General features: G+C 55.1%; 92 protein-coding genes (1 of these 92 only partly in view). 49 read left to right on the top strand and 43 right to left on the bottom strand.

Annotated features, from left to right (window positions below; all coding sequences use genetic code 11):
* From QZ725_RS08520 to QZ725_RS08530, 3 genes are all read right to left on the bottom strand, one after another.
* On the bottom strand, positions 1 to 649 hold the start of the coding sequence (locus QZ725_RS08520; RefSeq protein WP_293778489.1) for a DUF4153 domain-containing protein. It extends 1,172 nt beyond the left edge of the window; 649 of the gene's 1,821 nt are visible here — the first part of the coding sequence; its start codon is at positions 647 to 649; the stop codon falls past the left edge of the window.
* 227 nt (positions 650 to 876) lie between these two features.
* On the bottom strand, positions 877 to 1,362 hold the full coding sequence (locus QZ725_RS08525) for an asparaginase domain-containing protein (protein ID WP_293778669.1): 486 nt from the start codon (positions 1,360 to 1,362) through the stop codon (positions 877 to 879).
* 698 nt (positions 1,363 to 2,060) lie between these two features.
* Positions 2,061 to 4,619: a chemotaxis protein CheW gene (locus tag QZ725_RS08530; protein ID WP_293778492.1), complete on the bottom strand. Its 2,559-nt coding sequence runs from the start codon at positions 4,617 to 4,619 to the stop codon at positions 2,061 to 2,063.
* A 270-nt stretch (positions 4,620 to 4,889) separates the two neighbouring features.
* On the opposite strand from QZ725_RS08530, the gene QZ725_RS08535 reads away from it, so the two are divergent.
* Positions 4,890 to 5,675, top strand: coding sequence for an L-asparaginase (locus QZ725_RS08535; RefSeq protein WP_293778495.1), 786 nt, complete (start codon positions 4,890 to 4,892; stop codon positions 5,673 to 5,675).
* Here QZ725_RS08535 and QZ725_RS08540 read toward each other — a convergent pair.
* Together QZ725_RS08540 and QZ725_RS08545 are read right to left on the bottom strand one after the other, a co-directional pair.
* Positions 5,632 to 6,228 carry an MOSC domain-containing protein gene (locus tag QZ725_RS08540; RefSeq protein WP_293778498.1) on the bottom strand — a complete coding sequence of 199 codons (597 nt, stop codon included), beginning with the start codon at positions 6,226 to 6,228 and terminating at the stop codon, positions 5,632 to 5,634. The genes QZ725_RS08535 and QZ725_RS08540 overlap by 44 nt on opposite strands.
* Positions 6,225 to 7,202 (bottom strand): D-2-hydroxyacid dehydrogenase family protein, encoded by a 978-nt coding sequence (locus QZ725_RS08545; protein WP_293778501.1) that lies wholly within the window; start codon positions 7,200 to 7,202, stop codon positions 6,225 to 6,227. The genes QZ725_RS08540 and QZ725_RS08545 overlap by 4 nt, the downstream gene beginning before the upstream one ends.
* Positions 7,203 to 7,373: 171 nt before the next feature.
* Here QZ725_RS08545 and QZ725_RS08550 point away from each other — a divergent pair, with 171 nt between their 5' ends.
* The 3 genes from QZ725_RS08550 (at position 7,374) to QZ725_RS08560 (ending at position 10,412) form a co-directional block, all read left to right on the top strand.
* On the top strand, positions 7,374 to 8,117 hold the full coding sequence (locus QZ725_RS08550) for a hypothetical protein (RefSeq protein WP_293778503.1): 744 nt from the start codon (positions 7,374 to 7,376) through the stop codon (positions 8,115 to 8,117).
* Positions 8,118 to 8,510: 393 nt separating this feature from the next.
* Positions 8,511 to 8,861: a hypothetical protein gene (locus QZ725_RS08555; RefSeq protein WP_293778506.1), complete on the top strand. Its 351-nt coding sequence runs from the start codon at positions 8,511 to 8,513 to the stop codon at positions 8,859 to 8,861.
* A gap of 9 nt (positions 8,862 to 8,870) precedes the next feature.
* Entirely contained in the window at positions 8,871 to 10,412 is a 1,542-nt protein-coding gene (locus QZ725_RS08560; RefSeq protein WP_293778509.1) for a YfjI family protein, read from the top strand.
* Positions 10,413 to 10,836: 424 nt separating this feature from the next.
* Here the strand turns inward: QZ725_RS08560 and QZ725_RS08565 are convergent, their stop codons facing one another.
* The 4 genes from QZ725_RS08565 to QZ725_RS08580 form a co-directional block, all read right to left on the bottom strand.
* Positions 10,837 to 11,535: a MobA/MobL family protein gene (locus QZ725_RS08565; protein ID WP_293778511.1), complete on the bottom strand. Its 699-nt coding sequence runs from the start codon at positions 11,533 to 11,535 to the stop codon at positions 10,837 to 10,839.
* Between the two features lie 229 nt (positions 11,536 to 11,764).
* Positions 11,765 to 12,292 (bottom strand): RadC family protein, encoded by a 528-nt coding sequence (radC, locus tag QZ725_RS08570; protein WP_293778514.1) that lies wholly within the window; start codon positions 12,290 to 12,292, stop codon positions 11,765 to 11,767.
* Positions 12,293 to 12,442: 150 nt separating this feature from the next.
* Positions 12,443 to 13,504: a hypothetical protein gene (locus QZ725_RS08575; RefSeq protein ID WP_293778516.1), complete on the bottom strand. Its 1,062-nt coding sequence runs from the start codon at positions 13,502 to 13,504 to the stop codon at positions 12,443 to 12,445.
* 2 nt (positions 13,505 to 13,506) lie between these two features.
* Positions 13,507 to 13,713 carry a hypothetical protein gene (locus QZ725_RS08580; protein WP_293778518.1) on the bottom strand — a complete coding sequence of 69 codons (207 nt, stop codon included), beginning with the start codon at positions 13,711 to 13,713 and terminating at the stop codon, positions 13,507 to 13,509.
* Between the two features lie 282 nt (positions 13,714 to 13,995).
* Between QZ725_RS08580 and QZ725_RS08585 the strand changes: the two genes are divergently transcribed.
* Complete coding sequence (locus QZ725_RS08585; protein ID WP_293778520.1) at positions 13,996 to 14,235, top strand: helix-turn-helix transcriptional regulator; 240 nt, start codon at positions 13,996 to 13,998, stop codon at positions 14,233 to 14,235.
* A 296-nt stretch (positions 14,236 to 14,531) separates the two neighbouring features.
* On the opposite strand, the gene QZ725_RS08590 is transcribed toward QZ725_RS08585, so the two are convergent.
* The 3 genes from QZ725_RS08590 to QZ725_RS08600 form a co-directional block, all read right to left on the bottom strand.
* Positions 14,532 to 14,984, bottom strand: a complete 453-nt coding sequence (locus QZ725_RS08590) for a hypothetical protein (RefSeq protein WP_293778523.1) — start codon at positions 14,982 to 14,984, stop codon at positions 14,532 to 14,534.
* 134 nt (positions 14,985 to 15,118) lie between these two features.
* On the bottom strand, positions 15,119 to 15,343 hold the full coding sequence (locus QZ725_RS08595) for a DUF2061 domain-containing protein (protein WP_293778525.1): 225 nt from the start codon (positions 15,341 to 15,343) through the stop codon (positions 15,119 to 15,121).
* Between the two features lie 151 nt (positions 15,344 to 15,494).
* Complete coding sequence (locus QZ725_RS08600; RefSeq protein ID WP_293778527.1) at positions 15,495 to 15,761, bottom strand: hypothetical protein; 267 nt, start codon at positions 15,759 to 15,761, stop codon at positions 15,495 to 15,497.
* Between the two features lie 224 nt (positions 15,762 to 15,985).
* Here QZ725_RS08600 and QZ725_RS08605 point away from each other — a divergent pair, with 224 nt between their 5' ends.
* Positions 15,986 to 16,363, top strand: coding sequence for a hypothetical protein (locus QZ725_RS08605; RefSeq protein ID WP_293778530.1), 378 nt, complete (start codon positions 15,986 to 15,988; stop codon positions 16,361 to 16,363).
* A gap of 15 nt (positions 16,364 to 16,378) precedes the next feature.
* Here QZ725_RS08605 and QZ725_RS08610 read toward each other — a convergent pair whose 3' ends face one another.
* Positions 16,379 to 17,248, bottom strand: coding sequence for an acyl-CoA thioesterase II (locus QZ725_RS08610; protein WP_293778533.1), 870 nt, complete (start codon positions 17,246 to 17,248; stop codon positions 16,379 to 16,381).
* Between the two features lie 40 nt (positions 17,249 to 17,288).
* Entirely contained in the window at positions 17,289 to 18,293 is a 1,005-nt protein-coding gene (locus QZ725_RS08615) for an LLM class flavin-dependent oxidoreductase (RefSeq protein ID WP_293778535.1), read from the bottom strand.
* A 442-nt stretch (positions 18,294 to 18,735) separates the two neighbouring features.
* Between QZ725_RS08615 and QZ725_RS08620 the strand changes: the two genes are divergently transcribed.
* Together QZ725_RS08620 and QZ725_RS08625 are read left to right on the top strand one after the other, a co-directional pair.
* On the top strand, positions 18,736 to 18,921 hold the full coding sequence (locus QZ725_RS08620; RefSeq protein WP_293778538.1) for a hypothetical protein: 186 nt from the start codon (positions 18,736 to 18,738) through the stop codon (positions 18,919 to 18,921).
* A gap of 77 nt (positions 18,922 to 18,998) precedes the next feature.
* On the top strand, positions 18,999 to 19,493 hold the full coding sequence (locus QZ725_RS08625; protein WP_293778541.1) for an MgtC/SapB family protein: 495 nt from the start codon (positions 18,999 to 19,001) through the stop codon (positions 19,491 to 19,493).
* A gap of 167 nt (positions 19,494 to 19,660) precedes the next feature.
* Here the strand turns inward: QZ725_RS08625 and QZ725_RS08630 are convergent, their stop codons facing one another.
* The 5 genes from QZ725_RS08630 to QZ725_RS08650 all read right to left on the bottom strand — a co-directional run bounded on the left by QZ725_RS08630 (position 19,661) and on the right by QZ725_RS08650 (position 25,277).
* A complete protein-coding gene (locus QZ725_RS08630) occupies positions 19,661 to 19,864 on the bottom strand; it encodes a hypothetical protein (RefSeq protein ID WP_293778544.1) in 204 nt (67 codons plus the stop codon).
* A 189-nt stretch (positions 19,865 to 20,053) separates the two neighbouring features.
* Complete coding sequence (locus QZ725_RS08635) at positions 20,054 to 22,114, bottom strand: cache domain-containing protein (RefSeq protein ID WP_293778546.1); 2,061 nt, start codon at positions 22,112 to 22,114, stop codon at positions 20,054 to 20,056.
* A 3-nt stretch (positions 22,115 to 22,117) separates the two neighbouring features.
* Positions 22,118 to 23,551 (bottom strand): sigma-54 dependent transcriptional regulator, encoded by a 1,434-nt coding sequence (locus QZ725_RS08640; RefSeq protein WP_293778548.1) that lies wholly within the window; start codon positions 23,549 to 23,551, stop codon positions 22,118 to 22,120.
* 119 nt (positions 23,552 to 23,670) lie between these two features.
* Complete coding sequence (locus tag QZ725_RS08645; protein WP_293778550.1) at positions 23,671 to 23,841, bottom strand: oxalate:formate antiporter; 171 nt, start codon at positions 23,839 to 23,841, stop codon at positions 23,671 to 23,673.
* 29 nt (positions 23,842 to 23,870) lie between these two features.
* On the bottom strand, positions 23,871 to 25,277 hold the full coding sequence (locus QZ725_RS08650; RefSeq protein ID WP_293778552.1) for an OFA family MFS transporter: 1,407 nt from the start codon (positions 25,275 to 25,277) through the stop codon (positions 23,871 to 23,873).
* A 395-nt stretch (positions 25,278 to 25,672) separates the two neighbouring features.
* Between QZ725_RS08650 and QZ725_RS08655 the strand changes: the two genes are divergently transcribed.
* The 4 genes from QZ725_RS08655 (at position 25,673) to QZ725_RS08670 (ending at position 30,776) form a co-directional block, all read left to right on the top strand.
* Entirely contained in the window at positions 25,673 to 27,655 is a 1,983-nt protein-coding gene (locus QZ725_RS08655) for a TonB-dependent receptor (RefSeq protein ID WP_293778554.1), read from the top strand.
* A gap of 12 nt (positions 27,656 to 27,667) precedes the next feature.
* Complete coding sequence (locus tag QZ725_RS08660) at positions 27,668 to 29,020, top strand: extracellular solute-binding protein (protein WP_293778556.1); 1,353 nt, start codon at positions 27,668 to 27,670, stop codon at positions 29,018 to 29,020.
* Positions 29,017 to 30,405, top strand: a complete 1,389-nt coding sequence (locus QZ725_RS08665; protein WP_293778558.1) for a di-heme oxidoredictase family protein — start codon at positions 29,017 to 29,019, stop codon at positions 30,403 to 30,405. The genes QZ725_RS08660 and QZ725_RS08665 overlap by 4 nt, the downstream gene beginning before the upstream one ends.
* Before the next feature lie 173 nt (positions 30,406 to 30,578).
* On the top strand, positions 30,579 to 30,776 hold the full coding sequence (locus QZ725_RS08670; RefSeq protein ID WP_293778560.1) for a hypothetical protein: 198 nt from the start codon (positions 30,579 to 30,581) through the stop codon (positions 30,774 to 30,776).
* An 85-nt stretch (positions 30,777 to 30,861) separates the two neighbouring features.
* Here the strand turns inward: QZ725_RS08670 and QZ725_RS08675 are convergent, their stop codons facing one another.
* From QZ725_RS08675 to QZ725_RS08685, 3 genes are all read right to left on the bottom strand, one after another.
* The gene (locus QZ725_RS08675; protein ID WP_293778562.1) at positions 30,862 to 31,275 is read right to left on the bottom strand and encodes a LysR family transcriptional regulator; all 414 of its coding nucleotides are present in this window, start codon (positions 31,273 to 31,275) and stop codon (positions 30,862 to 30,864) included.
* A 339-nt stretch (positions 31,276 to 31,614) separates the two neighbouring features.
* Positions 31,615 to 32,625 carry a GGDEF domain-containing protein gene (locus QZ725_RS08680; protein ID WP_293778563.1) on the bottom strand — a complete coding sequence of 337 codons (1,011 nt, stop codon included), beginning with the start codon at positions 32,623 to 32,625 and terminating at the stop codon, positions 31,615 to 31,617.
* A 243-nt stretch (positions 32,626 to 32,868) separates the two neighbouring features.
* Positions 32,869 to 33,828 (bottom strand): LysR family transcriptional regulator, encoded by a 960-nt coding sequence (locus QZ725_RS08685; protein ID WP_293778565.1) that lies wholly within the window; start codon positions 33,826 to 33,828, stop codon positions 32,869 to 32,871.
* 146 nt (positions 33,829 to 33,974) lie between these two features.
* Here QZ725_RS08685 and QZ725_RS08690 point away from each other — a divergent pair, with 146 nt between their 5' ends.
* The gene (locus tag QZ725_RS08690; protein WP_293778567.1) at positions 33,975 to 34,253 is read left to right on the top strand and encodes a hypothetical protein; all 279 of its coding nucleotides are present in this window, start codon (positions 33,975 to 33,977) and stop codon (positions 34,251 to 34,253) included.
* A 350-nt stretch (positions 34,254 to 34,603) separates the two neighbouring features.
* A complete protein-coding gene (locus QZ725_RS08695; RefSeq protein ID WP_293778671.1) occupies positions 34,604 to 34,786 on the top strand; it encodes a hypothetical protein in 183 nt (60 codons plus the stop codon).
* A 191-nt stretch (positions 34,787 to 34,977) separates the two neighbouring features.
* Here the strand turns inward: QZ725_RS08695 and QZ725_RS08700 are convergent, their stop codons facing one another.
* From QZ725_RS08700 to QZ725_RS08720, 5 genes are read right to left on the bottom strand one after another with little or no spacing between them, the layout of a single operon-like run.
* On the bottom strand, positions 34,978 to 35,205 hold the full coding sequence (locus tag QZ725_RS08700) for a formate dehydrogenase subunit delta (protein ID WP_293778569.1): 228 nt from the start codon (positions 35,203 to 35,205) through the stop codon (positions 34,978 to 34,980).
* 29 nt (positions 35,206 to 35,234) lie between these two features.
* Positions 35,235 to 36,059: a formate dehydrogenase accessory sulfurtransferase FdhD gene (fdhD, locus tag QZ725_RS08705; RefSeq protein ID WP_293778571.1), complete on the bottom strand. Its 825-nt coding sequence runs from the start codon at positions 36,057 to 36,059 to the stop codon at positions 35,235 to 35,237.
* Positions 36,060 to 36,075: 16 nt separating this feature from the next.
* On the bottom strand, positions 36,076 to 38,940 hold the full coding sequence (gene fdhF / locus QZ725_RS08710) for a formate dehydrogenase subunit alpha (RefSeq protein ID WP_293778572.1): 2,865 nt from the start codon (positions 38,938 to 38,940) through the stop codon (positions 36,076 to 36,078).
* Between the two features lie 21 nt (positions 38,941 to 38,961).
* The gene (locus QZ725_RS08715; protein WP_293778574.1) at positions 38,962 to 40,515 is read right to left on the bottom strand and encodes an NADH-quinone oxidoreductase subunit NuoF; all 1,554 of its coding nucleotides are present in this window, start codon (positions 40,513 to 40,515) and stop codon (positions 38,962 to 38,964) included.
* Positions 40,512 to 40,988 carry a formate dehydrogenase subunit gamma gene (locus QZ725_RS08720; protein ID WP_293778576.1) on the bottom strand — a complete coding sequence of 159 codons (477 nt, stop codon included), beginning with the start codon at positions 40,986 to 40,988 and terminating at the stop codon, positions 40,512 to 40,514. Before QZ725_RS08720 ends, QZ725_RS08715 begins: the two co-directional genes overlap by 4 nt.
* A gap of 323 nt (positions 40,989 to 41,311) precedes the next feature.
* Between QZ725_RS08720 and QZ725_RS08725 the strand changes: the two genes are divergently transcribed.
* Positions 41,312 to 42,397: a substrate-binding domain-containing protein gene (locus QZ725_RS08725; RefSeq protein WP_293778578.1), complete on the top strand. Its 1,086-nt coding sequence runs from the start codon at positions 41,312 to 41,314 to the stop codon at positions 42,395 to 42,397.
* A 63-nt stretch (positions 42,398 to 42,460) separates the two neighbouring features.
* Here QZ725_RS08725 and modC read toward each other — a convergent pair whose 3' ends face one another.
* From modC to QZ725_RS08745, 4 genes are read right to left on the bottom strand one after another with little or no spacing between them, the layout of a single operon-like run.
* The gene (gene modC / locus QZ725_RS08730; RefSeq protein ID WP_293778580.1) at positions 42,461 to 43,543 is read right to left on the bottom strand and encodes a molybdenum ABC transporter ATP-binding protein; all 1,083 of its coding nucleotides are present in this window, start codon (positions 43,541 to 43,543) and stop codon (positions 42,461 to 42,463) included.
* Positions 43,540 to 44,214: a molybdate ABC transporter permease subunit gene (gene modB / locus QZ725_RS08735; protein WP_293778581.1), complete on the bottom strand. Its 675-nt coding sequence runs from the start codon at positions 44,212 to 44,214 to the stop codon at positions 43,540 to 43,542. The genes modC and modB overlap by 4 nt, the downstream gene beginning before the upstream one ends.
* A gap of 21 nt (positions 44,215 to 44,235) precedes the next feature.
* Positions 44,236 to 44,991, bottom strand: coding sequence for a molybdate ABC transporter substrate-binding protein (gene modA / locus QZ725_RS08740; RefSeq protein ID WP_293778583.1), 756 nt, complete (start codon positions 44,989 to 44,991; stop codon positions 44,236 to 44,238).
* 49 nt (positions 44,992 to 45,040) lie between these two features.
* A complete protein-coding gene (locus QZ725_RS08745; protein WP_293778585.1) occupies positions 45,041 to 45,835 on the bottom strand; it encodes a TOBE domain-containing protein in 795 nt (264 codons plus the stop codon).
* 350 nt (positions 45,836 to 46,185) lie between these two features.
* Here QZ725_RS08745 and QZ725_RS08750 point away from each other — a divergent pair, with 350 nt between their 5' ends.
* The 4 genes from QZ725_RS08750 (at position 46,186) to QZ725_RS08765 (ending at position 51,434) form a co-directional block, all read left to right on the top strand.
* Positions 46,186 to 47,151 (top strand): LysR family transcriptional regulator, encoded by a 966-nt coding sequence (locus QZ725_RS08750; protein WP_293778587.1) that lies wholly within the window; start codon positions 46,186 to 46,188, stop codon positions 47,149 to 47,151.
* Between the two features lie 149 nt (positions 47,152 to 47,300).
* Entirely contained in the window at positions 47,301 to 48,506 is a 1,206-nt protein-coding gene (locus QZ725_RS08755; RefSeq protein WP_293778588.1) for an NAD-dependent formate dehydrogenase, read from the top strand.
* 197 nt (positions 48,507 to 48,703) lie between these two features.
* Positions 48,704 to 49,177, top strand: a complete 474-nt coding sequence (locus QZ725_RS08760) for an HPP family protein (RefSeq protein WP_293778589.1) — start codon at positions 48,704 to 48,706, stop codon at positions 49,175 to 49,177.
* Between the two features lie 238 nt (positions 49,178 to 49,415).
* Positions 49,416 to 51,434 carry an AsmA family protein gene (locus QZ725_RS08765; RefSeq protein WP_366774004.1) on the top strand — a complete coding sequence of 673 codons (2,019 nt, stop codon included), beginning with the start codon at positions 49,416 to 49,418 and terminating at the stop codon, positions 51,432 to 51,434.
* A 290-nt stretch (positions 51,435 to 51,724) separates the two neighbouring features.
* Here QZ725_RS08765 and QZ725_RS08770 read toward each other — a convergent pair whose 3' ends face one another.
* On the bottom strand, positions 51,725 to 51,853 hold the full coding sequence (locus QZ725_RS08770; RefSeq protein WP_293778591.1) for a hypothetical protein: 129 nt from the start codon (positions 51,851 to 51,853) through the stop codon (positions 51,725 to 51,727).
* A gap of 362 nt (positions 51,854 to 52,215) precedes the next feature.
* Between QZ725_RS08770 and QZ725_RS08775 the strand changes: the two genes are divergently transcribed.
* The 18 genes from QZ725_RS08775 to QZ725_RS08860 all read left to right on the top strand — a co-directional run bounded on the left by QZ725_RS08775 (position 52,216) and on the right by QZ725_RS08860 (position 68,244).
* Positions 52,216 to 53,736, top strand: coding sequence for a CoA-acylating methylmalonate-semialdehyde dehydrogenase (locus QZ725_RS08775; RefSeq protein WP_293778593.1), 1,521 nt, complete (start codon positions 52,216 to 52,218; stop codon positions 53,734 to 53,736).
* Positions 53,737 to 53,797: 61 nt separating this feature from the next.
* Positions 53,798 to 54,565, top strand: a complete 768-nt coding sequence (locus QZ725_RS08780) for a TSUP family transporter (protein WP_293778595.1) — start codon at positions 53,798 to 53,800, stop codon at positions 54,563 to 54,565.
* Between the two features lie 115 nt (positions 54,566 to 54,680).
* Positions 54,681 to 56,615: a tRNA uridine-5-carboxymethylaminomethyl(34) synthesis enzyme MnmG gene (mnmG, locus tag QZ725_RS08785; protein ID WP_293778597.1), complete on the top strand. Its 1,935-nt coding sequence runs from the start codon at positions 54,681 to 54,683 to the stop codon at positions 56,613 to 56,615.
* Complete coding sequence (gene rsmG, locus QZ725_RS08790) at positions 56,612 to 57,274, top strand: 16S rRNA (guanine(527)-N(7))-methyltransferase RsmG (protein WP_293778599.1); 663 nt, start codon at positions 56,612 to 56,614, stop codon at positions 57,272 to 57,274. The genes mnmG and rsmG overlap by 4 nt, the downstream gene beginning before the upstream one ends.
* Positions 57,271 to 57,810 (top strand): lipocalin family protein, encoded by a 540-nt coding sequence (locus QZ725_RS08795; protein WP_293778600.1) that lies wholly within the window; start codon positions 57,271 to 57,273, stop codon positions 57,808 to 57,810. The genes rsmG and QZ725_RS08795 overlap by 4 nt, the downstream gene beginning before the upstream one ends.
* Before the next feature lie 52 nt (positions 57,811 to 57,862).
* The gene (locus tag QZ725_RS08800; protein WP_293778602.1) at positions 57,863 to 58,633 is read left to right on the top strand and encodes an AAA family ATPase; all 771 of its coding nucleotides are present in this window, start codon (positions 57,863 to 57,865) and stop codon (positions 58,631 to 58,633) included.
* A gap of 66 nt (positions 58,634 to 58,699) precedes the next feature.
* Positions 58,700 to 59,593 (top strand): ParB/RepB/Spo0J family partition protein, encoded by an 894-nt coding sequence (locus QZ725_RS08805; protein WP_293778604.1) that lies wholly within the window; start codon positions 58,700 to 58,702, stop codon positions 59,591 to 59,593.
* A 224-nt stretch (positions 59,594 to 59,817) separates the two neighbouring features.
* Positions 59,818 to 60,156: an ATP synthase subunit I gene (locus tag QZ725_RS08810; RefSeq protein ID WP_293778606.1), complete on the top strand. Its 339-nt coding sequence runs from the start codon at positions 59,818 to 59,820 to the stop codon at positions 60,154 to 60,156.
* Position 60,157: 1 nt separating this feature from the next.
* On the top strand, positions 60,158 to 61,003 hold the full coding sequence (gene atpB, locus QZ725_RS08815; RefSeq protein WP_293778607.1) for a F0F1 ATP synthase subunit A: 846 nt from the start codon (positions 60,158 to 60,160) through the stop codon (positions 61,001 to 61,003).
* Positions 61,004 to 61,089: 86 nt separating this feature from the next.
* Positions 61,090 to 61,332 (top strand): F0F1 ATP synthase subunit C, encoded by a 243-nt coding sequence (atpE, locus tag QZ725_RS08820; RefSeq protein WP_293778608.1) that lies wholly within the window; start codon positions 61,090 to 61,092, stop codon positions 61,330 to 61,332.
* A 74-nt stretch (positions 61,333 to 61,406) separates the two neighbouring features.
* Positions 61,407 to 61,877, top strand: a complete 471-nt coding sequence (locus tag QZ725_RS08825) for a F0F1 ATP synthase subunit B (RefSeq protein ID WP_293778610.1) — start codon at positions 61,407 to 61,409, stop codon at positions 61,875 to 61,877.
* Between the two features lie 2 nt (positions 61,878 to 61,879).
* Positions 61,880 to 62,413: a F0F1 ATP synthase subunit delta gene (locus tag QZ725_RS08830; RefSeq protein WP_293778612.1), complete on the top strand. Its 534-nt coding sequence runs from the start codon at positions 61,880 to 61,882 to the stop codon at positions 62,411 to 62,413.
* A 49-nt stretch (positions 62,414 to 62,462) separates the two neighbouring features.
* Positions 62,463 to 63,998 carry a F0F1 ATP synthase subunit alpha gene (atpA, locus tag QZ725_RS08835; RefSeq protein ID WP_293778613.1) on the top strand — a complete coding sequence of 512 codons (1,536 nt, stop codon included), beginning with the start codon at positions 62,463 to 62,465 and terminating at the stop codon, positions 63,996 to 63,998.
* Between the two features lie 27 nt (positions 63,999 to 64,025).
* Positions 64,026 to 64,901, top strand: a complete 876-nt coding sequence (gene atpG / locus QZ725_RS08840) for a F0F1 ATP synthase subunit gamma (RefSeq protein WP_293778615.1) — start codon at positions 64,026 to 64,028, stop codon at positions 64,899 to 64,901.
* A gap of 74 nt (positions 64,902 to 64,975) precedes the next feature.
* Positions 64,976 to 66,376: a F0F1 ATP synthase subunit beta gene (gene atpD / locus QZ725_RS08845; protein WP_293778618.1), complete on the top strand. Its 1,401-nt coding sequence runs from the start codon at positions 64,976 to 64,978 to the stop codon at positions 66,374 to 66,376.
* 88 nt (positions 66,377 to 66,464) lie between these two features.
* Positions 66,465 to 66,887 carry a F0F1 ATP synthase subunit epsilon gene (locus QZ725_RS08850; RefSeq protein ID WP_293778621.1) on the top strand — a complete coding sequence of 141 codons (423 nt, stop codon included), beginning with the start codon at positions 66,465 to 66,467 and terminating at the stop codon, positions 66,885 to 66,887.
* Between the two features lie 91 nt (positions 66,888 to 66,978).
* Positions 66,979 to 67,419, top strand: a complete 441-nt coding sequence (locus QZ725_RS08855) for a CoA-binding protein (RefSeq protein ID WP_293778623.1) — start codon at positions 66,979 to 66,981, stop codon at positions 67,417 to 67,419.
* 15 nt (positions 67,420 to 67,434) lie between these two features.
* Positions 67,435 to 68,244 (top strand): PPK2 family polyphosphate kinase, encoded by an 810-nt coding sequence (locus QZ725_RS08860; protein WP_293778625.1) that lies wholly within the window; start codon positions 67,435 to 67,437, stop codon positions 68,242 to 68,244.
* Between the two features lie 36 nt (positions 68,245 to 68,280).
* Here the strand turns inward: QZ725_RS08860 and QZ725_RS08865 are convergent, their stop codons facing one another.
* Positions 68,281 to 70,497, bottom strand: a complete 2,217-nt coding sequence (locus QZ725_RS08865; protein WP_293778627.1) for an ATP-binding protein — start codon at positions 70,495 to 70,497, stop codon at positions 68,281 to 68,283.
* Positions 70,498 to 70,804: 307 nt separating this feature from the next.
* Here QZ725_RS08865 and QZ725_RS08870 point away from each other — a divergent pair, with 307 nt between their 5' ends.
* The 3 genes from QZ725_RS08870 (at position 70,805) to QZ725_RS08880 (ending at position 75,164) form a co-directional block, all read left to right on the top strand.
* On the top strand, positions 70,805 to 73,159 hold the full coding sequence (locus tag QZ725_RS08870) for a catecholate siderophore receptor Fiu (protein ID WP_293778628.1): 2,355 nt from the start codon (positions 70,805 to 70,807) through the stop codon (positions 73,157 to 73,159).
* 93 nt (positions 73,160 to 73,252) lie between these two features.
* Positions 73,253 to 73,933, top strand: a complete 681-nt coding sequence (locus QZ725_RS08875) for a Fe2+-dependent dioxygenase (protein ID WP_293778630.1) — start codon at positions 73,253 to 73,255, stop codon at positions 73,931 to 73,933.
* A 94-nt stretch (positions 73,934 to 74,027) separates the two neighbouring features.
* On the top strand, positions 74,028 to 75,164 hold the full coding sequence (locus QZ725_RS08880) for an alpha-hydroxy acid oxidase (protein WP_293778631.1): 1,137 nt from the start codon (positions 74,028 to 74,030) through the stop codon (positions 75,162 to 75,164).
* Between the two features lie 115 nt (positions 75,165 to 75,279).
* Here the strand turns inward: QZ725_RS08880 and QZ725_RS08885 are convergent, their stop codons facing one another.
* The 8 genes from QZ725_RS08885 to QZ725_RS08920 all read right to left on the bottom strand — a co-directional run bounded on the left by QZ725_RS08885 (position 75,280) and on the right by QZ725_RS08920 (position 83,704).
* Complete coding sequence (locus tag QZ725_RS08885; protein WP_293778633.1) at positions 75,280 to 77,397, bottom strand: TonB-dependent siderophore receptor; 2,118 nt, start codon at positions 77,395 to 77,397, stop codon at positions 75,280 to 75,282.
* A gap of 226 nt (positions 77,398 to 77,623) precedes the next feature.
* Positions 77,624 to 78,991, bottom strand: coding sequence for a sulfite reductase subunit alpha (locus QZ725_RS08890; protein ID WP_293778635.1), 1,368 nt, complete (start codon positions 78,989 to 78,991; stop codon positions 77,624 to 77,626).
* Positions 78,988 to 80,013, bottom strand: coding sequence for an FAD:protein FMN transferase (locus QZ725_RS08895; RefSeq protein ID WP_293778636.1), 1,026 nt, complete (start codon positions 80,011 to 80,013; stop codon positions 78,988 to 78,990). The genes QZ725_RS08890 and QZ725_RS08895 overlap by 4 nt, the downstream gene beginning before the upstream one ends.
* Before the next feature lie 49 nt (positions 80,014 to 80,062).
* Positions 80,063 to 80,935 carry a DUF4198 domain-containing protein gene (locus QZ725_RS08900; protein WP_293778639.1) on the bottom strand — a complete coding sequence of 291 codons (873 nt, stop codon included), beginning with the start codon at positions 80,933 to 80,935 and terminating at the stop codon, positions 80,063 to 80,065.
* Positions 80,936 to 81,010: 75 nt separating this feature from the next.
* Positions 81,011 to 81,523, bottom strand: a complete 513-nt coding sequence (locus QZ725_RS08905; protein WP_293778640.1) for a DUF2271 domain-containing protein — start codon at positions 81,521 to 81,523, stop codon at positions 81,011 to 81,013.
* Positions 81,524 to 81,547: 24 nt separating this feature from the next.
* Entirely contained in the window at positions 81,548 to 82,204 is a 657-nt protein-coding gene (locus QZ725_RS08910) for a PepSY-associated TM helix domain-containing protein (protein WP_293778642.1), read from the bottom strand.
* Positions 82,205 to 82,353: 149 nt separating this feature from the next.
* Positions 82,354 to 83,175, bottom strand: coding sequence for a DUF4198 domain-containing protein (locus tag QZ725_RS08915; protein WP_293778644.1), 822 nt, complete (start codon positions 83,173 to 83,175; stop codon positions 82,354 to 82,356).
* Between the two features lie 16 nt (positions 83,176 to 83,191).
* The gene (locus QZ725_RS08920) at positions 83,192 to 83,704 is read right to left on the bottom strand and encodes a DUF2271 domain-containing protein (RefSeq protein ID WP_293778646.1); all 513 of its coding nucleotides are present in this window, start codon (positions 83,702 to 83,704) and stop codon (positions 83,192 to 83,194) included.
* A 380-nt stretch (positions 83,705 to 84,084) separates the two neighbouring features.
* Here QZ725_RS08920 and QZ725_RS08925 point away from each other — a divergent pair, with 380 nt between their 5' ends.
* Positions 84,085 to 84,540 (top strand): Hsp20 family protein, encoded by a 456-nt coding sequence (locus QZ725_RS08925; RefSeq protein WP_293778648.1) that lies wholly within the window; start codon positions 84,085 to 84,087, stop codon positions 84,538 to 84,540.
* A 283-nt stretch (positions 84,541 to 84,823) separates the two neighbouring features.
* On the opposite strand, the gene QZ725_RS08930 is transcribed toward QZ725_RS08925, so the two are convergent.
* Positions 84,824 to 85,153, bottom strand: coding sequence for a hypothetical protein (locus QZ725_RS08930; protein WP_293778650.1), 330 nt, complete (start codon positions 85,151 to 85,153; stop codon positions 84,824 to 84,826).
* Positions 85,154 to 85,323: 170 nt separating this feature from the next.
* Positions 85,324 to 86,751: a glycerol-3-phosphate dehydrogenase gene (glpD, locus tag QZ725_RS08935; RefSeq protein WP_293778651.1), complete on the bottom strand. Its 1,428-nt coding sequence runs from the start codon at positions 86,749 to 86,751 to the stop codon at positions 85,324 to 85,326.
* A 233-nt stretch (positions 86,752 to 86,984) separates the two neighbouring features.
* Between glpD and QZ725_RS08940 the strand changes: the two genes are divergently transcribed.
* From QZ725_RS08940 to QZ725_RS08975, 8 genes are all read left to right on the top strand, one after another.
* Positions 86,985 to 87,512 carry a hypothetical protein gene (locus tag QZ725_RS08940; RefSeq protein ID WP_293778652.1) on the top strand — a complete coding sequence of 176 codons (528 nt, stop codon included), beginning with the start codon at positions 86,985 to 86,987 and terminating at the stop codon, positions 87,510 to 87,512.
* Between the two features lie 190 nt (positions 87,513 to 87,702).
* Positions 87,703 to 87,882 carry a DUF3311 domain-containing protein gene (locus QZ725_RS08945; RefSeq protein WP_293778654.1) on the top strand — a complete coding sequence of 60 codons (180 nt, stop codon included), beginning with the start codon at positions 87,703 to 87,705 and terminating at the stop codon, positions 87,880 to 87,882.
* Positions 87,882 to 89,393 (top strand): monocarboxylate uptake permease MctP, encoded by a 1,512-nt coding sequence (gene mctP / locus QZ725_RS08950; protein WP_293778656.1) that lies wholly within the window; start codon positions 87,882 to 87,884, stop codon positions 89,391 to 89,393. The genes QZ725_RS08945 and mctP overlap by 1 nt, the downstream gene beginning before the upstream one ends.
* A gap of 112 nt (positions 89,394 to 89,505) precedes the next feature.
* Positions 89,506 to 91,215 (top strand): DUF3300 domain-containing protein, encoded by a 1,710-nt coding sequence (locus QZ725_RS08955; protein WP_293778657.1) that lies wholly within the window; start codon positions 89,506 to 89,508, stop codon positions 91,213 to 91,215.
* A 403-nt stretch (positions 91,216 to 91,618) separates the two neighbouring features.
* Positions 91,619 to 93,823, top strand: a complete 2,205-nt coding sequence (locus tag QZ725_RS08960) for a type I secretion system permease/ATPase (protein WP_293778659.1) — start codon at positions 91,619 to 91,621, stop codon at positions 93,821 to 93,823.
* Positions 93,820 to 95,241, top strand: a complete 1,422-nt coding sequence (locus QZ725_RS08965) for an HlyD family type I secretion periplasmic adaptor subunit (protein WP_293778661.1) — start codon at positions 93,820 to 93,822, stop codon at positions 95,239 to 95,241. Before QZ725_RS08960 ends, QZ725_RS08965 begins: the two co-directional genes overlap by 4 nt.
* A gap of 28 nt (positions 95,242 to 95,269) precedes the next feature.
* A complete protein-coding gene (locus tag QZ725_RS08970) occupies positions 95,270 to 95,884 on the top strand; it encodes a response regulator transcription factor (protein WP_293778663.1) in 615 nt (204 codons plus the stop codon).
* A gap of 141 nt (positions 95,885 to 96,025) precedes the next feature.
* Positions 96,026 to 97,043 (top strand): retention module-containing protein (locus QZ725_RS08975; protein ID WP_293778665.1); only part of this gene is annotated, 1,018 nt, incomplete at its 3' end.

Genomic DNA, 97,043 nt, shown 5'->3' on the forward strand with positions numbered 1-97,043 from the left:
GCAAGGCCACCGAGAAGGCAAAGGCCAGCACCGGAATAACGAACCATGCCTGATCCAGCAAGGTACGTAGGAACGACAGTTTGACCAGCATGAACAGCGTCGCGCCCAGCCACAAGATCAACCACAGCAGACCGACAAAGGGGAGCGCGAAAGCAAACTGGATACCCAACTTCCACGCGGCTTCGAAACAGGCGGGATAGGAAGGCAAACGCCTGCCATCACGCGCACCGGCCAGAATCATCGCCTGCGCAATGAAGAATCCCGCCGCCGTCGCCAGCAACAGCCAGCCATCGGAAAGGAAACGCGAGACATTGCCGCCATCACGCTTCCAGTTGCCGACGAAATCCATGCGCCATACATCGCCAACCGCCAGCGCAACGCATACCAGCGAAGCGCATAGCAGCCAGCGCAGCAGTGTGCCGCGCGTCAGATGCCCGAACGCAGAAACGAACAACAGGGGCACGAACAGAGCCAGCAAAAACAGCGTCAGGAACACATAGGCATTGCTTGCTAAACCGGCTTCCTGCTTGAGGCTGTAGTAAAGCGCATAAAGCAATCCGCCTTGCAGCAGACCGGCGAACAATCGCCAGCGCGCCACGGCGGCGGGTGTGTCTTCGTTTTGAGCCGTGCTTGTGTCTTGTTGGGTCATGCTCTTCTGCTCCATTCGCCATGACGGTACCTTATAGGCGCGTTTTTCATGGTTGTCATGGCACCGTCACAATCACTGCGTATGCTTGAGGCTAAATGATCGTCTCAAGGAATTCGGCCCATGTCTCTCTCTGCATGGGCTTTTTTTTTGCGCCAATGAAAACGGCCGCTGAAATGCGGCCGCCTGGGGCAAATGCATTGATCTGCATTGCCGATCTATAGTTCAACTCACGTCGTTTCGAACACGCCTTCGGCACGATTCTTCTTGACGTTGTCCCACGCGAAGATGCGCGCATTCATCGCGATATAAACACCATGCGGCAGCGTTTGCGCAATCCCGCAGGCAAAGCCGAAATTAAACAACGCATCGGAATGCTGCACTTCATACGGGATCATGGCGCCCGTGAGCACAATGGTCTTGCGCAGTTGCGCCGCGCCGAGCACTGCAGCGGTTTCCTGCATCGTGTCGGTACCATGCACAACCACGATACTTTTCTCATCGGCACGCAGGCAGCAGGCACAAATCCGCTGACGATCGGCATCGTGCATTTCCAGCGAATCGAGGAAAGGCAATTGTTCGAGCTGTACCGGCATCGTGATGCGGGCACGACGAATGACTTCCGGCAAATGACCATTACCGAATGTCAGTTTGCCAGACAGTTCATCGTAATGCTTGTCGAAGGTACCACCAGTGGCAATGATGCGCAGGCTCATATCGATCATGTCAGCAGAAATAGTATCGGTCTCACTCAGACGCATCATAGCCTGCTCAGCGGTCAAATGAAAAGATGATCAAAGGCGGTAAAAACCAATCTGGCATGGCGCAGCCTGCATGATGGGGAAAAACAGGCCGATATGATTGCTGCAATGCATGGCTTCATGCCTCACCACTGCCATATTCATGGGATGGCGCGTGGAGGTTAATGAAGTGAGCCGATCCTCACGTTGCCGTCGGACGAGATATCGATACCCAGCCCATACGTCATCAATGCTTGCGTCTCGGGACTCTTGGATTCATCGGCTGGCCGATTTTTGTATGCCTCCGCAAACGCGGCTTCGGCAGCATTTCTATCGAGTCCGTTATGGACCAGACTGTCAATCCATCTTTGGCGCCAATACTTGTCACTGCTCATGGTGATGTTTCCAATAAGAAAAGATAAAAGAATTCTCGTCCCGCTCATTCCTGATGCTCAGGCCGTGGGCACGGGCAATCAAGGATTATAAACGCGCTATATCTTATTGGGAATGACGCTATATCTCCAAGCTGTGTTTTTAAAGCAGGTGGTTCGCAAAAATGCTGCATAAAAAAAGCCGCCAGGGATGATGTTCTGGCGGCTTTTTCCCCATCCAGCAGCATGACGGCGCAATGGCGATGTTCTCTCAGCCGCAAAGGCTGACACCACCTGTGACGATCACGCGGCCATCTTCATGGCTGGATCGATCGGAATTTCCTCGTTGTTCAGCACAGCAAACAGATGATCGATATTGATCGACTGGATGAGCAACTCGCCCCGATTGGCCTGGATGACGTGCGTCACGAGCATGCCAGTCTCCGGTGCCGCCAGTGGTGTCGGCGTGATCTGCGACGGCTGGAATTCCGGCACACCATGCAACTCGCTCACCAGCAAGCCGATGCTCTTGTCATCGCGCTTGACGATGATGACCTGACTGGCGCTGTTGATTTCCGATTTGACACCGCGCATCAGATGACCGAGATCGAACACCCAAACGAAACGCTTACCTTCGCCTTCATGGCGCAACGCCAGGATGCCGATGCGCTCTGCGCGGCTACCCATCGACATGGGCGCCACTTCCGAGGCAGGCAACGCTTCCGCGACATATTCAGCCGGCAGTGCAAACAAGGCACCATCGACAAAGAAGGTCGCGAATTCCCGTCCCGCTGGTGCTGCAGGATCATGTTCGATCACTGTATTGGCTGCCTTATCGTGACCGACCTGCTGGCGTGCTTCGCCGAACAGCTTGTAGACGACGGCAATCACGTCTTCACTGTAACCATCGCTGGTCTTGAATTCGCGGTAGCCATGCGACACTGTGCAACCGAGCGTGGCGTAATGGCCATCATGAATCACGATGCGCGAGGCGCTGGCGCCGTTGGGTAATGTCAGCAGTACCGGATCGATCTCCAGCAGGCTACCGATCGGACGGGTAGCGTCGGTGCTCGAAATGATGCGACCGTTACGATCGATGAAGAGCGCACTGACACCTTCCTTTTCACCGAGCGCGCCTTGCAGCATGGCGGCGAATTCCGGCTCTGCATCGAACACGATACCGATGCCACCGACCACGCGCATCTCATTGTCGGGATGGCGAATTGCCGCGTGATAGATGTAGGTCGGGCGCCCGCCATACAGCGGCGTCGTCTCGAATGCCGAGACCGCGTATTGCTGGTCATTGGCAAGGCCGCGCACGTGCGCCAACGTTTCTTCTCCAATATGCGAACCGACGACATCGAGACCATCACCCCTGAAATCAGTGGCGGCGATGATTACACCTTCTTCGTCATAAACGAACAGGCGCGTGTAGACCGTGTAGAGCGAGTTGATATAGCCGAGAATCTCGTTGATACGCGCCACCGTTTCCGGCGTGCGCATGGGGTCGGCCAAGGCAACCTGCAGTTCCGGCGTTAATGCCCACCAGCGACAATCGTCCGAACGCTCGTAGAGATTACGGTCCAGCAGATCGACCATCAGGTGCGAGACGAATTCGGCATCGCTGAGGTTGGCAGACAGCACGGTTTCATACAGATCGCGAATCGATTGCGCAAACAGCTCATTGCTGCGTGCACCGGTTTCGCTGATCTGTTCGAGAATCGTCTTGAGCTTGAGCAGTTCGCCGTTCTGGCCTGCCGTCATGACCTGACCGTTCCACACCACGCGGCGAATCGTTTCTGCCGCCTGCATGATCTCGAACAGTGGCGGTGAAAACGATTGCGCATGCGACAGCAAGCCCTCGGCGGTTGCAGCGTCGAGCGTCTTGAGCGCATTTGACAACTTGCCCGTGAAACCCAGATCGACGGGAATCATGACCTGCCCTTGCCAGCCAATCGGGCCAGGATAACCCTGATAGCCGGCCGAGCTGAAGGTGCGTACCAGATACTCACGGCCACCATAAACCATCAGTTGCGGACTGGCGTCGCGATTGATCGGCACGCTCGCGCCGGGGGGAATCCACAAGGGATCGGCACTGGCGATGACGCGGTTTGCACCGTCGAGCAACAGCATGTTGGAGCGCAGCGCCGGATCGCGGTGCGACCGGAAGATACCGGCCATTTCCTGTTCGAAGTTGAAGCACAGGCACAGCACACCGACCACGGCGTTGGTTTCGGGATGATGCATGCGGCGCGAGTAGATCAGTGCTTCCTTCTTGCCGGGTCGCAGATCGGTGGTGCGGAAGGTTTCGACATAGGTCTCGCACGCCATGGTCTCGGCCAATAGCGGATCGGTGCTGCCTTCAAGCGGCGTGGCTTCATCGATCTGCACGAGTACGTTTCCTGCTGCATCGAGCAGAATGATTTCGTCGTACACCGTATACTTGTTGCGATACGCACGCAGGCGGGAACGGATCATGTCGGCATCGTCATGCAAGCCGGCAACGAAAGTACAAAGCTCCTTGTCCGTTGCCAGAAAGCCGACATCGGCAGTACGTTCGAATAGGTTGCGCACGACGATATCGATCACGTACTGCGCCTTGGTGCCGATTTCTTCCAGCAGACTGCCGACTTTCTCGCCCACCAGGCTGGTGACCAGTTCCTGTTCGAGTCGATTGAAGCCGTCGCGCGTAGCGGCCATGGTCGGCAGGATGGCCTTTGCTTCAACCGGACAGTTCATCTTGGCCGAGGCTTCGATCATGCGCCACATGGTGTTGAGCTCGCGCAGCGATTGCTCGCAGCGGCTGACATCGCGCATATAGGGAAGAAACGTATCGATCTGGAGGGCGTGTTCGTGATTCATGGCATGTTCCGCAAAGTGACAAGGGACGCGGTGTACACCGGCAGCTCTATATCCCAAACTTATGGGACAACGACAATATCACTAGCAAGGAACAGGCCATTTATTTCCATGGAGAAAAGTTAATTTTATTGACCAATTTCTCGCTCCAGCCACATCAAATCACCAAAATGGAGCGCATCATTTTTGACGCACCAACAATGCGCATTCACCGCAGTCACTGCATGGCGTAAATGCCGTTACACTAACGGCCTCATTGTTCCTGCTTTGCCCATGAAACCCATTGCCCCTGGCACCGTCATCTTTCATCGCCATCGCGGTTATGGCGTGATTACGGCCGTCAATCTGTTGACGGGCTGGATTTCTGCGCGCTTCGGTAATGAAATGCGTGCGCTTGATCTGAATCTTTCTACCGATGAAGTCCAGCATGCGGACGGCGAACCCATCCTGTTTCGTCGCGATCCACCGGACCCGATGCCGCATGCACGGCTAATGGCCATGGTGCGCCAACTGCATCGCGCCGGTTATCAGCGCCTTTATCTGTATAGCTGGCCCAAGCCTTCGGGGTTGCACTGGCGCTGGCATCTGTTTGCCGGCCCGCGCAACTGGATGGAACGGCCGTGGCGCGAAGGTTGGTACGGCTCGGGAGCAGACTATATTTTCAATCCGGTGATCGGCTGGGGCGATGCGCCTGGGGAGACGACGGAGGAATTGGCAAGCACGCTGGCGCAGTTCGATCCTGTCGGCCTAGCACAAGCACTCGGACGCGATGAAGACCATGCACTCTGGTTCGAGACCGTGTGCGATGCCTTGCTGCCGGACTACACATTCTCGCTGGGCTGGGATAAGCATGACGGCCCGATTCCCGATTCGCTGCCGATCATCCCGATTCGACGCGGTGTGCCGCCGTATGCCGGTCCGCCGCTGCCGTGGCCGCCGGGCTGGGCCAAGCTGTGGGTCGCCACGCATCTGGCCTCCACCACGGCAACCTTGCTGCCGCGTCGCGAAACCGATACTAGAAAAGGTCCGGCTGGCGCCCAGTCCGACGCCGTTCGTTGAAAGCCGCCACGGTTTCGGTACGCGGCCCGGCAATCAAGGTCATCGCATCACCTGCCTGCACTGCGCCTTCCTGCACCACCTTCAGGTAAAAGCCCGTGTATCCGCTTTGCAGCATGCGCTTGGCGGCTTGCGCAAAGCCCATGCGGATCGTGAACTTGAAACACGGCTCACGCGGCTCGGTCACTTCCAGCAGCACATCGCCGATCTGCAGTCGATCGCCAATCCACACCGCCTGTTCCAGCAAACCCGTGATGGTCAGGTTTTCCGCCATCGCGCCATACGGCAAAGCTTCATCCCGCTGAAGATGGGCGTGGCGCTGCGCCTGCCAGAACGCGTAGTGTTCAAATGGATAGGCGTACACGGCCTTGTCGATGCCGCCATGCACGTTTCGATTGGCCTGTTCATCGCCACTGACGCCCATGCGTGTGATGTGCGCAGTACCTGTGACGGCGCGCTTGTCGAAAGCGCTGGGCACGCGGCGTACGCCATCGTCTTCGTTGACGAACAGATTACCGACGATACCTGTGTTGACGCTGAGAAGGCGCATCGTCATGGCGTCACCAGCACGTTGCGCGGCGTACCGGCCGCATAGTCAAGAATGTTCTGGAAGGCACTGCGGAAATAGAGTTCATAACTGTCCTTTTCGACATAACCGAGGTGCGGCGTGGCGATCACGTTTTCCAGCCGCAGTAAAGGCGCGGTCGGTGGCAATGGTTCGTTTTCGAAAACATCGAGCGCGGCAAAACCGGGATGGCCATTCTGCAAGCCGGCCAGCAAGGCATCCGGTGCCACCAGTTCGGCACGGCTGGTGTTGACGAAAATCGCATCGGGTTTCATGCGCGCAAGATCATCGGCCGTGACGATGCCGCGTGTGACTTCATTAAGGCGCAAATGCAGGCTCAATACATCGGCTTCGGCAAAGAAAGCTTCACGTGATGCAGCAACACGCAAACCGTCCTGCTCCGCAGCGGCACGACTGGCTTCGCGTCCCCACACCATCACATCCATGCCGAATGCCTTGCCATACCCGGCGATCATGCGACCGATGCGGCCATAGCCCCAGATCGCCAAGGTACGGCCCTTGAGCGAACGGCCCAGCGTATTGCGTTCCCACGACATCGAAGCGGTTTGCCACAAGCCATCCCTGAGATTATCGATATAGGCGGGAAGTTTGCGCATGGCGCTCATGATCAGCGCCCATGTCAGTTCTGCCGGTGCCGTGGGGTCGCCAATGCCTTCGGTGATGGTGATGCCATATTCAGCAGCCGCAACCAGATCGATATGGCCGGTTACCTTGCCAGTTTGCGAAATGAATTTGAGGTTGGGAAGTCGGGTGAGCAGGGCGCGTGTGAGCGTAGTACGTTCACGGATCAGCACCAGTGCATCGAAAGGGGCAAGGCGGATAGCAAGCTGGCCGGCACCGCGTGCGCTATTGCTGAATACCTTGACCTCATGGCCTTCGAGCATGGCAAAGCAGTCCAGTCGGCGGACCACGTCCTGGTAATCGTCGAGAATCGCGATTTTCATAAGCTCCTTGCAAATAGCGACATATTCAAAACTCTTGATAACGAAGACCCATTCTCAAGAAAACGTTTCTTGAATGCATCATAAATTTACTCGACACTATTACCTCACTCGTGGCAATCGTAAGGGAGCCCTCGAGTGAGTTTTATCAACAACATAATCGTATATCTATAAATGAATGCCACTTCTGCAGTGACCAAGTTGTGCATAGAACAGCTGCTCAAACAAACCTTTGGCAATTTGTCTAAGTGTTACAAGCATCATCACAAAGGTACAACAACGGATGATTACCTCGATAAGTTCTGCGCAGCAGTGAAAGGCAATAACGATCCGACGATTGTCGATCATTTCGACATCATTCGCAGAAATCTCTCTGTAGAAAACCGAGGTTTAACAGATGAACAATTAAAAAATTCGCCCACCAGCGTCATTATCTTGGGAACAACTTATGCGTTTCGCACAATCCAATCGCTAGAAAAAGATAGCGTCACTCTTGCAATACAGAATTTGGCGGACTCTGCCTACTGGGCAGGCGTTGCGATGGCCTCGACGGGAGTAGAAAAGGCCTATCTGCATACAGTGCAAGAAACGCAAAAAAGCACAAAAAGGGAAGCCGGTAAAAGTGGCGCTCAGGGAAGAAATGAAATCTATGAGCCGATTCGTGATTACGCTTATGAATTAGTTCGTATGGGCGGCACTACTTCAGGAACGAAAAAATGGAAGTCGCGGCAACATGCAGTGTCAGCAATTCAAGACAAAGTTTTTGCTCATGCAAAAGCTAGAGGGATCTTCATGAAAGGGGAAAATTCAAGCAACGACAATTCCCTAAAAGGTGGCGTGCACGTCTCGCGTACGATCGATGGTTGGTTAAAAAAAATGCCAGATGCAGAAGAGTATTTTCCTAAAAAAGCAAAGTAATCAACGCAAGTATTAGCTCCGCCTTCCAAAGCCGCCTTTCGGCGGCTTTCTAGTCAAGCCAAAAAAATAACGCCAATCTACTTTCTGCTGAAAAATTGGGCAGACCTTTACGCGTATGTGGCTTTTCTACACTCCTTCAAAAACATAGCAGTTTGCCGGCAAGCTACGTAGATCGATTTGCCGGCGCTCCCTAGACTTCTCCTCACTGATTACACATCAAGTGCAAACCAAGGAGAAGTCAATGACATCACATTTCACACCATAGCAAGTCCATCACGCTCTTAGCCAGTCGAGTGTGACAGACGCCGCCATCTGCAATCGAATGGCCGATTGCACATTTTTATACTTAACAAAGCAAAGCACAGCTCTGCCCCAACATAAGAAAGAACGATTATGCAAAATCAACAAGCCTCTACTACCCATTCCCAACTCGACATCAATAGCGTTACGAAAAAGCTGGCCGCACTGGCTCCTGCCGGTCAGCAGCAAAAGATCCATGCCTTCCAGCAGTTGTATATCGGCGTCGAAGAGACGCTGGCTCGTAACGTCCCACAGAAATCAATCATCGCTCTTTTGCAAACAGAGGGATTGTCTCTGTCATTAGGCGGCTTTCGCTCTCTGCTGAATGCGGAACGCGAGCGTCGCAAATCTCAGGGTGATCTGCCTTGTTGCTCTATGTGCAACAGCGTACTTCCTCGCATCCAGTCTGAATCGAGCCCAACGACTGGGATTAATCAAGACTGATTAGCAGTGATGGGTAATCACATCGCCCATCACAACAAAAAAACACGCCCACCATATAACAAAGGAAAGATCAATATGAACAACTACACTTTTTATCCACCCTATCCATTACATGCATTTCATTTGGTCGTCCGTGAGGCGGTTGATGAGGTCATCCACAAGGTGAAAGCACCTGAAGCCATGGTTGTCATGGCATTTCTGGAAACAATGTCGATCGCAGCGCAATCGCTGTATGACGTTGAATTACCGTATGGGGAAGTACGCCCAGTATCTTTGAACCTTTTGGTCATTGCCGATTCAGGCGAGCGTAAAACCGGAGTTCACAATCTGGTGGCGCGCCCCCTCTACCAAGCCGATCATAAGCGTGTTCAAGCATATAAAGAAGCATGCAAACAATACGATACCGACAACGCTATTTGGAAAGCCACACAAAAAGGTTTAGAGCGCGCACTGATTAAACAAAAGAAAAATGACGGCGAAACCGACTATATTCAGGAAAAATTACGTGAGCATACTGAAGCTGCTCCTGTAAAACCCCGCTTACGTCGAATCATTTATCAAAACGTCACCGAGCGTGCGTTCATGAATGCGATGGAAGGAGAAGGTGAGTCGATCGCCATGATTAGTGATGAGGGCGAACTCATTACGAAAGGTGGTGGGCTGCACAAACCAGGCATGCTGAACAAAGCGTGGGATGGCGCGTCTCTGCTGTCAATGGACCGAAGCGATGGCATCACGATTCAAGCTCGTAACCCACGTCTTACTGTTTCATACATGGTACAACAACAGATTCATCAGGATTTGTTGAATCGGCGCGGCATGACATTGCGCGGCTCAGGTATGTGGGCTCGTTACCTCGTTGCCCAGCCTGCGTCTACGCAAGGCCATCGTTTTGTGTATTCGGCGGATCATTCATTGAAAGCACTGGCGACTTTTCATAAGCGCATGGATGAGCTATTGCAAACATGGACCGATCAAGTGGATATTGGCAGCAATCAGCGCATGACATTAAAGTTTTCGGAAGATGCCAAAAACAGCTGGCAATCACATGCGAACTACGTTGAGTCGATGCTTGCGCCAAATAACTATCTGCATGACATCAAAGATTTCGCCTCAAAAATGATGGAGATCATCAGTCGTGTCTCGGCAATCCTGCATGTCGTCTCTCGACAATCGGGTGACATTTCGGTCGATACGTTCGAGCGTGCCAAAGCAATTGTAGAGTGGCACATGCACGAATTTAAGCGCATCTTCGCTACACCGGAGATTCCCCAAGAAGTAAGGGATGCTCAGGCAATTGAGAAGTATCTTCTTGATCACTGTTGGAGCAATGGTCATTTGCAGATACAAAAAAATTATGTCCTTAAAACAGGGCCGATTCGTCCAGTAGGACGTCTTGATCATGCGCTTGCCTGCTTAATGCGTGACAAACGCATTTATTTGGTAGATGGCGCGAAGCGAACGAAGTTTATTGCTTTGAATCCATATATTTATGGTTTCCCTAATGGTTCACAAAACATGTCGTCATCTTTGGGATATGTCACAGCTTGAAGCATTGACTAAGTGATGCTCAACACAGCGAGAAGAAGTGATTCTTCTCGCTCTTCGATATGTCTGAAGGTACAAACCAAGTACACGTTGGAAACAAATCGCCCATATTCCATAAGCGATCAAGGCACCCTCTGGAAACATGTCGGACATCTTGCAAATAAGTGCGGTGAACGATATTCAAGCGGCCTGCGATCTTTCATTTTCGTCTCTAATTGAAGCCTCGATTCGTGCAATTCATGCGACTAGATCGCATGAATTGCACGAATCCGCCCACCCCAGATTCAATTTGGGGAGCATTACCATCAGGCTTCGTGTGTGCATTGCAATGTGCACCTCTGTCAGCAGTACCTTGCTTCTCGAAACTTTAGGCAGTATGAGATGACATCAACATGCTCACATATGACATCTACATAGCCACGGCTTGTTACTCGTCATTTGATGTATTGTCATTACCCTGCTCATCAACAAGTCTCGCTCGGCGTGGTCCTATATGCATTCCTGGATCGCGATCAATACCTTGCGCTCTAAGCGTTCGATGATCCACTCGCGCCGAATGCCCGTGTTTCTCTAACATTGCATTCTGTAACTCCGCACATTTCTTTCGCGTAGCAATCAATTGGTCTCGAATTGCAATTCGATTCTTTCCGCCACTATCTTTCTTGCACCCTCCTTTCTCAGGGTGATGTGGGTTGTAGCGTGAGAAAGTCTGTTCTGGCGACCGCTCAACACCATCTGGCATGCGGTCGGAATACATCAGATGAAGGTGAATATTCGTTTGGTCTTCACGCGCCCCATCGGGTAAGTGAATAGCGTACTGGTATGGCTTTGCTCCAACAAGATCATCGATCAACTGTTTGACAAGATCCTGTTGCTGTTCCCTTGTAAGCTCCGCAGGCAACGCAATTTCATGCTCACGATAAACTGCACCGTTGATGCGTTCGTACTTATCCCCCGCTCGCCAGAACAATGCGGGCCGATGCTCTGCCCATTCCGGCATGTTTCCGTGACCAGCCTCCACAAGATCTGTCCGATGACGGTACTTTCCTTGACGGGCAATGTAGGCAGCATGTTCTTCCGCCGCACCCCGTTTTCCACTTTTCACGCAATGATGAAAACTTGCCATATTCCTTTACCTAGCCTTTCTATTTCTGCTCTATACGAACAGATGATTGGTATTTCGAAGGTAAGTAGGCTTATGTTGTCTCAGTAATCGGGAGAAAGGTTAAGTGCGCGTACTGAACACCTCTGCTATTTAGTACGATTCACTCCAGATTAATCTCAACGTCATTCGCTCTACTTACATACGATGTGGGTCTAGGTAAAAAATGATTGCCTATGACTACTTTGACTGCTCAATCTAGTAGTCCATTCTCTGCAAATGAAAAGGCATTCTTCTCACCAATGATGAAGTGATCCAATATCCGCACATCGATATGATCCAGTATCGATTGCAAGTGTTTGGTTAATCGTTTATCTGCCTCACTGGGTGTCGTTATTCCCGACGGGTGGTTATGCGCAAGAATAAGACCTGCAGCATTCAATGCCATCGCTCGTTGTAAGACTGTTCTGGGATACACCGACGTCTGGTGCAACGTTCCACAAAACAGCGCTTCATAAGCAATGACACGATGCTGACAGTCAAGAAATATCACTGCAAAACATTCTTGCTGCCTATCCGTGAGCTGCAAACGTAGGTATGCCTTCACATCATTTGGACTTTGTAAGGTCGGTCCACGCTTGATCACTCGCTCATCAAGAATCTGTAAAGCACGCTCTACGATCCACGCATCGATTGCATTAAGGTCTGCTAAGAAATCTCCCCATGTATGGCATGGTTTTTCATTATCTTGCTCTTTTGGAGTTTGGGCCTGAGTTTGCATAATTCCTCTCTGTATAAAGAGGGCATACCACCCCTGGAAGGGCTGTCTACCCTCCGGGGTTCAGAAATAAAAAGACCGCCGAAGCGGTCTGGTTGAATCTGTTACTTGTTCGAAAACGCTAGTCGATAGACGAACTGGTGTTATCGCCAATCAAGGCAATTTTCCATCCTTGCACCATTGCTCCCATTCATCCAATTGCGCGATGCTGATTGGCGCATCTCCTACCTGTTTACGATGCGCTTTTGTCCAATGCTCGACACAAGCCATCATATCGCTTGGATTGGTTGTAGGTTGATTACCATTGGCTGAACCCGATAACGCCTCACCAATGAGTGACTTTTGAGGTTCTGTGTTCAAGAAGTCTTTCTCAACCACATTACCTTGCACAATCTGGTGGATAACCAATTTTCCTTGCTCGTCGTACACTTTGAACTCACCAGCGGGTTGGCCCAATTTCCACGTGCCGCGTCGTAGCAATTTTCCATTTGGATAAAACTGTTCAATCACCCCGTCCCAGATGCCTCTTGTAATAGTGCCTTTGACGTGTAGCGCGCCGTCCTCTCCGTACTCGGCATAGTCACCAGTTTGATCACCATTGACCCATTCTGATCGCATACCCAGCTTGCCAGTAGCCGGGCTATAAATCTCGCGCATACCGTGGATTTTTCCGTTCTTGAATGTGCCTTTGTTTATCAGGCGGTCAGGATTGTCCGCGCTAAATATTTCGATTGGCCCATCGAACAAACCGCCCTTGGCACTGAATTTCAGTGTCACTTTGTCGTTTTGTTTGACGAAGCACACGCCGTCTCCTTCCATGTAACCCTTCTTCACAGACACGTCACAGAAAAATACGCCAAAGTAAAAACCATGTTTTTGCACCGGGAACAGACTAAACATATCGTTGTTGAATAGCTTTAGTCCTGGCTGAATTGGTTGCAACGCACCGAAGTCTACATTTGTGACGTGGCCAGTAAAAGGCTCGTTGCTTCCTTGCTGATAGACCTTACCATGCACGATTTCAGCATTACGAAAATCGAGCACTTGATCTTTGCAACCAGACAACAGGACGAAACACAGGCAAAGTGTCATCGCCATGAGAGATCGTGGTTTAGTGAAATGCTTCATTTTGTTACTCCCTTCAGGATAGAAAATAGGTGATGATGAAAAAACAGCGCGTACAAAGACGCGCTGTTCATCAAAGATAAAAATCAAGGTTATTTCTTGCGACGTTCTTGTTCCTGTTTCAACCGTTCATGGGCGTCCGGCATGTGCTTGACCACGGTGGCGGTTGCCTTGCCAGCAAAGATCGCTGCATTCGCTACGGTTGCCCCTGCCAACTTGGCTCCTGAAATGGCCGAATTTTTGAAGCCCGAAGAAAGCCGAAAGTGCAGTAATCGCTGCTCAAGATCGAGATATTTCATACCTGCCTCCTTGGTTTAGGAACTGTCTTTACCCGTACCGTCACAGTCAGGGCAAGGCACGCGGGTACGTGAATCTCCACCGCAGACAGCACAACTCTCCGGGTGCTCGTCATCTCCATATTCGACTGGACATGGGATTTCTCCACGGCCGTTGCATTCAGGACATTTGGATTTAGTAGCCATTAATTTCTCCTCAAAGTCACCAGATTCTCTGGAGGAATATATTAACACTGCTACCCAAACTCTGTAGACCCAAAGTCATCAAAAAAGCATCTTTAGTGTGTGAAAGCTAAAGATGCAAATTACCAATCCCTTACCACCAAAGTTTTGTTTGGTGAACGTCTTCGCCGTGCGCGCGAAGAACTGGGCTTATCACAGGAACGACTCGCTGAACTTGCTGGCCTACATCGAACATATATAGGTCAAGTTGAAAGGGGCGAGCGGAATATCTCGATCGAGAATCTGGAAAAACTTGCGAGCTCGATCAATCAGCCACTTTGGCAAATGTTGCGCCCTGATTAATCGTATAGTCGTCTTTAGTCAGGATGACTTAGCTTAGAGTGCCGTCCCTCGATCGAACCACGCTGAACCCAATCGTTGATCCAAGCTTTTGGAGCATAGCTGTTGATCAACGAATTCCATCACGGCGTTTAACAGTCTCAATTCAGCGTTTTTGCAGGAACGAGACCAACTCGCCTCCGCGTTGCCACTCAAATTAAACTCACTCCAACTCCAATAGCAAAAGCCGCGTTAGTGCTCACCGATTTATTCGATTGCACTAACGCGGCTGTTTGATAAAGGTATTGAAAGAATTAGTTCTAAGCAGTGAATGTTGCGCCACAGTCGCAGCATTGATGATTATCGAGCACTGTACGATCAACGATTTGACCGAGTGCAATGCCCGTCGTACATCCGGCTGCGCCACTGGCCAAAGCAGCCAGAATGGCACCTGCTACACCTCCGACAGCTATGCCTAGCGGTCCACCAATCGCGCCCACAGCAGCACCAGCACGTGCACCACTGATACTCGATGCAATGCTGACGCCAGCACCTGCGATTGTGCCGATCGTGCCGCCCAATTTAGTTGCGACATGACCAGTTTCAATGCGATCGGATTTACAGAGAGGGCAAACCAGTAAGCCTAATGGCGTGGGACCAAGATAGGGCTTGTAATCTTGGTCATCTTGGTAAAGAGTGAGATTGTTTTCCATAATATCCTTCGATAAAAAGTTGAATTCACCGCAACCAAACATTCTTGGTACGCGGCTCATCGAAGGGATATATGTTTGAGATTTTTTGGAATAGTCGCAGATGGCTTAATTCGAAGTCTCAAATAACTTCGGATGGTCTGCCGTAAGCAAAAATCGGCTTTCAAACTTTCTGGAGACCTTCACTCTGCGCGCTTTTATCGCGTCATAGCTGACACTTGTTGAAGTTTTCGCACTTCAACCCGCTCCTTTATTCGTTCCCAAAGCTTGTCATGCAAAGGCATCAGCGCGACATTGCAAATTGGCTCGACGACGGCAGCCACTCCGCCAAGCGCGAGCGATCCTGTGAACACATACATCACGGCGAACGCCACGCTCATGTGCATGCCAACTTGGCTGACTGTTCTTGCTGCGGTGACCATGATGATTTCCTTTCAATGCCGAATCACGAAGACTTGGAACAAAGAATAATCATTCCCATTTGATAGGTAAAATTGAATTAACAGAAGAAATTTATAGCGATAATCTATTACACGGCGATGCTGGTGGGCTCGCCCGAACGATAGGCCATGCTCAGAGGACGAAACGCTCATTCAGTTGGCGCAACGAAGCCGCGAAGGGCTCGCCCGGCAGGTTCGGTGCTTCGTCGATCGCCACCTTGACCACACGCATGGCACGTGCGAATGCCTCTTCTGCCGTCATTTCGCCGCCTTCGAATACGCCACGTACAGGCACGGCAATGCTTTCATGCGCAATCTGGTAGCGCGCACCCCAGCATCCTGCCGCTTGGGCGGCCGGTGCGACGGCAATACGACATTGTTTGTATTCAATCCATTGCATGGCGTTTCTCCATTCACGTCGCACATGGCGACAGGAAAGCGCAGATCGGGAAATCGGGCTTCCGCAGAAAAAGCGGATCGAAGGATAGTAGAAAGCGATTTGCCAACGGTCTAATCACTTTTTCTGATGACTTGATAACTGGCAGTTATCAAAGGACCGCAAGTTGCTCGACGTCCCGTGAAGGGATCGTTAGAATCGAAGGCATATTCCGCATCAGGATTCGCATGCCAGCCCCACTGCACCGTTATATCGCCACGCCGCTACGTGCCATGCGCCATAGCGCCCACTTGCTGTGGGCTATGCAAACGCGCGAACGCCTGCGCTTGTGGAAGGAGATGCAGGAAATACGCGGCTTGCTGCCGCTGCTGATGAAACCGCGCAACGGCGAATGCTGGAGCGAGGTGGATCGCCGCCGCATCCGCGTGCATTTGCGCAAGCTGGTGGAGTTGAGTCCTTACATGGTGCTGTTCGTCGCGCCCGGTGGTTTTTTCATGCTGCCGGTGCTGGTCTGGTGGCTGGACCGCCGTCATCCGGTAGTCGTACCGGTACCAGTCTTGCCGCCACCCTTGAACGAATCGACCTCCACCGAACAGCGCTCCTGACTTTGGCGCGACGTATCAGCGTGCCGGCTTGTCGCGCAGACGAATCAAACCTTCCTGCGTGACTGTCGCCACCAGTGCGCCATCTTCGCGATAGATGTGTGCGAAACATAAGCCGCGACCGCCCGAGGCATTCGGGCTTTCCATCGAAAACAGCAGCCATTCATCCATGCGGAACGGGCGATGAAACCAGATCGTGTGATCCAGGCTCGCCAGTTGCAGACGCGGATCGCTGATGCGCACATCGTGCGGCTGTAATGCCGTCCATAGCAGCCCGTAATCCGAGGTGTAGGCAAACAGGCTTTCGTGCAGCAGAGGCGCATCCGGCAACGGCCCCGGCGCACGCGTCCATACCTGCTTGAGTGCGCCATTGCCGTCGGCCATCTCGGCAACGACTTCGCGATCGATACGGAAATCGACCGGCGCTGGATTGAACGGACTGCCGCTTTGCAAGCTGCGCTCACGCCATTGCGCCAGCGTGGAAGGCAAGGTCTCGGGATCGCGATGCGCCGGCATGGTCTTCTGATGCGACAAGCCATCTTCCAACGTCTGGAACGACGCCGACATCACGAACATGCGGCGACCTTCCTGCGTCGCCACGACACGTCGCGTGCTGAAAGAGCCGCCATCGCGCACGCGTTCGACTTCGTACTCGATCGGCAGACGATGGTCGCCCGGCAGAATGAACAGCGCATGCATCGAATGCGGACGGCGCTCCGGCACGGTCAGGCCGGCTGCATACAAAGCCTGTCCCAGTGCCTGCCCACCAAACACATTCGGGCTACCCATGAAATGGCTCTGGCCGAGAAAGCGATCCGGCGCCAGCTGCTGCATCTGCAGAAGCTGCAGTACTTCCTGCGTGTTGTACAACGATGCATCATGGCTCATCGAACGTTCCCCTCCTTTGCACAAACAACGTCGCGCCGGTTCAGCTTTGCCATATGTCGGCCACAATCTCGTAGGAACGTTTGCGCGCGCCGTGATCGTAGATCATGGTGTTGATCATGATTTCATCGGCCTGCGTCATGTCGAGGAAAGCCTGCAAACGTTCGCGTATCTGTTCACGATCGCCGATCAGCGAAGCACGCAGCATGGACTCGACTGAAAGCTGTTCGTGCGGCAACCAGTGATCTGCCATCGTGCGGATGGGCGGCGGCAACTTGCCTGGCGTGCCGCGCACCAGGCTCAAATGCATCTGCTGCTGCGAGGTCGCGAGATAGAGCGCCTGCTCCTCGGTTTCGGCGGCGAATACATTCACGCCGACCATCGCGTAGGGTTTGTCCAGCACGTCGGAAGGCTTGAAAGTCTGACGGTAGAGTTGCAAGGCCGTCAGCATGTAGTCGGGCGAAAACTGGCCGGCAAAGGCAAATGGCAACCCCAGATGCCCGGCAAGTTGTGCACTGTAACTGCTCGACCCCAGCAACCAGATCGGAATGTCCAACCCTTCGCCCGGCACGGCACGAACCGGCGCATGCGCGGCAGAGGACGGTCGCAGAAACGCGCGCAGCTCATTGAGCTGGCGCGGAAACTCACTGCCGTCGTCGCTGATTTCGCGACGCAATGCGCGTGCCGTCGCTTGGTTCGAGCCCGGCGCACGTCCGAGTCCGAGATCGATACGGCCTGGATACAGGGACTCCAGCGTGCCGAACTGCTCGGCCACCACCAGCGGCGGATGATTGGGCAGCATGATGCCGCCGGCACCAACGCGAATCGTCGAGGTGCCACCAGCCACATAGCCGATCACAACCGAGGTTGCCGCGCTGGCAATGCCCGGCATGCTGTGATGCTCGGCCAGCCAGAAACGATGAAAACCCAGACGCTCGACGTGCTGCGCCAGATCCAGCGAACGATGAAACGCATCAGCTGGTGTGCCATCGACGAGGATGGGTGATAAATCGAGAACGGAAAGTGGCGTCTGTTTCAGTGGTTTCATGGATGTCTACCGCAAGAAATAACTGTCGGCATGGCGAGATTGGCAACATGACCGACGGTGAAAACGATATGACCATCAAGCATAACGTGAATCGATCAAACGGACCGACGACGGCTTGCTGAATAACCTCTCCGCAAATGCGTGCCTTGCAATCCGCCAGCAATGCATTCTTTTCCACAAACCTCTTTTTCTTGGTGAAGCTTCTTTAGCCGAGTGCGGATTGCATGCTTACGGTTCGTTGCCTAGACAAAGCTTTTGTTTGCTACGCCGTCAGCAATGAGCTCCATTACGTGCCGCAAATATTTGTCCCTTTCGATAACGAAGACCGCGAACTCCGCGCCTCCTTGACTGACCGCCATTCGGCGCATGCTATGTGAGGAATGGCACAGTCGCTCTGGACTGGCTATCTCACAATCGCTGCATCCGCTTCCCGGAGGTTGCCATGTCGTTCTTTCGCCCTGTACTCGCGTCCAGCCTGATCATTCTCGCCCTTGCCGGTTGCGAGAAAACGCATACACCCACTCCCAAGATGGAAGCGTCTGCGGTCCAACAAAATTCGCCGGAAACCCGCGTACCTGCCACTAACGGTCAACCCGGCTTGCAAGGCCAGGCGCCCACACCGCGCTGAGGATCCGGCATGCCGTCGCTCTTTTCCCGGCCTAATAACTGCGGCATCCAGCCAAATTGGCGCATAAGGTGACTGGCATGAACGGCATATGGATCGAAATCCTGCAAACCTTTCGCGAGGAATTTTCCGATATCAGCGATGCGTCGCAAGTCACACGTGTCTGCATTCGCCTGACGGTTGCCGTGGTACTCGGCGGGATTCTCGGTTACGAGCGCGAGTCGCGCGGCATGTCGGCCGGCCTGCGCACGCACATGCTGGTTGCGCTCGGCTCGGCACTGTTTGTGCTGGTACCGCTGGAGGGCGGCATGCAGGTGGCCGACATGAGTCGCGTCTTGCAAGGCGTGATCGCCGGCATCGGCTTCCTTGGAGCAGGTGCCATCATCAAGCTCAGCCATGAACAGGAAATCAAGGGGCTGACGACAGCCGCCAGCGTCTGGATGACCGCCGCCATCGGCATTGCTGCCGGCATGGGGCGCGAATCGACGGCCATATTGAGCGCCCTGTTTGCCTTGTTCATTCTGGCAGCGTTGCGCCATGTGGAGCGCCGGCACAAGCAGCACAAGGCAGGATAGAAAAGCGGGCAGGTAAACGCGATCGCATCATTCTGCGAATCGCAAAGTTACCGTCATACGGCGTTCCTCTACCACGTACCAGAAATGCAAAACGGGCATCCTCCTTACAGAAGATGCCCGTTTTTCAACCTGCAGCGCGATCAGCGCCGCCGCAGGCGATCCAACGATCAGTGGCTGGCGCGTTGTGCAGCACCTGCGTTCGCACTACCGAGCTGCGCGACATGCAGCATCGCCTGCGTTTCAGGGCTTTTCGAATCGTCAGCCGGTTCGTTCTTGTAGGCTTCGGCGTAGGCAGCTTCCGCGGCGCTACGTTCCAGACCGGTTTGCACCAGGGCTTCGATCCAGCGATTTCTCCAGTAATTCGCGCTCATTACTTCTCTTCCTTTTCAAGATGACATCATGCGACGTTGTTCGTGATCGCCTGACACGACGATCAGCGTCGGTAAGCGATTGATAACAAATAGAATTTTTTCCGGCGAAAATTATACCGTGCAATGTCCGCTCAGACCAGATTTGCCGCACCGCCGTTGCAAAACCCGCGATACGTTGCATTAAGGGAATCAATCGGCGGCAGGTAAACGCAGACTGAAGATGCTGCCTTTGTTTGCTTCGCTCTCGACCGTAATGGTGCCACCATAACGTGCCACCAGAGTGTAGGTGATCGACAAACCCAAGCCGGTTCCCTTGCTGCGCTTGGTGGTGAAGAACGCATCGAAGATGCGCGCCTGATCTTCCTTGCGAATGCCCTGGCCGGTATCGGCCACGGTGATCGTCACCCCGCGTTTGCCATCTTCCTCCCAATCGCCGCTGGCAATCGTCAGCGTGCCACCATGCGGCATCGCGTGAATCGCGTTGGTGAAGAGATTGATCAGTACCTGTTGCAGTTCGCCACCGTTGAAAGCCACGGCACAGGTGGCCTGCTTGCGATGCACGACGGCGATGTCATTCTGGTTCAACAGATGCCGCACCAGCACCAGCGAATCGGCAATCACGGGATCGACATGGATGGCTTCGATGTAACCGGCAAAGTCCTCGGGGTTGGCAAATTGCAGCAGCTTGGAAACCAGCGTGTTTATGCGGTGAATTTGCTGATCCATCAATTGCAACTCGGCCTGTACCGGGGCAGCATGCGGCCCCAGGGCTTCGCGCAGTACATCGAGATTACCTTGCAGGACAGCCACCGGATTGTTGATCTCATGCGCCACACCGGCCGTGATCTCGCCGATCGACGCCAGTTTTTCAGACAGGATGAGCTGCTTCTGCGTCTGCCGCAGCAGCGCATTGGCTTGTTCGAGTTCTGCCGTGCGTTCGATGACTTTCTGATCGAGCTGCTCGCCCCAAGCCTTGAGTTCGGCATTCTGCGCTTGTACGGTATCGAGAAGCTCGTCCAGATGCAGAGACAGTTTGCCGATCTCGTCGCCCAGCAACACCGCACCGGTGCGTGCCTGCAAACTGCCTTGCTGCACCGCAGTCATGGTGCCGCTCATGCGTGCCAGCGGCAGGTAGATGCCACGTGCCACGCGTAGCGAGAAGAACACGCCACCGACACAAATAACGGCGAACAAACCAGCGAGTAACATAATCACGAGTTGGCGTGCTTCACGGAACGGCGCTTCGAGATAGCCGACATACAGCATGCCGATACGCTGGCCGAAGCTGTCGGTGATCGGCTCATACGCCGAGATGTACCAGTCATGCACGACGAAGGCGCGATCGAGCCACGTCAGCCCTTCGCCCAGCACATGCTGGCGCACGGCTTGTGAAGCACGCGTACCGAGCGCGCGCTGCTCGCCAAACAGGCGCACATTGGTCGCGACACGCACGTCGTCGATGAACAGGGTCGCTGTGCCATCGCTGCCGGCTGGCAGCGAACCCGGCGCATAGACGAGGCTGTTGATGGTATCGACAAAGTCGAGATTCTGATTCAGCAGCATGCCGCCTTCGAGCACCCCCAGCAGACGACCATCGGCATCGCGCACGGGCGTGGCGGCGTGAATCACCATACCGCTGGTGACGGCCGATTTGGTAGTTGGCTCGGCATTCGCGGTGGGCACCAGTTCGATATGCGCCTGACGCGCCATGCCATCGTTAATTGCTGCCAGTTGTACTTCCGAATATAGATCGATCTCGGTCTGCGCCTGCCCCTGCAATGCTGAAGTCACGACCGGCCAGAATCCATGATCGGCGAGCGCCGGGCCGGGACCGCGTTCGCGCGAAGCGGCTTGCACCACACCACGCGCATCGAGGAAATTCAGGAAGTCGAGCTTGAGTTCATCCTGCTTTTGTTGCAGCAGTGTCGTCAGCCGGGCACGATCGGCACCTTCGATCGTGCGCACCAGCACATGCGCATCGCCTAGGCTGACGACATCCGAACCGACGCGTTCCTGCACATGGTTGAAGTATTCATGCGCGACCGCCAAATCGCTGCTGACCTTGAACGTCAGCAGACGATCGTAATACGCCGCACCCCAGTAAAAAATCAGGAAGAAAAGAATCGGCAGCACCGTGAGGAACGGCACCAGCGCCACCAGCAGCAGCTTGGTGCGCACCGAAGCATTGCGCAGTGGCTGCAGTCCCGACAGCGTGCGTATGCGGTTCAGCAGGGAAGGGCGCGCATCCACCGATCAGACGCCCCATTCGGCGCATTTGCGTTCCAGCGTCTTGCGCGACACACCCAGCCGTCGTGCCGCTTCGCTCTTGTTGCCGCCGCTTTCGGCCAGCACCTTGATGATGTGGCGCTTCTCCACGGCTTCGAGTGAAATATCATGCTCGCCGCTCTCGGTTTCGCCGCCTTGCGCATCCGTCATGGCGGGAATGCTGCCGAGGATGAGCCAGCGTTCGACCAGATTGCGCAGCTCGCGCACATTGCCTGGCCAGCCATACGATTGCATCGAGCGCAGCAAGGCCGCATCCGGCACCTGCGGTGGCACGCCGAGTTGTTGTGACAGTTGCCGCACGAAACTGCTGACCAGCGCAGGGATGTCTTCGGGACGATCTCGCAAGGGCGGCATCGGCAATTGCACGACGTTGAGGCGGTAATACAGATCGGCACGGAAACGACCGGCAGCCACTTCCTCTTGCAGATTGCGATTGGTGGCGGCAATCACACGTACATCGATGGGGATTTCACGCTCGGTACCGACCGGACGGATGCGCCGCTCTTCCAGCGCGCGCAACAGCTTGACCTGCATCGCCGAAGGCAACTCACCGACTTCGTCGAGAAACAACGTGCCGCCCTGCGCATAAAAGAACAAGCCTTCCCGCGACGATGCCGCACCGCTGAACGCGCCTTTGACATGACCGAACAATTCGCTCTCGATGATTTCAGGCGGAACCGCACCGCAGTTGAGTGGCACGAAATGGTTGCGCGAACGCTTGCTGAGTGTGTGCATGGCGCGCGCCGCGATTTCCTTGCCGGTGCCGGATTCACCGGTGATCAACACCGTGGTTGGCACGGCCGCCAGACGCACGATGGCCTTGCGTATCGGTTGCAGTGCGGCGGATTCGCCGACGAGTCCTTCGATACCAGCCTGTTCCCCATGCGAATCGAGTTCGCGACGCAGCACGAAATTCTCTCGACGCAAATGCGCGCGGTCGAAGCAGCGGCCGATTGCATTGAGCATCTGGTTCACACGGAATGGCTTGAGCAGAAAATCGGCGGCACCTGCACGCAGGGCACGGATCGCCGTATCGAGATCGGCGAAGGCTGTCATCAACACCACATCGTTGTGATAGCCCATTTCACGCAATTCCTGCAACCATTCGACACCGGATTTGCCGGGCAGCGTGTTATCGAGAATGATCAGGTCGAAATGACGTTGCGTCAGCAGCGGTGCGGCCTCTTCGACGGAGCCGGCGGTGGCGACATGCGCGCAACGTTCAACCAGCGCACGCTGCAGAAAGCTCTGCACCCCAGGCTCGTCATCGACGATCAGAATGGCGCGTTCCTGCCATCCGGCAAAGGCATCGTTCTGTTGCTCGTCGCTGTCACGCGGAAAACTGGACATAGTGCTGATCTGGTCGAAAGGCATGCGCACATCCTTAGAGTCGTGCGCCATGCGATGAAGAGAATCGTATGGTCGCACAAAAGAAAGAGGGGTCATGCGACCCCTCTGTTTTTTTCTGCAGCCTGTCAGACGCCTGATGGCATCTCAATGCCAGACATCGACAACCAACATCAGTGGAACAAGGCCATGGCCTTTTGCAGCGTGGACCAGATGCCCCACGCCAGCGGTACGCCAACGAACAGCCAGAATAGCAAGACAGTCACAGGACTAGTGCGATGATGGCTTTCTTCAGCGACATCGTGATGGTGTGCGGCATCGTGTTGCATGACGGCGGTAGTCATGAATTTCTCCTTGAAATGGGATGAACGGGTCAGCGTGCGCCGACAGGTTGCGGCATGGTGCCGAAGGAAGGTGCGGCGGCCGGTTTGGCTGCTTCTTCACCCATGTGATGTTTCGCATTGACCGGACGAATCGCCAGGTTGCAGAGGAAGCCGATCAGCAGTAAGCCCGCCATGATGTACATCGTCACGGTGTAGGCATCTCCGGGAGCGACGCCGCTGTTGATCTGGTATTCGCGGATATAGTTGACGAGTACCGGACCCAGCACGCCAGCCGTCGCCCACGCCGTCAGCAAACGACCGTGAATGCCGCCCACATACTTGGTGCCGAACAGATCGGCAAGGTAAGCCGGCACCGTCGAGAAGCCACCGCCGTACATGCTGATGACCAGCGCATAGAGCGCAACGAACAGACCGATACTACCGATGTGCCCCATGTAGGGGACTGCGGCATAGAGCGCAGCGCCAACCACGAAGAAGATGAAATAGGTCGCCTTGCGGCCGATGTAATCCGAAGCCGACGACCAGAACAGGCGACCGCCCATGTTGAACAGACTCAGCAGACCGACGAAGCCGGCAGCCGCAGCCGGCGTGACGGCACCCTTGAAGGTTTCCTGAATCATCAGCGAGGCTTGGCTCAACACACCGATACCGGCCGTCACGTTGAGGCACAGCACGATCCACAGCAGATAGAACTGCGGCGTTTTCATCGCTTCATCGATATGCACATGGCCGGTCGAAATCATTTTTTTCTGTACGACAGGCGGCGTCCAGCCTTCCGGTTTCCAGTCTGCGGCAGGGATGCGAATCGTGAATGCACCGATCATCATCGAGATGAAATACACGATACCCATGACGATAAATGCCTCGATCACGCCAACCGATGTGGCGGTCTTGAAGTGGTCCATCAAAAAGACGGCGAGCGGTGCGCCGATCATCGCACCGCCGCCAAAGCCCATGATCGCGAGGCCCGTGGCTAAACCACGGCGATCGGGGAACCACTTGATCAGTGTCGATACCGGCGACACATAACCGAGACCGAGACCAATACCACTGAGCACGCCATAACCGAGATAAACGAGCCAGATTTGATGAAGATGCACGCCGAGTGCAGCGACCAGAAAGCCGCCACCAAAACAGCAGGCGGCCACGAACATCGTCAGGCGCGGACCGACTTTTTCCAGCCACTTGCCGCCGAATGCCGCCGACAAGCCGAGGAAGAAGATCGCGATACTGAAGATCCAGCCCAGCGTCGTCAGCTTCCAGTCTTCGGGCGCTGAACTGTTGATGCCGATGACTTTCGACAACGGACCGTTGAACACACTGAACGCATAGGCTTGCCCAATGCACAGGTGCACAGCCAGCGCCGAAGGCGGCACCATCCAGCGGTTGAAACCGGGACGGGCCACACTTTTTTCTTTCGACAGAAATTCAAACATGATGCATCTCCAGGCATTCACGGCATAACTGCACCGTGATCATTTTTGTATGACGATGCATCGTGGCATCGTCGTCGCGCATTGAGCCGGCGCAGTGCCGGTGCAGGAGATAAGGCAATCGATATGCCAGCTTGTTTGGCACTTATAAGCCATTGATATATATGGATTTTCTATTTCTTGATATTCACGATCGGCGCGACAAATTGACGCATGCGCAGACAGAATGTCGCACTCCGTCCACGATCAATCTCATGCCCACGGTCGCGAAAATGCCACGAACGACCACAAAGTTAACTATGTAGTTCAAATACATAACGTATATACTCCCGCCTTTTAAATTCGTTATGACTCTTTGAATATATCGAGAGCATTACGTTACAAAACAGGGAGAAAAAATGAAGCAACCGTTATCTCGTACCGTCCTGGCCGCCTCGCTGATGCTGGCATTCGGTACCGTACAAGCTGCTGAAGTGGCAGAGTCGTCGCAAGTGTTTGCGTTGGGGGAAATCAACGTAAGCGGTTCCGGCAATACCACCCCCGCTACCGGCGGCAGCAAAGTAAGTCGGGAAGAGCTGGACGACTTCAATCGCGAAACCGTCGTCGATGCGCTGAATCTGATGCCCGGCATCACCACGACGGGTGGTGGCCCGCGCAATGAACGCATGATGTATCTGCGCGGCTTTGACAATCGCCAAGTGCCGGTCTTCATCGACGGCATTCCCGTGTACGTGTCGTATGACGGTTATGTGGATCTGGCGCGATTCACGACGTATGACATCGCTTCCATCGAAGTCGCCAAGGGATTCAGCTCGGTGTTGTACGGCCCGAATACGCTGGGCGGCGCGATCAACCTGATCAGCCGCAAACCCGTCAAGGCGTTTGAAGGTGATGTGGGCATCGGCTTGCGTGCCAATGACAAGTTGGATGGCAATGGCAAAAGCACGTACGTCAATCTCGGCACCAATCAAGGCATGTGGTACGCGCAACTCGGCCTGTCTTACCTTGATCGCGACGGCTATACGCTCTCTCGCGACTTTCGTCCGACAACTGCGCAACCCAATCGCGAACGTCGCAATGCTAACAGTACCGATAGCAAGATCAATCTGAAATTCGGCCTGACACCCAATGCAACAGACGAATATGCCATCAACTACATCAAACAAAAAGGCGAGAAAGGCAGCCCGCTTTATTCCGGTACGCTGGATACAGTTCGCAACTGGAGCTGGCCAGCTTGGAACAAGGAAAGTCTGTATTTCATTTCCCATACCGCACTTGGCACCGCTGCGTACATCAAAACACGGTTGTACTACGATAAGTTCGACAACGAATTGCTCACCAGCCCGACAGCAATACCCAGCATCTATAACGATTACACGTATGGCGGCAGTGCAGAATTCGGCGTGCAACTGGGCACACGCAATCTGTTGAAGGCAGCGTTGCACATGAAGGAAGACATTCATCGCGAACATAACGTCGGTGAACCAGTACAAACTTCTCGCGATCGCACACTATCGATCGGCGTGGAGGACACGCAGAAGTTGACCGACAAGCTCGATCTTGTCGTTGGCGGCAGTTACGACCGACGTGAAGGAAGACGCGCGGAGGAATACAGCAGCAGCAAAGGTCTGTACAGCTTCAACCTCGGCGACGCCTCTGCTTTCAATCCGCAGGCAGGACTGATTTATCACACATCGTCGACGGGCAATGCCTACGCCACCATCGCACGCAAGTCCCGCTTCCCTACGATCAAAGATCGTTACTCGTTCCGGATGGGAACAGCGATTCCCAATCCCGATCTGACCGCCGAACGAGCGATGAATTATCAGATTGGCTTTACGGAAAAAATCTCTGCCGATGTACGCATGGATGCAAGTATCTTCTACAGCGACATCACGGACATGATCCAGACCATCACTGTGCCAAGCACGCTCTGTGGCGGCAGCACCTGCAACCAAATGCAGAACATCGGCAAGGTAATTAATAAAGGCGTCGAACTCGGTGTCACTGCAAACGTCAGCAAGACAATCGAAATTGGCGGCAACTACACCTATATCGATCGAGAAAACAAGAGCAGCCCGACGGTCTATCTGATCGACACGCCTGCTCACAAATTGTTTGCTTACGCCAAATGGTCTGCCACACCGCGTCTGGACTTAATCGGCAACGCCACTTATAACAGCAAGCGCTACAGCAATAGCACCGGTACACGTATCGCATCAGGCTTCAGCCTGATCAATGCCAAGCTGCGTTATGCACTGGACAAAGGCTGGTCTCTCGAAGCCGGCGTCAACAATCTGCTCGATCGTAATTACGCCTACTCCGAAGGCTTCTACGAAGAAGGTCGCAGCCTGTTTGCCAATCTCAACTATCGCTTCTAAGCGAGGCAACTCATGATTCGCACATCGCTCTCCATCGGCAAACTGGTTTCTTCTTTTGTCATCTCCACCGCACTCACACTTTGTGCGACGCAGGCAGCCGCAGAAACACCGGTCCGGAAGGTCGTCGTTATGACCAGCTATCCGGAGGAAGTGGTGTCGCGATTCGAAGCGGGATTTGAAAAAACGCATCCGGGCACGCGTGTCGAGATTGTCTGGCGTCGCTCGGGTGATGCGGCCACATATCTGAGAGAGCAGCCGGGCCGCATCGATGTTTACTGGACGCCTGCGCAGCGCGGTTTTGCGATGCTGGCAAAAGACGGGGCTTTTGCTCCGTTATCGATCGCCATGAAAGGTTTGCCGAACAAGGTTGGCGGCTTCCCGATCTCTGACCCTGCGTTGCGCTATGTCGCGACCGAAATTGCCGGCTTCGGCTTCGCACTCAATACGCAGCGCATGAAAGAGCGAGGTTTGCCCGAACCGAAGCAGTGGACCGATCTGACCGATGCGCGCTGGCAGGATGAACTGATATTCCCGATACCCGGCAAGGTCGGCTTTGCACCGCCCATCGTGGAAATCATCACGCAAGGATACGGCTGGAAAAAGGGCTGGACGCTGCTGCAACAGATCGGTGCCAATGCACAGCCGCTGGAAGAAGGGGGCCCCAATATTGCCGATGAAGTCGCCAAGGGGCGCGTGAGTCTTGGCGTGTCCATCGATTTTTTCATCAAGTCTGCGATGGCGAACGGTGCGCCCGTACGCTTTGTCTATCCGGGCATCACCGGCTACTCGCCGGCACATGTCGCCATTTTGAAAGATGCGCCGCATCCTGAAGCGGCAAAGGCTTTCACACAATATGTTTTGTCTGACGAAGGACAACGGATTCTGTTCCATCCGGATATTCGCAAACAGCCGGTTCGGCCCTCTGTATATAAAGCAATGCCTGCCGGCTATTACGATCCATTCACTGCCGCAGCGGCAATGCCCTATCGTTTCGACACCCAAGGCGCATTGCATCGTCAGGGCCTGAACAACACACTGTTCGACATCATGGTGAGCGAGCGGCATCAACGGCTACGTGAGCTCTTGGCCATGCTGGCTGACGCAGAGCACGCTGCCGGAAATGATCGCGCTTTGCGCAATGACGTGCAGCACGCACGACGCTTGGCAACGGAAATCCCGCTCTCGCGAAAAGAGGCCGATCGACTGGCCAATCGCTTTATGTCGAATTTCGAAGGAGAGCCGCAACCGGAAGCCAACGCAGCATTGCTCAATGCATGGCGCGAGAAAGTACACGCGCACCGTCAGCAAGCTGAACAGATTGCGCAACGCGTAATCGCCCAACGCAGGGAAGGGATGCATCCTTGAACGCAAGGCACGTCGTCATCGCGATGTGCGGGATTGCAGGCTTGCTGGTTCTTGGCGGCGCAGCCAGCCTCGATACACAGGTACTAAGTGCTGGCAGCGACACCGTTTTCGATACGTCGCGCGAAGCGTATTCGCAGCCCAGCCCGATGATGGATGACGCCAATGAACGCGCCTTTGCGCGCGGGCGCAGCCTGTTCCGCCAATCCTGGGTGATCGCGCCGGCAACCGATCGCGCGGCAGGTCTTGGCCCGTTGTTCAACCGCATCTCTTGCATTGCCTGCCATGCGCGTAACGGGCGTGGTGGCGCACCCGATGATCCTCAAGCCTCGATGCAAGCCATGCTGCTACGCTTGAGCATTCCCGGCACCGATGCACATGGCGGCCCGAAACCGCATCCTGCTTATGGCGACCAGCTCAACGAACGCGGCGTTCCCGGCGTACCGGGTGAAGGCATTGCCTCCTTGCTGTACGAGGAGCACACGGAAACCTTCGCCGATGGATCGGACATCACCTTGCGCAAACCCGCCATCCATTTACGCGACCTGGCTTACGGTCCACTGGGCAACGACATTCTGGTATCGCCACGCGTCGGCCCGGCTGTCTATGGTTTGGGGCTGCTGGAAGCGATTCCTGACGAGACTTTGCTAGCCCTGCGGAATCAGCCCAAGCCGGCCGGCATCGGTGGTCGTGTGAATATCGTATGGGATGCGATCAACAAGAAGGAAGCCATCGGCCGCTTCGGCATGAAAGCCAATGTGGCGAGCCTGACCGAACAGGTCGCGAATGCCTTTGTTGGCGATCTTGGCATTACCTCCAGCCTACGGCCACAGGAAAACTGCACGGCAGTGCAAACTGCCTGCAAGCAAGCGCCCTCGGGCCGTGCATCCGAATACGAAAGCAGTGAACTGTCGCAAGCCGATCTGTTCGCCACCGTGTTTTATCACCGTTCGCTCGCCGTTCCTGCGCGCCGCAACATGCAGGACCAACAGGTATTGCGTGGGCAACAATTGTTCCGGCAAGCGCATTGCGCGGCCTGCCATGTACCCGAATTACGCACACGCAAGGATACAGCGCTGCCTTCTTTGTCAAACCGGTTGATCCGGCCGTATACCGATCTGCTACTGCATGACATGGGGGAAGGCTTGGCCGATGGCCGTCCCGATTATCGTGCCACCGGACGCGAATGGCGCACACCGCCATTATGGGGTATCGGTCTGGCGAAGAAGGTCAATCCCAATGCGGGCTTCTTGCACGATGGACGCGCACGCACATTGCTGGAAGCAGTAATGTGGCACGGTGGTGAAGCGCAAGCATCACGCGAAGCAGTACGCGCAATGCCGACCGAGGATCGCGCAGCGCTGTTGCGTTATCTGGGATCGATTTGAAGCAATGCCGGCGGCATTTCACCAAGCCATGAGTAAGCTTGTCGTGTCATGCATTACCATGCGGAGCGCTGACGGCGTACCGTTTCGCGTGCCGTTTTTCATGTAGCTCGATAGCGCTTTCCTTCACCGCGCACTCGTGCAACACTAGAGCGACACATTACAAGGAAACCATCATGGCCAAAAAAGAAGAAATTGATCCGGAAACCCAGGCCATTCTGGACTGGTGCATTGAAGTTGAAAATTTTCTGGTGGCCGGTGGCGCCACGCGCGAGCAGGCGCAGGATCATATCGAGGAACAGATCGAATGGTTTACCGACCTGTTTTACGATGGCCTGACGCCGGAAGAGGCAGCGAAGGAAGCCCTGGCTTGAAGCAAGGAGATTATTTGAAACGCCTGAATTTTTGCTAGCCAAACCCTATCACCAACCGACACAAGAACACTTTGCGTCGACAGAGTCAGGAAGCGCCGTTCTTTTTAGCCGACAATGTTGATACCAATTGCGGCTTACTCAGTAGTTTGCTGAATAGAGCGAAGTCATTGGCAATCGCTTCGGCCGCCTTCCGCTCCATGTCACGATAGCGCTCCACAACACTTCGACCGAAATCAGTCACGATGGCACCGCCGCCACCCGCTCCGCCAGTCGCCGTCACTACCAGCGGCTCAGTGAAAGCCGCATTGGTAGATTCGATAAGAAGCCAGGCGCGACGGTAGGACATGCTCAGCTCGCGCCCGGCGGCAGAAATCGAACCGGTTCGCGCGATGGCATCGATTAAATCAGCCCGCCCCGGCCCCATCGCCGTCATTTCACCCATCAAGATACGGACACGCGGAACACGACGAGGTGACGAGAATGTTTTTTTCTTGGGCATGATGACTTCCAGAATGGAGCGCTTATTCTCTCCTACGCTGTCTTTGTCGCAAAGTACAAATTACTCGCTCCATTTATTCACTCCTTGAATGGACGCGGATTGGTAGGCAAGCGCCTTGCGTCCTTCGGATGATCGAGCGGCACGAGACATTTCGTTCTGGAGTTAGCTGATCACGTCACGGCCATTGATTTCGGCGGTCACATCTCCAGCCAACAATTATCGACATAAGCTGGCACGACACGATGGAGATCGCTGCACGAATACATATAGGTGCGCAATTCTGCGCACAGACTTGCGGCTGCACACGCTGCATGAAATTGACTGTGAGGGAGGGCGACTTCACCCTTGAACAATGCAAGCCTTCCCGGCTTCTTTGGCCATGTATAAAGCCTGATCCGCGCGCGTTAGGACGGTAGTTAAATCTTCATCATCGGTCAAAGTAACAATCCCCGCACTGAAACCGAAACGAACTCCTTCAACTTCGAGTTCATTAACCGCCGACAACAAGCTCTGAATTCTTGCTAACGCGTTGGCATCACTAAACCCTTGCAATACCACGCCGAACTCCTCGCCCCCTAATCTTCCGACCGCATCCGAAGGGAGGTGTTGTTTCAACGCGCGCGCCATTGCCATCAGCACGAGATCACCGACATGATGGCCGTACCGGTCATTAATGCGCTTGAAATTATCAATATCGATCATGCAAAAATGGACTCGCGTAAGAGAGCGCCGGCTTAGAGCCTGCTCCATGATTTGCATGAATGCGCGACGATTGTTCAGGCTAGTAAGGGTATCCGTATGCGACAAAATGCGAAAATTCTCCTTTGCCTCGCTCATGTTCTGCATTGCCAGCATGAACATGTGGTGGACCATCAAGCCTAGCAAAAGGGCCGACGAAAGCGCGATACCCAGTAGCGGAGTCGAAACTGCCTCGAAAAATCGCGCGTCTTCAGCTACAAAGACGCAACCAATGACAAGCAAGCTGCTAAGGAAATAGTCGCGTCGGTAGTTGAATACCAGCGCTGTGGTCATAATGATTTCTATCGCGACCGCAATCGACCAATAGAACCGTGCATCGGCCATAGCTCCAAGCTGTAGACGGAAGCCAAGCGACATTGTAAGAATGTAAGCAAAACCTAGAACACGATGTGCGGTAAAGGTGTACCAAATCTTGGTGTTAACGTAGGTTATACCGCCAAGTATCAGAGAGATCAGACTGAATTCGATCAGTGGCAGGTGTTCGACGTAGGGATTCATCAAAAAACTGCTAACGAATGCCACTATCCCGATTACCATCGAAACAAGAATCTGCTTGTGCAGCAGTCGCCGGATTCCGACCTGGTGATTCATTCATTCCGCCTTGTCGAACTTTTATGTTGCACTACACATTTTTCGGCAGAATATTCGTGAAATTGAGTGACGAACTTGAAAGGCGCCGTGCTGGTCATTTTACGGATGCATCACCGTTATCGGTGCGGTTGGCAAACAGACGTTTTGTTCTTTGCATTTGTTTGGAATTAAGTCGTATAAATGCTGCATTTCCACAACAAAAAAGGGACCACATGGGCCCCTTCTTTATTGTCGGCTACTCTCTTATTTATGTTTCTTTGCCGGTGCAATGCCTTCATGCGTACTCAAATTCATCTGTTCGCGGAGCCATTTGTGTGCCGGATTACGTGCATCACGCTCGTGCCATAGCATATCCACATTGACCGCAGGCAGTTCGAAAGGCAGCGTTTTGGCGATCAGCGAGTGCTCCATGCCCGTTGCAGCAATCAGATGGCGTGGCAGCACCGTGATCAGATCAGAACTGGCAACCACTTTACCTGCCGTGAAAAACTGATTCACCGTCAGCAGAATACGGCGCTCGCGGCCCAGTTCGCTCAAGGCATCGTCCATCAAGCCTTTGGCGCGTCCCGAGAAACTCACCAGCAAGTGGTGCGCCTCGCAGTAGTTATCCAGCGTCAGCTCTTCCTTTGCCAACGGATGACCCTTGCGCATCACGCAAACGTATTCACCCGTGTACAGGCTTTCGTGGCGAATCTGCGATACCGCGGTGTTCTGACCACTGGCCAGTTGCGCGGCAACCCCAGGGAAAAACCCGATTGCCAGATCGATATCGCCGCGCAACAGCATGGGGCGTGGTTCACGCGTCGTAAGTGGCACCATGCGCACATTGAGGCCAGGCGCTTCCTTTTCGATGGCGCGCACCAGATAGGGCAGCCAGAGCGCCGCCGTGGCATCGGCCATTGCCATGCGGAACGTGGTGTTTGCACGCGACACATCGAAGGTGTCCGGCGTCACAGCCGCTTCGAGATCGGACAGGGCGCGGCGCACAATCGGCCACAACTCGACCGCACGCGACGTCGGCTTGACGCCGTGCGCCGTACGAATCACCAGTTCGTCCCCTAGCGTATCGCGCAAGCGACGCAAGGCATTGGACACTGCAGGCTGTGTCATGGCCAGCAGATTCGCTGCGCGTGTCAGGTTCTGTTCTGTCATGACTGCGTCAAAGACGCGGAGCAGATTCAGATCCAGTGTCAAAAAACTCATTGTTATTTACCGTTTAAAAGAATCGGCAACCCGAAATTTGTCATTCACAAAATATATGACAGCCATCCCGAATTGAAATTAGATTTATATCTCTAGTGTACCTATACTGCAAAACATCACAACTGCCGCATGATTCAAGGACCATCATGTTTACCTCATTCCGCCGCCTTACAACGACCGCTTCGCCATTTGCTCTGTTCCGCCAAGCCAACCGTATTGCACAATCGCAACCGGAAGTTGCTGCCGAACTGCGCATGCTCGCGATTTACGGAAAGAAAAAGCAGGGAGGGCGACCACAAGGTGGAAGCAAGACGCAGTCCAAGCCACTCATTACGCCTGCTCCATACAAACCAGCCTTTGCTGCAGAAGTCCGCATTCCGCGCGTCTTCGTGTCGCTGTTCTCTGGTAAGCCGGCGCTTGCCTGATTTCCGGCATGCCGTTGCAGTCCTCTAGCAACGGAAAGCAGATAGAGTCGGTTGACCGTTTTGCAAGTTAGTCTGTCGCATGCAGAGAGGTATCTGCAAATGCAGCCCAGGATGTCTCCTCCTCCCTCTCAGGGAAGGTTCAAGTCCCAGCGTGCCTATCGCCGCTGGGCTTTTTTTATTTGTTGCCATCTGTGAGACGTTTAACCGATTGTTGTTGCAATTAGGCATACAACTACTGTGTTTGCAGGCAGAATGGCTGAAACCGCAGTAACAAGCGCCCGCGCAAGCTCATCGAGCGCGCATTTGATGTTTTGCCGAAAGTGAAGTTACCTTGCTACAGGGAGTACGACTTGGGTCAGATAATCAAAAACAACTACACGAACGGTGCCTTGCTCAAAGAGCTGATGACGGCACCGCCAATGACAGCCGAGCAGCATGCCGAAATCATGCGCCAGAGGATTGCACATCGCCGCATGGTAGAGGAAGCGCGGGATAAAAAGCAGGCGAGTGAAGATATCTTTGCCGAAGAATGACAAGCGCGGTTCATCCGCGCTTTTTTATGCCAACCATCATCCGGCATCTGCTAGGGACGCTCTTTACATATGCGCTTGATGGCAACAGCCCCTTACACGACGGCGGCTGTTCCTTGAGGCAACTGGAAGAAAGGAAAAAGGCTGCATTGTCGAAACAATGCAGCCTTTCCTTGGATCCTTGCCGGCAGGGCTTAGATCAATTTGCGTGAACGCACGGCTTCCAGTGCAAACTCGCTCAGACCTTCGCCATTGTGTTGATCGACATGCGCCATCAGTGCCTTGCGCATGCGTGGATCCCACGAACGCTTGAGATGGCCGATGAATTCATCGATCGACTGATTGCGGTCGCGCATGGCCACGAAAAAATCACCGATCTGGTTTGCCATCTTGATCAGCGTATCAATGTTATTGCCGCTCATTCCTGTCTTCCTTCGAAAGAATAACTACTTCAATTATCGTGCTTCAACCGATGCGGCTGCGCATAAACGACGTGGCTCTGGTCACGTACGAAACCCACCAGCGTGACATTGGTGTCATTGGCCATCTTGATCGCAAGACTTGTCGGCGCCGAAATGGCGGCAATCAATCCGATACCCATCGTGGCCGACTTCTGCACCATTTCATAACTGGCACGGCTCGTAATCAGCACCGCGCCGGCGGCAAAATCGAAACGACGGCTGGCCATCGCACCGATCAACTTGTCCAGCGCATTGTGACGCCCTACATCTTCACGAACGAGTACGACTTCGCCGCTTAGATCCATCCATGCTGCAGCATGCGTCGCGCCCGTATACTTCTGCAGGCGCTGTTGCGCACGCATGGCACGCATGCCGGCATGAATCTGCGACGCAGTGAACATCGCATTGCCCTGGGCTGCCTGCGGGTGCCGAATTGCCTGTTCCAGCGTTTCGGCACCGCATAAGCCACATCCCGTGCGACCCGTCAGATTGCGACGTTTGTCTTTCAGCGCCACGAATCGTTCGGTTGCGATTTCCAGTTGTACCTGAATGCCATCGCATCCGGGCACGACCTCACAGTCATACAGTTCCGACTTGCTCTGGAGGATGCCTTCACTCAGGGAAAAACCCAGCGCAAAGTCTTCCAGATCGTAGGGTGATGCCATCATCACCGCGTGCGAAATGCCGTTGTACTCCAATGCCACGGGCACTTCTTCAGCGACATCGTCTTCGCAGACAATGTGCTGGTCCGCATCCCATTTTTCTACCGGGACGCGAACCAGTGCACTGCGTTCATCGTCGGTGACAGCATTCATCACGCGTCATTACACCTTACTTCGTTGCCGTTTCACGCGGGATCATGTCCGTACTGGCAAAACGCTCCTGCTGCGTGTTGAAGCGGTTATACGTACGCTGCCATTCCGAAGGTTGATCCACCGGCGTGATCTGAACAGCCGTCACCTTGTACTCAGGGCAGTTGGTTGCCCAGTCGGACGAGTTGGTGGTGATCACGTTGGCACCCGACTCAGGGAAGTGGAACGTGGTGTACACGACGCCTGGTTGGATACGCTCGGTGATATCAGCGCGCAGAACGGTTTCACCAGCAGACGACTTAATACCAACCCAGTCGTTCTGTTTGATGCCTTTTTCTGCTGCATCGTCCGGATGGATCTCGAGACGATCTTCGCTATGCCACATGTTGTTGAAGGTACGACGCGTTTGTGCACCAACGTTGTACTGCGACAGGATACGACCCGTGGTGAGGATGAACGGGAATTCCTTGCTTGGACGTTCGCCACTGCCGTAGAACTTGGTGTTGATGAAACGACCTTTGCCGCGCACGAATGCATCGATGTGCATCGTTGGCGTACCTTCTGGCGCTTCGTCGTTGCATGGCCACTGGATGCTGCCACCCAGTTCGTCGATGCGCTTGAAGCTCACACCGGTAAAGGTTGGCGTCAGTGCAGCGATTTCGTCCATGATTTCACGTGGATGCTTGTAGTTCATTGGGTAACCCAATGCGTTCGACAGCATCTGCGTGACTTCCCAGTCAGCGTAACCAGCTTTAGGCGGCATCACTTTACGAACGCGCGAGATACGACGTTCGGCGTTGGTGAAGGTACCGTCTTTTTCCAGGAACGATGCGCCCGGCAAGAAGACGTGTGCGTACTTGGCGGTTTCGTTCAGGAAGATGTCCTGAACGATGACACATTCCATTGCTTCCAGAGCAGCGGTAACGTGTTGCGTGTTTGGATCGGACTGAACAACGTCTTCACCTTCGCAGTACAGACCCAGGAAGGTACCTTCCAGAGCAGCGTCAAACATGTTCGGAATACGCAGACCTGGTTCGGATTCCAGTTTGCAATTCCAGACAGCTTCGAATTCGGCGCGAGCGACGGAATCCGAAACGTGACGGTAGCCTGGCAGTTCGTGTGGGAACGAACCCATATCGCACGAACCTTGAACGTTGTTTTGACCACGCAACGGGTTCACGCCCACGCCTTCGCGGCCAACGTTGCCGGTTGCCATCGCCAGGTTGGCGATACCGATAACGGTGGTCGAACCTTGTGCGTGTTCGGTAACGCCGAGACCGTAGTAAATCGCTGCGTTGTTTGCCGATGCAAACATGCGGGCAGCACCACGAATGTCGGCAGCAGGCACGCCAGTGAATGGCTCAAGAGCTTCTGGCGAGTTTTCTTCCAGCGACACGAATTCTGCCCATTCTTCGAACGACGCAACTTCGCAACGTTCCTTGATGAAGTCTGGCTTGTGCAGGTTTTCGGTGATGATGACGTGCGCCAATGCATTGACGATTGCCACGTTGGCACCTGGTTTCAATTTCAGGTGATAGTCAGCCTGGATGTGTGGCGACTTGACCATTTCGGTCGTACGTGGATCGACAACGATCAGTTTTGCACCTTGGCGCAGACGACGCTTCATGATCGACGCGAACACTGGGTGACCCGCGGCAGGATTGGCGCCGATGATCAGGATGCAGTCCGATTTCATGACGGAGTCAAACGTCTGCGTACCCGCCGATTCACCCATCGTCACTTTCAGGCCATAACCCGTTGGCGAGTGGCAAACACGTGCGCAGGTATCAACGTTGTTGTTGCCGAATGCAGCACGAACCAGCTTCTGAACCAGATAGCCTTCTTCGTTGGTGCAACGCGACGAAACCAGACCACCAACCGAATCCTTGCCGTGTTTAGCCTGGATACGTTTGATTTCGGATGCGGCGTAGTTGATCGCTTCTTCCCACGACACTTCTTTCCATGGATCCGTGATTTTGCTGCGGATCATTGGCTTGAGCATACGATCTTTGTGGGTTGCATAGCCCCAGGCGAAACGGCCTTTAACGCAGGCGTGACCATGGTTTGCACCACCGTTTTCGTTAGGCACCATACGAACGACTTCATTGCCCTTCATCTCGGCTTTGAACGAGCAGCCAACACCGCAGTATGCACAGGTGGTGACTTTGCTGTGTTCGCCTTGACCCAGCATGATGACGGTTTTTTCGGTCAGGGTTGCGGTTGGGCATGCGTCAACGCAAGCACCGCAGGAAACGCATTCCGAATCGATGAAGTCTTCGTTCTGGCTGGCCGACACACGCGATGCGAAACCGCGGCTGTCGATCGTCAGAGCAAACGTACCTTGGGTTTCTTCGCAGGCACGGACGCAACGGTTACAAACGATACATTTCGATGCATCGTAGGTGAAGTATGGATTGGATTCATCCTTTTCCATGCGCAGATGGTTGTTGCCATCGTAGCCATAACGCACTTCGCGCAGGCCAACAACACCAGCCATGTCCTGCAGTTCGCAGTTACCGTTGGTTGGGCAGGTCAGGCAGTCCAGTGGGTGATCCGAGATGTACAGTTCCATGACGCCACGGCGGATGTCTGCCAGTTTAGGCGTCTGGGTCTTGACCTTCATGCCAGGATCGACCGGCGTGGTGCACGATGCCGGATAGCCGCGACGGCCTTCGATTTCAACCAGGCACAGACGGCACGAACCGAATGCTTCGAGGCTGTCGGTAGCGCACAGTTTAGGGACGTTGATACCGTATTCGGCAGCAGCACGCATGACCGACGTACCTTGCGGTACGGTCACAGTGATACCGTCGATTTCCAGGGTGATCATGTTTTCCGACTCGCGCTTTGGCGTGCCGTAATCGATACCGTTTAACAGATTCATTTTTAGCTCCAGTCTCTCAGCTTACGCTGCGGTTGCCATAGGTTGATCGCCGAAATCTTCAGGGAAGTGGTTCAGGGCCGACAACACCGGGAACGGTGTCATATTGCCCATCGCGCACAGCGATCCCGTGACCATCACATCGCACAAATCACGCAACAGACGAATCTGTTGTGGACGATTCTGGTTAGCAATGATCTTGTCCATCACTTCTACACCACGCGTCGAACCGATCCGGCACGGGGTGCACTTGCCGCACGACTCAGCAACGCAGAAATGCATTGCATAGCGTGCCTGCTTTGCCATATCAACGGTATCGTCGAAGGCAACCAGACCACCGTGACCAACCGTCGAATCGACGGCAGCAAATGCTTCATAGTCAAACGGTGTATCGAACAGCGATTCAGGCATGTAGGCGCCGAGTGGGCCACCAACCTGTACCGCACGGATAGGACGGCCCGATTCCGAACCGCCACCGAAGTCATACAGCAATTCACGCAAGGTCACGCCGAATGCTTTTTCAACCAGGCCACCGTATTTCAGGTTGCCAGCCAATTGCATAGGCAGCGTGCCGCGCGAACGGCCCATGCCGTAGTTCTTGTAGAACTCAGCGCCACGTGACAGGATCAATGGTACAGCAGACAGCGAAATGACGTTGTTGATGACCGTTGGCTTGCCAAACAGGCCTTCCAGTGCTGGAAGCGGTGGTTTTGCACGAACCATGCCGCGCTTGCCTTCGATCGATTCCAGCATAGCGGTTTCTTCGCCACAAACGTAGGCACCAGCAGCCTTGCGCACTTGCAAATTGAAGGTGCGGCCCGAACCGAGGATGTTTTCGCCCAGGTAACCGGCAGCCTTGGCGTTGTCGATGGCTTCGTTCAGGTTAGCGATCGAGTGCGGGTATTCCGAACGCACGTAGATGTAACCTTCGGTTGCGCCAACGGCGATACCGGCGATCGTCATGCCTTCGATCAGCATGAATGGATCGTCTTCCATGACCATACGATCGGAGAAGGTGCCCGAGTCGCCTTCGTCGGCATTACAAGCGATGTATTTCTGATCGGCTTTTGCGCCCAGAACGGTTTTCCACTTGATACCGGTCGGGAATGCTGCACCGCCGCGACCACGCAGACCGGAGTCGGTGACTTCCTGCACGATGGCAGCCGCTTCCATGGTGATGGCTTTTTTCAGGCCGACATAGCCGTCGTGTGCCAGATAGTCTTCCAGCGAAACAGGATCGGTGATACCAACGCGCACGAATTGCAGGCGTTCCTGTTTTTTCAGGTAAGGGATTTCTTCCACCAGGCCGAGCGCCTTGTCATGCTTGCCGCCGTTCAGGAAATCAGCGTCGAACAGACCGGCGACTTCGTGTTCTTCGATCGGACCAAAGCCGATGCGGCCAGCGTCGGTCGCGACTTCAACCAGCGGTTCCAGCCAGAACATGCCGCGCGAACCATTGCGCACGAGCTTGATGTCGATGCCACGGGCTTTCGCTTCCTTGGCGATGGCGGCAGCGGTTTCATTCGCGCCGAGAGCCAGCGCGGTCGAATCGCGCGGGACGAATACGGTAATGGTCATTGGACACCTCGCTTCGCCTGGATCAGGCGGTTGAATTTCTCTTTCGATACGCGTGCGTACAGGTCGTCATCGATCTGGACAGCAGGGCCGCTAGCGCATTGGCCGAGGCAGTACACGGTTTCGAGCGAGAAGTTGTTGTCGTCGGTGGTACCGTGGAAATCGCAACCCAGCAATTCCTTGGCGTGCGAGGCGAGATCTTCGCAACCGCGTGCCTGGCAGGCTTCGGCGCGGCAGATCTGCACAACGTGCTTGCCCGCTGGATGCTGACGGAAGAAGTGGTAATAGGTAATGACACCATGCACTTCAGCGCGCGAGACATTGATGCCTTCGGCAATCGCAGGAACAGCGCTTGGCGGAATGTAGCCAATCGCACCTTGAATGTCATGCAGAATCGGCAGCAATGCGCCTGGCATCGATTTACGTTTGGCGATGATCGCCTCAACGGTTGCCATATCAAAAGTTTGGGTGCTCATACTTACACTCCTCCTAGCGACGCAAATGGCACTGCTGCCTGCCATACGGTCGTGAAATCCAACGAGACCATAGTGTTTCCTTGTAAAAATTCTTGTCTATATGCTGTTTAGAGCATATAGTTTTGCTGGGGTATGCCTTGCAACACGCGAAAGGTAACACTGCCAGTGTGGTAATTCAATATGCTTTTTCATTCATATCGGTAAACACGGCGTAAACGCCACAGCGTGTGGCAACTATATGTTTCTCTGTGCATATGAAAGCGGTTTTTTCACCGTTTGCGCCCGTTTTTGACCGGATATTCATTCTAGGACGCTTCCGAGTCATGTTCAAAGTCATCATCAATCCCCACTGGGAGGTGACACATGAGGCAAACGAGACCGTCGATACCGCCGTTCTGCTTCGGTTGCTGACCGCAATCCAGCGTACAGGCTCCATTTCGAATGCAGCCAAATCGGTTGGACTGTCTTATCGTTATGCATGGGGCATGTTGCGCAACGTCGAACAGCTCTTCAATACCGCACTGTTGAACACGGATCGCGGACGCGGTACCACGCTGACACCCCTGGCGGAAAAACTGATCTGGGCCGATCGCCGCATTCGTGCGCGCCTGTCGCCGATGCTGGAAAGCCTGGCTTCCGAACTCGAAAACGAAATCGGCAAAACCATCGTCGGCAAGATTCATTCATTGCGTCTCGATGCCAGCCACGGCTTTGCCGTCGATGCGTTGCTCAAGCAACTGACCGAAGCGAACCTGCCGGTCGATCTGCGCTATCGCAACAGCACCGATGCGGTCGCTGCGCTCTCACGCCGCGAATGCGATCTGGCTGGTTTTCATGTGCCGCTCGGCGAGTTCGAAGCCAAGGCCGTCGAACGTTACATGCAATGGCTCAATCCACGCGAACATTGCCTTGTGCATCTGGCGGTTCGTACGCAAGGGCTGTTCGTCCTGCCGGGCAATCCGAAAAACATCTCGCAACTGGAAGACCTCAAACGCGATGGTGTGCGCTTCGTCAATCGGCAAGTCGGTTCCGGCACGCGCATGCTGCTGGAACTGATGCTGGCCGGTGCCGATATTTCACCGAATGAGATCGAAGGTTATCCAAGCAATGAGTTCACGCATTCGGCGGTAGCCGCCTACATTGCCAGTGGCATGGCGGACGTCGGCGTGGGCGTGCAAACGGCGGCAGATCGTTTCAACCTCGACTTCATTCCGTTGGTGAAGGAGCGCTACTTCATGGCATTGCCGGTAGCGATGATGGAAGACCCGTTAATCGAACTCGTGATCAAGGTTGTGCAGTCGGCCAGCTTCAAGCAGGCGATTGACGATCTGGCCGGTTACGATTCGAGCCAGACCGGTCAGATACTCAAACTCTCCGAAGCCTTTGGTTTGAACAAGTCGGTTGGCTGATACCAACTCGGCCATTCAGACCAGCGTCGTTGCCTTCCGTCAACGCGCTGCATTAAGCCAATCTTATTTAAGAATCGCGACACCCTTGATCTGCGCATAAACACGCGAGCCGATTTGCAGTTGCATGGCGGCGACCGATTTACGCGTGATGCGTGACAACAGCCGTGTGCCATTGGCATCGAGCCCGATCATTGCCTGCCCGGTCGCTTCTTCCAGAATGTCGGTAACGATGGCCGGCACACTGTTGAGCACACTAGTGCCTTGTTGCGGTGCCAGCGTCAGACTGACATCGCGCGCCTGCACACGAATACGTACGGTCTGTCCGATGCGTGCATGCTGTTGCGTCAATTGCAGGCTGCCGCCGCTGAATTCGGCGCGCATCAGGTGGAATACTTCATCCTGCTCGACGATCGTGGCCGTTACCAGTGCACTGGCTGCATCGCCATGTGCCAGCGGCAAATCCAGACGTGTCAGCAGGTCTGCCGCCGCGCCACTGGCAACTACCTTGCCGTTTTCCAGCAGGATCAGATGATCGGCCAGACGTGCGACCTCATCCGGCGAATGGCTGACGTAGATCACGGGAATCTCCAGCTCGTCATGCAGGCGCTGCAGGTAAGGCATGATCTCTTCCTTGCGGCGCGGATCGAGCGCGGCAAGCGGTTCATCCATCAACAGCAGACGCGGACTCGTCGCCAGCGCACGCGCAATCGCCACACGCTGACGTTCGCCGCCGGATAGACGATCCGGCTTGCGATCCATCAGATGCGCAATATCGAGTAATTCGACCGCCTGATCGAGCGACACGCGCCGTTCCGCAGCTGGCACGCGGCGCATGCCGAATTCGAGATTGCCCCGCACATTCAGATGCGCAAACAGACTCGCTTCCTGAAACACATAACCGAGCGGGCGCTTGTAGGTCGGCAAAAAGATGCCTTGTACATCGTCTTGCCAGACATGCTGATTCACCGACAGATACGCGCCCTTGAATCGTTCGATGCCGGTGAGTGCGCGCAGGATGGTGGTCTTGCCCGAACCCGAAGGCCCGAACAGCGCCGTCACGCCGCGCACCGGAATAGCCAGATCGACGTTGAGTTCGAATGCACCGTAGCGAATATCGAAACGCGCGCGGATTTGTGCGTCGCTCATTTGCGCCTCCCGGTCGGGTTCAGCAGATAGAGCGTCATCAGCACCAGCAGCGAGAACGCCACCATGCCGCCGGCCAGCACATGTGCCTGCGCATATTCAAGCGCTTCGACATGATCGTAAATCTGCACCGAGATCGTACGCGTGACGTTGGGGATATTCCCGCCGATCATGAGGATCACGCCGAACTCGCCAACCGTATGCGCAAAACCAATCACGATGGCCGTCAGATAACCGGGCTTGGCCAGCGGCAGCGTGACATTGAAAAAAGTATCGAGCGGCGAAGCACGCAAGGTGGCGGCGACTTCAAGCGGACGGTCGCCCATCGCCTCGAACGCATTCTGAATCGGCTGCACAACGAACGGCATCGAATAAAACACCGAACCGACCACCAATCCCGTGAAGGTGAAGGGTAGGGTACCAAGGCCGAGCGATTGTGTGAGGTGGCCGATCGGGCCATTGGGGCCGAGTGTCACCAAAAGATAGAAGCCGATCACGGTCGGAGGCAAAACGATGGGCAGTGCGACGAACGCCCCGACCGGGCCCTTGAACCACGAGCGGGTACGCGCCAGCCACCACGCAATCGGCGTACCGATCAACAACAGGATGAAGGTGGTGAGACTGGCGAGCTTGATGGTCAAGACAATCGCACCGATGTTTTCATCGGTGAACATCAGGAAACCTCTTCAATGCGATTACAGATCGTAGCCGTAGGTACGAATCAATGCCTTGACCGATTCGGTCTTCAGATACTTGATGAATTCGGCCGCAGCCTTGTTGTCCTTGCCCTTGTTCAGAATCACGGCATCCTGGCGGATCGGGTTGTGCAGATTGGCCGGCACGATCCAGGCAGAACCGCTTTTCAGTTTGCCGTCTTCATATACTTGCGACAGCGCGACGAAACCCAGTTGCGCATTGCCCGTGTTGATGAAGGTAAAGGTCTGGCCGATGCTTTCACCCAACACGAACTTCGGTGTCAGCGTGTCGTACAGGCCCAACTTCTTCATCGTTTCTTCCGCTGCCAGGCCGTAGGGGGCCAGCTTCGGTTGCGCGAGTGCGAGTTTGGAGAAGGTGTTCTTCTTCAGGATCTCGCCCTTGTCATCCACGTAGCCCGCTTGCGACGACCACAGCACCAGCTTGCCAGTGGCATATGTGAAGCGTGAACCGGCGACGATGCCATGTTCCTTTTCCAGCTTGGCTGGCGTCTCATCATCCGCTGCCAGGAAGACGTCATACGGCGCCCCATTCTGGATTTGTGCGTAGAACTTGCCCGTTGCGCCGAACGATGGCGTGACCTTGTGGCCGGTTTCCTTTTCGAAGTTGGCGGCAATCGCTTTCATCGGTGCCGTGAAGTTGGCCGCGACAGCCACTTGGACTTCTTCAGCCAGCGCAGCCGACGACAAACTCAAAGCGATCAGAGCGACGAGCAGGGAACGAGGAAACATTTTCATGATGAATCAACCAGGTAGTGGAAAAATCGATGCGGCCTTCACGCAGCAATCACGACGGAACGGCCAGAATGATGTGCGATGCCTTGATCATGGCCGTGGCCTTGCCACCGACCTTGAGGCCGAGCGTTTTCACGCTTTCGTTGGTGATGATGGCGGCCACCGTTTTGCCGCCCGGCAGTTCGACCACGACTTCGGCATTGACGGCACCTTCCTGGCAACGCACCACGGTACCCGTCAGCGTATTGCGCGCGCTGGTCTTGAAATTGGTTTCGACCGTCAGGATGATCCATTGCGCTTTGACCAGCGCGTAGGCTTCATTGCCGACTTCAAGCGCCAGATGATCGGCGCTGTCATTCGTGATGATGGCAGCGAGTTCATTGCCGCCACCAATATCGAGCACGACCTCGGCGTTGACTGCGCCTTTCTTGACGTGTTTGACCGTGCCGAGAAACTGGTTGCGTGCGCTGGTTTGCATATCGAATCTCCTGCTCATCGAGTAATAAAGGTCAAAATCGCCCATCATGCGACTGACCGATTCCGGCACGGCTGCCCACATCTCTTCGAGACGTCGGTAAGTGGCGACGATGCGGCGACCGTATTCGGTCAGTGCCGTACCGCCACCACTGCTGCCACCGGGTTGTCGCACAACGACAGGTTCGTGCGACAGATTGTTGATTGATTCCACGGCTTGCCAGGCTGCCTTGTAACTCATGCCCATTTCGCTGGCCGCGGCCGAAATCGAACCCGACGCATCGATGCGTTCCAGCAGTTCGAGATGGTCCCAGCGTTTGCCGCGCGTTTTGGACAATCCTTCCATCTTGATCGGTGAGGATGCCTTGCTCATGTCAGTCTCTTTGAATGAAAGGGTTCAAAAGCCTGATCGTCATGTAGTCAAGATACCTATCGATCGCGATATACTACACGATATAACCTTAAACAACATAACGAAATCAGTTCAGGCCCACATTTTATCGATGACAGACGCCGGCCACGCCGAAATTCGCAGGATTTCCCCGCGTTTGCAGCAGGGACATTCACAGGCTCGCGCAAAGGAATCGCTACCATGTGGCTTGCACATTTCGACTTGTAGGCAGCAATCGGTCGATATCGTCATGGCAAACGCGCTTTCGGATTTCGTCGTTACTGTGCCAATTCGCTGTGTCCGCTTTTACTCGCATGCCTTCACGGCATGTCGTGCCAACCATTGAATGGATCGCCACCATGTTCGTACGCCAACTCGATTACCTGGTCACGCTGGCACGTGAAAAACATTTCGCGCGTGCTGCCGAGGTATGCTGTGTTTCGCAACCCGCTTTGTCGGCCGCGGTGCGCAATCTGGAGAACGAACTCGGGGTGGCCATCGTGCAGCGCGGCCATCGCTTTCAGGGATTCACACCGGAAGGCGAGCGCATTCTCGACTGGGCACGGCAAACCCTGGCAGCACTGGAAGGGCTGAAGCAAGCCGCGTCACTATCGCAAGAAAAGCTGACTGGCACCGTCCGTCTGGGTGCGATTCCCACCACCATGCCGATCGTCTCGCTGCTGACAGGCGCATGCCGCGAAGCGCATCCCGATCTGCGACAGCAGGTACTGTCACTGAGCACTGAAGAAATCATGCGACGTCTCGATGCCTTCGAACTCGACGTCGGCATGACGTATCTCGAAGACCAGCGCCTGAGCGGCTTTCATGTGCAACCGCTTTACGAAGAGCGCTACATGCTATTGGCGCGTGACCGTGCCGCGCTCGATGGCAAGCAAAGCATCACGTGGGAAGAGGCAGCAACCTTGCCGATGTGCCTGTTGATGTCGCACATGCAGAATCGGCGCATCGTCGATGCCGGATTTCGGCAGGCAGAAGTCAAACCGAATGTCGTAACCGAAACCGATTCCACCTTTGCCGTGTATTCGCATGTGCGACATGCTGGCCTGTTCAGCGTCGTGCCGCACAGTCTGCTGTGCCTGTACGAACTGCGTGACGACATGACTGCGATTCCGCTCACACCCGAACTCAGTCGATCCATCGGCTTGATTTCACTCGATCACGATCCCAGCTCGCCCGTCGTCGTCGCCATGCGACAAGTGGCCTTGCAACTAGATCTGCAGGCGCGTTTCGATGCTTACATAAGCAAGGCTTATCAAGCTATCACATCAAACGATTAGACCCTCTTTTGCTTCCTTCCTAAGATGCATGCGCTGACATCACACGATGTCTGCTTGAAGAAGAACAAGGAAAAGCCGGTGCCGGCCAAGTCTTTTCCCAACTTCCCCAAGACCTCGCAAATCCTTGCAACCAACTGGAGAGAAGCAACATGGCAAAAGTCCTTTGTGTTCTGTACGACGATCCTGTCACCGGCTATCCGAAAACCTATGCACGCGACGAAGTCGCGCAACCATCGATCTATCCCGACGGCCAGACGCTGCCAACCCCGAAAGCCATCGACTTCACGCCAGGCCATCTATTGGGCAGCGTATCGGGCGAACTCGGCCTGCGCAAATATCTTGAATCGAATGGCCATCAACTGGTCGTGACGTCGAGTAAAGATGGCGCAAACAGCGTACTCGACAAGGAACTCGTCGATGCCGAAATCATCATCTCGCAACCTTTCTGGCCTGCCTACATGACGGCCGAACGCATCGCCAAAGCCAAGAAACTGAAGATGATCGTGACGGCCGGTATCGGTTCCGATCACACCGATCTGCAAGCAGCAAACAAGCACAACATCACAGTTGCCGAAGTCACGTATTGCAACAGCCATTCGGTGGCCGAACACGTGGTGATGATGATCCTCTCACAAGTGCGTAACTACATTCCTTCGTACAACTGGGTCGTCAAGGGCGGCTGGAACATTGCCGACTGTGTCTCGCGTTCCTACGATCTGGAAGCGATGAGCGTCGGTACCGTTGCTGCAGGCCGTATCGGTTTGCGTGTGCTGCGTCTGCTCAAGCCGTTCGACGTCAAGCTGCATTACATGGATCGTCACCGCTTGCCTGAATCGGTTGAAAAAGAACTGAACCTGACCTATCACAGCACGCTGAAGAGTCTGGCCGGCGCCTGCGATGTCGTGACGCTGAATTGCCCACTACATCCCGAAACCGAACACATGATCAATGAAGACACTCTGAAATACTTCAAGCGCGGCGCCTACATCATCAACACCGCACGCGGAAAACTCTGCGATCGCGATGCGATCGTCAAGGCACTTGAAAACGGCCAGTTGGCAGGTTATGCCGGCGACGTCTGGTTCCCGCAACCGGCACCTGCAGATCACCCATGGCGCACCATGCCGCACCACGGCATGACGCCACATATCTCGGGCACCAGCTTGACGGCCCAAGCACGTTACGCAGCCGGTACGCGTGAAATCCTCGAATGCTATTTCGAAGGCCGTCCGATTCGTGACGAATACCTGATCGTGCAGGGCGGCAAACTGGCGGGCGTTGGTGCGCACTCGTACAGCGATGGCAATGCCACGGGTGGATCGGAAGAAGCTGCCAAGTTCCAAGCCATCAAATAAAAACACGTTTTGTCTCAACCCGATTGCGGATGGCCGGTCCGGTCTGATTATCGGGTTCCTTCATGCCGATGCCCTGGCGCATCGGCTTTTTTTCAGCTTCGCCTTGCCGTCGCTCGTCTCATTCTCTTTTTCACATACGCGCTTGCTTGCAAGCGTTACATGCCATGCAGGAAAACAAGCGATTTTTTGAAAATGCCATGCCTTTGCCAGTGCGACCCTCGTTCAAACAGATCGTGTTGTCAGGCATCGGCGGCTTTGTTGCGATTGCCCTAATCGCGCTACTTGCCGAAATGACGGAAACCATTCTGATTCTTGGTTCGTTCGGTGCTTCCTGCGTCATCATCTTCGCCTTGGCAGATAGCCCGCTGGCGCAGCCACGCAATGTGATCGTCGGCCATTTTCTGAGTAGCCTGATCGGTCTGCTTTACCTTCATCTCGTCGGACCTCAATGGTGGTCACTGGCACTTGCCGTCGGCAGCGCTATCATCGTCATGATGGCAACCCTTACCGTACATCCACCTGCCGGTTCCAATCCGGTCATCGTGTTTCTCGGTATGCCGGGCTGGCATTTTCTGTTGTTTCCCACCTTGCTTGGCGCCATTTTTCTGGTTCTGGTCGCATTGGCGTACAACAATCTGGTGCGCAAGAAAACCTATCCGATGTATTGGTAAGGTTCGATGATGCCTCTATATACGGGTTCTTTTTGCAAGACTGAACGAAGCAGTCGCAACGTCGGCTGCCTACGTTCATAGACCATCCATTTTTTTCTATCCGCATTGTCTGACAGACTGCTTTACCCAACAGATCAACATCCCTTCCTGAACGATGCATGCTTGCATCCGCGGTTGAACTCGCCTGCGAAATCCCGACTCTCATTCATTCCACTCAGATAACAATGAAAGAAGAGAGATGGCTATGTCACGCGCAAAGAAAATCATCCTATGGAGCGGAATCGCCACATTGGCGACAATCAGTCTGCTGATCATCATCCTGATCACGTTCGACTGGAATCGCGCCAAGCCCTGGATCAACGATAAGGTCAGCGAGGCAACTGGCCGTCCATTTGCCATCAATGGCGATCTTTCGCTGACCTGGCAACGCGGCTTTCCCAAAACGGATACCTGGCGTGACTGGGTGCCGGTTCCCCGGCTTAGCGCGCAAGACGTGGTGATGGGCCAGCCGGAATGGTCAAAGCAAAAACAGAACATGGCAGAAGTGGGCCACATCACTTTCTCGGTCAATCCCTTGCCCTTGCTAGCCAAGAATATCGTCATCCCGACTCTTCAACTCGATGATCCAAAAATCGTGTTGGAACGCCTGAAAGATGGCCGCAACAACTGGACGTTCGACAAGGAAGACGATAGCCCATCCGAATGGAAACTCGATTTGCAGCGCTTGCTGTTCTACAAGGGCGAAATTGCACTCAAGGATGAAATCAAGAACATCGATGCCAAGGCCAACATCGACTCACTCGATCCTGCGACCAATAGCGATTTCGTGATGGGCTGGAAATTGTCCGGCAGCTTCAACGGCGCACGTATTGGTGGTGAAGGCAAGGCAGGCGAGTTGCTTGCCTTGCGCAATGTGGAAAAACCTTTTCCTCTGCAAGCCAGCGTGAGCGTCGGCAAAACATCGATTGCCGTCAATGGCACGATCACCAAGCCGCAGGAACTGGCGGCCATCGACATGCGCCTGAAGCTCTCCGGCCCGAGCATGGCGGATCTCTATCCGCTGACAGGCATCACTTTGCCAAAAACACCTGCTTATTCCACTGAGGGCCGTCTGATAGGCACCACGAACGATTTGGGCGGTAAGTGGACCTATGAAAACTTCAAGGGCAAGATGGGGGAGAGCGATATCGGCGGTACCCTGACTTACGAAGGCAAACAGCCACGTCCTCTGCTGTCGGGAACAGTTGTCTCCAATCTGCTCAATTTTGCCGATCTGGGGCCGATCATTGGTGCCGATTCCAACGAAAGCAAACGTGAACGCGGTGTTGCTGCCAATCAACCGGCCGACAAGCTTTTGCCGGTGGAAAAATTCACGACGGATCGCTGGGACAGCATTGATGCCGATGTGCAGATAACCGGTCGCAAGATCGTTCGTGATGCATCGCTGCCTATCGATAACCTGAACACGCACCTGATCCTCAAGGACAAGGTGGTGACCCTGAGTCCCCTCAAGTTCGGCATGGCTGGCGGTACGCTGACGGCCGATATCAAGATGGATGGCAGCAATCCAGTCATCAAGGCGCAAGCCAAGGTATCGGCACGCAGCTTGAAGCTCAAGCAACTGTTCCCGACCTTCCAGCCGATGCAGGCGAGCTTTGGTGAAGTCAATGCAGATACCTCCCTGTCTGCCACTGGCGGCTCCATAGCGAGCTTTCTGGCGGCCTCCAATGGTGAAATCAAGGCGCTGGTGAATGACGGCACCATCAGCAAGCTGCTGCTGGAGCAAATGGGTCTGAATGTCGGCAATATCGTTTTGTCTACCTTGTTCGGCGACAAGCAGGTCAAGCTGAACTGCATGGCGACCGATCTGGCCGTGACCAATGGCGTGATCAATACCCGTACGCTTGTCGTCGATACCGAAGATGCCATCATTCATGTCACAGGCGATATCAACATGGCAACGGAGAACTTCAATCTGACCATCAAGCCTGTCAGCAAGGGCTTGCGTATCGTATCGCTGCGTGCGCCGCTCTATGTCAAAGGAACATTCAAGAATCCGGACGTTGGCGTAGACAAAGGCGTGCTGGCATTGAAAGCAGGTGGCGCACTGACACTCGGTGCGGTTGCAGCACCGCTTGCCGCCTTGCTGCCCTTGATCAACGTAGGTGGCGAAGAACAGAGCCAGTGTGCCACCTTGCTCAAGGAAGCAAAGGAAAAACCGGTTGCGCCACCACCAGGTAAAACCTTGAAAAAGTGACGTATCCAGTTGCTTTGGAAACGAGCATTCAAAGAATAAAAAACTGAATCCAGTGATTTTGTGGCAATTGAGAACCCCGGCAGAGATGTACGGGGTTTTTTTATATCTGTGATGTATATATAAGAATAGTAGTAATGGTTAACGTCATGCTTGTTCTGTGGATAAGTCTGTTAACTTCTTTTAAATCAAGTCTCTAGAATTTTTACATCTATATGGAAAACCATCCTGATTACAAAGGACAGATTCTGTATAAATTCTGTTCAGAAGGTTTTCCCTTTCTTATTCACTGTTCAAGCAATGGTTTTCCAAAGATTTATCCACATTGCTGTTGAATGGAAGCCAGGTTTTGTTCCTTCTCGCTCATTTTTTATTTCAAGGAAAAAGGTTTTCCAAAAAGAAGCGATGAGGTTCCATTCCATGAGAAGTTGAAGAGGAATCCGGCAGAAAAAGAGCGAGGGTTTTAATACTTTTGTTTGTATATATGAATAGTAGTAATAGTTAACGTCGGGTGTTAATTGTGGATAAGTAGAGTAAACCTATAAAAATCATGACCTTGTACGATTCATAAATCCTTGCATAAGGGGTGTACGAAGCAAGGATGGATTTTGTATAAATTCCTGACTGAAGTTGTAAACAGCTTTACCCACAAGCTATCCATGCGTTTTATACAGCTTTATCCACAGGTTGTCATACGTGACAAATGTGCATGCCTGGTCAAAGCGCAGAATGGTAATCTTGACGTTTTCTTTCATTGGCGGCGTGCATCAAACTGGGAGGCAACATGAGCATGCAGGACGACGGGCGAATTGGTCATTTCATCGATGGTCGTGTCGTAAACATCGCAGACCGCAGCTATCAGGATGTCTTTAATCCGGCAACGGGCGAGGTCAGTAGAAAAGTCTTGCTGGGCAATACGACTGATGTGAAAAATGCGGTGGCCGTTGCCAAGGCAGCCGCGCCAGCATGGGCCGACACTTCGCCTTTGCGACGTGCGCGCGTGCTATTCAAATTCAAGGAATTAATAGAAAAACACCACGATGATTTGGCAGCAGCCATCACGCGTGAGCATGGCAAGGTGTTTTCCGATGCCAAAGGTGAGGTGACACGCGGCCTGGAAGTGATCGAATTTGCCTGTGGCGCACCGCAATTGCTGAAGACTGCTTATACCGATCATGTTGGTGGTGGCATCGATAACTGGAATCTGCGACAGCCATTGGGTGTCACGGTCGGTATTACGCCTTTCAATTTCCCTTTCATGGTGCCGATGTGGATGGCACCGATGGCGCTGGCAACCGGGAACACCTTCATTCTCAAACCATCGGAACGTGATCCTTCTCCATCATTGATGGTGGCGGAATTGCTGCAACAAGCCGGCTTGCCTGATGGTGTGTTCAATGTCCTCCAGGGGGACAAGCAAGTGGTCGATGGTTTGCTGGCGCACCCGGATGTGCGCGCAGTTTCCTTTGTCGGTTCGACTCCGATTGCCGAGCATATTTATACGACGGGTGCCGCGCGCAAGGGACCTTATCCTTTGCGGGTGCAGGCATTGGGCGGTGCCAAGAATCACATGGTGGTCATGCCCGATGCCAATCTGGAACAGGCGGTGGATGCGTTGATGGGGGCAGCGTATGGTTCGGCAGGGGAACGTTGCATGGCAATTTCGGTTGCCGTGGCGGTGGGTTCGATTGCAGATGCACTGGTCGATACGTTGCAAAAACGCGTTCGTTCCCTGAAGGTGGGCAACGGCATGGATCAGCAATCGGAAATGGGGCCGGTTGTCAGTGCTGCGCATCAAGCAAGAATCGAAGGCTATATTGTCGATGGTGTTCGGGCAGGTGCCAAATTACTGGTGGATGGCAGAGGGTTCCGTGTAGTCGGTCATGAAAAAGGATTCTTTGTCGGCGGTACCTTGTTCGATCATGTGACGCCGGAGATGCGTATTTATCAGGAAGAAATCTTCGGCCCTGTATTGTGTGTCGTACGTGTGCCGGATTTGGGCGCGGCCATCGATTTGATCAATGAACATGAATTTGCCAATGGCGTAGCGCTGTTCACAGCGGATGGCAACACGGCACGGGAATTCTCCCGACGTATCGAAGTCGGTATGGTTGGCATCAACGTCCCGTTACCGGTTCCGATGGCTTGGCATTCATTTGGAGGCTGGAAGCGTTCCATGTTTGGTGACTTGCATGCTTATGGAGAAGAGGGTGTGCGGTTCTACACTCGGTATAAATCCATTATGCAGCGTTGGTCATCATCGATAGGCAAGGGTGCGGAGTTCTCGATGCCCGTCAATAAGTAATATACTGGTAGTTTCTTCGACAGGATGTTTCACGTGAAACATCCTGTTTTTGTTTAGGTGAATGATGGATCAATTGATTGTTGCTCTCGGCATTGCTGCGTTCTTTGCCGGGATGATCGATGCGGTAGTTGGGGGTGGTGGCTTGATCCAGATTCCTGCCTTGTTTTCGGCAATGCCGAATATGGCGCCAGCAACGCTCTTGGGAACGAACAAGTTTGCAAGTGTATGGGGAACGGTGGCAGCGGCACATGGTTATGCGCGCAAGATCCGTGTGCAATGGAGCACTGCGCTACCAGCTGCTATCGCAGCATTTGCTCTGTCGTTTGTGGGCGCCTATACGGTAACGCATGTTTCACCTGACTTTTTCCGCAAGCTGCTTCCTGTTGTATTGGTGGCCGTGGCGATCTATACCTTGAGTAAAAAAGACTTTGGCAGTGTGCATGCACCAGTACATGCTGGCCGTACTGAAAAGATCGCCGCAATTCTAGTTGGCTCCTGCATAGGGTTTTACGACGGATTCTTCGGGCCGGGAACAGGGAGTTTTCTGGTCTTCTTGTTCGTCAGATTCTTTGGTTTCGATTTTCTGAGTTCTTCGGCGGTTGCCAAGGTGGTCAATGTCGCCTGTAATGTCGCCGCGTTACTTTGGTTTGGTTATAGCGGTCATGTGTTGTGGCAACTGGGCGCGGTGATGGCGGTATGTAATGTCTGTGGTTCCTTGATCGGTATCCGTCTGGCAATGCGATATGGCACAGGTTTCGTTCGCGTTCTGTTTTTGATCGTCGTGGGTAGTTTGATTGTGAAAACCACCTACGATGCGTTCCTGAGGTGACGGTTTCACGTGAAACATTGTTTTGTTCATTGATAAGTCACGTCAGTGACAGGGAAATAAAGTTGAAAAGCCCTTATAATCTCGCCTCTGTTTAACCGTCTCGTCGAGGCGCATCATGCTCTATCCCACCAAATTCGATGTCATTGTTGTTGGCGGCGGCCATGCCGGAACGGAGGCCGCGTTGGCTTCTGCACGCATGGGGCAGGCTACATTGCTGCTTACCCATAACATCGAAACCCTGGGGCAGATGTCTTGCAATCCATCGATCGGTGGGATTGGTAAGGGGCATCTGGTCAAGGAAGTGGATGCCATGGGTGGTGCGATGGCCATTGCCACTGATGAGGCTGGCATCCAGTTCCGCATTCTGAATTCGTCCAAAGGTCCGGCGGTGCGTGCTACCCGTGCACAGGCAGACCGTTTGTTGTACAAGCAGGCAATCCGTTCGCGTCTGGAAAATCAGCCTAACCTCTGGTTGTTCCAGCAAGCCGTGGACGACTTGATCGTCGAGGGTGATCGAGTGGTTGGCGCGGTGACGCAGGTCGGTATCCGTTTTCAGGCAAAAGCCGTTGTGCTGACGGCCGGGACTTTCCTCGATGGGAAAATCCACGTCGGCCTGAATAACTATGCAGCAGGTCGGGCAGGGGATCCACCGGCTGTATCGCTGTCGGCACGCCTTAAGGAATTGCAGCTGCCGCAGGGTCGTCTGAAAACCGGTACGCCGCCACGCATCGATGGTCGCAGTATCGATTTCTCAGTGATGGAGGAACAACCGGGCGATCTTGATCCGGTGCCAGTCTTTTCGGTGATGGGTAATGCTGCCATGCATCCGCGCCAGATGCCGTGCTGGGTAACGCATACCAACGAGAAAACACACGACATCATCCGCAGCGGCTTGGATCGCAGCCCGATGTACACCGGTGTGATCGAAGGTGTAGGGCCGCGTTATTGCCCGTCGATCGAAGACAAGATTCATCGCTTCGCTAGCAAGAACTCGCACCAGATTTTCCTCGAACCCGAAGGCCTGACGACCAACGAGTTTTATCCGAACGGTATTTCCACCAGTCTGCCTTTTGACGTACAGCTCGATCTCGTACGTTCGATGCGTGGAATGGAAAATGCCTACATTCTGCGTCCCGGCTATGCGATCGAATACGATTACTTCGATCCGCGTGGATTGAAGGCATCGCTGGAAACCAAGGTCATCAAGGGACTGTTCTTTGCCGGCCAGATCAACGGCACCACCGGTTACGAAGAAGCGGCAGCACAAGGCATGCTGGCCGGACTGAATGCCGCGCTGCAGACGCAGGAACGTGATGCCTGGACGCCACGCCGCGACGAAGCCTATCTGGGTGTGTTGGTTGATGATTTGATAACAAAAGGCGTGCTGGAACCATATCGCATGTTCACCAGCCGCGCCGAGTACCGCCTGAGCCTGCGTGAAGACAACGCCGATATGCGTCTGACAGAAATCGGTCGAAAGCTCGGTTGCGTCGGTGATGCGCAATGGGCTGCTTTTGAAGCCAAGCGCGAAGCCGTTGCGCTTGAACTCGAACGTCTGCGTTCGACCTGGGTGAATCCCCGCATTCTGGCGCAGGCGGAAGCCGAGCGCGTGCTGGGTAAGGCTATCGAACGCGAGTATGCGCTTGCTGACTTGTTGCGCCGCCCGAACGTTTCGTATGAGTCCCTGCTGACGCTCAAGGGTATGGACGGACAAGACCTCGGTGGTCCGGGCGTTACCGATGATGCTGTGCGCGAGCAGGTGGAAATCCAGCTCAAATACGCGGGCTACATCGATCGGCAGGCCAAGGAAGTCGAGCGCCACGATCATTATGAAAACCTGAAGTTGCCCACCGTGTTTGACTACATGGAAGTCAAGGGACTGTCTTTTGAAGTGCGGCAGAAACTGTGCAAGCATCGTCCCGAAACGCTGGGGCAGGCATCGCGTATTTCCGGCGTGACACCGGCAGCGATTTCGCTGTTGCTTGTCCACCTGAAGAAAGGCGGCTTCAAGGAATTTTCCGCGCTACCACCATCTGAAGCCGCTGCATGAAGCCACTGGATATTGCCGCCTTGAAGGCACAACTGGCGGATGGCGCGCAAGCCTTGTCGTTATCGCTCAGTGAAGCGCAGCTGCAAAAGCTGATCGATTATCTGGGGCTGATGATCAAGTGGAATGCCGTCTACAACCTTACCGCCGTGCGTGATCCGGCCCAGATGGTCGTACAGCATCTGCTCGATTCGCTGGCCGCTGTATCGGCATTTGACGGTGCTGAACGTGTACTGGACGTTGGCGCCGGTGGCGGCTTGCCGGGCATCGTGCTGGCGATCTGGGCGCAGGAAGCGCAACCGCAGTTGCGACTGACGATGATCGATACGGTCCATAAAAAAACAGCCTTCCTGACGCAAGTCAAAGCGGAACTTGGCTTGTCTAACGTCAGTGTGCAGACCGGACGTGTGGAGCATTGGCAGGCACCGCAACCGTTCGACGTCATCACGTCGCGCGCGTTTGCCGAACTTAATGACTTCGTGACCTGGTCAGGGCATTTGCTGAAACAGGGTGGGCGTTTCATCGCTCTCAAGGGCGTGGCACCCGACGAAGAAATTGCGCGACTGCCTGCCGGCTGGCACGTTACCGAGGTACGTGCCTTGCACGTGCCGACTCTGCATGCCGAACGTCATCTGATTTTAATCGAAAGGGAAACATCATGAAGCGCTTATTGGTGGTGGGTATGATGCTGGCGGGTTTGGCGAGTTTTCCCGCGGTGGCACAAGAAGTGAAGCCGGTTGCCAAGGTCGATCTGACCAAGTATGTCGGGACCTGGTACGAAGTTGCGCGGTTTCCGAACCGTTTTCAGGATCAGTGCACGGGCAATGTCACGGCACAATATCGCAAGCGTGAGGATGGTGATATTGATGTCATCAATCGCTGCAAGCAAAAGGATGGCAGCGCGGATGAAGCAGTCGGCCGGGCACGCGTGGCCGATGCCGTCACCAATGCACGCTTGAAAGTACGTTTCGCTCCGGACTGGCTGGCATGGGTGCCCTTCGTCTGGGCCGATTACTGGGTGATCGATCTGGCCGATGATTATTCGTATGCAGCCGTCGGCGAACCGTCGCGCGAATATCTGTGGATTTTGTCGCGCACCCCAACTTTGCCGGAAGCCACTTATGAAGCCATCGTCAATCGCGTTACAGTGCAGGGATTCGATACCGCCAAGCTGGTGAAGACGCGTCAGGAACCTTGAGTGCAGCAATGATCGCCGTCAGGGAGGCGGCGATCTCCAACAAAAAGACAATATGGCAAAAATCTTTTGCGTCGCCAACCAGAAGGGCGGCGTTGGTAAAACCACTACGGCAGTCAATCTCGCAGCAGGCCTGGCCAAGCTCAACCAGCGCGTCTTGCTGGTGGATCTCGATCCGCAGGGCAATGCCACCATGGGGGCCGGCATTAACAAGGCCGAGCTGAAGTCATCCATTTATGAAGTCATGCTTGGCATGGCCGATGTGGCGACAGCGCGTGTGCGCTCCGAAGCAGGGCGTTTCGATGTGCTGCCAGCCAACCGCGAACTGGCTGGTGCTGAAGTCGAAATGGTCGAACTCGACAACCGCGAACGACGCCTGAAGGATGCGCTGGCCGCCGTTGGTGAAGAATACGATTTCATGCTGATCGATTGCCCGCCCGCATTGTCGATGCTGACGCTCAACGGCTTGTGCGCCGCGCATGGCGTGATCATTCCGATGCAGTGCGAATACTATGCCCTCGAAGGTTTGTCCGATCTGGTCAATACCATCAAGAAGGTACACGCCAAACTCAATCCCGATCTCAAGATCATCGGTTTGCTGCGCGTGATGTTCGATCCGCGCATGACGCTGTCGCAACAGGTTTCCTCGCAACTCGAACAGCACTTCGGCGACAAGGTATTCCGCTCGATCATTCCACGCAATGTGCGCCTGGCCGAGGCACCGTCATACGGCATGCCCGGCATCAACTTCGATCCTTCTTCCAAGGGTGCCCAGGCCTATATCGCTTTCGGTGCCGAAATGATCGAACGCATCAAGACACTTTAAGCGGTCTGGTACCGTGCGCGAGCCTTAAGGTTCGTTTTTCAGATAGAACAGAATTTAGTTACTTTTATGGCCACGAAAAAACAAAAGGGACTGGGACGTGGTCTCGACGCTTTGCTAGGCGGTAGCAGCGATTTCAGCGAAGCTGTCGCGACGGTTCCCGGCTCGCCATCCACGTTGTCGGTCACGGATATGCAGGCTGGTAAATACCAGCCGCGTACGCGCATGGATGAAGGCGCACTCAACGAACTTGCCGCCTCCATTAAGGCACAGGGCTTGTTGCAGGCGATTCTGGTGCGTCCGATTGCTTCCAGCGGACCGCGTCAGCGCTACGAAATCATCGCCGGCGAACGCCGCTTCCGCGCTGCGCAATTGGCTGGCATGACCGAAGTGCCGGTGCTGGTCAAGGAAGTGGACGACGAAGCCACGGCAGCGATGGCGCTGATCGAAAACATTCAGCGCGAAGACCTGAATCCGCTCGAAGAGGCACAGGGCATCCATCGCCTGATCGCCGATTTCAATTTCACGCACGAGCAAGCGGCGACGGCGGTAGGGCGTTCGCGCAGTGCTGTTTCCAATCTGTTGCGTTTGCTGAATCTGGCCAAGCCGGTCCAGACTATGCTGATGGCAGGCGATATCGACATGGGCCATGCGCGTGCCCTGCTGGCAGTGGACGCTGCGACGCAGATTGCCCTGGCTAACCAGGTTGTTGCCAAGCGCATGTCGGTGCGCGATGCTGAAAAACTGGTGACCAAGGCGTCGGCAGAGCAGAGCGCCTCCGCCAAGCCGCGCCAAAAGGAAAAGTCGCGCGACATCGCCCGATTGGAAGAGGAGTTGTCGGACACGCTGGCCACTTCCGTGGCAATCAAGCTCGGTGCCAAGAACAAGGGACAGCTTGTGATCGACTTTGCCAACCTTGATGCGCTGGATGACTTGATCGCACGCCTGCGCAGCAAGGCGTGATCTTTCTTTTAAGAAATCTCGCTCTTGCACCATGAACACGCATGTAACGTTGTAGCGGTGCAATAACTACAATGATCTTGTTCCATTGCAGCGCAAACGTTTGACGCTATCCTGAGAATCCACTTATAATCCTCGGGCTTCACGGAACGCAAGAGTTTGCATTACTTTCAACTCAGGAAGCGGACAGCAAATTTGCCCGCCGAACTGCACCTTTTGGACTTGCCATGCTGCCCGTCGTCCTCACGCAATTTGTGGCCACGGTTATCTGCAGCGCGATTGCCGGTCTGATTGCCGGTCTGCCAGGGTTCTATTCTGCTTTGTTGGGTGGCTTGTGCTGCGTGGTGCCGAATGGCCTTTTTGCCTTGCGCCTTTTCATAGCTGCGCAATTGAGCAAATCCGTCAGCCCGCATGTGTTTTTCGTGGGCGAGTTCGTAAAGCTTGGCGTAACGGCTGCGGCACTTTGGGCAGTCGTTCATTTTTACCATGATGTCAACGTGCTGGCGCTGGTCGCTGCCTTCATCGTGGTACTGAAAAGTTACATCATTTTATTATTTAGGCACTGACATGGCGACTGAAATGGCTACTGCAGGGGCGGCGCATCACGCAGCACCAACCGCTTCCGAATATATCGTCCACCATCTGGGTCACTTCTCGACCAAACATCAGGACAAGATCGTCGATTTCTCGATCCTGAACATGGATACGATTTTCTGGGCAATCTTCGCCGGTGTCGTTGGTTCTCTGTTGATGTGGGCTGCTGCACGCAAGGCAACCTCCGGCGTGCCAGGCCGTTTCCAGGCTGCAGTGGAAATGATCGTCGAAATGGTTGACGGTCAGGCAAAATCGATCGTCCATGGCGATCGTACCTTTATCGCACCTTTGGCATTGACCGTGTTCGTCTGGGTTGCCCTGATGAACTCGCTGGATTTCCTGCCTGTGGACATGTTCTCGTCGTTCTTCCACTGGGCCGGCATCGATCACATTTTCCCGTATCACCGCGTTGTGCCAACGGCCGATTTGAACGGCACGATGGGTATCGCTCTCGGCGTGTTCGCGCTGATGATCTACTACAACTTCAAAATCAAGGGTGCAGGCGGCTTCATCCACGAATTGTTCGCCGCGCCTTTCGGCATCTGGTTGGCACCGTTCAACCTGCTGCTGAACATCATCGAATTCGCAGCTAAGACCGTTTCCCTGGCGATGCGGTTGTTCGGCAACATGTACGCTGGCGAATTGCTGTTCCTGCTCATCGCATTGCTGGGTTCGACCGCGACCGCGTTCGGCTTCTTCGGCCATGTCCTGGCAGGTTCGTTATGGGCAATCTTCCACATCCTGATCGTGCTCCTGCAGGCATTCATCTTCATGATGCTAACGCTGGTGTACATCGGTCAGGCACACGAAAGCCATTAAGCCGTATCGAAATTGCAGTATCAGCAGGATCCGTTTTTTGTATTTATTTTTTGCTTTAACTTAACTTAACCTTAGAAGGAATTGTCATGACCGACCTCTCATTTGTTGCGCTGGCTTGTGGTTTGATTATTGGTCTGGGCGCAATCGGCGCTTGTATCGGTATCGCTCTCATGGGTGGCAAATATCTCGAGGCCTCCGCACGTCAACCTGAGTTGATGAACACCCTGCAAACCAAGATGTTCCTGCTGGCTGGTCTGATCGATGCGGCATTCCTGATCGGCGTTGGTATCGCTATGTTGTTCGCATTCGCTAACCCGTTCGTCGCGTAATTTAACGTTACTGTCGATTCTCATCTGCCGAACTCGCTGGTTCGGCACTTGTTATTCTTGAGAAGGAAATCACTGTGAACTTAAATGCAACCTTGTTTGCACAGTTCGTAGTCTTTTTCATCCTGGTGCTGTTCACGATGAAATTCGTGTGGCCACCACTGATGAAGGCACTCGATGAGCGTGCCGCAAAGATTGCGGATGGTCTGGCTGCAGCAGAGCGCGGCAAATCCGATCTGGCACTGGCTGAAAAGCGTGCCCAGGCAGAAGTCGCCGCAGCACAGGAAGTGGGTCAGAAGCGTATCAGCGATGCAGAAAAGCGCGGTCAGTTGATCGTTGACGAAGCCAAGAAAACGGCTGAAGCAGAAGCAGCGCGCATTATTGCCACTGCCAAGGCAGACGCTGAACAGCAAGTGACCCAGGCGCGTGAAGCATTGCGTGATCAGGTTGCCACCCTCGCAGTCAAGGGCGCTGAGCAGATTCTGAAACGTGAAGTCAACGCTGCGGCACATGCCGACCTGTTGAAACAACTGAAAGCCGAGCTGTAATCATGGCCGAACTCGCAACGATTGCCCGCCCCTACGCTGAAGCCCTGTTTCGCGTGGCGAAAGCCGCCGATTTGACTGCATGGTCAGGTCTTGTTTCCGAAATGGCACAGGTTGCCGCGCATCCCGATGTTCAGGCATTGGCGCACAACCCGAAAATTTCGCCGGAACAGATCAGCAGCACCTTTATCGCTGCGCTGAAAACGCCAGTTGGCGCTGAAGCCAAAAACTTCATCGACATGCTGGTGCAAAACAATCGCCTGACCTCGCTGCCGGAAATCGCAGCACAGTTCCATGCATTGAAAAATGCACAGGAAGGTGCCGCTGATGCCGACATCACTAGTGCGTTTGAATTGTCGCAAGCGCAAGTGGCAGAACTGATCGCTACGCTGGAAAAGAAATTTGGCCGCAAGCTCAATCCGACTGTCGTCGTGGATGACACGTTGATCGGTGGTGTGCGCGTCGTTGTCGGCGATGAAGTGCTCGACACCTCGGTGCGCGCCAAGCTGCAACAGATGCATGTTGCGCTGACTGCCTGATCGTCCGTGCCCTCAAGCCCAAGCTACAGAGAAAATTTTAGGAGTTTATATGCAACTCAACCCGTCTGAAATCAGCGAGCTGATCAAGAGCCGGATTCAAGGGCTCGGCGACAGCGCTGAGATTCGCAATCAAGGTACGGTGATTTCCGTGTCCGACGGTATCTGCCGCATTCATGGTCTGTCCGAAGTCATGCAAGGCGAGATGCTCGAATTCCCGGGCAACACCTTCGGCCTCGCGCTGAACCTGGAACGTGATTCCGTCGGTGCCGTTATTCTGGGTGAATACGAGCACATTTCCGAAGGCGATACCGTCAAGTGCACGGGCCGCATTCTGGAAGTCCCGATTGGTCCTGAACTGCGTGGCCGTGTGGTCAATGCACTGGGTCAGCCAATCGACGGCAAAGGTCCTGTCAATGCAAAACTGACCGCCCCGATCGAAAAGATCGCGCCAGGCGTTATTGCACGTCAATCCGTTGACGAACCATTGCAAACCGGTATCAAGGCAATTGATGCCATGGTGCCGATTGGTCGTGGTCAACGTGAATTGATCATTGGCGATCGTCAAACCGGTAAATCGGCAGTGGCTGTTGATGCAATCATCAACCAAAAAGGCCAAAACGTTACCTGTATCTACGTTGCAATCGGTCAGAAAGCATCGTCGATCAAGAACATCGTGCGCTCGCTGGAACAAAACGGCGCCATGGAATACACCATCGTCGTTGCCGCATCGGCTTCGGAATCGGCTGCCATGCAGTTCGTTTCGGCCTACTCCGGTTGCGCCATGGGCGAATACTTCCGCGATCGCGGTGAAGACGCACTGATCGTTTATGACGATCTGTCGAAGCAAGCTGTTGCGTACCGTCAGGTTTCGCTGCTGCTGCGCCGTCCACCAGGCCGTGAAGCGTTCCCTGGCGACGTGTTCTATCTCCACAGCCGTCTGCTCGAACGTGCAGCACGCGTCAACGCCGACTACGTCGAAGCTTTCACCAAAGGTGAAGTTAAAGGCAAAACTGGTTCGCTGACTGCTCTGCCAATCATCGAAACGCAAGCTGGTGACGTTTCCGCATTCGTTCCAACCAACGTGATTTCGATTACCGACGGTCAGATCTTCCTGGAAACCAACCTGTTCAACTCAGGTATCCGTCCTGCGATCAACGCCGGTATCTCGGTGTCGCGTGTTGGTGGTGCTGCTCAGACCAAAGTCATCAAGGGCTTGTCCGGTGGTATCCGTACCGACTTGGCGCAGTATCGTGAACTGGCAGCATTTGCACAGTTCGCTTCGGACCTCGACGCAGCAACCCGCAAACAGCTGGATCGCGGCGCACGCGTGACCGAACTGTTGAAGCAAGCACAGTACGCACCATTGTCGATTTCGCTGATGGCGGTTTCGCTGTTCGCCGTCAACAAGGGCTACTTCGACAGCATCGAAGTCAAGGATGTGTTGCGCTTTGAATCGGGTCTGCATGGCTTCATGAAGTCCAGCCACGCTGCTCTGCTGCAAAAGATCGAAGACACGAAGAAACTCGACAAAGACGACGAAGCGGCATTGGCAGACGCAGTTGCCGATTTCAAAAAATCGTTTTGATCTGACTGTAGCGAAGGAGTAAACCTCATGGCTGCAGGCAAAGAGATACGTGGCAAGATCAAGAGCGTAGAAAATACGAAGAAGATCACCAAGGCGATGGAAATGGTCGCGGCATCCAAAATGCGCAAGGCGCAGGACCGGATGCTGGCGGCCCGTCCATACAGCGACAAGATCCGTAACATCACGGCCAACCTGTCGCAGGCCAATCCGGAATATACGCATCCCTTCCTCGTGAAGTCGGATGGCGCGAAGACGGTTGGCTTCATCATCGTCACGACCGACAAGGGTCTGTGCGGCGGTATGAACACGAACACCCTGCGTGCCGTGACCAGCAAGCTGCGCGAACTCGAAGCGGAAGGCAAGAAAGTACAGATCGCGGCAATCGGTAACAAGGGCCTGGCCTTCTTGAACCGTATTGGCGCTCCGGTCGTATCGCAAGTGACCCAGATCGGCGATACGCCGCATCTGGAAAAACTGATCGGTCCGATCAAGGTCTTGCTGGATGCGTACGAAGACGGTCATCTGGATGCGGTCTATCTGGTGTACACCAAGTTCATCAACACGATGAAACAGGAACCACGGATGGACTTGCTGCTGCCTTTGTCGGCAGACAAGCTGAAAGCGGATGAAGGTTCGGACGCCTTGTCGTGGGAATACATCTACGAACCGGATGCCCAGACCGTGATCGACGATCTGCTGTTGCGCTATGTCGAGGCGCTGGTATTCCAGGCAGTAGCGGAAAACCTGGCGTCCGAGCAATCGGCGCGTATGGTGGCGATGAAAGCGGCAACCGACAATGCCGGCAGTGTGATCAGCGAACTGAAACTCGTCTACAACAAGACGCGTCAGGCTGCTATTACGAAAGAACTGTCCGAAATCGTCGCCGGTGCGGCAGCGGTTTAATGTGATGGCAGACGGCATCGTGGATGCCGTCTTGCATAACCAGATTTTAATTTTATCTATTTGAAGGAACGAAAATGGCTGATGGCAAAATCGTTCAGTGTATCGGCGCTGTGGTGGACGTTGAATTCCCACGCAATGCGATGCCTAAGATTTACGATGCCTTGAAGATGGAAGGCTCTGAACTGACGCTGGAAGTTCAGCAACAGCTCGGCGACGGCATTGTCCGTACCATTGCGCTCGGTACCTCCGACGGTTTGCGCCGCGGCATGATGATCCAAAATACCGGTCATCCAATCACGGTTCCAGTTGGTAAAGCCACGCTGGGTCGTATCATGGACGTGCTGGGTAACCCGATCGATGAATGCGGTCCTGTCAGCCACGAGCAGACGGCATCGATTCACCGTAAAGCACCAGCGTACGACGAACTGTCGCCATCGACCGATCTGCTGGAAACCGGCATCAAGGTGATTGACCTGGTTTGCCCGTTCGCCAAAGGCGGTAAAGTCGGTCTGTTCGGCGGTGCAGGTGTGGGCAAGACCGTCAACATGATGGAACTGATCAACAACATCGCTAAAGCACACTCGGGTCTGTCCGTGTTTGCTGGTGTGGGTGAACGTACTCGTGAAGGTAACGACTTCTATCACGAAATGTCGGACGCCAAAGTGGTCGATCTGGAAAACCCAGAGAATTCCAAAGTGGCCATGGTCTACGGTCAGATGAATGAACCACCAGGCAACCGTCTGCGCGTTGCGCTGACCGGTCTGACGATGGCCGAAGCGTTCCGTGACGAAGGCCGTGACGTTCTGTTCTTCGTTGATAACATCTACCGTTTTACGCTGGCTGGTACCGAAGTATCCGCTCTGCTGGGTCGTATGCCATCGGCTGTGGGTTATCAACCTACGCTGGCTGAAGAAATGGGCCGTCTGCAAGAACGTATTACCTCGACCAAAGTCGGTTCGATCACCTCGATCCAGGCCGTCTACGTCCCTGCGGATGACTTGACCGATCCATCGCCAGCAACCACGTTTGCTCACTTGGATTCGACCGTCGTTCTGTCGCGTGACATCGCTTCGCTCGGTATCTACCCTGCAATCGATCCGCTGGATTCGAGCTCGCGTCAGCTGGACCCGCAAGTCGTTGGTCAAGAGCACTACGAGACCGCACGTGCTGTGCAAGGTACGCTGCAACGCTACAAGGAATTGCGTGACATCATCGCGATTCTGGGTATGGACGAACTGGCACCGGAAGACAAACTGCTGGTTTCGCGTGCACGTAAGATGCAACGTTTCCTGTCGCAGCCTTTCCACGTCGCTGAAGTGTTCACCGGCGCACCTGGCAAGTACGTTTCGCTCAAAGATACGATCAAGGGCTTCCAGATGATCGCTTCGGGTGAACTCGATCACCTGCCTGAACAAGCGTTCTACATGGTTGGCACGATCGAAGAAGCCATCGAAAAAGCGAAGAAACTCAACTAATGGTTGAAGCCGGCGGCTTGTAATGCACGCTGTCGGCAAGTTCTTATCGATCGGCGATCGATCCTTGAACGAATTAAAAGGTTCTCACATGGCAAACACAATGCGCGTAGATGTCGTCTCGGCCGAAGAAGAAATCTTCTCAGGTCAGGCGGAATTCGTAGCGCTGCCGGGTGAAGCTGGCGAACTCGGCATTCTGCCGGGCCACACGCCGCTGATCTCCCGCATTCGTCCAGGCGCAGTACGCATCAAGGTACCGGGCCAGGCAGAAGACGAATTCGTTTTCGTCGCGGGCGGTATTCTCGAAGTGCAACCCGAAGTGGTAACGGTTCTGGCCGATACCGCAATTCGTGGCGGCGATCTGGATGAAGCCAAGGCAGCAGAAGCAAAACGATTGGCCGAAGAAACACTGGCCAACAAAGACTCGCAAATCGATTACGCACAGGCACAGGCCGAATTGGCCAGCGCCGTGGCGCAGTTGGCGGCGATTCAGCGTCTGCGTCAAAAACGCTGATCGTTATTCCGCATACAATAAAGGGCAGCTTAGGCTGCCCTTTTTGTTTTATGCGCTGTTTTCATTCACTGATTATTTATTGATCGCCACCATGCATTATCAAGATCCGGATGTCATCACGAAGTTGCTTGCGGAATCGCGCGTCATCGCCATCGTCGGTTTGTCGCCCAAGGAAGACCGCCCCAGCCATGGTGTGGCTGCCTATCTGCAGCAGCATGGTTATCGCATCATTCCCGTCAATCCCGCCGCTGCCGGTACGCACATTCTCGGTGAGCATTGCTATGCCACATTAACGATGGCTGCTGCAGCCTTGCAGGAACAGGGCACGCGTATCGATCTGGTGGATGTCTTCCGCAAGGCCGATCAGGTCGAGCCGATTGCCGATGAAACCATCGCCATTCATGCGCGCGGCTTCTGGCTGCAACTGGGCATTGTGAATCAGGAGGCTATCGACAAGGTGCAGGCAGCGGGTATCGCCGCAGTGGCCGATCGTTGTACCAAGATCGATCATGCCATTCGCCATAATCGCTGATCACTGGAGGACAACATGGCAGGTGCATGCGAACAATTCCGCGTCGGGAAGAACTACAAGATCAAGGAAAGTGATGCCGCTGCCAAGCCCTTGTCCGGCGAGAGCAAGGCGGCGGACAAAGCACGTGTCGACGAAATGGCACAGCAGATTGCCGAGTTGCAGGAAATTCTCTATGCGCAGCGTTCACGCAAGATTCTGGTCGTGCTGCAAGGCATGGACACGTCGGGTAAGGATGGGACGGTGCGCGGTGTGTTTGGTCGTGTCGATCCGCTAGGTGTCATCAGTGTACCGTTCAAGGCACCGACCGAACCCGAGAAAAGCCGTGATTTCCTATGGCGCATTCATCAACGTGTGCCGGCACTTGGTGAGCTTGTGATCTTCAATCGCAGTCATTACGAGGATGTGTTGATCACACGCGTGCATGACTGGATCGACGATGCGGAATGCCAGCGGCGCTACGCGCACATTCGTGATTTCGAGCGGATGCTGGCGGAGACCGGCACGACGATCATCAAATGCTTTCTGCATATTTCGAACAAGGAACAGAAAGCGCGTCTCGAAGAACGCATTGCCGATCCGAACAAACACTGGAAGCTGCAACCGGATGATCTGCGAGAGCGCAAATTCTGGGATGCGTATCGCAAACAGTATGAAGACGCGATTCTGGCAACAGATGCCGATCATGCGCCATGGTATGCGATTCCAGCGGACTCCAAGACGCATCGCAATCTGACGATTGCCTCCATTGTGCTCGAGACGTTACAGGCCCTCAAACCGGCGTTTCCGCCGCCACATCCGGAATACGCCGACCTCAAGGTTGAATAAGTACGAACGCTTGATGACGTGCCGTAGTGTGATAGATCACTGCGGTGTATCGGCAGGCAATTCCTGACTCAGGACGGCGATGACTTCATTCATCGAGTAAGGTTTTGCCAGCATGCGAATGCCGGGCAGGTTCACACGCTGCTCTGAATAACCGGTCGCCAAAACGACGCGAATGTGCGGGAAGCGATCGCGAATGATGTGTGCGAGTTCAATGCCGCTAATAGTGCCGGGCATCACGATGTCGGAAAAGACCAGATTGATTTGCTGATTGGATTCCAATATCTCAACAGCCTGTTCGCCCGTCTGCGCCACACAGACATCCAGACCTGCCACGGACAAGGCTGGCGCAATGGTTTCACGCACCAGCGCATCGTCTTCGACAAACAGAATGCTGCCCTTGATCGTTTGCGCTGGCACCGTGTTGCTATCGAGTTTGGGCAGGAAGGCATCCTGCTCCGCACGCGGCAAATAGATCGTGATCGTGGTGCCGCTGCCTTCACGACTGTGCAGCAACAATGCACCACCGCTTTGCTTGGTAAAACCGTAGACTTGCGGCAATCCCATTCCCGAACCCTTGCCAATCTTCTTGGTGGTGAAGAACGGGTCGAAGGCGCGTGCCGATACGTCCTCGCTCATGCCTGCCCCGGTATCGATCAGGCGAATGCGTACATAGTCACCGGCATGCAATTCGTGCATTGCCGATGTGAAGCATTCATTCTCTGCCTCCAGGGTTATCGTGCCGCCTTCCGGCATCGCATCGCGGGCATTGATCGTGAGGTTGAGCAGGGCCAGTTCGAATTGCAAAGGGTCGATGGTTACCTGCCACAGATCCGGCGCGGTCTTCAACGCGAAAGCAATATTGCTTGGCAGTGCCCCCGTCAAAAGCGGCAAGGTGGTCTTGAGATGGTCGCTGACATCCAGTGTTTCCAGTCGCGCTTCCTGCACGCGGCCGAAGGCCATCAACTGACGCGCCAGTTCACCGCCGCGTGCCACCGCCCGCTGACAAGATTGCAGTAGATTGCGTTCGCGCTCGCCGGTAATGCTCATGAGGCTCAGCTGCAGGCCTGTCGTCAGTGTTTGCAATATGTTGTTGAAGTCATGGGCAATGCCGCCAGTCAGCCGGCCCAGGGCTTCGAGCTTTTGCCCTTGCAACAGTGCACGCTGTGAGCGTTCGGACATCGCGACCGCTTCTTTCACACGGCGCTCCATTTCAGTATGGGTATGTTCTAGCGACTGACTTGCCTGCGCCATCGCTTCGCTCACCGCATCGAACTCGCGCACACCGGAACGCATGGGCGTGACCGGTTCGCCACGGCCGAGTTTTTCTGCCGAATCCTGCAATTTCTCAACAGCATTTGCCGCATTGCGACCAAGCAATACGGCGACTGCTACAGAAAGGCCGAAGAAGACGAGGGAAAGGAAAGCGATGACGGTGATGGCGTTGTAGGCGCTACGCTTGAATTCGATCTGCGGCACGCTGATCAGGAAGCGCCAATCCGAACGCGGTGCACGACTAAAGAAGGCCGTGACGGGCTCGCCGGTCAGGGCGGTGCCATCGTTATTGAAGCCTTCCAGGCTCTCGCGCATCATGCTGACAATGGTGCTGCGGGCAGGCCGGCCGACGAAGCGATCTGCATTGCGATTGCGTGCGGCGATGATGCCATTGCGATCCAGAATCGAGCCATTCCAGGTATTGGGCAGGCGCTGCTCGCGAAACACGCTTTGCAACTGGCTGACAAAGACATTCATTTCCAGAAAGTAGATGAGAATGCCGTCACGTTTGACCGGAACCTGGATCGTAAAGCTGGGCTGATTGCCAATCGGCGAAGTGTAAATGTCGGAGATGACAGTGGCCTCCGGCCCGGCTTCTTCCCGCAGGTTTTGCAGCAGGGGCATGGCGACACGCGCACCCGGCTTGTACGGTAACTGCGTGTTAAGCAAAACCTGGCCATGCAGATCGCTGAGCATGATCGAGGTTTCGATGGTCGGTGCCACGCGCTTGGCTTCCACATAAAACTGTTGTAGATCGCCCTTATCCAGCGCTGACGAAGTCGCCAGTGTTTGCAGTACTGCTTCGCGCTTCATCATCTCGCGATCCACTACCAAAGCCAGTGCCTGCGCTACTTCACGCATGCTTTGCCGATTGGCTTCCTGCGTTTCCGAATAGACATAGTAGATGCCGATACTGGCCGTAATGAAAGCAGGGATCAGTACTGATAGAAAAAGGATGAGGAGACGGGAGCGAATGCGCATTCGAATCGGCAACAGCAAGTAGGGTTTGATAGCCGATGGCTTTCAGGATATTACCAAGAAAGTGTCATAAAACTAGGTGTCGAACTGCACAGGAAAAAAACATAACGATTTTTTCTTAACAAAATATTGATGCAAATCTGCAACGAGTTCTAAGCGGTAGTGCGAAGTGCATTGACCTTATTAATGCGAATCATTACTATTCGCGTCTTATTTGTTTCAAATTGTATCCGTGCCAGCCAAGTTGTGACTTACCCCCAGTCGAGTCAGTAACAGTAGCCAGCTTTACACACTCGAGGAGTATTCACACATGGCACATATAAAGAGCCGCAAGCATTCCATTACGCGTCATTCCCATTGTTCTGCAGCAGTTGTCATGGCGGCAATGACATTCCCCGTCATGGCTCAGCAGGCCGCGGATACCACCTTGCCCGAGGTAAAAGTGACAGGGCAGATGGAAAGCTATAAACCAGAAGTCGTTTCTTCTCCTAAGTATTCCCAGCCTTTAGTTGATACCCCGCAAACTATCAGCGTGATCAAAAAGGAAGTCATGCAAGAGCAAGGCGTGACCACGTTGACAGAGGCCTTGCGTAATACGCCGGGAATTACATTGCAATTAGGCGAAAATGCCAACACTGCAACGGGTGACGCGATTTCAATGCGTGGCTTCGATACGCAAAACAGCATTTTTGTAGATGGTATTCGCGATTTGGGTAGCTATTCACGAGACATGTTCAACATCGAACAGGTTGAGGTACTGAAAGGCCCGACGGGTGCGGATGTAGGTCGAGCGTCGGCAGGCGGTTACATTAATCTACAGAGCAAAGCGCCGCGCGCCCAAAATTCCTTTGATGCGACGGCAGCTTATGGCACCGCGGATCGCTATCGCGTTACCGCAGACGTCAATCGTCGCATCGATGAAGAAGGCACTTCGGCGGTGCGTCTGAATCTCATGAAACAGGGCGGCGGTGTGGCTGGGCGAGATTATGTCGAAAACGAAAGCTACGGGATTGCGCCATCCGTCATCTTTGGCCTGAATACGCCAACCCAAACAACGCTGTCATTCCTCCATTCGAAGCAGAACAATCGCCCAGACGGGGGTGTGCCGACCGTCGGTTTGCCGGGCTATCAAGTGGTGGCTGGTGGCACGGTGACTGCCGCACAAGCGGCAGCCGGCAATGCCGCGCCGGCAGTTGATCCAAGCAATTACTACGGCTCGATCAATGATTTCAACAAGATCGAAGTCAACATGTTCACCGCCAAAGTGGAGCATGCCTTTACGGACAAGCTCAAACTGCGCAATACCTTCCGCTTTGGCAAGGTCGAACAGTTCAACATGACGACGGGCATGGGGGGCGCCACCTTCGTGACGCCAGGTGACCTCTCAAGTTACACGGTCGGTCGAAATCGCGCGGATGGCATGAATCGTTATGCTGACGGTGGTCAAGGCAAGGTGCAGACCAACGAATTGATCACGAACCAAACCCACCTGAGTTCGGAATTTGAAACGGGCGGGCTCAAACATACCTTGGGTGCCGGGGTTGAGTTGATCTATGAACGCCAGAAGAAAAATCACCTCATGGGCGCCAGCGGCGGAACGGGAACAAATGGTGGAACGATCACCGCAGCAAATCTTTACAACCCAAATCCATATTTCGCATTGTTGGACTACAATCCGCGTGAAAACGGCGCTTATGATCATGGTGTGACGAAAACGATTGGTGCCTATGTGTTCGACACCATCGAGTTGAACGACAAATGGCAGATTTCAGGCGGTGTGCGTGTTGACCGTTTCAGTACGGATTTTGAGACATTCAGACTTGCTGGTACGACGAGTGCAGGTGGCGGTGGGACGGGTACGCCCTTGCCTGCGGATACACGAACGAACCTGAGTGCATCCGACACGCTAGTCAGCTACAAGATTGGTGCCTTGTACAAGCCAACAGTGGACAGCAGTGTTTATGGTTTGTATTCGGTATCGAAGCGCCCGCCGGGAGGGGATAATTTTTCGCTCTCAGCAACTGCAAACAATGCAAATAATCCAATCGCAAAACCGCAAGAAGCAACCAATATCGAATTTGGCGCGAAGTGGGATGTGAACAAATCGCTGGCGCTGACGGGTGCAATTTTCAACACGACCAATGAAAATGAAATTGCTACCGATGCCAATAATGTGACTACTCAGATCGGGGAGCGTCGCGTTCGCGGTATCGAGCTCGGTGCAGTCGGACAGATCACATCGGCGTGGCAAGTCATCACGGGTTTGACTTTCCTGGATTCTGAAATTACTCGTGGGAATGCTGCATCGGGAGGCAATAACGCGACGGGTGGCGATATTCCATTCACGCCCAAACGTGCTTTCACATCGTGGACCACGTATCGCTTGCCTTCGGGCTTGATACTAGGCGGTGGCGCACGTTATGTCTCCAAGATCACGCGCTCCAGTGCTGCTGTGGTGGCACCTGCCACCGGCCTGACCGAGTCGGCCTCGTATTGGGTGGCGGATGCGATGGCGTCATACCCCATCACGAAGAACGCGACGATTCAGTTGAACATCTATAACTTGTTCGACAAGAATTACGTCGCATCCTTCAACAATGGTGGCAATCGCTACACGCCGGGAGCGCCGCGTTCCTTCCTGTTGACGGGTAATTTCAAGTTCTGACGTTAACCGCTTTCGCCGCTTGATTCAGGCTGCGATACTAGATCCTCGCTCAACGAGCGGGGATTTTTTATTTGATGAACAAGGAACACGATCATGATGCTGCATATCCCACAAGTGCTGACACTCGATCAGGTAAAACAGATTCGGCTGAAGCTGGAAGCCTCGGATTGGGTTGATGGTCGCCAGACAGCTGGTGAACAGGGGGCACAAGTCAAATGCAATCGACAATTGGATGAAAACTCCGTGGTCGGCCATGAAATCGGACAAACCATTTTGAGCAGCCTTGCCAAGCATCCCCTGTTTGTCTCGGCAGCGCTGCCCCATCGCTATGTGATGCCCTTGTTCAATCGCTACGAGGGCGGTGGGCATTACGGTTTTCATGTGGATGGTTCGATTCGCAGCATGCCCGGTAGCAATTTGCATCTGCGAACCGATCTGTCCTGCACGCTGTTTCTTTGTGAGCCGGAAGAATATGAGGGTGGCGAACTCATCGTTTCGGATACCTACGGCGAACATGAAGTCAAATTGCCAGCAGGCGATATGATTCTTTATCCCTCCAACAGCTTGCATAAGATCGAACCGGTCACGCGTGGTGCGCGCGTCTGTTCTTTTTTTTGGGTGCAAAGTATGGTGCCAGATGATGGCAAGCGCACGATGTTGTATGAACTCGATCAGAACATCCAGCGCTTGCGACAGCAGATTGGTGACACTGCCGAAGTCTTGAGTCTTACCGGCCATTATCACAACCTGTTGCGGCAGTGGGCACTAGTGTGAAGGGAAATGGCAGTGTCCCGGCATTGAGGGTGACGTTTTAATTGTCAATTGTTGTATGTCTAGAATGCCGGATCGTTCCCGGCCTTTACTTCCCATGAACAACATCACCTACCACGCGGCTCAATCACCGCTCGACGCCATCCCTGCTGGCATCCATTGCGCACAGGATTACGAGATGCTGGCGCATCGGTTCATGGCACATCCTGTCCATGAATACATCGCCGGTGGTTCGGGACGCGACTGCACCGTACAGGCCAATCTGGATGCCTATGCGCATTGGTCGGTCGTGCCGCGCCTGTTGCGCGATGTCACCGGCGGTCATACGCAGTTGGCAATGGCTGGTACATCGTTTGCACATCCTATCTTTCTTGCACCCGTTGCTTTCCAACGGTTGGCGCATGTGCATGGCGAGATGGAAACTGCACGTGCGGCGCAGGCAACAGAAAGCTGTCTGGTTGCAAGTACGCTTGCATCCGTTTCGATGGAAGAGACGGCACGCGTCGCCGGACCGCAACGCTGGTTCCAGCTTTACATGCAGCCGCAACGGAATGTCACGCGTGATTTGCTGCGACGGGCCGAAGCCGCGGGTTATGGTGCGATCGTCGTCACGCTCGATGCGTCGGTGCAGGCAGCGAGTCTGCGTGCCTTGCGTGCAGAGTTTCTTCGACCGACGGATTGCATTGCGGTCAATCTGGCGGGCTACAACATGTCTGCGGATGCCGGCGCACCAACAGCAGGCAGCCGTATTTTTCAGGGCATCATGCGGCAGGCACCGGTATGGGCGGATCTGGAATGGTTGATGACACAGACGACCCTGCCGATTTGGGTCAAAGGTGTATTGCATCGTGACGATGCCGTGATGCTGAAAGACAAGGGCGTGGCGGGTTTGGTGGTGTCTAATCACGGCGGCAGAAGTCTGGATGGCGCGCCGGCCAGTTTGCATGTGTTGCCTGCCATACGCGCGGCGGTTGGGGCAGATTTTCCCTTGCTGCTCGATGGAGGTATTCGTTCCGGCAGCGATGTCTTCAAGGCGCTGGCATTGGGCGCGAATGCGGTCATGATCGGTCGCCTACAAATGTATGCACTCAGCATTGCGGGCGCACTGGGCGTTGCTCACATGATTCAGTTGCTGCGTGAAGAACTGGAACTGTGCATGGCGATGGCCGGTTGCACGACCTTGAAGGAAATTGACCGTCATGCTTTGGTGGCAGCGAATATGCCGTATGCATGAAGCCTGGTTGGCGAGGTTACCGATTTACATCAAGGTGACTGATCGGACAGTGACCGTCTTGATTGGAGGCGAATAAAAAGCGGAAGCCAGATGAATCTGGCTTCCGCTTTTTTCATCAGAATGCGTAACGTGCCGTCAACTGTGCCGAGCGCGGTGCACCCGGTGTGATCGAGTTGGCGACGCTGCCGTGTGCCGATGCATAGTACTTTTTGTCGAACACATTGAAGATGTTCAACTGCAGATCGACGCCTTTGACGCGATAGGCCACCATGGCATCGACCGTCGTGTAACTTGGCAAGGTGACGGTATTGTAGGTATCGGCAAAGCGATCACCGACATACGTTACGCCGGCACCGGCGGTCCAGTTGGGCGCGAAAGCCTTGGTCATCCAGACATTGGCGCTGTGGTCGGGTGTGAGGGTGGCTTTCTTGCCTTGTGCGGCGATGCCATTCGGTACGCTGGCGACGTTGTTGCTGACAGCCGTCGAGCTGGTGATCTTGGCATCCAGCAGCGCATAGCCGGCCGAGATTTTCCAGTCGCTCGGCAGGTTGGCGGCGAAGCTCAGTTCCAGGCCGTTGGTGCGTTGCGTGCCGAGGGCTGTCGTCACACCTGATGGCGAAATCGACGTCATGTTCGTACGCTCTACGCTGAAGACGGCCGCGTTTGCAGACGCCTTGCCATCGAACAGATCAAGTTTCGTGCCGATTTCCTTGCTGGTGGTTTCCTGTGGAGCGAACGGTGCATTGGCTGCGGTCAGGTTGAAGTTCTCAGCGGAAGGCTGAAACGACTTGCTGACGGAAACGTAATAGGACTGCGTGGCCGAAGGCTGATACACGACACCGGCACGTGGGCTCCATGCGGTATCGGTGCGGCCTGGAATCGTGGAATTGAAGACTTCTTGCTTGAAGCGATCATAACGAATGCCAAGCAGTGCCTTCCACTGTTCGGTCAGTGTGACCAGATCCTGTACGTAAGCGGCAGCGACGGTGCTACTGCCGCGATTAGGTGTGCCGCCACTCAATGGTGTGCCATTCGTCAACACCGGATTGAATGCATCGGTGACGCCTGCAGTACCGGTACGGCTCCATTGCCAGCGGTCTTGCACACCAAGCTCGACACCATACAGAATCTGATGCGCCATGCCGGCCAGTTCGGCTTTTTGCGTCAGTTCCGTCTGGTTGAAGATGCCGTGTTCATCGCGTGCGATACCGCTACGCGTACGTGCAACCTGATAGCCGGAAGGGAAGGTGGCATTGGCCGTCACTGCACCCGGCACGACGTTGTAGCGATCCAGCTTGTATTGGTAGTAGCGGAAGGCATTGCGCAGCGACCACGTATCGTTGAAGCGGTGTTCGAGTGTGGCGGTAGTCGAACTGACGGTGGCTTCGACACTATCAGCATCGCGTGCATTGGCCGAACCGTAATAGGTTGAGGGATCCACATTGATAGGACGACCATTCAGCGATGGAATGCCAAAGTCAGTCAGTCGTTTGTCGTGCAGATAATCGGCTTGCAGCAGCAGCGTGGTGTCAGGGCTGAGCTTCATCAGCACCGATGGTGCGAAGGCTTCGCGTTCGAGGAATTGCTGGTTACGGAAGCTGTCGGCACGTTCGACGGCGCCGGTCATGCGGAAGGAGACCGTGCCTTCTTCATCTGCTTTGCGGGCAATATCGAATTCGCCGCGGCGCTGGTTCCAGCTGCCGACCGTCAAGCCAACTTCGCTTTTGTCGATGCCGGGCTTTTTGGTAATGCGATTGATCATGCCGCCCGACGAGCCACGACCGTAGAGCACCGATGCTGGACCCTTGACGACCTCAATCTGCTCGATGTTGGAGAGGTCACGGAAATACAGCGCATCGTCGCGCATGCCATCCACAAATTGATCGCCGATGGCACTGAAACCACGAATAGAAACCTGATCGCGCTGGCCGTCACCATTGGACAAGCTCACGCCGGGAATCGCCTTGACGGCATCTTCCATCGAACGCACACCCTTGTCGCGCATCAGTGATTGCGTGACGACATTGACGGTTTGCGGAATGTCGCGCAGCGGGGCGTCGATCTTGGTGGCGGAGGAAGCAGTCGGTGCGTTGTAGGTATTGGCCGTGCCTTCGACATTCACGGCAGGCAGCGTGGTATCGGTTGCGGCAGTCTGGGCAAAGACGCCCGTGGCAAACGGCAGGGAAAATACGGCAAGCAGGGCGGCTGCCATGGGGGTGAGACGGCGATCCATTTTTATCCTCTAGGGGCTGTTTGGCTGGCTAGAGGCACGACGTCTACCTTGGCTGGCTAAGGGAAGATGGCCCCGGCTGCCTTGGTTTGTCTTGTTTGCAGGCGCGCCGGGTCCGGCTGCCGCGAAGTATAAATACGACTTGTTCTCACTTCAAAGCGCGACGAGAAAAAGTGTGGTGTTCTTGCACAAAGAGCGAAGATGACGTGATTTTATCGTTAAGAAGTCGTTAATAGACGTCGCGTCGATATCTGCCAGCAGCAATCAATCGCACAATTTCGTCTTCACCCGCAATCTGTTTGAGCGCTTCTTCCACGCCGCCAGCCATGCCTTGCAGGCTGCCGCAAACGTAAATGGCGGCACCTGCGGCGAGCCAATCGCGTACGCGTTCTGCTTGGGCGATCAGGCGATCCTGTACATATTCGCGTTGTGCGCCATCGCGTGAAAACACGATGTCGGCGCGTTCGAGCACACCAGTGGATTGCCACGTCTCGATGTCGGCGCGATGGAAAAAGTCATGCGCCGCCTGTCGTTCACCGAAGATCAGCCAGTTGCGTGTCTTCGCACCCGTTGCAGCACGCGCCTTCAGATGACTGCGCAGACCGGCCAGCCCGCTGCCATTGCCGATCAAAATCAACGGACGCGCAGCATTGTCGCCAAGCCGGAAATTGGCATGCGCACGCACGCGCAGATCGACAATGGCACCGACGGATGCGGCATGGGTCAGCCAGCCGGATGCAAGGCCGAGTGAACCATCGCTGTGCTTTTCCTGGCGCACCAGCAGGTGCAAGCTGCCGTCAGCAGGAATCGAGGCAATCGAATAGTCACGCGGGCGATGCAGATCGGCCGGCGCGAGGATCTGCACCAGATCGCCGGCTTCCCAATCCAGGGGTATGGCGTCCTGCGGTTGCAGTTCGATATGAAAGGCCGGATTGCCGCTGCTGCCCGGATTGAGTTCGCGGCGTACCGTCAGTATCCATTGCTGGTAACCGGGGCCTTCCCAATCGGGGACATCGTTGGTGCCGGCGATGTGGCTCAGGTGATGCTGCCATTCCTGCAGTGGCTTTTTGGTGCTGCCACCGCTATTGACCGCAACATTCTCGAACAGGGCTTGCGCCCCGCGCGCCTTGAGCCAGGTAGTGAGATCGCGCCCGAAACCGCAGTATTGCGGGTAGCTCGTATCGCCCAGCATCAGCACGCCGAAGTGCAGATGCGTCAAGTCGGGCAGGCCGGACGTCATGACCTTGCTGGCAAACGCGGTGCCGTTATCCGGGGCGGCACCTTCACCATAGGTGCTGACGATGAAAAGGGCACGTTCGATGCTGCCGAGATGATCGGCATCGACTTCCGACAGCGCACACAGGTGCGCATCGACGCCACCGGTTTTCAGAATCTCGACGGTACGGTGTGCCAGTTGCTCGGCGAAGCCGGTCTGGCTTGCATACGCCACCAGCCATGCATGGCGTTGGTTGGATAATTGCAGCGCACGCTGTTTGCGTTGGCGATGACGCGTCCACCAGATACCGCCGCACATCAGCACGTAGCCAGCGACGCAAAGCAGGGCGACGAGAAGGCGGGTTTGATGGTCCCAGTTCATTGCAACATCGCTTTCATCGCAGTGCTCGTCATGGCATGCAGCGCATGGTTTTCACGGGAGAGAAAAAGGGCCGCGATGCCAAGCTTGTCGGCACACGCAAGTCCTTCTTCGCATCCCATCACGCCAAGCGCGGTAGACCATGCATCGGCCAGCATGCAATCGCGATGGATGACGGTGACCGAGGCAAGATGGTGCTGAAGCGGCCGTCCCGAACGTGGATCGATGGTGTGCGCATAGCGTGTCGTGCCGCGGGTGAAGCTGCGGCGATAGTCGCCCGACGTTGCGACCGCGCAGCCGTACAGGGCAAGCAGATGTTCATCTGTTGTTGCTGCGTGATCGTCTGTCTGTGCGGGCGGTTGCTCGATTGCCACCCACCACGGTTGCCCATCGGGACGAATGCCAATGCCACGCAATTCGCCACCGATTTCAACCAGAAAATTTTCGATACGCAAGGCAGTCAAGGTGCGCACTACAAGATCGACGGCATAGCCTTTGGCGATGGCGGAAAAATCCAGTGTTAGCCCGCCCGGTTGCTGTACGCGCTTTTCGGCACGATCCAGTTGAAGGCGTTGCCAGCCACACAGTGCGCGCGCTTGTTCGACTTGTTCGTCAGAGGGTGGCTGAAAGCCCGGCTCATCGTAGCGATTGGTCGGCCCGAAGCCCCACAGATTCACCAGCATGCCGGCGCTCGGATCGTAAGCGCCATTGCTTTCGCGTGCGACCTGCAAGGCGCAGTCGAGAACATCAAAAAATGCATCGGGCAAGGCATGCCATGAACCGGCTGGCGCGCGGTTGTAGCGACTGAGATCGGATTCCCTTTCCCACGTGCTCATTTGCTCGATCACCAGCGCGAGCTGTTGTTCGATCGCGGTGCGCACGGCGGTAAGCGTCTGGCCGGCACGTGTTACCAGCTTGACACTCCAGGTCGTGCCCATGGTCTGTCCCTGCAGGGATTGCACGACGGTGCCGAGTATCGGTGCAGCAGGTGCAACGTCGATCAGAGGGATGTAGGTATGACGCATGGTGAGAGAACATGCCGTCGGTACCAGACCGACGGACTAGCGAGAAAATTTACGGCAGGATTTCCAGCGTGGCGGTGTAGCTGGCGCGGCGTGTCGGTTTGTCGATAGTGCCGACCGGCAGTGCGTGCGAAGGCTTGATCGCGACAGCCGAGCCGGGGCCGGCGACTTGCAGTTCACCATTGTCTTCACTGGCATTGAGCCAAACCATGCCGGCTTCTTTCCATGTCACGCTGAATTTGCCGTCGGCGTCGGTACGTGTACGTTGCTCGTTCAATTTGTCACGGTAACGCGCACCGCCCGGAATCACGGAAACATCGAGGTTGGCAGCGGGCTTGCCATCCAGCAGGAACTGGAATTGCGTGCTGTCGCCGACATACAGATCATTGGGTGCCGAAAGCGGAACGAGTTCGAGGCCGACATTGTTTGGTTTCAGCACCGTATCGCTGGGTTTGCCGACCGTGACGAAGGTCTCGAAGCGCGCCTGCGCAAGTGAAACGTTCACGTCTTTTGCGCCGGCTGGCATTTCTCTGGCGAAGTTTTCTTTCTTGCCACGCCAGCGCTTGTTGGCATCGCCAAGTTTATAGGTCGCGACCAGCGTTTGGTTGATGACTACGGCCTTGTACGTGCCTGGCGCGCTGGGGCGGAATTCAAAACTGTTGCGTGTCTTGCCCTGGGTGTTCAGATTTTCCACGGGCACATCCTTGCCATCCGGTCCGAGGACGCGCAAGTTGCCTAGCGCCAGCGGACCGAGTTTCAAATGGAACACATCGTTGGAAACGGCGGCATCTACCGCAACCCATTCCGCACCGGACAACACGGTAGACGAGGGCAGCAGCCAGGCGCGGTGTGCATGCGCGGCGATGGGCAGGGCCAGCGTCAAGGCGAGGGCGGTGGTAGCCGTGCGCAGGAAGGCGGTGTTCATGGTCGTATCCTCATATTCTTTTCAGCGTTGTTGCGCTGGTGTCGTTGTTTGCCAAGACTGCCTGGCAGACTGCATTCAGGGTTTGAGCGTGATGCTGACCAAGCCCAGTTCGCTGTCTCCCTTGGCTTGTGCGGTGACGGTTGATTTCGTCGGCCATGTGAAGGGCACGCGCAGCAGTTCACGGCCACCGGCTTCGCGTGCGGCTTCCACCACGAGCTGGTATTCACCGGCCGGCAGTTCGTTGAGACCGCTTTTCGCACCGTTGAAAGACAAGGTATGCGTACCCGGTGCGCGTGTGGCACCGCTCAAGCCATCGACCGGCATCGTCAGGTCGCGACCACTCTTGCGCCACCACTGACGCAGATCCTTCAGGTACTTGTCACCTTCGTTACCTTTGGATTTGAGTTGATGCCAGAGGGCGAGATTGCGCACGAAGCGCTGGTCCTGTCCTTCGATCCAGACCGCGACATAGGGCTTGTGATAGGACGCAACGGTCAGCAGCGGAAGCTCGATCTTGACGTCCAGATCGCCGGCGAAGGCCGGTGCGGTCAGGGCGGTGCCGAGTAAAAGAGGGATGTACTTGGTCATGATAAATAGCGGGAATACAAAGAATCAGTGGATGAACAGCATGGCGAGCACGACCGGCACGACCACACCGATGCCGATCAGCGGCCAGGTGTAAGGCCGATTGGCGGCATGCATCTTCAGCATGAAGAGGCCCGTGATGGCAAAGAACAGACAAGCGGCCGCAAAGATATCGATCAGCCAGCGCCATGCTAAGCCGGTATGACGGCCCTTGTGCAAGTCGTTGAGATAGGAAATCCAGCCGCGACTCGTGGTTTCATATTCGACTTCGCCGCTGGCGCGATCGATACGCAGCCACGCGTCGCCACCGGGGCGCGGCATGCTGATGTAGATTTCATCGGGAGACCAATCGACATCGCGCTGGCCGACATCGGCTGCCAGGTTTTGCCGCAGCCAGTCGGCCACGACGACCGGCAAGGTCGGATTCTTGCCCTTGTCGGCGACATCCCAGTTTTCCAGCAGATGCGTGAGTCGCTCAGGCAGTTGCGCGGTACGCAGCTTGATCTCGGGTTTGCTTTCGATGTGCTCGGCATTGTTGAGCGTGATGCCAGTGGCAGCAAACACCAGCATGCACATCAGGCTGATTGCCGCGCTGATCCAGTGCCATTGATACAGCGTCTTGAGCCACCAGGCCCGACGTTGATTGGGGATGCGCGCTTGTGGGGAAATTGCGGAAGAGTCCATATCTGGGCGCTATTCTACCAACAAATGGGAATTGTTCTCATTTGCGGGTTTGCGTTGCCGGATTCGGCACGGCGCGAACAGCGTGAAGCGTTTGAAAGTAGGCGGAGCGCCCGCCACCAGTCTGGCTGACGGGCGTACAAGAAGCGCAATTACGGTTGCAACACTTCTAGCGTGGCGGTGTAGCTGGCGCGACGTGCGGGATTTTCCAAGGTACCGACTTCGCCAGCCGCTGCGCGCGTGCCGGCATTCAGCCAGTACATGCCGGGTGCCGGCCATTTGACACTGAACTTGCCGTCCTTGTCTGTCTTGAGCTTGATCTCGTTGAGTTGATCGCGATAGCGCACACCGCCGGGCACGACGCTCACTTCCAGATCGGCGGCAGGTTTGCCATCGAGCGTGAAGATGAAGCTGCTGTTCTCACCCGCGAACAGATCGTTGGGATGCGTGACCGGCACCAGTTCCAGTCCTTTGCCGACGGGTTTCACCGGCGAGGGTTTGCCCGCGCTGACAAAGGTTTCGAGGCGGCTCTGGTTGCTGCTCACGTTGACGTCTTTGGCATCGGCCGGTACTTCCTTGGCGAAGTTGGCTGCTGCACCGCGCCAGCGCTTGGTTTCCGAGCCCTGCTTGTATGTGGCGAACAGCATTTCATTGACGGCGCTGATGCGGTAGGTGCCGGGCTGCGCGAGCTTCACGTCGAACACGCTGCGGAACTTGCCGGTGGCCTTGTTTTCTGCGTCGACCGTCTTGCCATCAGGCGCGGTGATGACGATGGCATCCAGCGACAGCGGGCGATGGTCGAAGTAGAACACTTCGTTCGAAACCGCTGCATCCACGGTTACATAAGGTGCTTCGCCCGACAGCACGGTGGACGAAGGCAGCAGCCAGGTGCGATGGGCGTGTGCTGCCATCGGCAGTGCCGTGGTCAACGAGAGGGCGAGTGCGGCAGTGCGCAGGACAGACCATTTCTTCATTCTTGCTTCCTTGTCTTCAGGGTTTCAATTGCAGGGAAATCTTGCCGAGTTCGTGTTCGCCCTGGGCGCTGGCGGCTTGTGCCGACTTGGCCGGCCACTGGAAAGGCACGCGGATCAGTTCGCGTCCGCCAACTTCACGTGCGGCTTCGACTACCAGCGCATATTCGCCAGCCGGTAACTTGTCGAGCGCGGTTTTCTTCGTATTGAAGGAGAGTGTGTGCTCGCCAGGTGCGCGCGTCGCGCCGCTTACGCCATCGACCGGCATGGTCAGCTCGCGCCCGCTCTTGCGCCACCATTGGCGCATGTCCTTGAGCCATTTCGTGCCATCGTTGTTCTTCATCTTGACGTCGTACCAGACCGCCAGATTCTGGACGAAGGACTGGTTGGCATCCTCGATCCAGAAAGCCACGTAGGGGCGATGGTATTCGGCAACAGTCAGGCGAGGAATCTCCACCTTCACGGCAAGATCGGCCGCAAGGACCGGGCTGGTCAGAGCGGCGCCCAGCAAAAACGAATAGCGGACATGCATGAAACGAACTCCTTTGAGCAATCGGAATGGGGAAGCAGAGGCCTGCCAGCGTGCGGCGCGTGCGAGCACGCGGACGACGTTCAGGCGGCGCACGTGGCAGAGGGCGAGTGCATTCGGCAACAAATGAAAATCATTCTCAAAAAGATTGTCGCCTAATGCATTCCCGTATGCAAGATGGGATTGTGTAAAGAAGTTTGAAGAGGCGCATGGCGCCGCGGGCTGGGCGATGGTGCACAAATCAGACATCAGACGCATCAGCATCAATTTCAAGTCTTCAAAAAAGGTCTTGAAAAAGTTTTGGCACTCCCTATATCGAATTCAGCGGATGCTCAACGGAGGTCCGCCCAATCTTATCGCTTGTTACTTGAAAGGATATAACCATGCGTACTTTTGATTTTTCTCCCCTCTACCGTTCCGCCATTGGCTTCGATCGCCTGGCCCAGCTGTTTGACGAGTCACAACGTGATGCGCAGCCCAGCTATCCGCCTTACAACATCGAACTGGTGAGCGAAGACCAATACCGCATCACGATGGCCGTTGCCGGTTTCGACCGTTCGGAAATCGAGATCGAAACCGAACGCGATACACTGAAGATCACGGGTCGCAAAGCACGTGAAGAAGGTGCGCGTAACTTCCTGCATCGCGGCATTGCTTCGCGCAACTTCGAGCACACCTTTCAGTTGGCAGATCACGTCCACGTGGTCGGTGCCAAGCTCGACAATGGTTTGCTCAACATCGAACTCAAGCGCGAAATTCCCGAAGCATTGAAGCCGCGCAAGATCGCCATCGATGGCGTTGCCGACAATGTGCATGCGCTGGAGCAGAAAGCGGCCTAAGCAGCGGGCTTTACCGCAGCGATGCGGCTGGATGAAAAACGCGGGCGTTGATGCCCGCGTTTTTTATGGTTGTTTTCCGTGACGGTATCCGGTTGCGAGAAGGGTAGTCCACCTCGAACACATGGATCGTAGTTACTGAAGAAACTACATAGTGCATTCCGGCTTTGACAAAAACGGAAAAAGTTCTGAGAGCGAGGCACGTAATTCGCCTTGCCATGCAAAAGGTCTGTGCATTAAGGAACACCGCCAACCATATTGACGGTGTTCCTTTTTTATTCCTCGCTCAGATTTCGACTTCCGGTTTGGGTTTGACTCGGCCCTCCGGTACGCCGCTGTCTTCATCGATCTCTTCTTCGATTGACTTCACACTTTCGGAACCGGCATCAATACGGTCGGAATCGATGTCTTCGGCCTGTCCGGTTTCGCGCATGTTTACGCTGGCGCGTTCGCCCGTGCCGGTGGAATCCGTGTCGCTATCGAAATCCACGAGGCCTGTCATGTCGCTACCGGAATCTGACCGGTCACTCGGGCCGAGCGCTGCTGTTCCGTGTCCGATGTCAGTACGACGGTCGGCTTGCAAGGTCTTGTCCAAATCCAGTGTCTCCTTGGCCATGATTTCTCCTGATCTGTTCAGATGAATTTCCATAGTAGAAGTCGCGCTGAAGAACGGGAATCAGAGATTGCAGTCGATTGCTGTAGGAATTCTGGCAGCGCGCGTCACGTTTGTGGCGTTATGCACAACTCTTGCGATATGGCTTCACACATGCTTTCCTTTGTCGCGCACTAGTTGATGGGTGTCGTGCTTTGAGCCAGCGCGGCATCGACCTTTGAGCCGTATCTTCGAACATATTGTTCGACGATACGAGGCGGGAGCATTGCGTATTGTTGTTGCTTTGAAAGCAGAAAATCGTCAAAACCCAATACGGTTTTGTTACTGGGTCCGGTGCCAAACAGATCGCCACCCGGCAGGCAGGCGGTGGCGGTCCAGTGCGCATTCGTGTTTTGTAAGAGCGGCGCAAGGCGATCAACAGCTTCTTCAGCGAGCTTGCGGTAGGTGGTGAGCTTGCCGCCGAAGACGGTCAGGATCGGCGCGCCAGCGGTGTCGAGATCCAACTGGTAATCACGCGTGGCAGCGGACGCGGTGGCGTGTTGGTGGTCGTCGTCATTGACCAGTGGACGCACGCCCGAAAAGCTGCGCACCACGTCGGCCGGTGTGATGGGATGCGCGAAATAGCGGTTGATGAGTGTGCACAAATAATCCACTTCGGCTGCTTCGATGGCGACTTTATCGGGATCGCCGTGGTATTCGACATCGGTGGTGCCGACCAGCGTGTAATCGTGCTGGTAGGGAATCGCGAACACGATGCGACCATCCGGATTCTGGAAGATGTAGGCGTGGTCATGATCGAACAGTTTGCGCACGACGATGTGGCTGCCTTTGACGAGGCGCAGCGATTTGCTGCTGCGACCGTGCACGGTGTGATGCAGGAAACTCGCTGCCCACGGGCCGGTGGCGTTGACGATGGTGCGGGTGTGAATCTGGCGTGTGCTGCCGTCGGCATGCTGCAGGGTCGCCAGCCAGTGATCGGCATGGCGTTGCAAGGCAGTGCAGCGGGTGTGCGTGAGGATGGTCGCGCCATGTTCGGCGGCATCTTGCGCGTTGAGTTCGACCAGGCGCGCATCATCGACCCAGGCATCCGAATAGACGAAGCCTTTGGTAAAGGCCGGCTTGAGTGGCGCACCTGCGGGATGCGTGCGCAGATCGATGCCGTGCGAGCCCGGCAGGAGTTCGCGCTTGGCGAGGTGATCGTAGAGGAACAGGCCGAGCCGGATCAGCCATGCCGGGCGTTGGCCACGATCGTGTGGCATGACGAAACGCAAGGGGCGAATCAAATGCGGCGCGATGCGCATCAGCACTTCGCGTTCGATGAGTGCCTTGCGCACAAGGCCAAATTCATATTGTTCGAGATAGCGCAGCCCGCCGTGAATCAGTTTGGTCGAGGCCGATGAGGTATGCGCGGCCAATTCGTCCTTTTCACATAGCAGCACCGACATGCCGCGTCCGCTGGCGTCGCGCGCAATGCCGGCACCGTTGATGCCGCCGCCGATCACCAGCAGATCGACAAACGGCTGGTCGATTGTATCGACCGGTAAAGTGCTTGCGTGGGATACGCGTTCTGCCGAATCTTGTCTTTCGAGCGGATAAGCCATGCGGTATTTACTCCCTTTTTCCTACATCGTAATCAGGCTTGCGCTGATGGTACGGGTGCGGCGCGCTCCGTAGAATTGCTACCCATCAACACCGGAGCCGGCGGTTCGAAAATATACCGGCACCAATTCCCAACGCAGCCCGAGAGGCTGCGTTTTCTTTTTTGCGATGTTCCCGAACCATTGGATGCAATGCCCAGGTTACACTGTAACGTCATCGTCGCCGGGGCGCGTTCATGTTCTTGTTCGAAGCTGCATTTTGGGAAGTGTCGAGCTACGTCGTGGCGACACTGGGTTTGCCGTTTGCCATCTTTCTGTTCCTTCACGAGCAGCGCAAGGAGCGTGATGCCGAAGACGAAGCGGCCTATCAATCCGTGCAGGATGCCTACAATGCCTTCCTCAAGATCGTGCTCGACAATCCCGATCTGCGCTTGCGCAGTACCACCGCCAGCATGCATTTGAGCGACGAGCAGCACGAACGCATGCTGATCATCTTTGAAATGTTGGTTGCGCTGTTCGAGCGTGCCTATCTGGTGGCGTACCAGCCCAACCTCAGCGGCGCGGCGCAAAAGCGCTGGCACTCATGGGACGACTACATGCGCGAATGGTGCCGTCGGGAAGATTTCTATCTGTTGTTGCCACAATTGCTGCGTGGCGAAGATGAGGAATTTGCTGCCTACATCCGGGGCGTGGCCGAACAGGAGCAGCGACTTTTCCACGCCAATTCCGCTTCCGTGACTGCCCACACCCCGCCAAGCTTGTAAGGTTTGTCGAAGGAAGTTAATGAACGCATTAAAATATCGTTAATATGCGGTTAAATTCGCTCTTCTTCGCCTAAAATTTGTAAAAAACGGATTTTGATCCTCCGCTTCCTGTCAAAATACAGGCCGGTTATTCGCCCGTAGTTTGCCTGTTCCGGGTAGCCGTTCGAATAAAAACGACAAGGAGATCATCATGCGGTTTTTGCTGCTGCTGCCGTTCATCGGCTTGCTCTGGGTGCCGTTCTACAACCATGAAACACCCACCCTGTTTGGCTTTCCTTTCTATTACTGGTATCAACTGGCCTGGGTGCCGTTGACTTCCTTCCTCATCTGGCTCGTCTATCGCGACGGCAAACGCAAAGGGGAAGAATGATGGAAAACCAGATCAACTGGACTGCCCTCGGCATCTTCATTTTCTTCTTCGCGCTGGTGACGGTGCTGGGCTTCATTGCCTCGCGCTGGCAACGTGGTGGCGATGCGCATAAGGGTGAGCATCTCGACGAATGGGGTCTCGGCGGCCGTAACTTCGGTACCTGGATTACCTGGTTCCTAGTTGGTGGCGATTTCTATACGGCCTACACCGTCATCGCTGTGCCGGCACTGGTTTATGCAGTGGGTGCCTATGGTTTCTTCGCGCTGCCGTACACCATCATTGTCTATCCGATCGTGTTTGCGATCATGCCTAAGCTGTGGAAAGTCGCGCATCGTGACGGCCACGTGACGGCAGCGGATGTGGTCTATGGCCGCTACAGCTCGCGCGCGCTGGAGTTCGCGATTGCACTGACCGGCGTGGTTGCCACCATGCCGTACATCGCCCTGCAGCTGGTTGGCATGGAAGTCGTGATCAAGGCGCTCGGCCTGACCGGCGAATTGCCGATCGCCGCGGCCTTTGCGATTCTCGCGCTGTATACCTACTCGGCTGGCTTGCGCGCGCCGGCGCTGATCGCTTTCGTCAAGGATCTGATGATCTACATCGTCGTGCTGGTGGCGGTGGTGCTGGTGCCGATGAAGCTGGGCGGTTATGGCGTGGTGTTCCGTTCGGCCAGTGAAGCGTTCACGGCCAAGGGCGGCGCGACCGGCCTGTATCTGCAGCCGCAACAGATGTTGCCATTCGCGACGCTGGCGTTGGGTTCGGCACTGGCTGCGTTCATGTATCCGCACACGCTGACCGGCATCTTCGCCGCAAAGAGTGCCGATACGATCCGCAAGAACGCGATCTTCCTGCCGGCTTACACCATCCTGCTGGGTTTGATCGCCTTGCTGGGTTTCATGGGTCACGCCGCAGGCATCGGCATCAAGAACAACAATGATGTCGTTCCGGCCTTGTTCAATGCCTTGTTCCCAAGCTGGTTCACGGGCTTCGCGTTCGCCGCTATTGCCATCGGTGCCTTGGTGCCGGCTGCCGTGATGTCGATCGGTGCGTCGAACCTGTTCACACGTAACTTCTGGAAGCCGTACATCAATCCGGCGATTGACGATGCTGGTGAGCAAAAGGTTGCCAAAATCGTGTCACTGGTGGTGAAGGTGGGTGCGCTGGTGTTCATCCTGTTCCTGCCGACCAAGTTTGCGCTTGATCTGCAATTGCTCGGTGGCGCATGGATTTTGCAAACCTTCCCGGCAGTGGTGTTCGGCCTGTTCCTGAACTGGTTCCGTGCGCCGGCATTGTTGGCTGGTTGGGCAGTCGGTCTGACAGCCGGTACGTGGATGGTCTTTTCTGACGGCATCAAGCCCGTGCATACGCTCATGATCGGCGATGCTAGTTATACCGTGTACACCGGATTGCTGGCTTTGGCGTTGAACATAGCAGTTGCAGTGGTAGTCCAATTGATCATGGGAACGCGTGGCGCGCAAAGCGCCCCGGCAATGACGGGGCAAAAGCAGTAAGCCACGCATCCCTTTGAAGCCGAGACGAGGCAGGTGCCTCGTCTCGCGGAAAGAGGTGGGTGGCATCATGCAAGCGAACAAACGGACTGGCCCAGCAGCAATGCGAACCGCAATGGTTTCGTCATTGCTGGCTGGATTGATGGGTTTGGCCGGTTGTGACCGTGCCAATATGGACCCGGTGGCGTCCAAGCCACCGGCGACCCAAGCACCTGCGGCCGCTGTTACACCGACAGCCTATGTGCCGCCGACAGCAGAACAACTCACGCAACTGGTCGCCCCGATTGCCCTGTTTCCCGACAAACTGGTCGCGCAGGTATTGGCAGGCGCCACTTATCCCGATCAGGTCACGGCAGCCAATCAATGGCTGGCGCAAAATCCCGCTCTCAAGGACCAAGCATTGCAGGATGCTGCCAATCGACAGCCCTGGGATGTCAGCATCAAGTCGCTGGTTGTCTTTCCTTCCGTGTTGAATCAGATGGCAAGCAATATCCAGTGGACGACGGCGCTGGGACAAGCCTATGCCGATGATCCCGAAGATGTCATGAATGCCATTCAGGCGCTGCGTCTGAAGGCGCAACGGGCGGGTAATTTGCATACGTCGGAAAAGCTGCGCGTGACGGCGGTGCCGCGCAGTTTGCCTAGCAATGACGATGAACGCGCGTTCGTCGTTCCGCCACCATCGCAAACTATCGTGATCGAACCGGCTCGGCCGGACGTGGTGTACGTGCCTGACTACAATCCGGCCGTTGTCTATGGCGCGCCTGTGCCGGTCTATCCGCGTTACGTCTATCGTCCTGCATCGAGTGGGCCGGATGTCGTGACGACTGGCGTGATCTCGTTTGGCATCGGCGTTATCGTTGGCTCGGCCTTCCACCACGGCGGCTGGCATGCGTGGGGTGTCGATTGGGGTGCACCACCGCCGGTGCCGGTGCCTGTATATGGTGGCCCGCCACCGTGGCATCGTCCGGCCGTCATCTATAACAACAATACGTATGTAACGAACTCGACTACCGTCATCCAGCGTAACCGCATCACCAATGTGCGTAGCAATCATGTCGTGACGCGCGAATTGCCGCCTCCGGGTAGGCCAGAACCTTCACCGATGAACGGTGTGTCGCCCAATGTCGGACCGGGAAATGGCGTGTCTCTACGGTCCAGCGCCGTCGGCGTTCGCCATGATGGGTCGATGACCATGCCGCATTTCAACCCGACTGACATGCGACCCGGACAGCGGCCGCCACCGCGTAATGACGCAAATGCCGATGTGCGCGCGGCATTCCGTCCCGAAATGCCGCGGTTAACCGGTTCGGAACATCATGCCGGTCCGGATCGGCCGCTGTCTGAGCGCCAGGGTCAGGATCGCCCGGACGTGGCACAGCCGAATCGGTCGACAGAACGGCGTGCAGCACATCGAGATGCGCAACGACCGTCTGCGCCGCCAGCCCTAACGGGTGAATCCTTGCGCAGCGACAGGCAGCAAATGCCGGCACGCCCGGTGTTCACACAAGAGAGCCGCCAGATGAATCCTGCGCGTCGGGATGCCGAACAGGAAAGGCCGGCTGCGCCGAATCGCGAACTGCAGCAGCGGCCTTCGCAATCACTGCGTAGCAAAACGATAGATAGGGGTGAACGCCCCGTGCGACACCAGGATGCGCCGAGACCGGAGCAACGCGAGCCGGTTCGGGTAATGCCGCAGGCGCACGATTCTCGTCCGGCGCCACCGTCGATTCCTCGCGAGAGCCCGCACGCCGCTGCGCCACACGCGCCTGCACATGAAGTACCGCATCGTGACAAAAAGGAGGAGCGCAAGGAAGGTCGCTGAAGCAAGCGCACTTGAAGAAACGGCCAAGATATTTGAAACACAGAGGGGCACGATGTACCAAAAAGCCTGCGTACTTCGCAGGCTTTTTATTTACTGCGAGCTCAAATATCTCTCGTTTATGGGAGACTTCGGCCCTTTTAAATGGCAAAACGATTCCTCATGGAAACTTATTTGTTATTTTTTGTTGCTTCGCTACGCCACACTCGTGGAATGCTTGGAATACGGCAATATTTGCATACATAATTCATCGGTCACACCAGAGAGAAATGCACGTTTTCCCTCTGCAAACAGAATTGCTTGGGTCAATGATGTTTTTGCGATCCTGACTTTTTTGCAATGTCGGCAGGAATTATGTACGACGTCACGATCAACGCAGTCAAGGGTGAACCGGAGCAACGGGCGAATGAGCCAACAAGAGCAATCCACCGATAAGGACCCAGAACACATCGGTCGCCCGGCGGGCAATCACTTCATCAAGGGTTTGCGGGAAGACATCCTGCATCACGATCCATTGCTCGATTGTCTGGTGCAATTGACGCGCATTCATGGTCGCCCCAGCACACACGCCTCGTTGTCCGCAGGTTTGCCGCTGCTGAATGGTTTGCTGACGCCTTCGCTGTTTTCGCGTGCTGCGGCCCGGGCCGGTTTTTCCAGCAAGGTCGTGCGCCGTCCGCTTGATGAAATCGACACTGCCTTGCTGCCCGTTATTCTGCTGCTGCAGGATAACGAAGCTTGCCTGCTGCTGCGCTGGGAAGGCGATACCGCGCATTTGCTGTTCCCGGATACGGACCAGGGCGCCGTCACCCTGTCGCGCGAAGAACTGACGCAACGCTACAGCGGCGCCGCGATCTTTGCGCGTCCGCATTTTCGTTTCGACCAACGCACGCCATCCTTCGCCAAGCTGCCACAACGCCACTGGTTCTGGGGCGCATTGCTGGAGCAGGTGCCGATCTTCAAGGATGTGCTGGCAGCGGCGCTGCTGATCAACCTGTTTGCCTTGACCATGCCGTTGTTCTCGATGAACGTGTACGACCGCGTGGTGCCGAATTTTGCTGAAGAAACGCTGTGGGTATTCGCAGTCGGCATGCTGCTGGTTCTGGTGATGGATTACGCGATTCGTCTGATGCGGGCGCATTTCGTCGATCTGGCGAGTGCGCGTATCGATCTCAAGCTATCGTCGCTGATCATGGAGCGAGTGCTCGGCATGCGTCTGTCCCATCGTCCGGCGTCGGTGGGTGCCTTTGCCTCCAATCTCCGTTCGTTCGAAACCGTGCGCGATTTCTTCGCCTCTGCCACCGTGACGACGCTGATCGATCTGCCGTTTGCGGTCCTGTTCCTGCTGGTGCTGGCCTGGATTTCGTGGCCACTGGTTTTCCTGCCGCTGATCGGCATCGTGGCGGTGGTGATCTACAGCTACATTATCCAGCACAAAATGCACAATCTGTCTGAAACCACGTTCCGTGCCTCGGCGTTGCGCAATGCCACGTTGGTGGAAAGCCTGACTTCGCTGGAAACCATCAAGGCACACGGTGCCGAGAGTCAGATGCAGGAAAAATGGGAAAACGCCACGGCTTTCCTCGCACGCGTGAGCAGCCAGTTGCGCTTGCTGTCGCAATCGAGCACCAACGGCGCGGCGCAATTGCAGCAATTCATCAACGTCAGCATGATCGTTGCCGGCGTTTATCTGATTCACGAACGCATGTTGACGATGGGCGGCCTGATTGCTGCCACCATGCTGGCTGGTCGTGCGATGGCACCCCTCGGTCAAGTCGTTGGTCTGTTGCTGCAATTCCAGAATGCCAAGACGGCACTGGCAGCGCTGGAAGGCGTCATGAATACGCCGGCCGAGCGTGCCGATGAGGGCGGCTATGTGCATCGTCCTGAAATGCGCGGCGAGATCGAATTCCGCAATGTGTCGTTCAGCTATCCCGGCCGCAAGGAAAAAGCGCTGGAAAACATCAACCTGCGCATTGCGCCGGGTGAGCATGTGGTGGTGATCGGCCGTATCGGTTCCGGCAAGACCACCTTGCAAAAACTGATTCTCGGTCTGTTTGAGCCAACCGATGGCGCCGTTCTGTTCGATGGCGTCGATCTGCGCCAGCTCGATCCGGCCGATTTGCGTCGCAATGTCGGTTATGTCGAGCAGGATTGCATTCTGTTCTACGGTTCCTTGCGCCAGAACATCGCGATTCGTGCACCGTATGCCGACGATTTGGCGATCGTGGCGGCGGCCGAACTGGGTGGCCTGGCGGATTTCGTCAATCGGCATCCTGAAGGCTTCGACATGCCTATCAGTGAGCGCGGTGAATCGCTATCTGGCGGACAGCGCCAGGGCATCGCCGTGGCGCGCGCGGTACTGCTCGATCCGCCTGTTTTGCTGCTGGATGAACCGACCAGTGCCATGGATTTCTCTTCCGAGGCGCAATTGAAGGAACGTCTGCGCACGTTTGCCGAACACAAGACCATGATTACCGTAACGCATCGCAGTAGCCTGATGGATCTGGCCACGCGCGTGATCGTCATGGATGGTGGCCGTATCGTCGCCGATGGCCCGCGCGAACAGATCATTGCGGCGTTGCAGGCCGGCCGGATTGCGAGGGCGACATGAATATCGTCGAACGCCTGATCAACTGGGCCAAGAAACTGCATCGCGTACTCGAAGCGATTCGCGTGCGCATCGAATCTAAGACGCCGCACTGGTTGCTGCGTTGGCGCGATGATCCCAAGCCGGTCGAAAGCGATTTCGTCACTGATGCCGATCATTTCATCATTCAGCAGGAGCCCTTGCGTGCACGCGTGCTGGTGCGTGGCTTGCTGATTGCCATCCTGCTATTCATCGTGTGGGCGGCGCTGGCACGTATCGACGAGATCACCAAAGGTGATGGCAAGGTGATTCCATCGCGCCAACTGCAAGTGCTGCAGAGCCTGGATGGCGGTATCGTTGCCGACATTCAGGTACGCGAAGGTCAGCTGGTCAGTGCCGGTCAGGTCTTGCTGCAGATCGATCCGACGCGTTTCGAATCGTCGGTACGCGAGAACCGTGCACAGTATCTGTCGCTGGCGGCCAAGGCAGCGCGTCTGCAAGCCATCGGTACTAACCAACCGTTCAAGCTGTCGGAAGAAGTGCTACGCGAAGATCCGAAAACGGCAGAGGAAGAGCGTCGTCTGTACGAAACCGCGACCTCGGAATTGCAGGCTCAGGTGTCGATTGCGCAGCAGCAGATGTATCAGAAGCAGCAGGAGTTGTCGGAAGCGCGGGTCAAGCAAGCGCAAGCTGCCCAAGCCTATGAATCGACAACCAAGGAGCTGGCCGTGACCAAGCCGTTGCTGAATTCAGGCGCCGTCTCGGAAGTCGAGTTGCTGCGTTTGGAGCGCGATGTGGCGCGCTTCCGTGCCGAGCGTGACGTGGCTGGTGCGCAGATCGCGCGTGCGCAGTCGGCCATTGCCGAAGCCACGCGCAAGATACAGGAAGTGGAACTGACGGCGCGCAATACCGCCAGCAAGGAATATTCCGAAACCATGGCCAAGTTGAATGCCCTGACGCAGGGCAGCACAGGCCTAGCAGACAAGGTCAAGCAGGCGTCGATTCGGGCGCCGGTCAAGGGCACGGTCAAACGCCTGATGGTCAATACGGTGGGCGGTGTCGTTCAACCGGGCAAGGATATTGTTGAAATCGTGCCATTTGAAGATACCTTGCTGCTGGAAGCGCGTGTTTTGCCGAAAGATATCGCTTTCCTGAAGCCAGGGCAGCCAGCCATCGTCAAGTTTACGGCTTACGATTTCTCGATTTACGGCGGCCTCGATGCCAAGCTCGAACACATCGGTGCTGACTCGATCACGGATGACAAGGGCAATACCTATTACACAGTTCGCGTGCGGACCGATAAATCCGTTATTGGCGACAATCTCCCGATCATTCCGGGCATGGTGGCCGAAGTGGACATCATCACGGGTAAAAAATCCATCCTGTCGTATCTGATGAAGCCGGTCCTGCGCGCCAAGCAGGCGGCAATGACGGAACGATAGGCGAACAAAAATCAAGGCGAGAGTGCAGTTGGCTGGATCGAAACATCTTTTTCTGTCGCAAGATGGCGAGGGCTTGCCGCGCTGGCAGCAGCTTTTTGCCGATGGCCGTGTTGCCCGTATTGGGGCGGCGACAGGACCGTCTGCACTGGTCTGGCTGCGTTTGCCTGGTGCCGAGTCGCCGGTAGTGCAGTTGCAGAGGATTCGCGAAGCCTGTCTGCTTGGCAGTTGTATCGTGCTGAGCGACGAGCCGCAGGACGACGAAGCGCTGCTGGCCCTGTCGGCTGGCGCACGCGGTTATGCCAATAGCCACGCTACAGCCGAGGTATTGCAGCAAATAGCCATGGTGGTGTCGCAAGGCGGACTGTGGGTGGGCGAATCACTGATGCAGAAGCTTATTGCGCGCAGTGTCGAACTCGTGAAACCTCCGGTGGATTTGAGTCTGCGCGTGGAAGAGGTGCTGACCCAGCGCGAACTGGAAGTGGCACGCACCATCGTTACAGGCGCCAGCAACAAGGAAATCGCCCGCCAGTTGCATATCGCAGAGCGTACGGTCAAGGCGCATATCAGCGCCATTTTCGACAAGCTTCAGGTTCGCGATCGTCTGCAATTGGCGATGTTGATTCGTGATCAACAATCGCGCTAAACGCGCAAATCTCTTCTTTTTCCCTTCGCGTTAACAATTGTTGACGCTTTTTGTTGCCGGGTAGTACCAAGGTACTATGTCCGCGCGGCAATGCCTTGGCTAGAGTCATGATCATCTCCCCTCTTTATGTCTGGAAACATCATGGCTCGTTCGGAAACCGTTGTCGGCAAGGTCGTTGCGCTCAAGGGTGACGTATTCGTCCGTCTCGAAGACGGCACGATGATCCGCCTCAAGCTGGGCGACGAAGTCCGCGAAGGCGATGTGATCGTTACTGCTTCCGGCGCCAGTGTCGAACTTGGTTTTCCTGACAACCATACTTATGCCGTTCGTGAAAACGAAGTTGTCACGCTCGATGCCAGCGTGATCGGTAACGAGATCGACTCACGTAATGCCGCTCTGGTCGCACGCGTCAACGAGAACGTCGATATCCAGAACGTCATCGCGCAGGGCGGCAGCCTCGATGAATTGCTGGAAGAAACCGAAGCCGGTATCGGTGGTGGCGGTGGTGACGCGGGCCACACCTTCGTCATGCTGGATCGTATTGTCGAAGCAGTCGCGCCGCTCAACTTTGCATTCGGTACGACCGATCGCACCACCATTCCTGAATTCCGTTACGCACAAGGGTCGCAGGTAACCTCTTCGACTGTCAGTACGCCAACCGTGGTTGGTGTCAGCAGCGATGCACAGACGGAAGGAACGAACCTCAGTCATACCGTTACCCTGTCCGCAGCGACCACGACTACGACGACCTACGCCTTCACGCTGGCAGGCAACACGGCTTCGGCAAGCGATTTCGGCGCGCCGACGTTCAGCAACGGCGTGACCTACGACAGCGTAGCCGGCACAATCAGCGTTCCTGCTGGCGTGACCAGCTTCACCGTGACGATTCCAACGATCAACGACAACATTCATGAAGCCAACGAGACACTCGATCTGTCAGTTGGCGGTGTTGCAGCAGTTGGTACGATTCTCGACAATGATGCAGTACCAACGATTGGCAGCATCGGTAGCCCAAGTACTACAGAGGGTGGGGACCTGACGTATGCCGTTACGCTCACCAATCCATCGAGCACATCGACAACGTATCCATTTACGCTCGGTGGCGGTACGGCAGGTTCTGGCGACTTTGGCACGCCAACCTTCACCAATGGTGTGACCT

The organism is uncultured Oxalicibacterium sp. (assembly GCF_913776015.1).
In the GTDB taxonomy this organism is placed as follows: domain Bacteria; phylum Pseudomonadota; class Gammaproteobacteria; order Burkholderiales; family Burkholderiaceae_D; genus Oxalicibacterium.

Coding starts and splice junctions, on each gene's coding strand:
- QZ725_RS08680 (WP_293778563.1), bottom strand. CDS start 32,625: ATGAATCACCAGGTCGGAATCCGGCGACTGCTGCACAAGCAGATTCTT.
- atpB (WP_293778607.1), top strand. CDS start 60,158: ATGGCGACTGAAATGGCTACTGCAGGGGCGGCGCATCACGCAGCACCA.
- glpD (WP_293778651.1), bottom strand. CDS start 86,751: ATGGCTTATCCGCTCGAAAGACAAGATTCGGCAGAACGCGTATCCCAC.
- QZ725_RS08865 (WP_293778627.1), bottom strand. CDS start 70,497: ATGCGCATTCGCTCCCGTCTCCTCATCCTTTTTCTATCAGTACTGATC.
- atpA (WP_293778613.1), top strand. CDS start 62,463: ATGCAACTCAACCCGTCTGAAATCAGCGAGCTGATCAAGAGCCGGATT.
- QZ725_RS08670 (WP_293778560.1), top strand. CDS start 30,579: ATGGCCAAAAAAGAAGAAATTGATCCGGAAACCCAGGCCATTCTGGAC.
- QZ725_RS08965 (WP_293778661.1), top strand. CDS start 93,820: ATGAATATCGTCGAACGCCTGATCAACTGGGCCAAGAAACTGCATCGC.
- QZ725_RS08880 (WP_293778631.1), top strand. CDS start 74,028: ATGAACAACATCACCTACCACGCGGCTCAATCACCGCTCGACGCCATC.
- QZ725_RS08875 (WP_293778630.1), top strand. CDS start 73,253: ATGATGCTGCATATCCCACAAGTGCTGACACTCGATCAGGTAAAACAG.
- QZ725_RS08560 (WP_293778509.1), top strand. CDS start 8,871: ATGGGTAATCACATCGCCCATCACAACAAAAAAACACGCCCACCATAT.
- QZ725_RS08620 (WP_293778538.1), top strand. CDS start 18,736: ATGTCGTTCTTTCGCCCTGTACTCGCGTCCAGCCTGATCATTCTCGCC.
- QZ725_RS08780 (WP_293778595.1), top strand. CDS start 53,798: ATGATGGATCAATTGATTGTTGCTCTCGGCATTGCTGCGTTCTTTGCC.
- QZ725_RS08625 (WP_293778541.1), top strand. CDS start 18,999: ATGAACGGCATATGGATCGAAATCCTGCAAACCTTTCGCGAGGAATTT.
- QZ725_RS08595 (WP_293778525.1), bottom strand. CDS start 15,343: ATGGTCACCGCAGCAAGAACAGTCAGCCAAGTTGGCATGCACATGAGC.
- QZ725_RS08960 (WP_293778659.1), top strand. CDS start 91,619: ATGAGCCAACAAGAGCAATCCACCGATAAGGACCCAGAACACATCGGT.
- QZ725_RS08915 (WP_293778644.1), bottom strand. CDS start 83,175: ATGAAGAAATGGTCTGTCCTGCGCACTGCCGCACTCGCCCTCTCGTTG.
- QZ725_RS08655 (WP_293778554.1), top strand. CDS start 25,673: ATGAAGCAACCGTTATCTCGTACCGTCCTGGCCGCCTCGCTGATGCTG.
- QZ725_RS08910 (WP_293778642.1), bottom strand. CDS start 82,204: ATGGACTCTTCCGCAATTTCCCCACAAGCGCGCATCCCCAATCAACGT.
- QZ725_RS08605 (WP_293778530.1), top strand. CDS start 15,986: ATGCCAGCCCCACTGCACCGTTATATCGCCACGCCGCTACGTGCCATG.
- QZ725_RS08890 (WP_293778635.1), bottom strand. CDS start 78,991: ATGAACTGGGACCATCAAACCCGCCTTCTCGTCGCCCTGCTTTGCGTC.
- QZ725_RS08530 (WP_293778492.1), bottom strand. CDS start 4,619: ATGAATCACGAACACGCCCTCCAGATCGATACGTTTCTTCCCTATATG.
- QZ725_RS08725 (WP_293778578.1), top strand. CDS start 41,312: ATGTTCAAAGTCATCATCAATCCCCACTGGGAGGTGACACATGAGGCA.
- modC (WP_293778580.1), bottom strand. CDS start 43,543: ATGAGCGACGCACAAATCCGCGCGCGTTTCGATATTCGCTACGGTGCA.
- fdhD (WP_293778571.1), bottom strand. CDS start 36,059: ATGAATGCTGTCACCGACGATGAACGCAGTGCACTGGTTCGCGTCCCG.
- QZ725_RS08795 (WP_293778600.1), top strand. CDS start 57,271: ATGAAGCGCTTATTGGTGGTGGGTATGATGCTGGCGGGTTTGGCGAGT.
- atpE (WP_293778608.1), top strand. CDS start 61,090: ATGACCGACCTCTCATTTGTTGCGCTGGCTTGTGGTTTGATTATTGGT.
- QZ725_RS08830 (WP_293778612.1), top strand. CDS start 61,880: ATGGCCGAACTCGCAACGATTGCCCGCCCCTACGCTGAAGCCCTGTTT.
- QZ725_RS08920 (WP_293778646.1), bottom strand. CDS start 83,704: ATGCATGTCCGCTATTCGTTTTTGCTGGGCGCCGCTCTGACCAGCCCG.
- atpG (WP_293778615.1), top strand. CDS start 64,026: ATGGCTGCAGGCAAAGAGATACGTGGCAAGATCAAGAGCGTAGAAAAT.
- fdhF (WP_293778572.1), bottom strand. CDS start 38,940: ATGAATCTGTTAAACGGTATCGATTACGGCACGCCAAAGCGCGAGTCG.
- QZ725_RS08630 (WP_293778544.1), bottom strand. CDS start 19,864: ATGAGCGCGAATTACTGGAGAAATCGCTGGATCGAAGCCCTGGTGCAA.
- modA (WP_293778583.1), bottom strand. CDS start 44,991: ATGAAAATGTTTCCTCGTTCCCTGCTCGTCGCTCTGATCGCTTTGAGT.
- QZ725_RS08580 (WP_293778518.1), bottom strand. CDS start 13,713: ATGAAATATCTCGATCTTGAGCAGCGATTACTGCACTTTCGGCTTTCT.
- mnmG (WP_293778597.1), top strand. CDS start 54,681: ATGCTCTATCCCACCAAATTCGATGTCATTGTTGTTGGCGGCGGCCAT.
- QZ725_RS08945 (WP_293778654.1), top strand. CDS start 87,703: ATGCGGTTTTTGCTGCTGCTGCCGTTCATCGGCTTGCTCTGGGTGCCG.
- QZ725_RS08525 (WP_293778669.1), bottom strand. CDS start 1,362: ATGAGCCTGCGCATCATTGCCACTGGTGGTACCTTCGACAAGCATTAC.
- QZ725_RS08715 (WP_293778574.1), bottom strand. CDS start 40,515: ATGACCATTACCGTATTCGTCCCGCGCGATTCGACCGCGCTGGCTCTC.
- QZ725_RS08765 (WP_366774004.1), top strand. CDS start 49,416: ATGGCTATGTCACGCGCAAAGAAAATCATCCTATGGAGCGGAATCGCC.
- QZ725_RS08895 (WP_293778636.1), bottom strand. CDS start 80,013: ATGCGTCATACCTACATCCCTCTGATCGACGTTGCACCTGCTGCACCG.
- QZ725_RS08860 (WP_293778625.1), top strand. CDS start 67,435: ATGGCAGGTGCATGCGAACAATTCCGCGTCGGGAAGAACTACAAGATC.
- QZ725_RS08640 (WP_293778548.1), bottom strand. CDS start 23,551: ATGGCGCACGACTCTAAGGATGTGCGCATGCCTTTCGACCAGATCAGC.
- QZ725_RS08600 (WP_293778527.1), bottom strand. CDS start 15,761: ATGCAATGGATTGAATACAAACAATGTCGTATTGCCGTCGCACCGGCC.
- QZ725_RS08760 (WP_293778589.1), top strand. CDS start 48,704: ATGCCTTTGCCAGTGCGACCCTCGTTCAAACAGATCGTGTTGTCAGGC.
- QZ725_RS08955 (WP_293778657.1), top strand. CDS start 89,506: ATGGTTTCGTCATTGCTGGCTGGATTGATGGGTTTGGCCGGTTGTGAC.
- QZ725_RS08775 (WP_293778593.1), top strand. CDS start 52,216: ATGAGCATGCAGGACGACGGGCGAATTGGTCATTTCATCGATGGTCGT.
- QZ725_RS08565 (WP_293778511.1), bottom strand. CDS start 11,535: ATGGCAAGTTTTCATCATTGCGTGAAAAGTGGAAAACGGGGTGCGGCG.
- QZ725_RS08855 (WP_293778623.1), top strand. CDS start 66,979: ATGCATTATCAAGATCCGGATGTCATCACGAAGTTGCTTGCGGAATCG.
- QZ725_RS08550 (WP_293778503.1), top strand. CDS start 7,374: ATGAATGCCACTTCTGCAGTGACCAAGTTGTGCATAGAACAGCTGCTC.
- QZ725_RS08545 (WP_293778501.1), bottom strand. CDS start 7,202: ATGAAAATCGCGATTCTCGACGATTACCAGGACGTGGTCCGCCGACTG.
- QZ725_RS08720 (WP_293778576.1), bottom strand. CDS start 40,988: ATGAGCACCCAAACTTTTGATATGGCAACCGTTGAGGCGATCATCGCC.
- QZ725_RS08610 (WP_293778533.1), bottom strand. CDS start 17,248: ATGAGCCATGATGCATCGTTGTACAACACGCAGGAAGTACTGCAGCTT.
- mctP (WP_293778656.1), top strand. CDS start 87,882: ATGGAAAACCAGATCAACTGGACTGCCCTCGGCATCTTCATTTTCTTC.
- QZ725_RS08940 (WP_293778652.1), top strand. CDS start 86,985: ATGTTCTTGTTCGAAGCTGCATTTTGGGAAGTGTCGAGCTACGTCGTG.
- QZ725_RS08540 (WP_293778498.1), bottom strand. CDS start 6,228: ATGACGATGCGCCTTCTCAGCGTCAACACAGGTATCGTCGGTAATCTG.
- QZ725_RS08535 (WP_293778495.1), top strand. CDS start 4,890: ATGAAACCCATTGCCCCTGGCACCGTCATCTTTCATCGCCATCGCGGT.
- QZ725_RS08770 (WP_293778591.1), bottom strand. CDS start 51,853: ATGGAATGGAACCTCATCGCTTCTTTTTGGAAAACCTTTTTCCTTGAA.
- QZ725_RS08805 (WP_293778604.1), top strand. CDS start 58,700: ATGGCCACGAAAAAACAAAAGGGACTGGGACGTGGTCTCGACGCTTTG.
- QZ725_RS08850 (WP_293778621.1), top strand. CDS start 66,465: ATGGCAAACACAATGCGCGTAGATGTCGTCTCGGCCGAAGAAGAAATC.
- QZ725_RS08645 (WP_293778550.1), bottom strand. CDS start 23,841: ATGACTACCGCCGTCATGCAACACGATGCCGCACACCATCACGATGTC.
- QZ725_RS08900 (WP_293778639.1), bottom strand. CDS start 80,935: ATGAACACCGCCTTCCTGCGCACGGCTACCACCGCCCTCGCCTTGACG.
- QZ725_RS08685 (WP_293778565.1), bottom strand. CDS start 33,828: ATGAGTTTTTTGACACTGGATCTGAATCTGCTCCGCGTCTTTGACGCA.
- QZ725_RS08700 (WP_293778569.1), bottom strand. CDS start 35,205: ATGAGCGGCAATAACATTGATACGCTGATCAAGATGGCAAACCAGATC.
- QZ725_RS08690 (WP_293778567.1), top strand. CDS start 33,975: ATGTTTACCTCATTCCGCCGCCTTACAACGACCGCTTCGCCATTTGCT.
- QZ725_RS08755 (WP_293778588.1), top strand. CDS start 47,301: ATGGCAAAAGTCCTTTGTGTTCTGTACGACGATCCTGTCACCGGCTAT.
- rsmG (WP_293778599.1), top strand. CDS start 56,612: ATGAAGCCACTGGATATTGCCGCCTTGAAGGCACAACTGGCGGATGGC.
- QZ725_RS08650 (WP_293778552.1), bottom strand. CDS start 25,277: ATGTTTGAATTTCTGTCGAAAGAAAAAAGTGTGGCCCGTCCCGGTTTC.
- QZ725_RS08745 (WP_293778585.1), bottom strand. CDS start 45,835: ATGAGCAAGGCATCCTCACCGATCAAGATGGAAGGATTGTCCAAAACG.
- radC (WP_293778514.1), bottom strand. CDS start 12,292: ATGCAAACTCAGGCCCAAACTCCAAAAGAGCAAGATAATGAAAAACCA.
- QZ725_RS08800 (WP_293778602.1), top strand. CDS start 57,863: ATGGCAAAAATCTTTTGCGTCGCCAACCAGAAGGGCGGCGTTGGTAAA.
- atpD (WP_293778618.1), top strand. CDS start 64,976: ATGGCTGATGGCAAAATCGTTCAGTGTATCGGCGCTGTGGTGGACGTT.
- QZ725_RS08675 (WP_293778562.1), bottom strand. CDS start 31,275: ATGCCCAAGAAAAAAACATTCTCGTCACCTCGTCGTGTTCCGCGTGTC.
- QZ725_RS08870 (WP_293778628.1), top strand. CDS start 70,805: ATGGCACATATAAAGAGCCGCAAGCATTCCATTACGCGTCATTCCCAT.
- QZ725_RS08810 (WP_293778606.1), top strand. CDS start 59,818: ATGCTGCCCGTCGTCCTCACGCAATTTGTGGCCACGGTTATCTGCAGC.
- QZ725_RS08555 (WP_293778506.1), top strand. CDS start 8,511: ATGCAAAATCAACAAGCCTCTACTACCCATTCCCAACTCGACATCAAT.
- QZ725_RS08930 (WP_293778650.1), bottom strand. CDS start 85,153: ATGGCCAAGGAGACACTGGATTTGGACAAGACCTTGCAAGCCGACCGT.
- QZ725_RS08925 (WP_293778648.1), top strand. CDS start 84,085: ATGCGTACTTTTGATTTTTCTCCCCTCTACCGTTCCGCCATTGGCTTC.
- QZ725_RS08590 (WP_293778523.1), bottom strand. CDS start 14,984: ATGAGCCGCGTACCAAGAATGTTTGGTTGCGGTGAATTCAACTTTTTA.
- modB (WP_293778581.1), bottom strand. CDS start 44,214: ATGTTCACCGATGAAAACATCGGTGCGATTGTCTTGACCATCAAGCTC.
- QZ725_RS08885 (WP_293778633.1), bottom strand. CDS start 77,397: ATGGATCGCCGTCTCACCCCCATGGCAGCCGCCCTGCTTGCCGTATTT.
- QZ725_RS08615 (WP_293778535.1), bottom strand. CDS start 18,293: ATGAAACCACTGAAACAGACGCCACTTTCCGTTCTCGATTTATCACCC.
- QZ725_RS08905 (WP_293778640.1), bottom strand. CDS start 81,523: ATGACCAAGTACATCCCTCTTTTACTCGGCACCGCCCTGACCGCACCG.
- QZ725_RS08660 (WP_293778556.1), top strand. CDS start 27,668: ATGATTCGCACATCGCTCTCCATCGGCAAACTGGTTTCTTCTTTTGTC.